This is a genomic window from Ancylobacter pratisalsi, from assembly GCF_010669125.1.
GTDB lineage: Bacteria > Pseudomonadota > Alphaproteobacteria > Rhizobiales > Xanthobacteraceae > Ancylobacter > Ancylobacter pratisalsi.
In genome coordinates, this window is the sequence record NZ_CP048630.1 from 562636 (window position 1) to 672712 (window position 110077).

At 67.1% G+C, this 110077-nt stretch carries 116 protein-coding genes, 1 tRNA gene and 1 pseudogene (2 of these 118 running past the window's edge); 64 read left to right on the plus strand and 54 right to left on the minus strand.

Annotated features, from left to right (window positions below; all coding sequences use genetic code 11):
* The 5 genes from G3A50_RS02770 to G3A50_RS02790 all read left to right on the plus strand — a co-directional run.
* Positions 1-273, plus strand: the 3' portion of a protein-coding gene (locus G3A50_RS02770; protein WP_210255207.1) for a hypothetical protein. The gene continues 264 nt to the left of window position 1, outside the view; 273 of the gene's 537 nt are visible here — the last part of the coding sequence; the start codon falls outside the window, past its left edge; it ends in the stop codon at positions 271-273.
* Positions 270-932: a ribonuclease T2 family protein gene (locus tag G3A50_RS02775; protein WP_246252081.1), complete on the plus strand. Its 663-nt coding sequence runs from the start codon at positions 270-272 to the stop codon at positions 930-932. Before G3A50_RS02770 ends, G3A50_RS02775 begins: the two co-directional genes overlap by 4 nt.
* 19 nt (positions 933-951) lie before the next feature.
* Complete coding sequence (locus tag G3A50_RS02780) at positions 952-1824, plus strand: 23S rRNA (adenine(2030)-N(6))-methyltransferase RlmJ (RefSeq protein ID WP_163073836.1); 873 nt, start codon at positions 952-954, stop codon at positions 1822-1824.
* 113 nt (positions 1825-1937) lie between these two features.
* Complete coding sequence (locus G3A50_RS02785; protein ID WP_163073837.1) at positions 1938-2153, plus strand: cold-shock protein; 216 nt, start codon at positions 1938-1940, stop codon at positions 2151-2153.
* A gap of 104 nt (positions 2154-2257) precedes the next feature.
* Positions 2258-2866, plus strand: a complete 609-nt coding sequence (locus tag G3A50_RS02790) for a glutathione S-transferase family protein (protein ID WP_163073838.1) — start codon at positions 2258-2260, stop codon at positions 2864-2866.
* Positions 2867-2971: 105 nt separating this feature from the next.
* Here G3A50_RS02790 and G3A50_RS02795 read toward each other — a convergent pair whose 3' ends face one another.
* The 3 genes from G3A50_RS02795 to G3A50_RS02805 all read right to left on the minus strand — a co-directional run bounded on the left by G3A50_RS02795 (position 2972) and on the right by G3A50_RS02805 (position 4628).
* Positions 2972-3616 (minus strand): outer membrane protein, encoded by a 645-nt coding sequence (locus G3A50_RS02795; protein ID WP_163073839.1) that lies wholly within the window; start codon positions 3614-3616, stop codon positions 2972-2974.
* Between the two features lie 194 nt (positions 3617-3810).
* Entirely contained in the window at positions 3811-3990 is a 180-nt protein-coding gene (locus G3A50_RS02800) for a hypothetical protein (RefSeq protein ID WP_163073840.1), read from the minus strand.
* A 26-nt stretch (positions 3991-4016) separates the two neighbouring features.
* A complete protein-coding gene (locus G3A50_RS02805) occupies positions 4017-4628 on the minus strand; it encodes an outer membrane protein (protein ID WP_163073841.1) in 612 nt (203 codons plus the stop codon).
* Positions 4629-5033: 405 nt separating this feature from the next.
* Between G3A50_RS02805 and G3A50_RS02810 the strand changes: the two genes are divergently transcribed.
* Positions 5034-5816, plus strand: coding sequence for an SDR family oxidoreductase (locus G3A50_RS02810; protein ID WP_163073842.1), 783 nt, complete (start codon positions 5034-5036; stop codon positions 5814-5816).
* Positions 5817-5906: 90 nt separating this feature from the next.
* Here the strand turns inward: G3A50_RS02810 and G3A50_RS02815 are convergent, their stop codons facing one another.
* Together G3A50_RS02815 and G3A50_RS02820 are read right to left on the minus strand one after the other, a co-directional pair.
* Entirely contained in the window at positions 5907-6842 is a 936-nt protein-coding gene (locus tag G3A50_RS02815) for a DMT family transporter (protein ID WP_163073843.1), read from the minus strand.
* A 147-nt stretch (positions 6843-6989) separates the two neighbouring features.
* Entirely contained in the window at positions 6990-7808 is an 819-nt protein-coding gene (locus G3A50_RS02820; RefSeq protein ID WP_246252083.1) for an FkbM family methyltransferase, read from the minus strand.
* 139 nt (positions 7809-7947) lie between these two features.
* Here G3A50_RS02820 and uvrC point away from each other — a divergent pair, with 139 nt between their 5' ends.
* From uvrC to G3A50_RS02840, 4 genes are all read left to right on the plus strand, one after another.
* Positions 7948-10038, plus strand: a complete 2091-nt coding sequence (gene uvrC, locus G3A50_RS02825; protein WP_163073844.1) for an excinuclease ABC subunit UvrC — start codon at positions 7948-7950, stop codon at positions 10036-10038.
* Positions 10039-10228: 190 nt separating this feature from the next.
* The gene (gene pgsA / locus G3A50_RS02830) at positions 10229-10822 is read left to right on the plus strand and encodes a CDP-diacylglycerol--glycerol-3-phosphate 3-phosphatidyltransferase (RefSeq protein WP_210255269.1); all 594 of its coding nucleotides are present in this window, start codon (positions 10229-10231) and stop codon (positions 10820-10822) included.
* Positions 10819-11070 carry a molybdopterin converting factor subunit 1 gene (gene moaD / locus G3A50_RS02835; RefSeq protein WP_163073845.1) on the plus strand — a complete coding sequence of 84 codons (252 nt, stop codon included), beginning with the start codon at positions 10819-10821 and terminating at the stop codon, positions 11068-11070. Before pgsA ends, moaD begins: the two co-directional genes overlap by 4 nt.
* Before the next feature lie 38 nt (positions 11071-11108).
* The gene (locus G3A50_RS02840; protein ID WP_163073846.1) at positions 11109-11567 is read left to right on the plus strand and encodes a molybdenum cofactor biosynthesis protein MoaE; all 459 of its coding nucleotides are present in this window, start codon (positions 11109-11111) and stop codon (positions 11565-11567) included.
* Positions 11568-11635: 68 nt separating this feature from the next.
* On the opposite strand, the gene G3A50_RS02845 is transcribed toward G3A50_RS02840, so the two are convergent.
* Positions 11636-12523 (minus strand): branched-chain amino acid aminotransferase, encoded by an 888-nt coding sequence (locus G3A50_RS02845; protein ID WP_163073847.1) that lies wholly within the window; start codon positions 12521-12523, stop codon positions 11636-11638.
* 246 nt (positions 12524-12769) lie between these two features.
* On the opposite strand from G3A50_RS02845, the gene G3A50_RS02850 reads away from it, so the two are divergent.
* The 3 genes from G3A50_RS02850 (at position 12770) to G3A50_RS02860 (ending at position 15519) form a co-directional block, all read left to right on the plus strand.
* Positions 12770-13354, plus strand: a complete 585-nt coding sequence (locus G3A50_RS02850) for a MarR family winged helix-turn-helix transcriptional regulator (RefSeq protein WP_163073848.1) — start codon at positions 12770-12772, stop codon at positions 13352-13354.
* Positions 13355-13366: 12 nt separating this feature from the next.
* The gene (locus tag G3A50_RS02855) at positions 13367-14101 is read left to right on the plus strand and encodes a response regulator (RefSeq protein WP_163073849.1); all 735 of its coding nucleotides are present in this window, start codon (positions 13367-13369) and stop codon (positions 14099-14101) included.
* Positions 14102-14163: 62 nt separating this feature from the next.
* Positions 14164-15519 (plus strand): ATP-binding protein, encoded by a 1356-nt coding sequence (locus G3A50_RS02860; protein ID WP_163077237.1) that lies wholly within the window; start codon positions 14164-14166, stop codon positions 15517-15519.
* A 6-nt stretch (positions 15520-15525) separates the two neighbouring features.
* Here G3A50_RS02860 and G3A50_RS02865 read toward each other — a convergent pair whose 3' ends face one another.
* From G3A50_RS02865 to G3A50_RS02890, 6 genes are all read right to left on the minus strand, one after another.
* Positions 15526-16158 carry a LysE family translocator gene (locus G3A50_RS02865; protein WP_163073850.1) on the minus strand — a complete coding sequence of 211 codons (633 nt, stop codon included), beginning with the start codon at positions 16156-16158 and terminating at the stop codon, positions 15526-15528.
* Between the two features lie 31 nt (positions 16159-16189).
* Complete coding sequence (locus G3A50_RS02870) at positions 16190-16543, minus strand: tRNA-binding protein (protein WP_163073851.1); 354 nt, start codon at positions 16541-16543, stop codon at positions 16190-16192.
* A 107-nt stretch (positions 16544-16650) separates the two neighbouring features.
* Positions 16651-17355, minus strand: coding sequence for a TetR/AcrR family transcriptional regulator (locus G3A50_RS02875; protein ID WP_163077239.1), 705 nt, complete (start codon positions 17353-17355; stop codon positions 16651-16653).
* A gap of 85 nt (positions 17356-17440) precedes the next feature.
* The gene (proC, locus tag G3A50_RS02880; protein WP_163073852.1) at positions 17441-18265 is read right to left on the minus strand and encodes a pyrroline-5-carboxylate reductase; all 825 of its coding nucleotides are present in this window, start codon (positions 18263-18265) and stop codon (positions 17441-17443) included.
* A 170-nt stretch (positions 18266-18435) separates the two neighbouring features.
* On the minus strand, positions 18436-18933 hold the full coding sequence (locus G3A50_RS02885; protein ID WP_163073853.1) for a type III secretion system chaperone family protein: 498 nt from the start codon (positions 18931-18933) through the stop codon (positions 18436-18438).
* 247 nt (positions 18934-19180) lie between these two features.
* Positions 19181-19456 carry an accessory factor UbiK family protein gene (locus G3A50_RS02890; RefSeq protein ID WP_163073854.1) on the minus strand — a complete coding sequence of 92 codons (276 nt, stop codon included), beginning with the start codon at positions 19454-19456 and terminating at the stop codon, positions 19181-19183.
* 244 nt (positions 19457-19700) lie between these two features.
* Here G3A50_RS02890 and lgt point away from each other — a divergent pair, with 244 nt between their 5' ends.
* The 13 genes from lgt (at position 19701) to G3A50_RS02955 (ending at position 31553) form a co-directional block, all read left to right on the plus strand.
* Positions 19701-20549: a prolipoprotein diacylglyceryl transferase gene (lgt, locus tag G3A50_RS02895; protein ID WP_163073855.1), complete on the plus strand. Its 849-nt coding sequence runs from the start codon at positions 19701-19703 to the stop codon at positions 20547-20549.
* Complete coding sequence (locus G3A50_RS02900) at positions 20546-21682, plus strand: class I SAM-dependent methyltransferase (RefSeq protein WP_163073856.1); 1137 nt, start codon at positions 20546-20548, stop codon at positions 21680-21682. The genes lgt and G3A50_RS02900 overlap by 4 nt, the downstream gene beginning before the upstream one ends.
* Positions 21679-22440, plus strand: coding sequence for a peptidoglycan editing factor PgeF (gene pgeF, locus G3A50_RS02905; RefSeq protein WP_163073857.1), 762 nt, complete (start codon positions 21679-21681; stop codon positions 22438-22440). Before G3A50_RS02900 ends, pgeF begins: the two co-directional genes overlap by 4 nt.
* A gap of 6 nt (positions 22441-22446) precedes the next feature.
* Positions 22447-23604, plus strand: a complete 1158-nt coding sequence (locus G3A50_RS02910; protein ID WP_163073858.1) for a M24 family metallopeptidase — start codon at positions 22447-22449, stop codon at positions 23602-23604.
* Between the two features lie 90 nt (positions 23605-23694).
* A complete protein-coding gene (locus G3A50_RS02915; protein ID WP_163073859.1) occupies positions 23695-24393 on the plus strand; it encodes a hypothetical protein in 699 nt (232 codons plus the stop codon).
* Positions 24394-24524: 131 nt separating this feature from the next.
* Entirely contained in the window at positions 24525-25478 is a 954-nt protein-coding gene (locus G3A50_RS02920) for a ribose-phosphate pyrophosphokinase (RefSeq protein ID WP_163073860.1), read from the plus strand.
* Positions 25479-25606: 128 nt separating this feature from the next.
* Positions 25607-26530: a hypothetical protein gene (locus tag G3A50_RS02925; RefSeq protein ID WP_163073861.1), complete on the plus strand. Its 924-nt coding sequence runs from the start codon at positions 25607-25609 to the stop codon at positions 26528-26530.
* 240 nt (positions 26531-26770) lie between these two features.
* Positions 26771-27394: a 50S ribosomal protein L25/general stress protein Ctc gene (locus G3A50_RS02930; protein ID WP_163073862.1), complete on the plus strand. Its 624-nt coding sequence runs from the start codon at positions 26771-26773 to the stop codon at positions 27392-27394.
* Between the two features lie 96 nt (positions 27395-27490).
* Positions 27491-28102 carry an aminoacyl-tRNA hydrolase gene (gene pth / locus G3A50_RS02935; protein WP_163073863.1) on the plus strand — a complete coding sequence of 204 codons (612 nt, stop codon included), beginning with the start codon at positions 27491-27493 and terminating at the stop codon, positions 28100-28102.
* An 87-nt stretch (positions 28103-28189) separates the two neighbouring features.
* The gene (gene ychF, locus G3A50_RS02940) at positions 28190-29287 is read left to right on the plus strand and encodes a redox-regulated ATPase YchF (RefSeq protein WP_163073864.1); all 1098 of its coding nucleotides are present in this window, start codon (positions 28190-28192) and stop codon (positions 29285-29287) included.
* Positions 29288-29735: 448 nt separating this feature from the next.
* Complete coding sequence (locus tag G3A50_RS02945; RefSeq protein WP_246252085.1) at positions 29736-30161, plus strand: MaoC/PaaZ C-terminal domain-containing protein; 426 nt, start codon at positions 29736-29738, stop codon at positions 30159-30161.
* 7 nt (positions 30162-30168) lie between these two features.
* Complete coding sequence (locus G3A50_RS02950; protein WP_163073866.1) at positions 30169-30645, plus strand: MaoC family dehydratase; 477 nt, start codon at positions 30169-30171, stop codon at positions 30643-30645.
* Between the two features lie 140 nt (positions 30646-30785).
* Positions 30786-31553, plus strand: a complete 768-nt coding sequence (locus G3A50_RS02955; RefSeq protein ID WP_163073867.1) for an outer membrane protein — start codon at positions 30786-30788, stop codon at positions 31551-31553.
* 81 nt (positions 31554-31634) lie between these two features.
* Here G3A50_RS02955 and G3A50_RS22905 read toward each other — a convergent pair whose 3' ends face one another.
* The 3 genes from G3A50_RS22905 to petA are packed head-to-tail and all read right to left on the minus strand — an operon-like array spanning position 31635 to position 34386.
* Positions 31635-32510, minus strand: a complete 876-nt coding sequence (locus tag G3A50_RS22905; protein ID WP_163073868.1) for a cytochrome c1 — start codon at positions 32508-32510, stop codon at positions 31635-31637.
* A gap of 10 nt (positions 32511-32520) precedes the next feature.
* Positions 32521-33795 carry a cytochrome b gene (locus tag G3A50_RS22910; RefSeq protein ID WP_163073869.1) on the minus strand — a complete coding sequence of 425 codons (1275 nt, stop codon included), beginning with the start codon at positions 33793-33795 and terminating at the stop codon, positions 32521-32523.
* 24 nt (positions 33796-33819) lie between these two features.
* The gene (gene petA / locus G3A50_RS02970; RefSeq protein WP_163073870.1) at positions 33820-34386 is read right to left on the minus strand and encodes a ubiquinol-cytochrome c reductase iron-sulfur subunit; all 567 of its coding nucleotides are present in this window, start codon (positions 34384-34386) and stop codon (positions 33820-33822) included.
* A gap of 318 nt (positions 34387-34704) precedes the next feature.
* Here petA and G3A50_RS02975 point away from each other — a divergent pair, with 318 nt between their 5' ends.
* Positions 34705-35169: a tRNA (cytidine(34)-2'-O)-methyltransferase gene (locus tag G3A50_RS02975; RefSeq protein ID WP_163073871.1), complete on the plus strand. Its 465-nt coding sequence runs from the start codon at positions 34705-34707 to the stop codon at positions 35167-35169.
* A gap of 9 nt (positions 35170-35178) precedes the next feature.
* Here the strand turns inward: G3A50_RS02975 and hemF are convergent, their stop codons facing one another.
* Positions 35179-36135, minus strand: coding sequence for an oxygen-dependent coproporphyrinogen oxidase (gene hemF / locus G3A50_RS02980; RefSeq protein WP_425483437.1), 957 nt, complete (start codon positions 36133-36135; stop codon positions 35179-35181).
* Between the two features lie 194 nt (positions 36136-36329).
* Here hemF and G3A50_RS02985 point away from each other — a divergent pair, with 194 nt between their 5' ends.
* A complete protein-coding gene (locus G3A50_RS02985; protein ID WP_163073872.1) occupies positions 36330-38192 on the plus strand; it encodes an ABC transporter ATP-binding protein in 1863 nt (620 codons plus the stop codon).
* Here the strand turns inward: G3A50_RS02985 and G3A50_RS02990 are convergent.
* The 4 genes from G3A50_RS02990 to G3A50_RS03005 are packed head-to-tail and all read right to left on the minus strand — an operon-like array spanning position 38173 to position 41019.
* Positions 38173-39426: a CCA tRNA nucleotidyltransferase gene (locus G3A50_RS02990; protein ID WP_163073873.1), complete on the minus strand. Its 1254-nt coding sequence runs from the start codon at positions 39424-39426 to the stop codon at positions 38173-38175. The two genes, G3A50_RS02985 and G3A50_RS02990, sit on opposite strands and share 20 nt — an antisense overlap.
* Entirely contained in the window at positions 39423-39686 is a 264-nt protein-coding gene (locus G3A50_RS02995) for a DUF6111 family protein (RefSeq protein WP_163073874.1), read from the minus strand. Before G3A50_RS02995 ends, G3A50_RS02990 begins: the two co-directional genes overlap by 4 nt.
* A complete protein-coding gene (locus G3A50_RS03000) occupies positions 39686-40360 on the minus strand; it encodes a CoA pyrophosphatase (RefSeq protein ID WP_425483494.1) in 675 nt (224 codons plus the stop codon). Before G3A50_RS03000 ends, G3A50_RS02995 begins: the two co-directional genes overlap by 1 nt.
* 56 nt (positions 40361-40416) lie before the next feature.
* Positions 40417-41019, minus strand: coding sequence for a DUF1285 domain-containing protein (locus G3A50_RS03005; protein ID WP_163073875.1), 603 nt, complete (start codon positions 41017-41019; stop codon positions 40417-40419).
* A 260-nt stretch (positions 41020-41279) separates the two neighbouring features.
* On the opposite strand from G3A50_RS03005, the gene G3A50_RS03010 reads away from it, so the two are divergent.
* The 5 genes from G3A50_RS03010 to G3A50_RS03030 all read left to right on the plus strand — a co-directional run bounded on the left by G3A50_RS03010 (position 41280) and on the right by G3A50_RS03030 (position 48794).
* Positions 41280-42290, plus strand: a complete 1011-nt coding sequence (locus tag G3A50_RS03010) for an AAA family ATPase (RefSeq protein WP_163073876.1) — start codon at positions 41280-41282, stop codon at positions 42288-42290.
* An 80-nt stretch (positions 42291-42370) separates the two neighbouring features.
* On the plus strand, positions 42371-43300 hold the full coding sequence (locus G3A50_RS03015) for a DUF58 domain-containing protein (protein WP_163073877.1): 930 nt from the start codon (positions 42371-42373) through the stop codon (positions 43298-43300).
* Positions 43297-46191, plus strand: a complete 2895-nt coding sequence (locus G3A50_RS03020; protein WP_163073878.1) for a DUF4159 domain-containing protein — start codon at positions 43297-43299, stop codon at positions 46189-46191. The genes G3A50_RS03015 and G3A50_RS03020 overlap by 4 nt, the downstream gene beginning before the upstream one ends.
* Before the next feature lie 94 nt (positions 46192-46285).
* Entirely contained in the window at positions 46286-48358 is a 2073-nt protein-coding gene (locus G3A50_RS03025; RefSeq protein ID WP_163073879.1) for a hypothetical protein, read from the plus strand.
* 79 nt (positions 48359-48437) lie between these two features.
* On the plus strand, positions 48438-48794 hold the full coding sequence (locus G3A50_RS03030) for a hypothetical protein (RefSeq protein WP_163073880.1): 357 nt from the start codon (positions 48438-48440) through the stop codon (positions 48792-48794).
* 19 nt (positions 48795-48813) lie between these two features.
* On the opposite strand, the gene G3A50_RS03035 is transcribed toward G3A50_RS03030, so the two are convergent.
* Positions 48814-49026, minus strand: coding sequence for a hypothetical protein (locus G3A50_RS03035; protein WP_163073881.1), 213 nt, complete (start codon positions 49024-49026; stop codon positions 48814-48816).
* Positions 49027-49107: 81 nt separating this feature from the next.
* Complete coding sequence (locus tag G3A50_RS03040; RefSeq protein ID WP_163073882.1) at positions 49108-49629, minus strand: GNAT family N-acetyltransferase; 522 nt, start codon at positions 49627-49629, stop codon at positions 49108-49110.
* A gap of 297 nt (positions 49630-49926) precedes the next feature.
* Here G3A50_RS03040 and G3A50_RS03045 point away from each other — a divergent pair, with 297 nt between their 5' ends.
* The 5 genes from G3A50_RS03045 to G3A50_RS03065 all read left to right on the plus strand — a co-directional run bounded on the left by G3A50_RS03045 (position 49927) and on the right by G3A50_RS03065 (position 55147).
* Positions 49927-50490 carry a helix-turn-helix domain-containing protein gene (locus G3A50_RS03045; protein WP_163073883.1) on the plus strand — a complete coding sequence of 188 codons (564 nt, stop codon included), beginning with the start codon at positions 49927-49929 and terminating at the stop codon, positions 50488-50490.
* A gap of 34 nt (positions 50491-50524) precedes the next feature.
* Positions 50525-51076 (plus strand): GNAT family N-acetyltransferase, encoded by a 552-nt coding sequence (locus G3A50_RS03050; RefSeq protein ID WP_163073884.1) that lies wholly within the window; start codon positions 50525-50527, stop codon positions 51074-51076.
* A 246-nt stretch (positions 51077-51322) separates the two neighbouring features.
* Complete coding sequence (locus G3A50_RS03055; RefSeq protein ID WP_163073885.1) at positions 51323-52549, plus strand: HD domain-containing phosphohydrolase; 1227 nt, start codon at positions 51323-51325, stop codon at positions 52547-52549.
* 126 nt (positions 52550-52675) lie between these two features.
* On the plus strand, positions 52676-53644 hold the full coding sequence (locus G3A50_RS03060) for a glutathione S-transferase family protein (protein ID WP_163073886.1): 969 nt from the start codon (positions 52676-52678) through the stop codon (positions 53642-53644).
* Positions 53645-53755: 111 nt separating this feature from the next.
* Positions 53756-55147, plus strand: a complete 1392-nt coding sequence (locus tag G3A50_RS03065) for a carbohydrate porin (protein ID WP_163073887.1) — start codon at positions 53756-53758, stop codon at positions 55145-55147.
* 14 nt (positions 55148-55161) lie between these two features.
* On the opposite strand, the gene G3A50_RS03070 is transcribed toward G3A50_RS03065, so the two are convergent.
* The 3 genes from G3A50_RS03070 to mnmA form a co-directional block, all read right to left on the minus strand.
* Positions 55162-55560 carry a GFA family protein gene (locus G3A50_RS03070; RefSeq protein WP_163073888.1) on the minus strand — a complete coding sequence of 133 codons (399 nt, stop codon included), beginning with the start codon at positions 55558-55560 and terminating at the stop codon, positions 55162-55164.
* 173 nt (positions 55561-55733) lie between these two features.
* Complete coding sequence (locus G3A50_RS03075; protein ID WP_163073889.1) at positions 55734-56417, minus strand: class I SAM-dependent methyltransferase; 684 nt, start codon at positions 56415-56417, stop codon at positions 55734-55736.
* A 98-nt stretch (positions 56418-56515) separates the two neighbouring features.
* The gene (gene mnmA, locus G3A50_RS03080) at positions 56516-57703 is read right to left on the minus strand and encodes a tRNA 2-thiouridine(34) synthase MnmA (protein WP_163073890.1); all 1188 of its coding nucleotides are present in this window, start codon (positions 57701-57703) and stop codon (positions 56516-56518) included.
* Positions 57704-57953: 250 nt separating this feature from the next.
* Between mnmA and sciP the strand changes: the two genes are divergently transcribed.
* Positions 57954-58229, plus strand: coding sequence for a CtrA inhibitor SciP (sciP, locus tag G3A50_RS03085; protein WP_163073891.1), 276 nt, complete (start codon positions 57954-57956; stop codon positions 58227-58229).
* Positions 58230-58323: 94 nt separating this feature from the next.
* On the opposite strand, the gene phnN is transcribed toward sciP, so the two are convergent.
* Genes phnN through phnG form a run of 9 tightly spaced genes read right to left on the minus strand, consistent with a single transcriptional unit; the run spans position 58324 to position 65202 of the window.
* A complete protein-coding gene (gene phnN, locus G3A50_RS03090; protein ID WP_246252089.1) occupies positions 58324-58911 on the minus strand; it encodes a phosphonate metabolism protein/1,5-bisphosphokinase (PRPP-forming) PhnN in 588 nt (195 codons plus the stop codon).
* Entirely contained in the window at positions 58908-60047 is a 1140-nt protein-coding gene (locus G3A50_RS03095; RefSeq protein WP_163073893.1) for an alpha-D-ribose 1-methylphosphonate 5-triphosphate diphosphatase, read from the minus strand. The genes phnN and G3A50_RS03095 overlap by 4 nt, the downstream gene beginning before the upstream one ends.
* A 22-nt stretch (positions 60048-60069) precedes the next feature.
* Complete coding sequence (gene phnL / locus G3A50_RS03100) at positions 60070-60771, minus strand: phosphonate C-P lyase system protein PhnL (protein ID WP_163073894.1); 702 nt, start codon at positions 60769-60771, stop codon at positions 60070-60072.
* 8 nt (positions 60772-60779) lie between these two features.
* Entirely contained in the window at positions 60780-61574 is a 795-nt protein-coding gene (phnK, locus tag G3A50_RS03105) for a phosphonate C-P lyase system protein PhnK (RefSeq protein ID WP_163077245.1), read from the minus strand.
* Positions 61574-62113 (minus strand): GNAT family N-acetyltransferase, encoded by a 540-nt coding sequence (locus G3A50_RS03110; RefSeq protein ID WP_163073895.1) that lies wholly within the window; start codon positions 62111-62113, stop codon positions 61574-61576. Before G3A50_RS03110 ends, phnK begins: the two co-directional genes overlap by 1 nt.
* Positions 62110-63009, minus strand: a complete 900-nt coding sequence (locus G3A50_RS03115) for an alpha-D-ribose 1-methylphosphonate 5-phosphate C-P-lyase PhnJ (protein ID WP_163073896.1) — start codon at positions 63007-63009, stop codon at positions 62110-62112. Before G3A50_RS03115 ends, G3A50_RS03110 begins: the two co-directional genes overlap by 4 nt.
* On the minus strand, positions 63006-64109 hold the full coding sequence (locus G3A50_RS03120) for a carbon-phosphorus lyase complex subunit (protein ID WP_163073897.1): 1104 nt from the start codon (positions 64107-64109) through the stop codon (positions 63006-63008). Before G3A50_RS03120 ends, G3A50_RS03115 begins: the two co-directional genes overlap by 4 nt.
* A 3-nt stretch (positions 64110-64112) precedes the next feature.
* Positions 64113-64724 (minus strand): phosphonate C-P lyase system protein PhnH, encoded by a 612-nt coding sequence (gene phnH, locus G3A50_RS03125; RefSeq protein WP_163073898.1) that lies wholly within the window; start codon positions 64722-64724, stop codon positions 64113-64115.
* A gap of 1 nt (position 64725) precedes the next feature.
* The gene (gene phnG / locus G3A50_RS03130) at positions 64726-65202 is read right to left on the minus strand and encodes a phosphonate C-P lyase system protein PhnG (protein ID WP_163073899.1); all 477 of its coding nucleotides are present in this window, start codon (positions 65200-65202) and stop codon (positions 64726-64728) included.
* A 93-nt stretch (positions 65203-65295) separates the two neighbouring features.
* Between phnG and phnF the strand changes: the two genes are divergently transcribed.
* Both phnF and G3A50_RS03140 read left to right on the plus strand, forming a co-directional pair.
* Complete coding sequence (phnF, locus tag G3A50_RS03135) at positions 65296-66090, plus strand: phosphonate metabolism transcriptional regulator PhnF (RefSeq protein WP_343037833.1); 795 nt, start codon at positions 65296-65298, stop codon at positions 66088-66090.
* Between the two features lie 10 nt (positions 66091-66100).
* Positions 66101-66709: a pyridoxamine 5'-phosphate oxidase family protein gene (locus tag G3A50_RS03140; RefSeq protein ID WP_163073901.1), complete on the plus strand. Its 609-nt coding sequence runs from the start codon at positions 66101-66103 to the stop codon at positions 66707-66709.
* Here the strand turns inward: G3A50_RS03140 and G3A50_RS03145 are convergent.
* Positions 66703-67800, minus strand: a complete 1098-nt coding sequence (locus G3A50_RS03145) for an alpha-hydroxy acid oxidase (protein ID WP_163073902.1) — start codon at positions 67798-67800, stop codon at positions 66703-66705. The genes G3A50_RS03140 and G3A50_RS03145 overlap by 7 nt on opposite strands.
* A 172-nt stretch (positions 67801-67972) precedes the next feature.
* Here G3A50_RS03145 and G3A50_RS03150 point away from each other — a divergent pair, with 172 nt between their 5' ends.
* The gene (locus G3A50_RS03150) at positions 67973-68563 is read left to right on the plus strand and encodes a hypothetical protein (protein WP_163073903.1); all 591 of its coding nucleotides are present in this window, start codon (positions 67973-67975) and stop codon (positions 68561-68563) included.
* Here G3A50_RS03150 and G3A50_RS03155 read toward each other — a convergent pair.
* Complete coding sequence (locus G3A50_RS03155; RefSeq protein WP_163073904.1) at positions 68550-69479, minus strand: metallophosphoesterase family protein; 930 nt, start codon at positions 69477-69479, stop codon at positions 68550-68552. The genes G3A50_RS03150 and G3A50_RS03155 overlap by 14 nt on opposite strands.
* A gap of 63 nt (positions 69480-69542) precedes the next feature.
* Here G3A50_RS03155 and G3A50_RS03160 point away from each other — a divergent pair, with 63 nt between their 5' ends.
* From G3A50_RS03160 to G3A50_RS03175, 4 genes are all read left to right on the plus strand, one after another.
* A complete protein-coding gene (locus G3A50_RS03160) occupies positions 69543-70031 on the plus strand; it encodes an NUDIX domain-containing protein (RefSeq protein ID WP_425483438.1) in 489 nt (162 codons plus the stop codon).
* A 131-nt stretch (positions 70032-70162) separates the two neighbouring features.
* Positions 70163-70239 (plus strand) — tRNA-Met (locus tag G3A50_RS03165).
* 372 nt (positions 70240-70611) lie between these two features.
* Positions 70612-70821, plus strand: coding sequence for a cold-shock protein (locus G3A50_RS03170; protein WP_163073906.1), 210 nt, complete (start codon positions 70612-70614; stop codon positions 70819-70821).
* Between the two features lie 106 nt (positions 70822-70927).
* Positions 70928-71122 (plus strand): hypothetical protein, encoded by a 195-nt coding sequence (locus tag G3A50_RS03175; RefSeq protein WP_163073907.1) that lies wholly within the window; start codon positions 70928-70930, stop codon positions 71120-71122.
* Between the two features lie 233 nt (positions 71123-71355).
* Here the strand turns inward: G3A50_RS03175 and G3A50_RS03180 are convergent, their stop codons facing one another.
* Positions 71356-72450, minus strand: a complete 1095-nt coding sequence (locus G3A50_RS03180; protein WP_163073908.1) for a SagB/ThcOx family dehydrogenase — start codon at positions 72448-72450, stop codon at positions 71356-71358.
* Positions 72451-72881: 431 nt separating this feature from the next.
* Between G3A50_RS03180 and G3A50_RS03185 the strand changes: the two genes are divergently transcribed.
* The gene (locus tag G3A50_RS03185) at positions 72882-73118 is read left to right on the plus strand and encodes a hypothetical protein (RefSeq protein WP_163073909.1); all 237 of its coding nucleotides are present in this window, start codon (positions 72882-72884) and stop codon (positions 73116-73118) included.
* On the opposite strand, the gene G3A50_RS03190 is transcribed toward G3A50_RS03185, so the two are convergent.
* Positions 73090-73950 (minus strand): helix-turn-helix domain-containing protein, encoded by an 861-nt coding sequence (locus tag G3A50_RS03190; protein WP_163073910.1) that lies wholly within the window; start codon positions 73948-73950, stop codon positions 73090-73092. The genes G3A50_RS03185 and G3A50_RS03190 overlap by 29 nt on opposite strands.
* 510 nt (positions 73951-74460) lie before the next feature.
* Here G3A50_RS03190 and G3A50_RS03195 point away from each other — a divergent pair.
* Positions 74461-74901 carry a BA14K family protein gene (locus G3A50_RS03195; RefSeq protein ID WP_163073911.1) on the plus strand — a complete coding sequence of 147 codons (441 nt, stop codon included), beginning with the start codon at positions 74461-74463 and terminating at the stop codon, positions 74899-74901.
* A 96-nt stretch (positions 74902-74997) separates the two neighbouring features.
* Here the strand turns inward: G3A50_RS03195 and G3A50_RS03200 are convergent, their stop codons facing one another.
* From G3A50_RS03200 to G3A50_RS03210, 3 genes are all read right to left on the minus strand, one after another.
* Entirely contained in the window at positions 74998-75480 is a 483-nt protein-coding gene (locus G3A50_RS03200; protein ID WP_163073912.1) for a nucleoside deaminase, read from the minus strand.
* Positions 75481-75531: 51 nt separating this feature from the next.
* Positions 75532-76482 carry an antibiotic biosynthesis monooxygenase gene (locus G3A50_RS03205; protein ID WP_163073913.1) on the minus strand — a complete coding sequence of 317 codons (951 nt, stop codon included), beginning with the start codon at positions 76480-76482 and terminating at the stop codon, positions 75532-75534.
* A 209-nt stretch (positions 76483-76691) separates the two neighbouring features.
* Positions 76692-77129 (minus strand): BA14K family protein, encoded by a 438-nt coding sequence (locus tag G3A50_RS03210; RefSeq protein WP_163073914.1) that lies wholly within the window; start codon positions 77127-77129, stop codon positions 76692-76694.
* Between the two features lie 187 nt (positions 77130-77316).
* Between G3A50_RS03210 and G3A50_RS03215 the strand changes: the two genes are divergently transcribed.
* Entirely contained in the window at positions 77317-78126 is an 810-nt protein-coding gene (locus tag G3A50_RS03215; RefSeq protein ID WP_163073915.1) for a glycosyltransferase family 2 protein, read from the plus strand.
* A 194-nt stretch (positions 78127-78320) separates the two neighbouring features.
* Here G3A50_RS03215 and G3A50_RS22525 read toward each other — a convergent pair.
* The 4 genes and pseudogenes from G3A50_RS22525 to G3A50_RS03235 all read right to left on the minus strand — a co-directional run.
* Positions 78321-78713, minus strand: a pseudogene (locus tag G3A50_RS22525) (phosphatase PAP2 family protein); the annotation flags it as partial.
* 446 nt (positions 78714-79159) lie between these two features.
* Positions 79160-79465, minus strand: coding sequence for a lipid-A-disaccharide synthase N-terminal domain-containing protein (locus G3A50_RS03225; protein ID WP_163077247.1), 306 nt, complete (start codon positions 79463-79465; stop codon positions 79160-79162).
* A gap of 5 nt (positions 79466-79470) precedes the next feature.
* Positions 79471-81189, minus strand: a complete 1719-nt coding sequence (locus tag G3A50_RS03230; RefSeq protein WP_163073917.1) for an ArnT family glycosyltransferase — start codon at positions 81187-81189, stop codon at positions 79471-79473.
* Between the two features lie 143 nt (positions 81190-81332).
* Positions 81333-81770 carry a GlcG/HbpS family heme-binding protein gene (locus tag G3A50_RS03235; protein WP_163073918.1) on the minus strand — a complete coding sequence of 146 codons (438 nt, stop codon included), beginning with the start codon at positions 81768-81770 and terminating at the stop codon, positions 81333-81335.
* A 214-nt stretch (positions 81771-81984) separates the two neighbouring features.
* Between G3A50_RS03235 and G3A50_RS03240 the strand changes: the two genes are divergently transcribed.
* From G3A50_RS03240 to G3A50_RS03250, 3 genes are all read left to right on the plus strand, one after another.
* The gene (locus tag G3A50_RS03240) at positions 81985-82968 is read left to right on the plus strand and encodes a TRAP transporter substrate-binding protein (RefSeq protein ID WP_163073919.1); all 984 of its coding nucleotides are present in this window, start codon (positions 81985-81987) and stop codon (positions 82966-82968) included.
* Positions 82969-83135: 167 nt separating this feature from the next.
* Entirely contained in the window at positions 83136-83687 is a 552-nt protein-coding gene (locus G3A50_RS03245) for a TRAP transporter small permease (RefSeq protein WP_163073920.1), read from the plus strand.
* Complete coding sequence (locus G3A50_RS03250) at positions 83684-85003, plus strand: TRAP transporter large permease (protein ID WP_210255211.1); 1320 nt, start codon at positions 83684-83686, stop codon at positions 85001-85003. The genes G3A50_RS03245 and G3A50_RS03250 overlap by 4 nt, the downstream gene beginning before the upstream one ends.
* 391 nt (positions 85004-85394) lie before the next feature.
* Here the strand turns inward: G3A50_RS03250 and G3A50_RS03255 are convergent, their stop codons facing one another.
* A complete protein-coding gene (locus G3A50_RS03255; RefSeq protein WP_163073921.1) occupies positions 85395-88364 on the minus strand; it encodes an FAD-binding and (Fe-S)-binding domain-containing protein in 2970 nt (989 codons plus the stop codon).
* A 244-nt stretch (positions 88365-88608) separates the two neighbouring features.
* On the opposite strand from G3A50_RS03255, the gene G3A50_RS03260 reads away from it, so the two are divergent.
* The 5 genes from G3A50_RS03260 (at position 88609) to G3A50_RS03280 (ending at position 93860) form a co-directional block, all read left to right on the plus strand.
* A complete protein-coding gene (locus G3A50_RS03260) occupies positions 88609-89814 on the plus strand; it encodes a pyridoxal-phosphate-dependent aminotransferase family protein (protein WP_163073922.1) in 1206 nt (401 codons plus the stop codon).
* 129 nt (positions 89815-89943) lie between these two features.
* The gene (locus tag G3A50_RS03265) at positions 89944-90630 is read left to right on the plus strand and encodes a GntR family transcriptional regulator (protein WP_163073923.1); all 687 of its coding nucleotides are present in this window, start codon (positions 89944-89946) and stop codon (positions 90628-90630) included.
* A 299-nt stretch (positions 90631-90929) separates the two neighbouring features.
* Positions 90930-91670, plus strand: a complete 741-nt coding sequence (locus tag G3A50_RS03270; RefSeq protein WP_163073924.1) for a GntR family transcriptional regulator — start codon at positions 90930-90932, stop codon at positions 91668-91670.
* A gap of 94 nt (positions 91671-91764) precedes the next feature.
* Positions 91765-93036: a CaiB/BaiF CoA transferase family protein gene (locus tag G3A50_RS03275; protein WP_163073925.1), complete on the plus strand. Its 1272-nt coding sequence runs from the start codon at positions 91765-91767 to the stop codon at positions 93034-93036.
* Positions 93036-93860, plus strand: coding sequence for an enoyl-CoA hydratase/isomerase family protein (locus G3A50_RS03280; RefSeq protein WP_163073926.1), 825 nt, complete (start codon positions 93036-93038; stop codon positions 93858-93860). The genes G3A50_RS03275 and G3A50_RS03280 overlap by 1 nt, the downstream gene beginning before the upstream one ends.
* Before the next feature lie 81 nt (positions 93861-93941).
* Here G3A50_RS03280 and G3A50_RS03285 read toward each other — a convergent pair whose 3' ends face one another.
* The 5 genes from G3A50_RS03285 to G3A50_RS03305 form a co-directional block, all read right to left on the minus strand.
* Positions 93942-94955 (minus strand): amino acid ABC transporter substrate-binding protein, encoded by a 1014-nt coding sequence (locus G3A50_RS03285; RefSeq protein ID WP_163073927.1) that lies wholly within the window; start codon positions 94953-94955, stop codon positions 93942-93944.
* A gap of 38 nt (positions 94956-94993) precedes the next feature.
* Positions 94994-95611 (minus strand): L,D-transpeptidase, encoded by a 618-nt coding sequence (locus G3A50_RS03290; protein ID WP_163073928.1) that lies wholly within the window; start codon positions 95609-95611, stop codon positions 94994-94996.
* A gap of 217 nt (positions 95612-95828) precedes the next feature.
* Positions 95829-97154: a xylose isomerase gene (gene xylA / locus G3A50_RS03295; protein WP_163073929.1), complete on the minus strand. Its 1326-nt coding sequence runs from the start codon at positions 97152-97154 to the stop codon at positions 95829-95831.
* Positions 97151-98608: a xylulokinase gene (xylB, locus tag G3A50_RS03300; RefSeq protein WP_163073930.1), complete on the minus strand. Its 1458-nt coding sequence runs from the start codon at positions 98606-98608 to the stop codon at positions 97151-97153. The genes xylA and xylB overlap by 4 nt, the downstream gene beginning before the upstream one ends.
* A 35-nt stretch (positions 98609-98643) precedes the next feature.
* Entirely contained in the window at positions 98644-99681 is a 1038-nt protein-coding gene (locus G3A50_RS03305; RefSeq protein ID WP_163073931.1) for a LacI family DNA-binding transcriptional regulator, read from the minus strand.
* A 339-nt stretch (positions 99682-100020) separates the two neighbouring features.
* On the opposite strand from G3A50_RS03305, the gene xylF reads away from it, so the two are divergent.
* The 7 genes from xylF to G3A50_RS03340 all read left to right on the plus strand — a co-directional run bounded on the left by xylF (position 100021) and on the right by G3A50_RS03340 (position 106421).
* Complete coding sequence (xylF, locus tag G3A50_RS03310; protein WP_246252551.1) at positions 100021-101010, plus strand: D-xylose ABC transporter substrate-binding protein; 990 nt, start codon at positions 100021-100023, stop codon at positions 101008-101010.
* A gap of 94 nt (positions 101011-101104) precedes the next feature.
* Positions 101105-102415: a sugar ABC transporter permease gene (locus tag G3A50_RS03315; RefSeq protein ID WP_163073933.1), complete on the plus strand. Its 1311-nt coding sequence runs from the start codon at positions 101105-101107 to the stop codon at positions 102413-102415.
* Positions 102416-102503: 88 nt separating this feature from the next.
* Positions 102504-103250 carry an ATP-binding cassette domain-containing protein gene (locus tag G3A50_RS03320; protein ID WP_246252554.1) on the plus strand — a complete coding sequence of 249 codons (747 nt, stop codon included), beginning with the start codon at positions 102504-102506 and terminating at the stop codon, positions 103248-103250.
* Positions 103251-103353: 103 nt separating this feature from the next.
* On the plus strand, positions 103354-103761 hold the full coding sequence (locus tag G3A50_RS03325; protein ID WP_163073935.1) for a hypothetical protein: 408 nt from the start codon (positions 103354-103356) through the stop codon (positions 103759-103761).
* Positions 103762-103852: 91 nt separating this feature from the next.
* Complete coding sequence (locus G3A50_RS03330; RefSeq protein WP_163073936.1) at positions 103853-104446, plus strand: copper chaperone PCu(A)C; 594 nt, start codon at positions 103853-103855, stop codon at positions 104444-104446.
* Between the two features lie 103 nt (positions 104447-104549).
* Complete coding sequence (locus G3A50_RS03335) at positions 104550-105905, plus strand: PepSY-associated TM helix domain-containing protein (RefSeq protein WP_163073937.1); 1356 nt, start codon at positions 104550-104552, stop codon at positions 105903-105905.
* 54 nt (positions 105906-105959) lie between these two features.
* A complete protein-coding gene (locus G3A50_RS03340; protein WP_163073938.1) occupies positions 105960-106421 on the plus strand; it encodes a winged helix-turn-helix domain-containing protein in 462 nt (153 codons plus the stop codon).
* A gap of 5 nt (positions 106422-106426) precedes the next feature.
* Here G3A50_RS03340 and G3A50_RS03345 read toward each other — a convergent pair whose 3' ends face one another.
* The 3 genes from G3A50_RS03345 to G3A50_RS03355 form a co-directional block, all read right to left on the minus strand.
* On the minus strand, positions 106427-107803 hold the full coding sequence (locus tag G3A50_RS03345) for a glutamate--tRNA ligase (RefSeq protein WP_163073939.1): 1377 nt from the start codon (positions 107801-107803) through the stop codon (positions 106427-106429).
* A 58-nt stretch (positions 107804-107861) separates the two neighbouring features.
* Positions 107862-109535 (minus strand): NAD+ synthase, encoded by a 1674-nt coding sequence (locus G3A50_RS03350; protein WP_163073940.1) that lies wholly within the window; start codon positions 109533-109535, stop codon positions 107862-107864.
* Positions 109536-109599: 64 nt separating this feature from the next.
* Positions 109600-110077 carry the end of a glycosyltransferase gene (locus G3A50_RS03355; protein ID WP_163073941.1) on the minus strand. 821 nt of this gene lie beyond the right edge of the window, so only the last 478 of its 1299 coding nucleotides appear in the window; its start codon lies beyond the right edge, outside the window — the gene reads right to left on this strand; it ends in the stop codon at positions 109600-109602.

The following is a 110077-nucleotide window of genomic DNA, read 5'->3' on the forward strand; positions in this document are numbered from 1 at the left end:
CCCTGGGGCGAGGAAAACGTGCCGCGCCGCTACTGCACGGCCGACGTTGTCGTCTCGGGCGCCACGACCGCAAAAACACCCGACGCCACCAGCCACTATGTCGGGGGCAAGGTCGGCAGCAATGTCGCCATGCATGGCGAGCGTCACAAGATCTTCTATTCGCTGATCGAGGACGGCGGGTTCCTGGGCTTCTCCTGGGGCGTTGAATGGTGCGTCGACGGGCTGGACCGCTCCTGGACCTACGCACCGAACTGCCGCATGGCGCTTCCGTGAGCCTTCTGACCGCGACGTGGCGCCTCGTCGCCGCGTCGCTGTCGTTGCTGGCTGTCCTTGCCAGCCCTGCCTGGCCTGCGGGCGAGCCGGGGCGCTTCGACCACTATGTGCTGACCCTTTCCTGGTCGCCGACCTATTGCGAAACCGCCGCGCAGGCCGATCCCGGCCAGTGCGACCGGGCGCGCCCCTTCGCATTCGTCGTTCATGGCCTGTGGCCGCAATATGAGCGTGGCTGGCCCGAATTCTGCCGCAAGCCGGCGCCTTTCGTTCCCGAACCCGTTCTGCGCGGCATGCTCGACATTATGCCCAGCCGTGGCCTGGTGCTTCACCAGTGGCGCAAGCACGGCACATGCTCGGGTCTCGATGCCAACGCCTATTTCGGAACCGTTCGTCGCGCCTTCGGTGAGGTGACGATCCCCCCGCAGTTCCGCCATCTTGATACCTATCGCTCCGTCTCGCCGGACGACGTGGAGGCTGCGTTTCGTGCCGCCAATCCCGGGCTCGCCGCGAATATGATCGCGGTGGACTGCGACGGGCGACGGCTGACCGAGGTGAAGATCTGCCTCGACCGCAGGCTGGACTTCGCGCCCTGCGCGGAGGTAGACCGGCGCGCCTGCCGCGCCTCGCGCATTGTCATGCCTCCGACCCGAGGCGGCTGAACCAGCCGGAACGCCACGGATGAACTACCGCCACGCCTTCCATGCCGGCAATTTCGCCGATGTCGTCAAGCACGTCGCGCTCGCGCGCATCCTTGCCTATCTCGGTCGCAAGGATGCGCCCTATCGCGTCATCGACATCCACGCCGGGGCGGGCCTCTACGACCTCGCCGGCGATGAGGCGGAACGCACCGGGGAGTGGCGCGGCGGCATCGGCGCCGTTCTTCAGGCCCAGTTCACGCCGCAAGTCACGGAACTACTGGCGCCCTGGATCGATGCGGTGCAGGCGGTGAACCGCGCGGGTGACGGCGCGGCCCACGGCGAGCCACTGCGATATTATCCCGGCTCGCCGCTCCTCGCGCAGGCACTGTCGCGCCCGCAGGACCGCCTGCTGTTCTGCGAAACGGTCCCGCCGGTCCGGGACGCCTTGAGCGAGGCGGTCGGCAAGGATGCCCGTGCCAAGGTGCTGGCCGTGGACGGGTGGCAGGCGCTCAATGCCTATCTGCCGCCCAAGGAACGGCGCGGGGTGGTGCTGATCGACCCGCCCTTCGAGGACGCCCGCGAATTTGCGCGCATGGCCGACGCTCTCATCGAGGCATATCGGCGCTGGGCCACGGGCATTTATGCGGTCTGGTATCCGATCAAGGACGTGCGCGCCGTTGATGCGTTCCGCCGTGAGATCGAGCGTGCCCGTATCCCCAAGACGCTGAACATCCAGTTCGACCTGCGCGCCGTGCGACAGGCGGACGCGCTTTCGGGCTGTGGCCTTCTCATCATCAACCCGCCCTTCACTCTGGTGGACGAGCTGCGACTGGCGCTGGGCGCGCTGGCGAAAGTGCTGGCCACCGACGGCGCCGGCCGCGTGCGCGTGGGCTGGCTTACGCCCGAGCGCTGAACAGCGCGCCTCCCCCTGGCCTCGCAGTCCGGCATCGGTCTTGCTTGATCAACGCCAGCTAGGAAATCCGGCGAGTGGTGTTTGACCCATTCGGGGATGAGGAGAGCAGGCGAATGGCAATGACGGGCACCGTCAAATTCTTCAACACCGAGAAGGGATATGGCTTCATCCGTCCGGATGACGGTGGCCGGGATGTTTTCGTACATGTGTCCGCCGTAACGCGGTCGGGCCTTGGCACGCTGACGGAAGGCCAGCGGGTGAGCTTTGAGGTCGAGCCGGACAAGCGCGGCAAGGGCCCCAAGGCCATCGACCTCGAACTGGCTGACTGATAAGCCTCGCGCGAAGCTGCGGCAGTCCGCCGTCGGCAGGCAGAGTGGCACGATCTTGCCGAGGCCTTGAGAGAGCTGCCCTGCCATCGCTTGCGAAGCGTGTCATGAAGCTACGTTCCTCACCCGCCTCCCCCTTCGGTCGCAAGGCGAAAATCGCGGCGGCGCTCTGTGGCGTCCCGGTCGATATCGAGCCTACCGACACCACGGATCCCAACGATTCCGTGCGTGAGCAGAACCCGCTGGGCAAGATTCCCGTGCTGCTGCGCGCAGACGCCGCCCCGCTTTTCGATTCCCGCGTGATCGTCGAGTTCTTCGATGCCGAAGCCGGCGGCGGCTGCATCATTCCATCCAGCGGCGAAGCCCGCTTCTCGGCCCTGACCGCGCAGGCCCTGGCCGATGGCCTGATGGATGCGGCACTGCTTCAGGTCTATGAGGCACGTTTCCGGCCCGAGGAAATCCGCAGCCCCAGCTGGGTCGCGAGCCAGGCCGGCAAGGTGGAACGAGCGATGAAGGCGTTCGAGGCGGCCCCGCCGGCGGCCGGCGGTGTCTCGGCCCCCGCCAATATCGGCGAAATCACGCTCGCCTGTGCGCTGGGCTATCTCGACCTGCGCTTTGCGGGCGCGTGGCGGGCGCAATACCCCGCCCTCCTGGACTGGCTGAACAGCTTCGCCGCACGCGTGCCCGCTTTCGAGGCAACGCGGCCGCCCGGCTGAGGCCTGCCCTCAAAACCCGAGACCGCTTAAAAACGAAAGGCCCCGGACGTTTCCGCCCGGGGCCTTCGCGATCCGATCGATCGGCGGCCCCTTGGGGCCGGCGCATCAGAACTTGTAGTTCACGCCAGCGCGCACGACGCTCGCGGTCAGGCCGCTCTTGACGCCGATGCTGTCGTAGTAGTCCTCGCCGAGGTCCATGTAGAGGTACTCGGCCTTGACGGTCCAGTTGTTCGTCAGGGCGTACTCGACGCCGCCGCCGACCGTCCAGCCAACAGCCGTGTTGTCGGAGGTCAGGCCAGTGATCTCGTTCTTGACCTCGTTGTGGCCCCAGGCGAGACCGCCGGTGACGTAGGGCAGAACGTTGTCGAACGCGTAGCCGAGGCGGGCGCGCACGGTGCCGAAATAGTCCATCTTCGACTCATAGCCGAAGGCGTTGTCCTTGATGTCCGAGCCCTGGAAGTCAGCCTCGGCGCCCAGCACGACATTGTTGCCGAGCTGGTAGTTCACGCCGATCTGGCCGCCACCGAGGAAGCCATCGGGGTCAAGGCCGTACGTCGAAGCGCCGCCCTCGCCCGAACCCCAGGCGTAGCCGGCGTTGGCACCGAGATAGAAGCCCGTCCAGGTGAAGGCCGGCTCGGCGACTACCACCGGGGCCTTGGTCGGATAGGGCTGCGGCAAGTCAGCGGCGAAAGCCGGGGCCGCGACCAGGAGGGCAGCAGCGGCCATGCCCGAGCGGATGATCGTATTCATAGGGTACTCTCCGAGCGACAACAAAACTGGCATTCAGCCAAGCTCGGAGGTGAGATAGGCGGCCAGATAGGCATGTCGAGGGCCAGATTGCGGCGAAATCAGTCTGCATCTCACCGCGATCCGCGCCCCGTTCGGCGCGAAACGCGGCGAAACCCGGCATGGATGCTGACTCTTCGGCGGTAAATTCCGCTGCGTCAAATCGCGATTGAACGCAACAATTTCGCCATGATCGACATGCGAATGCGTTTAGCCTGTTGCCAAAACAGCACAAAATGGGCGTGCACCTCGAAGTTTGGCGCCGAAACCGGCCGGCGAAATCCAGACGCCAAAACAGAATGGCCGCGACACCCGGCGATTCCGGATGTCGCGGCCATTGACGGTGTTTCAGGCGTACGGCGGATCAGAACTTGTAGTTCACACCCGCGCGCAGCATGTTCGTGGTCAGGCCGACGTCGAGCGGGCCGCTGATGGTGTTGTAGGTCTCCGAGCCCATGTCGAGATAGAGATACTCGGCCCGCAGCGTGACATTGTTGCTCACCGCATACTCGCCACCGAAGCCAAGCGTCCAGCCGGTGTGAGTCTTGTCGTCGGAAAGACCGCCGACCTCGTAGGTGCCGCCACCATAGGCGAAACCGCCGGTGCCGTAGATCAGGAACTGATCGACGGCGAAGCCGGCGCGGGCGCGCAGCGTGCCGAAATAGTCAAGCGTGAACACCGAGCTCTCGACGTTCGAATACTGCAGATCGGCCTCGAAGCCGAGCACCAGCGGGCCAGAACCCTGCCAGTTGTAGCCCGCCTGAATACCGCCGACGAAACCGTCCGTGTCCGGCGACCAGTCGGCCGTGCCCCAGCCGTAGCCGGCGTTGGCGCCGAGGTAGAAGCCGGTCCAGGTAAAGGGCATCGCCGCCGCATAGGCGACGGGTTCGGGAGCCGGATAGCCGAGGTCGGCCGCTGCTGCCGGGGCGGAGATCAGGGCCGCAAGGCCCAGACCCGCAAGAATGCTGCGATTCATGGTGCTCTCCTAAAATGTCATGCGGGCACGCCGGGCCCGCCCCGCGAATTCGGATGGCTGACACTCCCATAAATGTATGATCAGAATCTTATGGCATTTAGTAAGAATAAGGTATGCTTAACGCTTCGTTTATTGCCAAATCTGATATTAATACTCTTTGTCTGAGATAGTATAAAAAGACACACTCAAGCTCTTATGTAAGACGCGCGGATATACACTTCGTCTTATGGTTATCGTTTGGTAAAGGTTCGCCCAACTCGCGAAACCGGGCAGCCGGCCACGCGGCGGCGCGCAGGAGGCGATGGCTGAAGATCCGAAGCGATGGTTTTCTCGTAGGGTCAGACAGACTAAACGCATGGCGCGCGCCTATCGCTCCCCCGTGCCTTCAATCGAGAAACAGAGCCCATGCCTGCCACCGGACCGATCGACCCATGCGAAACGCGCCCCGTTGCCCTGGTAACAGGCGGCGCCGTGCGCATTGGCCGGGCGATCTGCCTGGAGCTTGCACGGGCGGGCTATGACATCGCATTGCATGTGCGGCACACAGGTCCCGCAGGCGAGGCCGTGCGGGCGGAGGTCGAGGCGCTCGGCGCGCGCGCTGTCGCCTTGCCGGCGGAGCTTGCCGATGCCGGAGCGGTCGCGGGCCTGCTGCCTGCCGCCATTGAGCAGCTCGGGCCGGTCAGCCTCTTGGTCAACAACGCCTCAGAGTTTCAGCCGGACGGGGTCGGCGACCTCGATCTTGACCGGTGGAACCGGCATTTCGACGCCAATCTGCGGGCGCCGGTCTTCCTCTCCGAAGCCTTCGCCCGGGCTCTACCGGCACCGATGCACGGCGCGATCGTGAACATCATCGACCAGCGCGTGCTCAAGCCGACGCCCAGCTACCTTTCTTATAGTCTGGCCAAGAACGGACTGTGGGCCGCCACCCGCATGCTTGCCCAGGCGCTTGCCCCGCGCATCCGCGTCAATGGTGTAGGCCCGGGGCCGACGCTGGCGAGCGTCCATCAGGATAGTGAAGACTTCGCGCGTCAATGCGCGGCGCTGCCGCTCGGCAGCGGCCCCACGCCGGGGGAGATCGCCGACGCGGTGGTGTTCCTCGCCCGCGCCCGCAGCGTCACCGGGCAGATGATCGCGGTCGATGGCGGCCAGCATCTGGCCTGGCGCACCGCGGACACGGAAACTGACTGAAGCATGTGTTTCGGCGCGTTTTCTTCACGCGAACCGAAACCTACTTCGCTCGAAACGCTCTGGAGCCTGAACCCAAGGACGTGAGTGCCGCTAACGACGGCGCGCATCCGCGATCGAAAAGCCGCCGATCCCCAGCATCACCAGAACGGAACCGGCCAGCTCGATCATCGTGACCTTCTCGCCGAGAAACAGGAAGGCAAGCCCCATGGTCGCCACGGGGCTGACCGTGCCGATCATGGCATTGGCCGCCGGCGGTATCCGCTTGAGCGCCGCGTTCATGAAAAAGGTGGGCAGGACGGTCGCCCCGATCGCGATCATCAGCGCGAGCGTCAGCACGTCGCCGGACACCACCAGGCCTTCGAGCGGGCGCATCAGGGCAAACTGCGCCAGGGACACGATCGACGCCGATGTCATCGCGATGCAGGTGAACAGAGCCGAACCGATGCTGCGCAGCAGGCTGCCAGCGAGAAGCTGGTAGAGGGCGAAACTCAGCGCGGCCATCGCCACGAAGCCGGCGCCGCGCAGCGTGTCGGTTCCGGTGGCGGCGAAGTTCTGCAGGAAGATCACCGCCAGTCCGCAATAGGCAACGGCGAAGGCGAGCAGCGCCCTCGCACGGATCGGCTGGCGGAACAGCAAAGCTCCCAGCAGCACCACAAAGAGTGGATAGGTGAACAGAATGAGCCGCGCGAAGGAGGCGGAAATGTACTGCAGCCCGAGGAAGTCCGAGTAGCTCGCCAGCCAGTAGCCGAGGGCGCCGACCAGCGCCGAGCGCAGCAGGACACCGCGGGACGGCATCGCCTCCCCGTTGGCCCGCATCCGAAACACCGCGATCGCGCCGATCACCAGATAGAACGGCAGCGCGAACACCATGCGCAACGCCAGCAGCGTCTCCGGGTCGAGCCCGATGCCGTAGGCGATCTTGATGATGATGCCCTTGGAGGCGAACAGGATCGCCCCGGTCGCGCCGAAGAGATAGCCGCTCGGGGAAAAGGCGGGCCTTAGGGCCGGGGCAGCGAGACTGGACATGGAATTGGCACTGAACACAGGGTTGGCGCTGCGCCACACGGCAGCATGGCAAGACCGCAGCTTGGGCGGATCGTCAGCAATAGATCCAAACCGCGCCGAGCGCAGCCGGCTCGCGCGCATGGCTTCCGGCAGAGGCGCGCGCGACAGTCAACCCAATAGGCGTCGTGGGGTCCAGCCCTGGAAGCGCTCCTTGACGCTTGGGCGTGCGATGAAGAGGAAGTTGTTGATGTAGCCGAACGGCTCACGCGCGGCCGTGCCCGCCGCGTTCAACGCTCCGATGTTCTGATGGCGCGCGCGATCGAAGGTCTCGATCGGGTGCAGGCCATCGGCAAGCGCGAAGAAGCCCTCATAGCCAAGCGGCTCCAGCATGGCTCTCATCGAAGCCACGGCTTCCGGGCGATGCCGCTCCTCGGCCTCCACAAGCAGCGTCGGCCGGCTGCTCGCGATCAACCCGGCAGCGCCGTCCAGAACCTTCTGTTCATGCCCCTCGACGTCGATCTTGATGAAATCGACGGGGCCCTCGACAAAGCTGTCGAGACGGACGGCCCGGATCATCAGTTTATCCACCGGAACATCGGCCGCGATCGCCCGGCCGTCGACCGTGGCAAGCGGAGAAAAGCCGACCGGTATGTGGAGTTCGACCACGCCGTTATCGTCGCTGACCACGCACTCGAACAGCTTCATCCGTCCGGACTTCAGGTCCTTGGCGAAACGGCTTGCCAGGACGCGGCCCATGGCGGGATTCGGCTCGAAGGCAAAAACCTGTGCACCGAGCCGCAGCAGCCAGTAGCTGTAAAGTCCACGATTGGCGCCAACGTCAAACGCGATTTCGCCACGACTGACAACCAAGGGAAGCAGCTGAATCTCACTCAGGGGGTTCTTGCCGACACGCCAGTCCGCCACCAGACTGACCATGCCGAACGCCCACGGCAGATGACTCTCACCCGCCGCTCTTAGCGATACCACCACGCACACCCCTTTTCCTGCCTCTGCCTCGGCAAGCTCCCCGGCCGAACATCTAGCATATTGTTTCGAATTTCATAGTAATTTTAATCAGGATGCCCACCCCCTGTTCCCACGTAATTGGAATCCGTATCTAGAGAGCATGAACGGACCGAACCGAGACCTTCCCGAGCCGGAAAACGATATCACTGATGACGCCGAGGAGGCAGCCGTCGCCGCGTCGGAAGACGACCGCGCGCTCGTTGACGACGCCGAGGACAGTGAACCCGCGCCCGGCTCGCTCGCCATGGGCCGCGCGGCGATCCTGCGCGCGATCAAGCACGCCCCGAAAGGCCCCGGCGTCTACCGCATGCTCGGGCCGGACGGAACCGTGCTCTATGTCGGCAAGGCCAAGAGCATCGCCAAGCGCATCATCGCCTATACCCGCCCGACCGGCCTCACCGCCCGGATCATGCGCATGGTCGCGGCCACGGCGGAAATGGAGTTCGTCTCCACCGGAACGGAAACCGAGGCGCTGCTGCTTGAGGCCAACCTCATCAAGCAGCTACGGCCGCGCTTCAATGTGCTGCTGCGCGACGACAAGTCGTTTCCCTACATCCTCATCACCCGCGACCATGACGCACCGCAGATTACCAAGCATCGCGGCGCGCGCAGTCGGCCGGGCGACTACTACGGGCCCTTCGCCTCGGTCTGGGCGGTCAACCGCACCATCAACGCGCTGCAGAAGGCCTTCCTGGTGCGGTCCTGCTCCGACAGCTTTTACGAGGCCCGCACCCGCCCCTGCCTGCTGTTCCAGATCAAGCGCTGCTCCGGGCCGTGCACCGGCGAGGTGAGCCATGAGGCCTATGCCGGCTATGTCCGCGAGGCGCGCGATTTCCTGTCCGGCAAGAGCCGGGTGGTGAAGGAGCAACTGGCCCGCGAGATGGAGCTCGCCTCCGACGAACTGGAGTTCGAGCGGGCCGCCGTGCTGCGCGACCGCTTGGCCGCCCTCTCCGCGGTTCAGGGCACGCAGGGCATCAACCCGCGCTCGGTGGAAGAGGCGGACGTCTTCGCCATTCACCAGGAAGGCGGGGCAACCTGCGTGCAGGTGTTCTTCTTTCGCACCGGCCAGAACTGGGGCAACCACGCGCTCTACCCGCGCGCGGATCGTTCGCTCTCCTCCGCCGAGGTTCTGGAGTCCTTCCTCGCCCAGTTTTACGAAGACAAGCCCTGCCCGCGCCTGATCCTGCTCAGCGACGACATCGAGGAGCGCGAATTGCTGGAGGAGGCGCTGTCCACCCGCGCCGGCCACCGCGTCGAGATCGCCGTGCCGCGCCGGGGCGAGAAGCGCGAGCTGGTGGAGCATGCCCTGCAGAATGCACGCGAGGCGCTCGGCCGAAAGCTGGCCGAAAGCGCAAGCCAGGCACGGCTGCTGGGCGAGCTTGCCCGAAGCTTCGACCTCAAGGAGCCCCCCCGGCGCATCGAGGTGTACGACAACAGCCACATCATGGGCACCAATGCCGTTGGCGGCATGATCGTCGCCGGCCCGGAAGGTTTCGCCAAAAGCCAGTACCGCAAGTTCAACATCAAGTCGGCGGATCTCGCCCCGGGCGACGACTACGGCATGATGCGCGAAGTGCTGACGCGGCGGTTCTCCCGGCTACTGCGGGAATCTCCGAAGGCCAAGGCGCAGGCGGAAGCGGAGGCGCCGGTCACTGAAGATCCCAACACCCCGCCCCTCCCCGCCGACGCCATGGAAGACGACGCCGACGAGGCTGTCGTTGAGGCATCCGCCGCCGCCTGGCCCGATCTCGTCCTCATCGACGGCGGCCCCGGTCAGCTCAAGGCGGCGAGCGAGACGCTGTCGGAACTGGGAATCACCGACGTGCCGCTGGTGGGCGTCGCAAAGGGACCGGACCGCGACGCCGGCCGCGAGACATTTTATAGGGAGGGGCGCGCGCCCTTCCGGCTGGAGCCGCGCGACCCGGTGCTCTATTTCGTCCAGCGCCTGCGCGACGAGGCTCACCGTTTCGCGATCGGCTCCCACCGCGCGCGGCGCACCAAGGACATCAGCCGCGCCGGGCTGCAGGAAATTCCCGGTGTCGGACCGACACGCAAACGCGCGCTGCTGCACCATTTCGGCACGCTCAAGGCCATTGAACGCGCCTCGCTCGCCGACCTTGAAGAGGTGGCGGGCGTGAACGCGGCGACCGCGCGCGCGGTCTATGACTTCTTCCATACGAAACCGGGCTGAGGCAGCATGCGGGCGACGGTGCGCCATGGGAAGGTCACAGCGCGGGTCCATGGTGCCGGATCAGAATTGGCGAGACGCATGACGTGGTGAGATTGACGTTAGGCACACGCGTCATTACGTCGAGCTAACGGGAGCCGGCAGCATGGTCGATGTCACCTCCAGCAACGAGACAATCACGGAGCCTGGAAAGGTGAAACGCGGACACGCGCTTGCGCTGCCGAACCTGCTCACCTACGGCCGGTGCATTGCCGTCCCGATGGTGGCCGCCTGCCTGTTCTGGGCGGACATTCTGGCCGGCGGGATGTGGCTTCGCTGGATCGCGCTGGCGATCTACGTCGTCGCGGCGATTACCGACTTCTTCGACGGCTATCTGGCGCGGGTGTGGTCGCAGCAGTCGGCCATCGGGCGCATGCTCGACCCCATCGCCGACAAGCTGCTGGTATCCACCTCGCTGCTGATGCTCGCCTCCGACGGCACCATCCGCGGCTGGTCGCTGTGGGCGGCGGTCGTCATCCTGTGCCGCGAGATCCTGGTGTCGGGGCTGCGCGAATTCCTCGCCGAGCTGCGCGTGAGCGTGCCGGTGACGCGCCTGGCAAAGTGGAAGACCACCGCCCAGCTCGTCGCGGTCGGCGTGCTGCTCGCCGGCCCCGCCGGTGACAAGCTGGCCCCAGGCATCACACTGGTTGGCATCGTGCTGCTGTGGATCGCCGCGCTGCTGACCCTCTACACCGGCTGGGATTATTTCCGGGCCGGAGCGCGCCATCTCATCGAGGACGATGCGTGAAAATTCTTTATTTCGCCTGGGTGCGGGAGCGCATCGGGCTTGAATCCGAGACGGTCGAACCGCCGGCGACGGTCCGGACTGTCGCCGATCTCGCCGGCTGGCTGGCCGCACGCGGCGAAGGTTACGCCCGCGCGTTCGAGAACCCTCGTATCGTGCGCGCCGCGCTCGACCGCCGCCATGCCAAGCCTGACAGCGCCATCGACGGCGTCAATGAGATCGCCTTCTTCCCGCCGATGACCGGCGGCTGAAACCGAAGGCGGGTAGCGAACACGCGGGAGGCCGACCCATGTTCACCGTCCGCATCCAGTCCGAGGATTTCGACGCCTCCGCCGAGGCAAGCGCACTTACGCGCGGGCGCACGGATGTCGGCGCGGTCGTCACCTTTGCCGGCCTGTGCCGCGCCGACGACGCGCCGGGCGGTGCGCCGCTCATCGCGCTGACGCTGGAGCATTATCCCGGCATGGCGGAAGAGGAAATCACCCGCATCGTCACCGAGGCGCGCGGGCGCTGGCCGCTCAGCGGCGCCACCGTGATTCACCGCTTCGGGCGGATGACGCCGGGCGACAACATTGTGCTCGTGGTCACCACCTCCGCCCATCGGGGCGCCGCTTTCGCTGCCGCCGAGTTCCTTATGGACTGGCTGAAGACCCGCGCGCCGTTCTGGAAGCTGGAAGAGCGCGAGGACGCGCAAGACTGGATCGCGGCCAAGGACTCCGACGATGACGCCGCGGGGCGGTGGAGTTGAGGGTCCCATGAAAAAGGCCGCCCCTTCGGGCGGCCTTTTCCTGATCGTTCGAACGTGCCGTCGAAGCCTTATGCCGCCGCCTTCTTGGGCTGCACTTCGGCCATGTAGCTGTCGAACAGCGTCTTGGTGACCGGGCCGGGCTGATAATGACGGCCGGCGATCTCGGACACTGGCGTCACCTCGGCGGCGGTGCCGGTGATGAAGCACTCGTCGAAGCTCTCCAGCTCTTCCGGCATGATCGCGCGCTCGCGCACCTCGATGCCATGGCGCTTGGCCAGCTCGATCACCGTCTGGCGGGTGATGCCGTTCAGGAACGCGTCGGCCTCCGGCGTGTGGATGACGCCGTCCTTGACGAAGAACACGTTGGCACCGGTGCACTCGGCCACGCGCCCGCGCCAGTCCAGCATCAGCGCATCCGAATAGCCTTCGCGTTCGGCGGCATGCTTGGAGATGGTGCAGATCATGTAGAGACCCGCCGCCTTCGAGGTCGAGGGCGCGGTCATCGGGTCCGGACGGCGGTACTTGGCCATGCCGATGCGGATGCCCTTGAGCCGTTCGGCCGGATCGAAATAGCTCGGCCATTCCCACGCCGCGATGGCGAGGTGGATCTGGTTGTTCTGCGCCGAGACACCCATCATGTCGGAACCGCGCCAGGCCACCGGGCGCAGATAGGCATCAACGAGGTTCTGCTTCGCCAGCAGTTCGCGGCAGGCGGCGTTGATCTCGGCGACGCTGTAGGGAATCTCGAAGTCGAGCAGCCGCGCGCTCTCCTTCAGGCGTTCAGTATGCGCGTCGAGCTTGAAAATCTCACCGCCATAGGCGCGCTCGCCCTCGAATACGCAGCTGCCGTAATGCAGACCGTGTGTCAGCACGTGAACCTGGGCATCCTGCCATGGCACGAAAGCGCCATCGAGCCAGATCCAGCCGGTGCGTTTGTCGAAAGGTTCGCTTGCCATGGTTCTATCTCCCGAACAGGTCGCCGGCGCCCATGGTGGCGTCGCGGCCTTCTTGTCCATCAGCATGGCGGCTTCGGCTGTGTTGCGAGAACGCTAAGTTTTGCCTCGCAGCCGAAGTCCCGTTATCTTTCACCGCCTTGTAGGCGGCCAGTCTACATCCCGCTCCGAACCGGGTCGACGGCCTCGCCGAACGATCCTTTCGTGGAGCGGGACATCTCGGTAACGATCATAACGAAAAAAGTCAACATGGCTGACATAAATGTCTCGCTGCCGCCACGTCCGGCAAAGGTCGATTCCGGTGCTCCCGCCCGGCCCTCCACGGCGCCGGAAGCCGGGCCGATGGTCGACCTCATCGAGCTGTTCTTCTTTGCCTACCGTAACTTCGTGAGCGATCCCGACGAGGTTCTGCAGGGCTTCGGCTTCGGGCGCGCCCATCACCGGGTGCTGCATTTCGTCAATCGGCACCCCGGCATGCGCGTCACCGACCTGCTCGACATACTGCGCATCACCAAGCAGAGCCTCGGGCGCGTGCTGCGCGAACTCATCGACCAGGGATTCGTCGACAGCCGCGCCGGTTCGTCCGACCGGCGCCAGCGGCTGCTCTATCTCACGCCCAAGGGTGAGGGCCTGGCGCAGCAGTTCGTGGCCTTGCAGACGCAGCGCATCGCCCGCGCGCTGGCCGAATGCGGCCCGGAATCGCGCGATCATGCCCGCCGCTTTCTTGTCGCCATGATCGACCCGGAAGATCGGGGTGCGATCGAAAAGCTCATAGCCCGCGCCGATCAGGCGGCGGAGACGAGGTCCACTCCCCGCACTCGTCCTGCCGGGTGAAAGAAATACGCGATGCTTGAGGCCAACAGTCCCGAAACGGTGAGAGTCAGCCGGAAAATGCCCGCCGACGACGCCATCCATCTCATGATCGTCGACGACGACCGACGTATCCGTGACCTGCTCTCGCGCTTCCTCTCGGAACACGGCTACCGTGTCACGACGGCGGAATCGGCGGGCGACGCGCGCGCGCGCATGACCGGCCTGACCTTCGACCTGCTCATCCTCGACGTGATGATGCCGGGCGAGAGCGGGTTCGAGCTGGCACGGTCGGTGCGCGTCGATTCCGACGTGCCGATTCTCATGCTCACCGCCCGCTCCGAGCCCGGCGATCGTATCGAAGGACTGGAGATCGGGGCGGACGACTATCTCGCCAAGCCCTTCGAGCCGCGCGAACTGTTGCTGCGCATCGGCAACATCATCAAGCGCTCGGCCACGCCCCCGACCCAGGTCATTGAAAACGTCCGCTTCGGGCCGTTCATGTTTCATCTGGAGCGCGGCGAGCTGACGCGCGAGGGCGAGCCGGTGCGCCTCACCGACCGCGAGCGCGACATGCTGCGCGTCCTCAGCGCCCGCCCCGGCGACACCGTGCCCCGCCAGGCGCTGGTCGCGCCCGGCGTCGCCGCCGGAGATCGCGCGGTGGACGTCCAGGTCAACCGGCTCCGCCGCAAGATCGAGCGAGACCCCGCCAATCCAGCCTATGTGCAGACCGTGCGGGGCGTCGGCTATCGCCTGGTCGTCGCTCCTTGAACCGGGCCCCACTGAACCTGCTCGACGCCCATCTGATCGGTGCCGCCCGCGAGCGGCTGCGGATGACGCAGGCGCGCGTGCGCGAGAACAACGCCCGCTTCGGCGCCTGGTTCAACCGCGTGATGCCGAAGGGCCTTTACGCACGCTCGCTCATCATCATCGTCACGCCGATGGTGATCCTGCAGTCGGTGCTGGCCTTCGTGTTCATGGAGCGGCACTACAATGCGGTGACGCGCCGCCTTTCCGCGGCTGTCTCACAGGACATCACCGCGCTCACCGATCTCGCCGTCACCTTCCCCACGCAGGCTGACCGCGACAAGCTCAAGCAGATCGCGCAATCCGCGATGGGACTGACCATCGATTTCCTGCCGGGCGAGCATCTGCCGCCGCCGGGACCAAAGCCGTTCTTCTCCATTCTCGATTCCCACTTCACCAGCGAGCTGGGCAAACGGCTCAAGCGGCCGTTCTGGACCGACACGGTGGGCAACTCGAACCTCATCGAAGTGCGCGTGCAGTTCGATGACATGGTGATGCGCATCTTTGCCCGGCGCTCGCAGGCTTATCTGTCGAATTCCCACATTTTCCTGGTGTGGATGGTGGGCACCTCGCTGGTGCTGCTCGGCGTCGCCATCGTGTTCCTGCGCAACCAGATCAAACCGATCGAGGCGCTGGCGGACGCGGCCATCGCCTTCGGCAAGGGACGCGATGTCACCGGCTTTCGCCCGCGCGGCGCGCGGGAAGTGCGCGGTGCCGCGCTCGCCTTTCTGGAAATGCGGCGGCGGATCGAGCGCCAGATCGAGCAGCGCACCACGATGCTGGCCGGCGTGAGCCACGACATGCGCACCATCCTCACCCGCTTCAAGCTGGAACTGGCGCTGATCGGCGACAGCCCGGATACGGAAGGGCTGCGCAAGGATGTGGACGAACTCCAGAGCATGCTGGAGGCCTATCTCGCCTTTGCCCGCGACGACACGGCGGGCGAGGCGCCGGCCATTGCCGACATCTCGCGCATCATCGAGGACACCCGCCATAATGCGGAGCGGCAGGGTGCCGATGTCACCGCGCGGTTCGAGGGCGAGCCGATGGTGATGATCCGCCCCGACGCGTTCCGGCGCTGCCTGGCCAATCTCGTCGGCAACGCCCGGCGCCATGGCAAGCGGATCGAGATCACCGGCACGCGCGACGAGCGCTGGCTGACCGTGATTGTGGATGATGACGGGCCCGGCATACCCGCCGCGCGGCGCGAGGACGTGTTCCGCCCGTTCGTGCGGCTCGACGATGCGCGCAATCAGGACGCCGGGGGCTCCGGTCTCGGCCTCACCATCGCTCGCGACGCCGCCCGTGCCCATGGCGGCGATGTGAGCCTTGGCGAAAGCCCGATGGGCGGGTTGCGGGCACTGGTGCGAATTCCGGTGTGAGCCTGTTCACCCGCGCTGAAGGGCGAGCCGCGCGCCGAGCCCGATCAGCACGCTGCCGCCAAGACGGCCCGCCCACTGACGCAACAGGCCCGAACCGCGCAGACGGCGCGTGATCGCCCCCGCCATCATCACGCAGACTAGGTCGGCGGAGGTGAATATCAGGTTCACCGCCGTGCCCAGCACAAGCAGTTGCAGCCAGAGGGGAAACGCCGCGCGGGTATCGGTGAACTGGGGCAGGAAGGCGAGGAAGAAGATCGCCGTCTTGGGATTGAGCACCTCCACCGCGATGCTCTGCATGAAGGCCCGCCGCGCCGAGCGCTCACCGGCAGGCGCGCCGGGCGCACCTGCCTCCCCCGAACCGCGAAACATGCCGAAGCCGAGCCACACCAGATAGACCGCGCCGGAGAGCTTAACCGCCAGATAGAGCAGCGGCACCGCCTCGAACAGAACCGAAAGCCCGAGCGCTGCGGCGATCACATGCGCGTAGCCGCCCAGATGAATGCCGAGCGCCGCCATCAGCCCCGCCCGCCGTCCGCGCGCGATGGTCTGCGCGGAAGCGTAAAGCATCGCGGGACCGGGAACGTAGGCATAGATCACGCTTGCGCCGGCAAAGGCGAGCAGCAGTTCCAGCGATGGCATGGCGCTCTACCTCGTCGCGGGTGCCAGCCACTCAGAACAGGCGCGCCCCGTTGGGCACCTCGGTATCCGGCTTGAACAGCACCACCGCGCCGTCCTCGTCTGGGAAGCCGAGCGTGAGCACTTCCGACATGATCGGGCCGATCTGGCGCGAGGGGAAGTTCACCACCGCCGCGACCTGCCGCCCCACAAGATCCTCCGGTGCGTAGTGCACCGTGATCTGGGCCGAGGACTTCTTGCAGCCGATATGCGGGCCGAAATCGATCAGCAGCTTGATCGCCGGCTTGCGCGCTTCGGGAAACGGCTCGGCCTGAATGATCGTACCGACCCTGATGTCGATCTTCAGAAAATCGGCGAACGAAATCTGCTCCAACGGGGCCAGGCTCACGGGCATCTCCTCACCTTGAATGTCGCGCCGGGCTACTCCGTGTCGCCCGGCGTCTTGCCCGCAGTATCGCCGCGTTCCGGCGGCGGCAAGCTCATGCTACGGGAGGCTCAGGCCGCGGCGGGTTCTTGCGGCGCCGGCCCCGCATAGGGTGCCGCCCGTTCCGCGCGCCGGCCGCCGCAGGTCGCAAGGACACAGAGATTGCCCAGCAGCCCCAGCGCCCGCTCGCCCTTGGCAAGCTCGCGGTCGAGCACCGACATGGTCTTGGCAAGGCCGGGATCCTCGTCGCGCAGGAAGGTTTCCAGCACGCGGGCCTGCACCAGCGCCAGCCCCTGCGCGCGCGCCGCGCCCTTCAGGCCGGCGGTGTCGATCTTCGCCGCGGCCAGCATCCACTGCGCCGAACGCACGGCCTGCTTGTTGAGCGCGAGGGCGAAGAACGGGTTCCGGCGCACGGATTTCAGCAGCGAGCGCAGGGCATCCTTGTGCGGGGCGAGCACATCCAGGCGGCGCATCACCACATCGAACACTCGGTCGCGGGCTGGCTGATCGGCCATCGCCTCGTCGCCCTCGGCCGCGACGCCCGCGAGCACCTTGCGGTCAACGTCGCGAATGAAGGTGGAAAGCATGTCGAAGGTCGAGCCGAAGGCCGCGCGCAGCTCGGCGAGCGAGACCCCGGCGCGCGTCGCCACGTCGGAAAGGCCGATGCGCTCGAACGAGCGCTCGGAAAGCAGCGCCAGAAAGCCGTCGAGTATCCTGCCGCGCGGGTCGTCCGCCTTGGCTGTGGCGTCGGCCGTCGTTCCGGGAGTTTGCGTCATCATGACCTCCTGATCTCAACAGAGCCCCATGCCAACTTAGGACTCGCGAGCCTTCAGGTGAAGGGCGATCCGCTGCAAGCCGGCGTTACCCCGCAAGCTCGCGCGAGCGGCGCGCCGCCGCCACGACCGCATCCGCGAGCAGCGGGCCGAAGCCGCGTTCCTCGTCCATCAGCACCGCAAGAGCCGCCGCCGTGGTGCCATTGGGTGACGTCACATTGCGACGAAGCTGCGCCGGGTCGATGCCTGAACGCCGCATCAGTTCGCCCGCGCCGGAAACGGTGGCGCGCGCCAGCCGGTCGGCCATGTCGGGGGGCAGGCCAGCCTGCGCGCCCGCCGCCGCCAGCGCCTCGGCGAGCAGGAACACATAGGCCGGACCGGAACCGGAAACGGCCGTGGCAACGTCGATCAGCGCCTCGTCCTCGACCCACTCGACACCGCCCGTGGCGCGCAGCAGCGCATCGGCGATGCTGGCCTGTCCCTCGCTCACCGCCGCATTGGCCACGGCGACGGTCACGCCTCGGCCGATGGCGGCCGGCGTGTTGGGAATCGAGCGCACCACGGGCTGTCCGGGTGCGAAGGCCGCTTCGAGAAAGCCGAGCGTGCGGCCCGCCATGACGGAGACGATCAGCGTATCGGGACTGGCGAGCGGGGCGACGCGGGCGAGCACGTCGGGCGCCACCTGCGGCTTCACGGCCAGCACCATAACGGCCGGCGGGCCACCATTGAGCGGGTTCAGCGCCACGCCGCGCGCGGCCAGCATGCTGGCGACCTCCGGCGGCGGGCCGGGATCGATGACGGCCGCCTTCGCCGGTTCCAGACCGAGGTCGAGCCAGCCTTCCAGCATGGCGCCGCCCATCTTGCCGGCACCGACCAGCATGACGCGCCCGGGAATGTCGGAAAGTGTGGCCATGATCATCCCTCCTGAAGCCCACGCGCCCCCGGCGCGGGTGCCTTCACACCAACGTGCCCGGACTTGTGCCGGGGGCCCGCGGTTTTGGCAATGGGGAGGGGTTCACGAGGGGAGCGCGGGCGGCTGCCGCGGCCGAAGGGCCGTCAGCGTCCGCCCGCGTCATGGGGGCGTCAGGCCTCGCCGACGGTCTCGAACAGCGTCGCGTCCATCGCCTCGCGCGCGGTCTTTCCGGCCCAGACCACGAACTGGAAAGCCGGGAAATAGCGTTCGACGGCCTCGATGGCGCATTCCATCAGAACCTCGCACTGCCGGTCGGTGGCCTCCGCACCGGCCAGCAGCAGGGCGTGACGGAACATGATCACGCCTTCCTTGGACCACAGGTCGAAATGGCCGATCCACATCTGCTCGTTGATCAGCGAGAGCAGGCGCAGGACCTCGGTCTTGCGTTTTTCCGGCACCTTGAGGTCGAAGGCGCAGGCGACGTGGAGCGCTTCAACCTCATCCATCCACTGGAACGACACATGGCAGTCGGTCCACCGGCCTTCCAGGGAGATGGTGATCTCGTCTTCCGCCGACCGCTCGAAAGCCCATTCATTGAGCGCCGCCATCCGCTCGATCTGATCAAGCGGATTGAGGCGAGTGTCGGTTTCGAAGTCAGTATAGGTCATGCTGGACCTCGCAAGAATGGGCGCGAAACGGATCGACGTGCCAGGAATGAAGAAACGCTGCGGGGCGTGGCGCGCGATGGAATGGCTCGCGACAAGCGCCCTGCGTGCGGTCCTGACCGTATCGTGCCCCTCGGGCGCTGCTTGGCCGGCCTTCCGGCTGGAAGGCCGTGCACCAAGGTGTCGGGATTCGCGTCATTGCCGCAAGGGTTGAAAACGCAAGCGGCAAAATGCATCCACAAGGGTCGGTTCAACCGAGAGAATCCGGCGGTTCCGTCGTCCCGAGCCGGGCTTCCAGCGCGGCGATGCGTGCGCTCAGGCGCTCGTTTTCCTCGCGCGCCGCGGCGGCGAGGTCTTTCACCGTTTCGAATTCCTCGCGCGTCACAACGTCGAGTTCGCGCAGCACGCGCTCAGCCTGGGCGCGCATCACCGTCTCGGCCTCGCGGCGCACGCCCGTGGCGACGCCCGCGGCGTCGTTCATCAGCCGTGCGAAATCGTCGAATATGCGGCCGGTGGTCTGGGTCATGGTCTTCTCCGACTGGGGCGCGGACAATGCCACGCCTTTTGGTGGACAATGGGGCGTGCGCACACCCTCTGCAAGGGGCGGACCCGCCCTCGCGGCCCGGCACGCACAGGCGATGCGCACGCGAACGCCTTGATCCCGTCACGCGGGAGAGGCAATTGAGACGATGCGCACCGGACGTGCCGAGTCGCGGGCCGTTCCCTGATTCACCGCGCCGCCGGCGCGCCAGCCCCGCCGAGACTCCGCAATGCTGCTCGCTCCCCCGCTGTTCGCCCTGCCTTTTCCCAGCATCGATCCGATCCTGATCGAGCTGGGTCCGTTCGCGATCCGCTGGTACGCGCTCGCCTATATCGCCGGCCTGCTCATCGGCTGGTGGCTGGCGAAGAAACTGTGCGCCAGCCCCGCGCTGTGGGGCGGCAAGGCGCCGATCGCGCCGGAAGAGTTCGACGACGCCGTCGTCTGGGTGGCCTTCGGCGTCATCCTGGGCGGGCGCATCGGCTATGTGCTGTTCTACAACCTGCCCTACTACATCGAGCACCCCGTCGAAGCGCTCACCGTGTGGCATGGCGGCATGGCGTTCCATGGCGGCTTCGCCGGATCGATCCTCGCCATGTACCTGTTCACCCGGCGGCGCGGCCTGTCCTTCGTCTCGATGCTGGACATCGCCGCCTCGGTGGTGCCGGTCGGGCTCTTCCTTGGGCGGATCGCCAATTTCATCAATGGCGAGTTGTGGGGCCGCCCCTCCGATGTGCCCTGGGCGATGGTGTTTCCCCATGGCGGACCGCTCGCCCGGCATCCAAGCCAGCTGTATGAGGCGGGCCTGGAAGGGCTCACCATCTTCCTCGTGCTGCAGGTCGCGATCCGCGCCGGCGCCCTGAAGCGGCCGGGGACGATCGCCGGCCTGTTCGTTCTGCTCTATGGCTGCGCGCGCATCTTCGTCGAGTTCTTCCGTGAACCGGACCCCCAGCTCGGCTATCTGGCCGGCGGGTTCGTCACCATGGGCATGGTGCTCTCCCTGCCCATGCTCGCCTTGGGCGCCTGGATGATCTGGCGGGCGCGGCACCGTCCCGCGCTCGGTAGCGGGACGCCGGCATGAACGCCCCGTCGCCGACGCCCCTGGCGCAGGAAATCGCCCGCGAGATCGCGCTGACCGGGCCGATCACGGTGGCGGACTACATGGAGCGCTGCCTGCTCCATCCGCGCTTTGGCTACTACACCACCCACGAACCGTTCGGCGCCGAGGGCGATTTCGTCACCGCCCCCGAAATCAGCCAGATATTCGGCGAGCTGCTTGGCCTGTGGGCCGCCGACACCTGGATGCGGCTGGGCTCGCCACCCTCCTTCGTCCTCGCCGAGCTGGGGCCGGGACGCGGGACCATGATGGCGGACGTCCTGCGCGCCACACAGGGCGTGCCCGGCTTTCGTGACGCCGCCCATGTGGTGCTGGTCGAGGCCTCCCCCCGGCTCAGGTCGCGGCAGGCGGACACGCTCCAGCGTTTCGATCTGAGCTGGGCCCCCTCCGTCGACGAATTGCCCGCCGGACCGCTGATCCTCCTCGCCAACGAGTTCTTCGACGCCCTGCCGATCCGCCAGTTCGTGCGCACCCATGAAGGCATCGCCGAACGCATGGTCGGCCTCAGTGAGGACGGCGCGCTCGCCTTCGGCCTGCGGCCCGGTGTCCGGCTCGACCCGCGCGCCGAGGCCCTGCTGCACGCGGCGCCGATCGGCGCCCTGCTGGAGATATGCCCGGCGGGTCTCATGATCGCTCAGCGCCTGGGCGCGCGGCTCTCCGCGAAGGACGGGACCGGCGGCGGCGCGGCACTGCTCATCGACTACGGCCATGGCGGCGGTTTCGGCGACACGCTCCAGGCCCTGCGCCAGCATGCCTTTGACGACGTGCTTGCCCATCCCGGCGAGGCGGACCTCACGGCCCATGTCGATTTTTCCGCGCTCGCCCGCGCCGCGGTCCGCGGCGGAGCGCTGGCCTATGGTCCGCTCGCGCAGGGAGCCCTGCTCGAGAGGCTGGGCCTCGATGCCCGCGCCGAGCGGCTGAAGCGCAACGCCGACACCCCGACGCGCGGGGCCATCGACGCCGCCCATGCCCGCCTTGCCGGCACCGGCGAGGGGCAGATGGGCACCCTGTTCAAGGCCCTCGTGCTCACCCATCCTCTTCTCGACACCCCGGCCGGCTTCGCGTCGGGCGAGGCTTTCAGGGACATGTCCACATGAAGGTCGAATCCTCCGCCCTTGCCGCGCTTCCCGGCATCCGCCACGCCTTCTTCACCCGCGAAGGCGGCGTGTCGGGCGGCATCTATGCCGGGCTCAATGGCGGCACCGGCTCACGCGACGAGCCGACCCATGTGGCCGAAAACCGCGCGCGGATGGAGGCTTCCCTCGGCGTGCCGGCGGGTCATCTGCTCACCTGCTGGCAGATCCATTCGCGCGACTGCGTGGTGGTTGATCGGCCGTGGGACGAGCGCCCCAAGGCCGACGCCGTCGCCACCGCGACGCCGGGCATTGCCGCCGCCGTCGCCATCGCCGATTGCGGCCCGGTGCTGTTCGCCGATGGCGAGGCCCGTGTCGTCGCCGCGGCCCATTCCGGCTGGAAGGGAGCGGTGGGCGGCGTGCTTGAATCGACCCTTGCCCGCATGGAGGCACTGGGGGCCCGGCGCGAACGGATCGTGGCCGCCATCGGCCCGCTGATCCGCCAGCCGAGTTACGAGGTCGGGCCGGATTTCATCGCCAGCTTCACCGCGCTGGCGGACGGCAATAAGCGCTTTCTTGTTCCCTCCGCGCGCGCGCATCACGCCATGTTCGACCTGCCGGGCTACATCGCCGCCCGGCTGAAGGCGGCAGGCGTCGGCACGGTGGAGGATCTCGGCCTCGACACCTATGCGGACGAGGCGCGGTTCTTCAGCTATCGTCGAGCGACCCACCGCGGCGAACCCGATTATGGGCGCCTTGTCGCGGCCATCACGCTGGTCTGAACCGAGATGACGCTGCACTTCACCGCGCCCGAATTCGCCCGCCGCAAGGAACGCCTGCTCACACAGATCGCCGCGCATCGGCTCGATGGACTGCTGATGTTCCAGCAAGAGTCGATGTACTGGCTGACCGGCTACGACACCTTCGGTTTCTGCTTCTTCCAGGGCCTGTGGCTCGGCGCGGATGGCCGCCTGGCGCTGCTCACCCGCTCGGCGGATATGAGACAGGCGCAGCACACCTCGCTGATCGAGGACATCCGGGTGTGGACCGACCGCGCCGACGCCTCGCCCCAGAGTCAGCTCCGCGACATGGTGGCCTCGCTGGGCGGCGCGGGCGGGCGGATCGGCGTCGAGTATGAGAGCTACGGCCTGACCGCCGCCAATGGCCGCAAGCTCGATGCCGCCTTTGACGGCTTCGCCACGCTGGAGGATGCCTCCGGGCTTGTCGACCGGCTGCGCGCGGTCAAGTCGGCGGCCGAGATCATCTATGTCCGCGAGGCAGCGAAGCTCGCGCTGGCCGCCCGCGACGCGGCGATCGAGACTATTGGCGACGGCGTCGACGAGGGCGAGGTGCTCGCCGCCATGCAGGGCGCCGTCTTCAAGGGCGGCGGCGACTATCCGGGCAACGAGTTCATCATCGGCTCGGGCCGCGACGCGCTGCTGTGCCGCTACAAATCCGGCCGGCGGCGGCTGGATTCCGAGGACCAGATCACGCTCGAATGGGCCGGCGCCTATCGCCACTACCATGCGGCGATGATGGAGACCGTGGTGGTCGGCCCGCCGCGCGGGCGCCATCTTGAGCTGTTCGCCGCCGCCAGGCAGGCGATGGAAGCCTGCGCCCACGCCATCACCCCCGGCCGTACGGCAGGGGACGTTTTCACCGCCCATGCCCATGTGATGGATGGCCACGGCCTCGCCGAGCACCGGCTGGCGGCCTGCGGGTATTCGCTCGGGGCCAAATTCACGCCATCCTGGATGGACCCGCCCATGTTCTACGCGGGCAACCAGTGGGTGCTTGAGGAGGGCATGGTGATGTTCGCGCACATGATTCTCATGGACAGCGCGAGCGAAACCGCCATGTGCCTGGGCCGCACCTTCCTGGTGACGGTTAACGGTAATGAGTGCCTGACCGACGCGCCTCTGGACCTAATCGTTAATTCTCTTTAACCATTTGCCCCGGATCGCTGGCGACACGCTGCGGCACTGCCCCTCCCGGGTGGCGACACGCGGCGAGGCTGGCTCTCAGGGGACGTTTCGATGATCGATCGCTTCCGCCGGCGCATCCGTCGGCACATGCCGGCCGGCGCGGCACTGCTTGCCGCGCTCGCGCTCGGTGCCTGCCAGACCGGCGAAGGAAGTCGACCGCTCGCCAGTGCCGACATCACCACCGGCACCAAGCCCATCGCCTTCGAATCGATCGATGGCCCCCCGGAAGCCGTGTTCAACAAGCTGGTCGCCAGCCTCGCCACCGAGGCGGACGCGCGCAGGATCCGCGTCGTTTCGCGTGAATCGGATCCGGTCTATCGCGTGCGCGGCTATCTCGCCGCCAGCGTCGAGAACGGCAAGGGCACGGTCGACTGGGTGTGGGACGTGTTCGATGCCGACCGCCAGCGGGTGCTGCGCGTCGCCGGTGCGGAGAATGTCGGGCCCGGCAAGGACGTGTGGAAGGAAGTCGACGGCGACACCGTCAATCGGATCGCGGCTCAAAGCCTTGACGAGATTTCCACCCGCCTCGCCCAGGGTCTGCCGCCGAAGCCGACCGGCGCTGTTCCTCAGGGGGCTCCCGACGCCGCGGCCGAACCCGCCCCCGAGGATCTCGGTCCGCCGCCGGCCGTGCGCACCGATGACGGGCCGCCCATCGCCAGCACCGAGCCGTCTGGCGCGATGCCCGGCACCATGGTCGCGCAAGCGCCGGAGGTGCCGACCTCCGCCCTTACTTTTGCCGCCCATCCCTGACGCGGCGCGGCGCTGTTGCACAGCTTCGTTGCTTCACGACGGCTTTACAGGGGCAGCCGGCCCGCCTATCAGGGCTGCGCGACGGCCTTAAGACGGCTGCGCGGGATGTGCACGGTGGGAGCGCGCCGGAAATGTCGAATAAAAACGGGTCGATCAAACTCGTCGCGGGCAATGCAAACCGGCCCTTGGCGGAGGAGATAGGCGTCTATCTGGACAACCCGCTGACCCGCGCCGTTGTCCGCCGTTTCGCGGACATGGAAATCTTCGTCGAGATCCAGGAGAACGTGCGCGGCAAGGACGTCTTCGTCCTTCAGTCCACCTCCTTCCCGACCAATGACCACCTGATGGAGCTGCTCATCATCATCGATGCGCTGCGCCGCTCCTCGGCCAAGCGCATCACCGCCGTGTTGCCCTATTTCGGCTATGCCCGTCAGGACCGCCGCTCCTCCGGCCGCACCCCGATCTCGGCGAAGCTGGTCGCCAATCTCATCACCCATGCCGGCGCCGACCGCGTTCTCACGGTCGACCTGCATGCCGGGCAGATTCAGGGCTTCTTCGACATCCCGACCGACAATCTGTTCAGCGCGCCGGTGATGGTCCAGGACATCAAGTCGCGCTTTGACCTCAGCAACATCACCGTGGTCTCGCCCGATGTCGGCGGCGTGGTGCGCGCGCGCGCGCTGGCCAAGCGCATCGATGCCCAGCTCGCCATCGTCGACAAGCGCCGCGAGCGGCCGGGCGAGAGCGAGGTGATGAACGTGATCGGCGACGTCGAGGGCAAGCGCTGCATCCTCGTCGACGACATCATCGATTCCGGCGGCACGCTGGTGAACGCCGCCGACGCGCTGCTGGAGCGCGGCGCCACGGAGGTGCATGCCTACATCACCCACGGCGTGCTCTCGGGCGGCGCCGTGGCGCGCGTTACCGCGTCGAACCTCAAGGAGCTGGTGATCACCGATTCGATCCAGCCCACGGAAGCCGTGCGGGTCGCGCGCAATATCCGCGTGGTGTCCATCGCCAGCCTCCTCGCCGAGGCGATCGGGCGCACCGCCCACGAGGAAAGCGTGTCCAGCCTGTTCGACTGAGCGACGCGGCCTCAAGGCACCTAAATACCTCACATCTAATAATAATTGCGCGGTTGTGCAGTGCGCCATGATCGCTCCACACTTCTCCCTCAGCCTTCACGCTCGCATATCGAGGCGGGACTGAGGACATGACGCGGATCTTTCTGCGTTCGGCGCGACAGACGTCGACACGGCGCGGCCGGCACCGAGGCATCAACCGGGCTTCTGCCGGCGCGTGGGGTCTTGCGGCCCTGCCGACGCTCGCGCTGCTGCTCACCGGCCCTGCCTCCGCGCAGTCGGTGGAGGGCACCGGCGAGACCGGCACGATGTGGAACGGCAGTCCGTGGAACGGCATTGCCGTCATCGTCACGCCATTGCCCACCAACCCGCCCTCCCCCTACGAGCAGGCGATCGCCGGATCCGATGAAGGCGAGCCCCCTGTGGTGCCGACCGAACCTTCGGCGATGTCCAACGGCTCGCTGGTCGACCCCCTCGGCACCGCGCCCCGTGCCTCGGTCTGGTCCTCGCTCAGCGCCGCCACCGCCCCGACGTTGCCCGAGGGCGTTCCCACGCCCTACAGCCAGCTTTCCGGCCCGTCCGACAAGCCCAAGGCGAAGTCGGCGACGCTGCCGACCCGCATGGAACTGAAGCAGGGTCCCGCCAGCCTGACGGTCTCGACCAATGCCAGCGCGTCCGCCCCCCGGTCGGGGGCGCTCACCACCAGCGAAGGCGGCGGCTCCGGCGAGATCAAGGGGCGGATCGGCATCGAGCAGGAGAATCTCGCCGTCTACAGCACGGGCTCGCTGGGCGCCTCCGCCTCCACCGGCATGCCCTCGCTCTATGACAATGTCGCGGTCGGCAGCAGCTACAGCGTTCCCCTTGCCCCGCTTGGGCTCGATGCCGACAAGCTGGGCGCCAAGGTCGAGGTCAACAACTCCGCCGCCGTGACCACGGGCGTGGAACTCACCGGCAAGCTCGGCACCTATCAGCGCTTCATCTCGGTCCAGCGCTCGATGGCCCCGGACGCCACCCCCAACGGCATCGTCAAGGCCGGCGTACTCGGCAAGTTCTGAGGCATTGGCGCCTTCGCGATCGGTGCGTGCGGGGGAGCCGCGAAGCGCCGCCGCGAGGCTGAAGCGAATCGGCCAGCCGTGCGGCGCCGAACATTGCCCCTCAACGCTTCTTCTGCTATGAGCCCAGCCGTCCGTGGCCTTTCCGCACCCCTGGAGGCGCGCCGCGGGCATACCGAACCAGACTGGAGGATCGGGCCGCGCGAGCGGCCTTCTCCTTTTGCAACCATGTAAGGACAAGCCATGACCGCCATCAAGGAACTGAAGGCGCAGGCCCGCACGAAGGTCGGCAAGGGGGCCGCTCGTGCAGAACGCCGCGCCGGTCGCGTCCCCGCCGTGATCTACGGCGACGGCAAGCCCCCCGTCGGCATCTCGCTGAACCACATCGAGATCAACAAGATCATCTATGCGGGCCACTTCCTGACCACCCTGTTCAGCATCGACGTCGATGGCGAGAAGCACCGGGTGATCCCGCGCGACTACCAGCTCGACCCGGTCAAGGACTACCCCGTCCATGTCGACTTCCTGCGCGTGCAGGTTGGCGCCACGCTGACCGTCGACGTGCCGGTGCATTTCCTCAATGCCGAGACCGCGCCCGCGATCAAGGGCGGCGCCACGCTGAACATCGTCAGCCACGCCGTCTCGCTCCACGTTCCGGCCGAAGCCATTCCGGACGCGATCGAGATCGACCTGACGAGCTACAACTTCGGCGACTCGATCCATCTCTCCGCGATCAAGCTGCCGGCGGGTGTGACCTGGGCCGGCCATGGCGACGACACGCTGGCCACCATCACGGTCCCGTCGGGCCTGAAGGAAGCCGAGGCTGACGAAGCTGCCGCCGAGGCCGCCGAAGCCGCCAAGGCCTGATCGACTTCAGGCTTTGCCACCTGACGGGTCATCACGAGAGCCGAGCCGGAAGCCCGCTTCCGGCTCTTCTCATTTCAGAGCGACGGGAGACGCGCTGTGTTCCTCTTCGCCGGCCTTGGCAATCCGGGGTCGAAATATGCCGGCAACCGGCACAATATCGGCTTCATGGCGGTCGACGCGATCGTGCGCCGCCATCGGTTCACGCCGTGGCGCCGGCGCTTTCAGGGCGCAACCTGCGAAGGCGAGATCGAGGGCCAGAAGGTGCTCGCGCTCCTGCCGGAAACCTTCATGAACGAGAGCGGACGGGCGGTGTCCGAAGCCCAGCGCTTCTACAAGATCGCGCTCGGCGACATTTTCGTGTTCCATGACGAACTCGACCTCGCGCCTGCCAAGGTGCGGGCCAAGATCGGCGGCGGCAATGCGGGCCATAATGGCCTGCGCTCCATCACCGCCCATTGCGGTAATGAATATCCGCGCGTCCGGCTCGGCATCGGCCATCCCGGCGACAAGGCACTGGTCCACCATTACGTCCTCAGCGATTTTGCCAAGGCGGAGCGCGACTGGGTGGACGCGGTGTGCGATGGCTGCGCGGAACTGGCGGGACTTCTCGTCACGCGCCGGCTCGACGAGTTCCAGAGCCGTCTGCATCTTTATCTCGACGCGCGCGGCATCGGCACACCAAAGCCGGCCGGCCCCGCAGCAAAATGACGCCCGCCGGGCGGCCGCGCTTGCGCTGCCGCCCGCCCTTGCCTAACCACAGCGGCAACCAGTTCAGAGCCATAAGAGCATCGCACCATGGGCTTCAAATGCGGCATCGTCGGCCTGCCCAACGTCGGCAAGTCGACCCTCTTCAACGCGCTGACGCAGACCGCGGCGGCCCAGGCGGCGAATTACCCGTTCTGCACCATCGAGCCGAATGTCGGCGATGTGGCCGTGCCCGATCCGCGGCTCGACACGCTCGCCTCGATCGCCGGCTCCGGGCAGATCATTCCCACGCGCCTGACATTCGTGGACATTGCCGGCCTGGTGCGCGGCGCCTCGCGGGGCGAGGGCCTGGGCAACCAGTTCCTCGCCAATATCCGTGAGTGCGACGCCATCGCCCATGTGGTGCGCTGCTTCGAGGATTCGGACGTGACCCATGTTGAGGGCAAGCTGGCGCCGATCTCCGACATCGACACCATCGAGACCGAGCTGATGCTGGCCGATCTCGACAGCCTGGAAAAGCGCGCCGCCGCACTGGAGAAGAAGGCCAAGGGCGGCGACAAGGAAGCCAAGGAACTGCTCGATCTGATGACGCGCGCGCTGGTGCTGCTGCGCGACGGCAAGCCGGCCCGCCTCGTCGACGTCAAGCCCGAGGAGGAAAAGACCTTCCGCATGCTCGGCCTGCTCTCGTCGAAGCCGGTTCTCTATGTCTGCAATGTCGAGGAAGCCTCCGCCAAGGAAGGCAATGCGCTCTCCGCCGAAGTCTTCGCCCGCGCCGCCGAGGAAGGCGCCAAGGCGGTGGTGGTCTCGGCCAAGATCGAGAGCGAGATCGCGGTGCTGCCGGCCGAGGACCAGAAGGATTACCTTGAGGCCATCGACCTTGAGGAGCCGGGCCTCAACCGCATCATCCGCACCGGCTACGAGCTGCTGAAACTGGTGACCTACTTCACCGTCGGCCCCAAGGAAGCCCGCGCCTGGACCATCACCGCCGGCACCAAGGCACCGGGAGCGGCGGGCGTCATCCACTCGGATTTCGAGAAGGGCTTCATCCGCGCCGAGACCATCGCCTATGACGACTACGTCAAGGGCAAGGGCGAAGCCGGGGCGCGGGACGCGGGCCGCCTGCGTCTTGAAGGCAAGGAATATGTCGTCGCCGATGGCGACGTGCTGCATTTCCGCTTCGCCAACTGACAGGAGGCGGCCCCGCGCTCCTGTCTCGCCGGTGCCGCCTGCTCCTGCCCGCCCCCTTCGAAGGCCGCCCGTGCGACGGCGCATCTGCGCCGTCAGCCGCTCCATGAGAGCCCCTGCGCCGCGTCGTCGGCGTCCAGCCGGCGCTGGACGGTGTCGTGCGCCGGTACATCACCCCCGCGGAATTCAATGCGCTGCCGCAAGCGCGACTGGGCCACCGGCCCGCTTCCTTCATGCGCAATCGACCCGGAACCGGCACCCGTTGGAAGCCGCCGGCGGCGACCTCAAGGCCCGGCTCGCGGCGGAGTTCGGCCTGATCGGTTCTCACCGCCTGCGAAAAGGCGCGCTTGACCGCCGCCCGATTGTCGCCTGAGATCGGCCTCTGACCCTTCCGACGCTGAGAGGCAACACACGCGCGATGCATTTCTGGGAGGATTTCCACGAAGGGCACGTGGCAACCAGCGGTCGCTATGTGTTGGGGCGCGAGGAGATCGTCGCCTTCGCGCGCGAATATGACCCCGCGCCCATCCATCTCGACGATTCCGCCGCCGAGGCGACGCGGCTCGGTGGGCTCTCGGCCTCGGGGTGGCACCTGTGCTGCGTGTTCATGCGTCTGGCCGCCGATGGCTTCCTCAACGCCAGTTCCTGCCTGGGGTCACCCGGCCTCGACGAGGTGCGGTTTCTCAGGCCCGTGCATCCGGGCACCGTGCTGAGCCTGCGCCGCCATGTGCTGGAGACGCGGGCCTCGAAGAGCCGGCCCGATATCGGGCTGGTGAAGTTCCGCTTCGAGCTGCTCGATGTCGAACGCAGCGTCATGATGGACATGGTCGGCACCGTCATGTTCGGGCGGCGCAATCCCGGCTTCCGGCCCGCGTGAGGTGAGCATGTTGTTCTTCGAGGATATCGAGATCGGCGAGGTGACGCGGCTGGGCTCGCACACTTTCGATGCCGAGGAGATGATAGCCTTCGCCCGCGCCTTCGACCCTCAGCCCTTCCACCTCGACGCAGCGGCGGGCGCCGCTACCCATTTCGGCGGGCTCGCCGCCTCGGGCTGGTACACCGCCGCCATTGCCGCCCGGCTCCGCGCGCAGGCCCAGACCCGCCTGCACGAGACGCTGCGCCGCCAAGGCAAGAGGGTGCCCCGCGTCGGCCCCTCCCCCGGCTTCAAGGACCTGAAATGGCTACGCCCGGTCCTTGCCGGCGACACGCTGACATTCCAGAGCGAAATCGTCGCCAAGAAGCCGAGCGCGAATCGGCCCGAATGGGGGCTCGTCTTCACCCGCGAGAGCGCAACGGACACGCAGGGACGCCCGACGTTCGAGGTGACGAACTGTATGTTCGTCGAGCGACTCGAGGCGTAAACGAAATGTCGGGCGACGCGCTCTTGCGCGCCGGCCAGAGATCGGCGATGGGGACGGCTCGATCACGGCGCGAGGGCACCGCACCTGCATTCCATTGCGGGCGCGGGGACGCCGGACGATAGGGCATTGGGGGCTTTGAAATGGGAACGATCGGAGCGGCATCAACAGCCCTGGTGGCTGTCCTGCTTTCCGTGCCGGCGGCATGGGCCGGGGACATGGCGGGCGTATCCAATTCGGGTGTCGACTGGTCCGGTTTCTATGTCGGCGTGCAGGGCGGGAAGGCCTTCAGCGTCATCGACAGGGACTCCCTCGTCGCGGACGTCGAGTCGCAGTTCCAGCAGTTCTCCTGTTCCGGCGGCCTGTGTGACGGGCGGCGTGACGCGTTCATCGGCGGCCTGACGGTCGGCTACAACGCGTACTACGCGGACGGCTCGCTGCTCGGCGTCGAGGCCGACTTCTCCTATTCGGGCCTCGATGACGACCTCACGGCCACGGGAATCAGCGCGCTCGGCCCCGGGCAACGCATGGTCGCGAACGGCCATCTACGGCTGCAAACGCCGTTCATCGGCACCGCGCGTGTGCGCATGGGCTATGCGTTCGGCCGCGTGCTGCCCTTCATCACCGCCGGCGTTGCCGTCACCTACTCGAATGTCGAGGGCGGGAGCGACGGCACCCTGGAGGTTCAGCAGCCCTCGGGCGCCTTTGTGCCGGTCGACGGCGCTTCCACGAGCTATGGCGGCAGCGGCTTCACCGCGGGCTGGACCGCGGGCGGCGGCGCGGAATACGCCCTCTCCGACGACTGGAGCGCGAAGGTCGACTATCTCTATGTCGACCTCATCGGTTCCGATCTCGGCGATCCCCCGCCCAAGCTTCATCTGTGGCGGGCGGGCCTGAACTATCGCTTCTGACCCCGCGGCCCACGCCAGCACCGCACGAAAAAAGGGCCCCGAACGGGGCCCTTTTCATGTCCGGTCGTCGGCGCGCGAGGATCAGTGCTCGACGCTGCGCCACACCTTCTTCTTCGTGAAGTACAGCAGGCCGGCGAAGATGATGAGGAAGATCATCACCTGGAAGCCGAGACGCTTGCGCGCTTCGAGATGCGGCTCGGAGACCCACATCATGAAGGCGACCACATCGCGCGAGTACTGGTCCACGGTCTCGGGCGTGCCATCGGAATAGGTCACCTGGCCGTCGACGATCGGCTGCGGCATCTTGATGGCGTGGCCGGGGAAGTACTCATTGTAGTGCGCGCCCTCGGGAAGGGTGAAGCCCTCGGGCGGGTTTTCCTTGTAGCCGTTCAGCAGGGCGTGGATGTAGTCCGGCCCCTGCTCCTGGTACTGGGTGACGATGTCGATCAGGAAGCCCGGGAAGCCGACCTCATAGGTCCGCGCCTTGGCCAGCGTCGAGAAGTCCGGCGGATAGGCGCCGCCATTGGACGCCCGCGCGGCCTGCTCGTTGGGGAACGGCGAGGGCCAGTGATCGGACAGCCGACCGGGACGCTCGAACATGTCGCCGGCGTCGTTCGGCCCGTCCTGCACCTGGTAGGTCTCGGCCACCGTCTTGGCCTGCGCCTCGGTGAAGCCGGGACCACCCTCCTGGGCGAGGTTGCGGAAGGCCAGCAGGTGCGCGCTGTGGCAGGAGGAGCAGACCTCCTTGAACACCTGGAAGCCGCGCTGCAGCTGCGCCTGGTCGAAGCGGCCGAACGGCCCGGCGAAGGTCCAGTCCTCGCGGTGCGGCTTGGGGCTGCCATGGCCTTCCTGGGCGATGGCGGCACCACCGGTCAGCATCATCGCGGCGGCAAGCGAGGCAAGCGCGAGGGAGCGCAGGCGGAACGGGGAGGAACGGAAGGACATGGTGTTGCTCATGATGTTCCGCTCAACCCTTCGTCTGCGGCGCCTGGACACCGGCCGAGGCCGGGGCCGCGCCCTTGGACTTGCCAAGCACCGCCTCCGTGATCGAGGCCGGCACCGCCTTCGGCTTCTCGAACAGGCCGAGCAGCGGAAGGATGATGAGGAAGTGCGCGAAGTACCACACGGTGAGGATGCGGCCGGCGATCACATAGCCGCCCTCCGCGGGCTTGGAGCCCAGCCAGCCGAGGCCGATGCACACCGCGATCCAGATCCAGAAGAACTGCTTGAACAGCGGACGATAGGCGCCCGAGCGGACCTTCGAGGTGTCGAGCCACGGCACGAAGAACAGCACGACGATCGCACCGAACATGGTGAGCACGCCGCCAAGCTTGTCCGGCACCGAGCGCAGCATGGCGTAGAACGGCAGGTAGTACCATTCCGGCACGATGTGGGCGGGCGTCACCAGCGGGTTGGCGGGGATGTAGTTGTCGGCGTGGCCCAGATAGTTCGGGATGTAGAACAGGAACCAGGCGAAGAAGATCAGGAAGCACACCATGCCGAACGCGTCCTTTATGGTCGCATAGGGCGTGAAGGGAACCGTGTCCTTCGCCGACTTCGGCTCGACGCCGGTCGGGTTGTTCTGCCCCACCACATGCAGCGCCCACACATGAAGCACGACGACGCCGGCGATCATGAAGGGCAGCAGGTAATGCAGCGAGAAGAAGCGGTTGAGCGTGGCGTTGTCGACCGAGAAGCCGCCCCACAGCCATTGGACGACGGTCGGGCCGACCACGGGGATGGCCGAGAACAGGTTGGTGATGACCGTGGCGCCCCAGAAGCTCATCTGGCCCCAGGGCAGCACATAGCCCATGAAGCCGGTCGCCATCATCAGCAGGTAGATGATGCAGCCCAGGATCCACAGCACTTCGCGCGGGGCCTTGTAGGACCCGTAATAGAGGCCGCGGAACATGTGGAGATAGACCGCGATGAAGAACATCGACGCGCCGTTGGCGTGCATGTAGCGCAGCAGCCAGCCATAGGAGACGTCGCGCATGATGTGCTCGACCGAGTCGAAGGCGAGCGAGGCATGCGGCGTGTAGTGCATCACCAGCACCACGCCTGACAGGATCTGGCAAACCAGCATCAGCGACAGAATGCCGCCGAAGGTCCACCAGTAGTTCAGGTTGCGCGGGGTGGGATAGGCAACGAAGGAGGAATGGATCAGGCCGACCAGAGGCAGCCGGCTCTCAAACCACTTCAGGGCCGGATTCTTCGGCTCGAACGTAGCGTGTCCGCTCATCTGTCTGTTTCCCTGGTCGTCGGCTCAGCCGATGGAAATCTTCGTGTCGGACACGAACTGGTAGGGCGGAACGGCCAGGTTTTCCGGTGCCGGGCCGCGACGGACACGGCCGGCCGAATCATATTCCGAACCGTGGCAGGGGCAGAACCAGCCATCATATTCGCCCATATGGCCGATGGGCACGCAGCCCAGATGCGTGCAGATGCCGACGACCACCAGCCACTTCTCGCGGCCCTCGCCTTCCGCCGCGCGATTCTCGTCCGTCGCCGGAGCGTCGGCGGCCAGATTCGCATTGCGCGCGATGGGGTCGATCAGGGCCGAGACCTGCACGTCCTTGGCCTTGGTGATGTCGTCGGGGGTGCGATTCCACACGAAGACCGGCTTGCCGCGCCACTTCACGGTGACGATCTGGCCCTCTTCGATCAGGCTCAGATCCACCTCGGTGGAGGACAGCGCGAGCACCGAGGCGTCGGGCTGCAGCTGGGACACGAACGGCCATACCAAAGCGGCTGCGCCCACGGCGCCCATGGCACCTGTCGCAAGATACAGGAAGTCGCGGCGCGTGGTTTCCGCCGTGCCGGTTGTTGCCACGATGGTTTCCTTTCCCCTCAAGCCCTTGACCCTGCCGCCGCGAAGCCCTCCTGCCGACGTTATTACGCTCGCGACAGTAAGGGCAGCCCGGCCCATTGTGCATGGTCGACCTACCTTCGAGTGCCTCTAATTGCATCCGAACCGCGCCTTGTCCAGATGAACGCAGTGCGGCAGTCCGTCCTGCCCCCGACTGTTTTTGCCTGCCCATCGGCACCTAGGTAAAGGACCGGGGGCCGGCGGGGCCACCGGCTTGCGGGCCCCGCCGCGGCAACGGGTCCTCGAACACGGCCCGACACCGACCGAAGGATCCGGTATTCGATGACGCTCGCCCTCGCACTTTTCCAGCCCGACATCGCGCCCAATGCCGGCACGCTGGCCCGCACCATGGCCTGTTTCGGGCTGTCGCTGCACATCATCGAGCCGGCGGGATTTCCTGTCGGCGACGCCGGTTTCCGCCGGGCAGGAATGGACTATCTCGACCGCGCCACGATCCGCCGCCATGCCAGCTTCGCGGCTTTCGAGCTCTGGCGCGGCATGGAAGCGCGCCGGCTGGTGCTGTGCACCACGCGCGGCGCGGTGCCCTACGCCGCATTCGCCTTCGCCCCGACCGACGTGCTTCTGCTCGGTCGCGAGAGCGCCGGCGTGCCCGAAGAGGTCCACGCGGTGGCACAGGCGCGTATCCTGGTGCCGATGGCAGCGGGAGCGCGCTCGCTCAACGTCGCCGTGGCGGGCGCGATGATCCTGGGCGAGGCACTCCGGCAGACCGGCGGTTTCCCTGACTGAGGGCGCGGCTCACGGCCACTTTACCACCGGTGGCATGGAGGAGAGAATCGATTCCACATTGCCGCCGGTCTTCAGGCCGAACACCGTTCCACGGTCGTGCAGCAGATTGAACTCGACATAGCGCCCGCGCCGGATGAGCTGTTCCTCGCGCTCGGCCTCGTTCCAGGGCTTGAGGAAATTGGCGCGCACCAGCGCCGGGTAGATGTCGAGGAAGGCGAGGCCCACCGCGCGGGTGAAGTGGAAGTCCGCGTCCCAGTCGCCCGAATCCAGCCAGTCATAGAAAATGCCGCCGATACCGCGCGGCTCGGCCCGGTGCGGCAGGTAGAAATACTCGTCACACCACGCCTTGTAGCGCTCATAATCGACATTGTGCCGCCCCTCGCAGGCCCCTCGCATGGCCGCATGGAAGGCGATGGTGTCGGGATCGGTCTGGTTGCGCCGGGCATCGAGCACCGGCGTCAGATCGGCGCCGCCGCCGAACCACGCCTTCGAGGTCACCACGAAGCGCGTGTTCATGTGCACGGCGGAAATATGCGGATTGGTCAGGTGGGCGATCAGCGAGATGCCGGTGGCGTGGAAGTTGGGGTCTTCCTCGGCGCCGGGAATCTGCTTGCGGAATTCGGGCGCGAACTCGCCGTGCACGGTCGAGCAGTGCACGCCCACCTTTTCGAACACCCGTCCGCGCATCACCGACATCATCCCGCCCCCGCCGGGCGCGCCGGTGTGGTCGGTACGATTCCAGGGCGTGCGCACGAAACGGCCCGCCTCGCCGGGATAGAGCGCGTCGGGGGCCTCGTCCTCCAGCGTCTCGAAGGCGGCGCAGATGCGGTTGCGCAGTTCCTCGAACCAGTCGCGCGCCGCCCGCTTGCGCGGCTCCAGGGTCGCGGGGTCGATCGGGGTGCCGGGCGCGTTGCGGTCATTCACATGGGCGGATGTTACGGCAGAGGACGTTCCGGCAGAGGACATGGCGACTTTCTCCCTGTGGGGCCGCTTCTAGCTTCTTCCACCCTCCGCTGGGAAGCCGGACGATGACGCCCCGCGCGCACCGCGCGCCGCGCATGCGGCTGGTGCCGCGGCCGCGACTCGTGTTTGTTCACGATTAGTTCGCACGTTTGCCAGATGACACACTGGCGCCGCATCGGCGCGGCAGAAGGCTTGCCATGTTCACGCGCATCCTCATCTGGTTCGAAAACCTCGTCGACCCGTTCCGCCCCGCGCCCATCGTGCGGCCGCCGGAATCGCTGCTGGCGTTCTACTGGCACTTCGTGCGCCAGACCGGCTGGATCTTCGTCGCCGCGCTCGGAGCGGCATTCCTGGTCGCCATCGTCGAGGTGTCGCTGTTCCGCTACATCGGCCAGATCGTCGATCTGCTGCAGACCTCGACGCCGGGCAGCCTGTTTGCCGAGCATGGCGGCACGCTGGCCTGGATGGCGTTCGTGGTGGTGATCGCGCGCCCGGTCTGCAACGCGCTGCATGACCTTCTGGTGCGCCAGTCGATCACCGCCAATGTGGGCAGCCTGATCCGCTGGCAGTCCTATCGCTGGGTGGTGCGCCAGAGCCTGAGCTATTTCCAGAGCGACTTCGCCGGCCGCATCGCGCAGCGTGTGCTGCAGGCCGGGCCGGCGCTGCGTGGCTCGGTGGTCGAGGTCATCGACGCGCTGTGGTACGTCAGCGTCTATGCGGTGAGCGCGGTGTTCCTGTTCGCCGAGGCCGACATCCGCCTCGCCGCGCCGATGGTGCTGTGGATCGGGTTCTACGTCTTCGCCCTGTCGCGTTTCGTGCCGAAGGTGCGCCACCTGTCCAAGACGACGTCGGAAGCCAACTCGCTGCTCTCCGGCCGCATCGTCGACAGCTATACCAACATGATGACGGTCAAGCTGTTCGCCCATGGCGACCGCGAGGACAGCTATGTGCGCGACGCGCTGGAGCGGCACACGGGCGACTTCAAGAACCAGCAGCGCCAGATCACCCGCATGGCGCTCACCATCAGCGCGCTCAACAGCGTGATGCTGGGCTCGATCGGCGCCATCGGTGTGTGGCTGTGGTCGATCGAGGCGATCAATCTCGGCGCCATCGCGCTGTCCACCGGACTTGCCATCCGCATCACCAACATGTCCGGCTGGATCATGTGGGTGGTGACCGGCGTGTTCGAGAATGTCGGCACGGTACAGGAGGCGATCCTCACCATCGCCCGCCCGCACACGGTGCTCGACCGCCCCGGCGCGCCGGCGCTCGCGGTGGAGGCCGGCGAGATCCGCTTCGAGGACGTCACCTTCCATTACGGCAAGGGCTCCGGCGTCATCGACCATCTCGATCTCGTTATCCGCCCCGGCGAGCGTGTCGGGCTGGTCGGGCCTTCGGGCGCGGGCAAGTCGACGCTGATGAACCTGCTGCTGCGCTTCTACGACCCCGAGGGCGGCCGTATCCGGGTCGACGGGCAGGATATTTCGACCATCGCGCAGGAATCGCTGCGCGCGAGAATCGGCGTGGTCACGCAGGACACCTCGCTGATGCACCGCTCGATGCGCGACAACATCCGCTATGGCCGGCCGGAAGCCGGGGAACCGGAGATACTGGAGGCGGCGGCGCGCGCCCACGCCACCGAATTCATCGCCACGCTGGCCGATCCGCAGGGCCGCAGCGGCCTCGACGCCCATGTCGGCGAGCGCGGCGTGAAACTCTCCGGCGGCCAGCGCCAGCGCATCGCCATTGCCCGCGTGCTGCTGAAGGACGCGCCGATCCTCATTCTGGACGAGGCCACCTCGGCGCTCGATTCGGAGGTGGAAGCCGCGATCCAGACCAATCTCGACACGCTCATGGCCGGCAAGACCGTGATCGCCATCGCGCACCGGCTCTCCACCATCGCGCGCATGGACCGGCTGGTGGTGATGGAGCACGGGCGCATTGTCGAGATCGGCACCCATGCCGAGCTGGTGGCGAAGGGCGGGCTCTATGCACGGCTGTGGCAGCGCCAGTCCGGCGGCTTCCTCGACGCCGACGAGATCAGCGCGGCGGCGGAGTGAGGGCGCGCGCGCCCTCGCCCGCCTTCGCAGCCGCCTCCGCCGCGATCGCGTCCAGCGCCCCGCGCGCCTCGGGGAAACCGGCCTCGATCCAGGCTTCCTCGGCCCGCTTCAGCGCTGCGCCCAGGGCCGGGCCGGGTGTGAGGCCGCACGCGATCAGGTCTGCGGCGCGCAGCGCAAACACCGGGATTTCCCACTCCACCGCCAGCGCGACCAGCGCGCGCCAGCCTTCATTGTCCGGGGCCGCGCCTGAGCGCGCGAAGGCGATCAGCGCGCGGTCGAGATAGGTCTGCCGGCCCATGCGATAGATGAAGGCCTTCTGGCCCTTCTCGCACATGGCGGGCGTCGGCGCGGGCCCGGCCAGCGCTTCCAGACGCGCCGCCTCGGCGTTGGACAGCCGCAGCGCCGTCCGCAGGGCGGCAGCGTCCGCCTCCCCGTGCACGGCCAGCGCGCCGAGCCGGCGCACGCCGTCCGGGCCGAGCCCGGTCGCGTCCTCGATCCGCGCGAGCCGCGTGAAGGCGGGCACATCCGCCCTGCCCCCGATGACCAGCGCCACCAGCCCCGCCGCGTCCATCTGCGCCAGCGTCTCGCCGGCGCGCGGGGCGACCAGCAACTTCATTGTCTCCGCCCGCACCCTTTCGCGCGAGAGCTGGCCCAGCCCCTCGCGGTTGCGGATCGCCGCCGCCAGCGCCTCGGGATCGAGCGGACCCTTGCCGAAGGCGGCATGGAAGCGGAACAGGCGCAGGATCCGCAGATAATCCTCGCGGATGCGGGTGTCGGGATCACCGATGAAGCGCACCCGCCCCGCCCGCGCGTCCGCTTCCCCTCCGACCAGATCGACCAGATCGCCGCTGCGGGTCAGGTAGAGCGCGTTCATGGTGAAGTCGCGCCGCGCGGCATCGTGTGCCCAGTCGCGGCCGAACACGACGCGCGCGCGGCGCCCGTCGGTCTCCACATCCTCGCGCAGTGTCGTCACCTCATAGGGCTCGCCCTCGGCAACCACCGTCACCGTGCCGTGTTCGATGCCGGTCGGCACCGGCTTCAGCCCGGCCGAGCGCGCCCGCCGCGTCACCTCGTCCGGCCGCGCGGTCGTGGCGATGTCGACATCGGAGCGCACGCCGCGTCCGATCAGCCAGTCGCGCACCGCGCCGCCGACAATGCGTGCTTCCTCGCCCGCGCCATTGAGCGCGTCGAGCACCCGCGCGAGGCCGGGCCGGTGCTGAAGCAGCGGGTTCATTCGATATGGCCCGGCACCATCACGCCGTCCTTCCAGACAGGCGGCACATAGGCGCCCGTTGTCGGCCCGCGCCCGGTGACCGCGAACACGAAAAGACTGCCGGCGACCAGCACCACGGCGATCGCGGTGCAGACGATGAGCGCCCGCGTCGACCAGCCGGCCAGCATGGTGTCCACCCGGCGACCGAAGCGCAGATAGAGCGCGAAGGCCGCGAAGGGCAGCAGGAACAGGAGAATGTTGACGATCGCAACGCGCAGCATCAGCCATATACCCGTTCATAAAGACTGCGAAGGATGCCCGCCGTCACGCCCCAGATACGGCGGCGCTCATAGGTCATGGCGTGAAAAGTGCGCAGCAGGCCCTGCGATTCCCGCGACTCGCGCAGGTGATTGTCCGGGCTCATCAGGAAATCCAGCGGCACCTCGAAGGCCTCGTCCACCTCGTCCGGGTTCAGCTCCAGCCCGAATTCGGGCCGCACCACGCCCACCACCGGCACGATGCGAAAGCCGGTGCGGGTAAGATACGGGTCGAGATAGCCCAGCGGGGTGACGAGGTCCCGCGCCAGCCCCACCTCTTCGTGCGCCTCGCGCAGCGCGGCGTCGAGCGGGCCGGTGTCCTCCGGGTCGATCCGCCCGCCGGGAAAGGCAATCTGGCCGGGGTGACTGTTGAGGTTCGCCGAGCGCAGCGTCAGCAGAACGCTGGGCCGCGGACGGGCGATCACGGGAATGAGCACGGCCGCGGCCCGCACCGGCAGCGCGTCCACTAGCACGCGGTATTCCGGCGTCAGTTCGTGGTCGCCGCGTGGTGGATCGCCCGAGAGGTCGGGCTCCGCCAGCAGCCGGGTGCGGGCGCGGACAAGAAAATCGTCGAGCGGAAGCGGCGCGCCGGCCCCGGTGGCGGCTTCGGGCGTGTCATGGGGAGGGGCGGAAGGCATGGCATCCAGAATGTCGTCGGCGAAATTCGCTCCGGTACGGCTCGGCTGGCTGGCGCTCATCGGGTCCCTTCGCTCATGTCTTCCATCGCCGCGGCGGGCATCATCGCGAAGAACGCGCTGCCGGAGGCGACGCCGATCATCGCGCACCCGCCAACGTCCCGCGTTTCCACCCGCTCGGCGAGTTCCAGATAGACCGGGCGCGTCAGCCGCGCCCACAATCCCCGACGTACATATAGGTAGGGACGCGGCCCCGCGCCGCCCGGCTGATCGTCGAAACGCAGCCTGTGGTCCTCATCGCAGGTGACGAGGTCGTCGAGATTGGTGCGGAACACCAGTTGCTCGCCCTTCGTCGACGGCTCCACCGCCATCTCGACGGCCAGCAGCGGCGCGTCCTCGACCGTGATGCCGAGTTTCTCCACCGGCGTCACCAGCACGTAACGCTCGCCCTCCGCGCGCAGCACCGAGGCGAACAGCCTCACCAGGGCGGGGCGGCGGATCGGGGTTCCTTCGTGAAACCACACGCCCTCGCGGTCGATGCGGATGTCGATGTCGCCACAATCGGGCGGATTCCAGCGTTCGATCGGCGGCAGCGCGCGCGCAGTGCCCGCGTCGAGCGAGCGCACCAAATCGTCAAGTCGCCCGGAACCTCCTGAAGTCATGGCCAAATCCCTGTCACACACTCGTAATCGCGCAGTCGTGAACGCCTGCCCGATAGTCGACGCGGTTCCAAGATAGCGTAAGCTTGCCCTTCCGAAAGCCGCGTCGGCCGGTTCGGCATACCATCCCACGCACATCGCGACGTCACGCGTTGCGCGCCGGGGGGTATTCCTATCGTGCATTGCAATAGAACTTTTTGCAGTGCACCATGGCCGTCAAGCTGTCGCAATCGGGGTCGAAAGCCGGGTTGAAGGAGCGCGTCATGACGTCTGCCACCACCGATAGTTTCCAGTCTCTGGACGACATGATCATCCGCTCGGCGGAGAGCACGGCGGCCAATGTGCGCGCCGCCAAGGCGGGTATCGGCGCGGTCATCTTCGGCCAGGAGGCCGTGGTCGAGCGCACGCTGATCACCATCCTCTCCGGCGGCCATGGCCTGCTGGTCGGCGTGCCGGGGCTTGCCAAGACCAAGCTGGTGGAAACGCTCGGCACCGTGCTCGGGCTTGATGCCCGGCGCGTGCAGTTCACTCCCGACCTCATGCCCTCCGACATTCTGGGCGCCGAGGTGCTGGAGGAAAGCGCCGGGGGGCGCCGCTCCTTCCGCTTCATTCCCGGCCCGGTCTTCGCCCAGCTGCTGATGGCGGACGAGATCAACCGCGCCTCGCCGCGCACCCAGTCGGCGCTGCTGCAGTCGATGCAAGAAGGCCATGTCACGGTCGCCGGCGTGCGCCACGACCTGCCCAAGCCCTTCCATGTGCTCGCGACCCAGAACCCGCTGGAGCAGGAAGGCACCTACCCGCTGCCCGAAGCCCAGCTCGACCGCTTTCTGATGGAAATCGACGTCGACTATCCCGACCGCGATGCGGAGCGGAAGATCCTGTTCGACACCACCAGCGCCGAGGAAACCAAGCCCCGCGCCGTGATGTCGGGCGAGGAACTCCTCGCCGCCCAGCGTCTGGTCCGCCGTCTTCCCGTGGGCGAATCAGTCGTCGAGGCCATCCTCACCTTGGTCCGCTCGGCCCGTCCGGGGCCGGATGCGGGCGAATTTGCCAGGTTCATAGCCTGGGGCCCCGGCCCGCGCGCCTCGCAGTCGCTGATGCTGGCGGTGCGTGCCCGCGCCCTGCTGGACGGGCGCTACGCGCCTTCGGTCGACGACGTGATCGCGCTGGCCGAACCCATTCTCGAGCACCGCATGGCCCTCACCTTCGCCGCCCGCGCCGATGGCGAGACCGTGCCGGGCGTGATCGCCAAGCTGGCGCGCAAGATCGGCTGAGGCCGGTCGGCAGACGGCATCGTAAGGCGGGAACGGCTCGAAAGGGCCCCCCGCTCTGGTAGTGACGGAGACCTTGTCGGGTGGAGTTTGACGCCGATACCGCCGTGCGAAGCGCGGCACAGGACGCCGCGGGTCTCATCGCCGCCATGCCCCGTCTTGTGCTGGAAGCGCGCAAGATCGCGGCGAGCGTGTATCACGGCCTGCATGGGCGCCGCCGCGCCGGCACCGGCGAGAATTTCTGGCAGTACCGCCGCTTCATGGATGGCGAGCCCTCCTCGCGCGTGGACTGGCGCCGCTCCGCCCGCGACGATCATCTGTATGTGCGCGAGCGCGAATGGGAGGCCGCCCACACGGTGTGGATCTGGCCGGACCTCTCGGCCTCCATGGTGTTCGCCTCGCCGCTGGTGTGGGAAACCAAGCGCGACCGCGCCCTCGTCGTCGCCTTCGCGCTGGCGGAACTGCTGGTGAAGGGCGGCGAGCGCGTCGGCATTCCCGGCGTCATGCGTCCCTCGGCCTCGCGCCGAATCGTGGAGAAGATGGCGGAATCGCTGGTGCACTCGAACGCCCTGCCGGACAGCCTGCCGCCCGCCTTCGCGCCCTCCCCGCTCGCCGAGCTGGTGCTGCTGGGCGATTTCTGGAGCCCGACGGCGGAAGTGGTGGCCAGCCTTGCCGGCCTCGCCGCGTCGGGGGCGCACGGCCATGTGGTGCAGGTCTGCGATCCGGCGGAGGAAACCTTCCCGTTCTCCGGCCGCGTGGAATTCCGCGAGCCCGAGAGCGGCACCCTGCTCACCATCGGCCGCGCCGAGACCGTGCGCGCGGAATATGTCGAGCGCGTCGCCGCCCACCGCGCCACCCTGCGCCATGAAGCCGAGCGGCGCACCTGGAGTTTCCTGGTCCATCGCACCGACCGGCCGGCCAGCGAATTGCTGCTGGCGCTGCATGCGCGTATGAGCAATGGCGACGCCGCGCTGCCCTCCGGCCACGCCGACGACGCGGGGGCCGCCGCATGAACGGGCTTTTCGGCCTCCCCCTCGCCTTCACCACCCCGCTGCTGCTGAGCGCGCTGGCCGCGCTGCCGCTGCTGTGGTTCCTGCTGCGGCTGGTGCCGCCGCGTCCGCGCCGCGTCGCCTTCGCGCCGACGCGCCTGCTGCTCGACATTCCGCCCAAGGAAGAAACCCCGGCGCGCACGCCCTGGTGGCTCACCGCGCTGCGCCTGCTGCTGGCGGCGCTGGTCATTTTCGCCGCCGCCGGGCCGGTGTGGAACCCGCCCGTCGCGGGGCCGTCCTCCTCGGGTCCCCTGGTTCTGCTCATCGATTCCGGCTGGCCGGCCGCCCCGTCCTGGGAATCGCGCCGCGCCAGCGCGCAGGGCGTGATCGCCGATGCCGATCTCGAAGGGCGCGGCATCATGCTGATCCCCACCGGCGATCCCCCGCTCGACCCGCAGGTGCTCTCCCCCACCGAGGCGCGCGAGCGTCTGCGCACGCTTGCCCCGGTGCCGAACATGCCGGACCGCGCGCCGGCGATCGCGAGCCTGACCAAGGCGCTGGCGGGCGCGCCCGATGCCTCCGTCATCTATCTTTCCGACGGCGTTGCGCTGGAGGACGGCGAGGGTGTGCCGGCCGACATCGCCGCCGCCATCGGCGACCATCCGCTCACCACGCTGGCCGGCGGCGTGCAGGAGCCGCTGGCGCTGACCGGCGTCGACAACGCCGTGGACGCGCTGAGCGTGAAGGTGGTGCGTGCCGATCGCGACACGCTTGCCCGCAGCGGCACGGTGCGCGCGCTCGACATGAAGGGCCTGCCGCTCGGCGAGGGCGGGTTCAGTTTCGAACCCGGCGCCCGCGAAACCGAGGCGCGCTTCGACCTGCCGGTGGAAATCCGCAACGAGGTGGCGCGGCTCGAAATCGTCGACGAGGCCTCGGCGGGTGCGGTGCAGCTGCTCGACAAGCGCTGGCGGCGGCGCACGGTGGGCCTTGTGTCCGGCGCCAGCGTGGACCAGCGCCAGCCGCTGCTCGCCCCTTCCTATTACCTGACCCGCGCCCTCGGCCCCTATGCCGATATCCGCACCGCCGACGGCGAGAGCACCAGCGAGGCGATCGACCGTTTCATCGATCAGCGCCTGCCGGTGATCGTGCTGTCCGACATCGGGACACTGCAGCCGGAGACCTCGCAGCGGCTTGAGCGCTGGATCGAGGGCGGCGGCGTGCTGATCCGCTTTGCCGGCCCGCGCCTCGCCAACGGCTCGGACACGCTGGTCCCGGTGACGCTCCGGCGCGGCGGGCGCGTGCTGGGCGGCTCGCTCTCCTGGGAACAGCCGCAGTCGCTCGGCGGCTTCTCGGCGGACGGCCCGTTCCGCGATGTGCCGGTGCCCGACGACGTGACCGTGGAACGGCAGGTTCTGGCCGAGCCGGACGGCCTGCTCGCCGCCCGCACCTGGGCCACATTGTCGGACGGCACCCCGCTGGTGACGGGCGAGCGGCGCGGCGCGGGAACGCTGGTGCTGTTCCACGTCACCGCCGACACCTCATGGTCGAACCTGCCGATGTCCGGCGCCTTCGTCGACATGCTCCGGCGCGTCGTGGCGCTGGGCGGCTCCAGCGCCACGGAGGCGCAGGCCGATGCCGGCGGCGCCAGTGCGGCGACCGGCGAGACGCTGGCCCCCAGCCGCCTGCTCGACGGGTTCGGTGCCTTCCAGCCCTCCATCCCGACCGCGCGGGCGATACCGGTCGGCTTCAATGGCCGGGCCAGCGGCGATCATCCGCCGGGCTTCTATGGACCGCCCGAAGGCATGGTGGCGGTGAACGCACTGCTGCCGGCCGACCGGCTGGTGGCGCTCGACCTCTCCCGGCTGGGCACGATCGAGCCCTATCGCGACGCCACCCCGCGCGACCTGCGCGCACCGCTGCTGCTCGCGCTGCTCGGGCTGCTCATTGTGGACGCCATGATCGTATTCCTGCTTGCGGGCGGCCTCAGCCGCCTGACCGCGCGCCGCGCGGCGACCCCGGCCCTGCTGGCGCTGGCCGTCATGCTGGCCGGCGCGCCCGCCGACCGCGCGCTCGCCCAGACCACGCCCGCCCCCGCCCCGCAGGCCGAGGCCGCGGCGGCCCCCAGCCCGCCTTCCGCCGACAAGCCGATGACGCCGGCCGAGATCGACTTCGCGATCAAGGCGACCAATGCCACCCGGCTCGCCTATGTCATCACCGGCGATGCCGACACCGACGAGATCAGCCGCGTCGGGCTTGGCGGGCTCACCCGTTTCATGGCGCAGCGCACCGCGCTGGAGGCGGGCGAGCCGATGGGTGTCGACATCACCCGCGACGAGCTTTCCTTCTTTCCCCTGCTGTACTGGCCGATCGTGCCCGGCACCGCCCGGCCCTCCCCGGAAACGCTGGCGCGCATCGACGCCTTCATGAAGCAGGGCGGCACCATCGTGTTCGACACCCGCGACGCCGAGACCGTGCTGCCCGGCTCCAACGGCGCCGGCACCCCGGCCAACGACACGCTGCGCACCATTCTCGCCGGGCTCGACATTCCCGAGCTTGAGCCGGTGCCGCGCGATCATGTGCTGACCAAGGCGTTCTACCTGCTGCGTGATTTTCCCGGCCGCTTCACCGGCGGCACCACCTGGGTCGAGGCGCTGCCCGCCACCGAGGAGGGCATGGACCGGCCCGCCCGCGCCGGCGACGGCGTCTCGCCGGTGGTCATCAGCTCCAACGACCTCGCCGGCGCCTGGGCGGTGACGCCGGACGGGCAGCCGCTGCTGCCGATGTCCGGCACCGGCGCGCGCCAGCGCGAATTCGCCTTCCGCGCCGGCACCAACCTCGTGATGTATGTCCTCACCGGCAACTACAAGGCGGACCAGGTCCATGTGCCGGCGCTGCTGGAAAGGCTGGGCCAGTGAGGGAACAGCCCCCGATGTCAGCGCCCCGCGCCCTGTTCGTCCCGCGCGCCCACCCCGCCGCCGATGCGCGCGGCGCCGCTGAGGGAGCCGTGCGATGAATCTCGGTCTTGCCTTCGACCCGCTCATCTCCCTGCCCTTCCTCGCCGCCGCCGCGGGCCTCGCCGGCGCGGTCGCGCTGCTGCTCATCTTCGCGCGCACCCGCGGCGCGTGGCTGCGCTCGCTCGCCCTCGCCCTCGCCGTGCTGGCGCTGGCCAACCCTTCCCTCACCCGCGAGGAGCGCGAGCCGCTGCCCACCGTGGTCGCGGTGGTGGTCGACAAGAGCGCCAGCCAGCAGTTCGGCGACCGCGCGCAGATGACGGAAGCGGCGCGCGCCGAGCTGGAGACACGGCTCGCCAAGCTCAAGGACCAGGGCGCCGAAATCCGCTTCATCGACGCCGGGGGCGGCGCCGGCGAGGTGGACGGCACGCGCCTGTTCACCGCGCTGTCCGCGGGCCTTGCCGACGTGCCGCCCGAGCGTGTGGCGGGCGCCATCTTCCTCACCGACGGGCGGGTGCACGACATTCCCCAGACCATGGAGCAGCTCGGCTTCCATGCGCCGGTGCATGCCATCATTTCCGGCCATGAGGGCGAGCGCGACCGCCGCGTGGCGCTCACCTCGACACCGCGTTTCGGCATTGTCGGCCAGCCCCAGACCATCGGCTACGAGGTCCAGGACGAGGGCGCCCCGGCCGGGGCGCGCGTCGCCGTCACCGTGCGCCGCGACGGCGAGGTCGTGGCCCGCCCGCTGGTCACCGCCGGCCAGCCCGCCGAAATCGATGTCGAGATCACCCATGCGGGCGCCAACATCATCGAGATCGAGGCCGCCACGCTGGACGGCGAGCTTACCCCGGTGAACAACCGCGCGGCCGTCTCCGTCGATGGTGTGCGCGACAAGCTGCGCGTGCTGCTGGTCTCGGGCGAGCCGCATGTGGGCGAGCGCACCTGGCGCAACCTTCTGAAGTCCGACGCCAATGTGGACCTCGTCCACTTCACCATCCTGCGTCCGCCGGAGAAGCAGGACGGCACCCCGATCAACGAGCTGTCGCTCATCGCCTTCCCCACGCGCGAGCTTTTCCAGCAGAAGATCAAGGATTTCGACCTGATCATCTTCGACCGCTACGCCCAGACCGGCGTGCTGCCGATGATCTATTTCGACAACATCGTGCGCTATGTGGAGGAAGGCGGCGCGCTTCTGGTGGCCGCCGGCACCGACTACACGTCGGAAGGCTCGGTGTTCAACACCCCGCTTGAATCCATCCTTCCCGCCGGCCCCACCGGGCAGATGACCGAGCGCCCGTTCCGCGCCAAGCTGACGTCGGCCGGCGAGCGCCACCCCGTCACCCGCGCCCTTGCCGGCTCGCAGAACGACCCGCCGAGCTGGGCGCGGTTCTTCCGCGTCATCGACAGCCGGGGCGTGCGCGGCACCAGCGTGATGGACGGGCCCGACGGCAAGCCCATCGTGCTGCTGGACCGCATCGGCGAGGGCCGCGTGGCGCTGCTGCTGTCCGATCATTTCTGGCTGTGGGCGCGCGGCTTCGAGGGCGGCGGCCCCTATATCGACCTGCTGCGCCGGCTCTCGCACTGGCTGATGAAGGAGCCGGACCTTGAGGAGGAGCGCCTGCGCATGGTCGCGCACGGGCCCGACATCGTGGTCGAGCGCCAGACCATGGGCGATGCCGCGCCACCGGTCACCATCACCACGCCCACCGGGCAGACCCGCACGCTGAACCTCACCGCCGCCGAGCCCGGCCTGTTCCGCGCCACCTTCCCGGCCGACACGCTGGGCCTGTGGCGGGCGAGCGATGGCACGCTGACCGCGCTGGTCAATGTCGGCCCGCTCAACCCGCGCGAATTCGCCGAGGTCACCTCCACCACCCAGACCCTGCGCCCCGCTGTGGAGGCGACGGGCGGCGGGGTATGGCGCATGGCGGACCTGCCGGGCGGCGTGCCACGCATCGTGGCGGTGCGCTCCAGCGACCGCTTCGCTGGCGAGGACTGGCTGGGCGTGTCGATGCGCGAAGTCTCGGTGGTGCGCGGCCTCGGCCTGTTCCCGCTCTTCGCCGGCCTTTCAGGCCTGATGATCCTCATGGCCGGCATCGCCGCCGCCTGGGCGCGCGAGGGAAGGTAGGGCGGCAACGTTAACGGTTGGGATGGAATGCGGAGCTGGCGGTATGACTGGAAAGGTCAAGGCGTTTGAGAGCTTTGGCGTGACGCTGAAGAACATTCGCTGGAGCTGGTCGGGAATCTCCAAGGACGGCGACGTCGTCCTTGCACTCTGGGAGGACGAGTTCGATGACCCTCTCCACCCCACCAAATATTCGCAGAATAAGAAGAACATCGACAAGTGGCAGAATCGGCTCGGCAACCGACATAGGATAGCTGACATCAAGCATGCGCAAGCCACGGCCGGCGGCCGGGTCAAGGTCGTTATCCTGCGCGCGAAGGATACATCGAAGGAGCCTCGGGAAACCGCGAAGGCCTTTCCCAGTCGCATCGTCATGAAGGTGGAGAGCATCGACGAGTCCAATGGATTGTTCGAGGCGCGCGTTGTAGCGGCACCCTGAAGCTTCGCCCGCTCGCCCCTCACCCCGTGTACGGCACTTCCTGCTTCTCGAAGGTGACTGAGCTGTAATTCTGTTTGCACACGCACAGATACTGCCGGGCGATGTCGGCCATCAGCGCGGCGCGGGAGGCGTTGGTGCCGGGAATATGACGGTTGATCCACTCGTCGGGCACGGTCAGCGCCATGCCCGGCGCCAGCCGGCACAGGATCAGCTTCAGTTCGTCACTCTGCACGCGCACCTCCCCAAGGGTCTCGGGGAGGCTATAGGACGGCGAGGCCGGTACGTTCAAGCCGCGCCGCGCGGGGCGAGCCTCTCAGGCCGGCGTCAGGTCCTTGCGCACCGCGCCCACCACCTGGTCGAGCGGGGTGTCGTCGAGCGGGCACACCAGCACGCGGTGGGGATCGACAGGTCCGGGCAGGCTCACCTTGCCCGGCGGCACCCGCTGAAATCCCATGCGCCCGTAATAGGGCTCGTCGCCGACCAGCATCACCAGCCGTGCCGCGTCCGGGCCGGTTTCCGCCCGCGCGGCCTCCAGCGCGCAATCCACCAGCCGCCGGCCAATGCCGTGCGAGCGGAAAGGCGGCTCCACGGTGAGCGGGCCGAGAAGAAGCGCCTTCATCTCGCCGATGGTGATCGGCGTCAGCCGCACCGAGCCCACCAGCATGGTCCCGATATAGGCGGTGAAGGACAGGTCGCGCCGATGCGGGTTGCCCTCGCGCAGCCGGAACGCAGTGCGCGCGAAGCGGCCGGGTCCGAAGGTGCGGGTCACCAGCCGCTCGATGGCGGCATCGTCGGAAGGCTTCTCGGGAAGGGTGGTGATGGAAAGCTCGGTCATCGGGGCTCTCGGAACGCTCAGGGCTCGGCACGTCGCCGTGCCGGGCGTGAGCGCGTCACGGCCGCCGGCAAGGCGAGGAGAAAAGGCGCACGCGCGCAGCGGCGCGGCGGCTGTGCGCGCGTGGTCGTCGCTGTGCAGGCAAGGTCCAGAGCATGTTCCATCCTCAAGAAGCGCGCCGGATAGCACAGGCGCGGGAGCAGGTCGAGGGGCGGAACGCCGGCGGCACATCCCGCTGTGGGCCCTCACCCGGGCCATCCGCGCCTTGCCGCCCATCGAAACATCCACTATCGATGACGAATGGATCAGATCGTGGACAACCTCAATCGCCAGCTCGCGCACCGCCTGCGGCTGGAACGCGACGCCCGCAATTGGTCGCTGGCCGAGCTGGCGTCGCGGTCCGGCGTGTCCAAGGCGATGATCAGCAAGATCGAGCGGGGCGAGGCGAGCCCGACGGCGGCGGTGCTGGTGCGCCTTTCCAGCGCGTTCGGCCTCACCCTCGCCGGGCTTCTGGTGCGCGCCGAGGGGAGCGACCGCCTCGCCCGCGCCGCCGACCAGCCGGTGTGGACAGACCCCGAGACCGGCTATCTCCGCCGCCAGATCTTCGCCCGGCCCGATCATCCGGTCGAGCTTGTCGAGGTCGTGCTGCCGCCGGGGCGGCGCGTGCCGCTGCCGGCGTCTTCCTACGCCCATATCCGACAGGTGGTGCAGGTGCGTGCGGGCCAGCTCACCCTTACCGAGGGCGGGGCATGCCACCGGCTGGGCGCCGGCGACAGTCTGGGCTTCGGGCCGCCCGCCGATACCATCTTCGCCAACGAGAGCGACAGCCCCTGCCGCTACATCGTCGCCCTCACCCGCGTCTGACGCTTCCCACCCCGGCCCGCCCCGAGTTCACGCCATGCCCCGACCCTTACGGTTCGACATCCGCCCGCTCGCTGCCGATCCGCACACCCTCAAGGCCCTTGCCGCGCTGCTGGTGGAAACCGTGGCGTCCGGCGGATCGGTGGGCTTCATGCATCCGCTGGCGGATGAGAAAGCCACCGCCTTCTGTCGCGCCGCGCTGGAGGCCGCCGCGCGCGGCGAGCGCATCATCCTTGGCGCTTTCGCCGATGCGGACCTCGTCGCCACCGTCACGCTTCAGCTCGCGCTGCCGGAGAACCAGCCGCACCGCGCCGAGATCGCGAAGATGATGACACGGCCCGCCTGGCGCGGCCGGGGCATTGCCAGCGCGCTTCTGGTCGAGGCGGAGCGCCGCGCCGCCCTGCACGGGCGCGATCTCATCGTGCTCGACACCGCGAAGGATGGCGGCGCGGCCGGGCTGTATGAAAGGCACGGCTTCGTCCGCGCGGGGGAGATCCCCGGTTTCGCGCTGAAACCCCATGGCGGGCTTACCGCGACATGCATCTACTGCAAGCAACTGGCCCTGCCGCCTCAACCGGCCGCTGAATAAAACAGCTCGGCCGGATTGCAATCTATACGCGAATTTCGTCGTCACGCGCCCTTACGTCAGCGGTCAGAAACATTCGCAAGGCCGATATCACTCACAAACTATGTAATTTTAGAGTATAACCCTTAACCAAACGAGCCATCTAGAAGCAATTACTTCATCGCGATGGCGCTCCTTGATCTATGTCAAGGGACAGGGCCAGCAGGAGTGGCTTTGTCTTTTTTTTCATGATCACCTGGACCGCTGGATATGACGAGAGCGTTCACGCGGTGGGCATCGCTTCTGGAAATCGACCCCGCGACCCTGGCCGCGCTGGGCTCGATCGCTCCGCTCGTCAAAGCTGGCGGGCAGAGCATCATCGACGCCGCGCTGTCGCAATTGCGCGCGCAGGATGTGCCCTCGCAGGCCCGGTCGGCGGGTTTCGTGACCGGACAACTCCCGGCTCCGCGACTTCCGATCCAGCAGGTCCGGGAGTCGCTGCGTCAGCGCTGGCTGGACCATGTGCTGGTTGGGCAGTTCGGCGCCGACTATCTCGAGTCCACCCGCGCCATGGGGCGGGTACATTTCCGGCTCGGCCTCGCACCGGTGATGTTCTCGGCCGCCTACAGCCATCTGGTCAGCGGCATCGCGGAACTGGTGTACCGGCATTTCGAAGGCGATACGCGCGCGCAGGCTCTCCATGTCGCCGCGATCCATCATGTCGCCTTTCTGGACCTCGGCCTCGCGTCCTCGGTCTATTACGATGCCTATCTGGCCGAGATCGGGGAGCTGACGGATGAACTCAACGCCAGTCTGACCCGCATCGGCGGGTATCACGACTATGAAGGCGGTCACCACCTCATCCGCGTCAGCCGCATGTGCCGCACCGTCGCGATCGCCGCCGGGCAGGACAGCGCGTGGGCCGACCTGCTCCAGGCCGCGAGCCCGCTCCACGACATCGGCAAGATCGGTGTCCCCGACAGCATTCTGCTCAAGCCCGCATCGCTGACCGATGCCGAGCGACAAATCATGCAGCGCCACACCGAGATCGGCGCCGAGGTCCTTCCCGACTACCCCTCCCAGGTCATGCACATGGCGCGGCAGGTGGCGCTGCATCATCATGAGCGCTGGGACGGGACCGGCTACCCCCGCGGGTTGAGCGGCACGCAGATCCCCCTTGAGGCACGCATCGTCGCCATCTGCGATGTCTATGACGCGCTGCGCTCGGTGCGCCCCTACAAGCACGCCTGGAGCCGGCGCGCCGCGCTGGACTACATCGTGAACAATCGCGGCGCGATGTTCGATCCCACACTGGTGGACGTGTTCGTGTCGGTCCAGCCCACGATCGAGCAGATCCAGGACGCCTTCGCCGACACGGCGGCCGATTTGTCGGCGGTGTTGCGGACAGACACGCTCCCGGCGTTGCGGAATGACCTCCGCGCGGCATCCACCCCCGCCTCGCATCCGCTTGCCGCCCCCTCACCCCGCGACCGGTGAGCGCCCGGCCTTGCGGGCCGGCGGGGGTTTTCGCCACGAACTCAGTGTCTTGACCCCATCTCTGCCGGCCACCGGCTTCGATCCTGCCGGTTTATGCTCTAGCATGGCGCAAAAGGGAGAACCGCCATGGGACTGCTCGTCGAGGGCAAATGGGTCGACCAATGGTACGACACCAAGAGCACGGGCGGGCGCTTCGTGCGCACCGTCACCCGCTTCCGCAACTGGGTGACCGCCGACGGCGCGCCCGGGCCTTCGGGCGAGGGCGGCTTCCCCGCCGAGGCCGGCCGCTACCATCTCTACGTCTCCTATGCCTGCCCCTGGGCGCATCGCACGCTCATCCTGCGCGCGCTGAAGAAGCTGGAGGACGTGATCTCGGTCTCGGTGGTCGATCCGTTCATGGGGTCGGAGGGCTGGGTCTTCGCCGATCACGCCGCGCGCCGCACCGAGGGGGCCACGGCCGACAGCGTGCTCGGCATGAAGCGACTCTACGAGGTGTATCTGGCGGCCGACCCCGCCTATTCCGGCCGCGTCACCGTGCCGGTGCTGTGGGACCGGAAGCGCGCGACCATCGTGAACAACGAGTCGGCGGAGATCATCCGCATGCTCAACGAGGGCTTCGCCGCCTTCACCGACGACCGCCGCGACTTCTATCCCCCCGCGCTCCGCGACGAGATCGACGCGCTGAATGCGCGGGTTTACGACAGCGTGAACAACGGCGTCTACAAGGCCGGCTTCGCCACCACGCAGGACGCCTATGAAGAAGCCGCGCGCGCGGTCTTCGCCCTGCTCGACGAGCTGGAAGCCCGGCTGGAAGGGCGTGCCTGGCTCATGGGCGAGACGCTGACCGAGGCCGACATCCGCCTCTTCACCACGCTGATCCGCTTCGACCCGGTCTATGTCGGCCACTTCAAGTGCAACATCCGCACGATCCGCGAATACCCGAACCTGTCGCGCTATGTGAAGGCGCTGTACGCCCTGCCCGGCGTGGCCGCCACGGTGAACCTCACCCACATCAAGCGGCACTATTACGAGAGCCACAAGACCATCAACCCCACCGGCATCGTCCCTGTCGGCCCCGCGGTCTGGTGGACCTGACGGGCCGCGTGGTGGGCTTTCGCGATCGAACGTCCGCCATCGCCCCCGCGCGTTGCGCGCGCGGGTACGTCATGGGATGTATCCGAGGCGAACCGGAAACGCCCTGGCGAGATGCGCAGCAAACCCACCTGGCCCTGTTCGGCCCCCACGCCTTCGGCTGGCACGCCTCGCGCCGCCTCTAGAGCGGGAATCGGCGCCGGCCTCCTCGCGGCCATGCTCGCCGCCGCGCCCGCCGCCGCCGACCCCGCCCCATCCGACTGGCTGACGCGCGCCACCCTGACCGGCGACTGGAACGGCGCGCGCACCGCGCTGGCCGACAAGGGCGTCACCGTGTTCTCGAACTGGATCGTCGACGCGCTGGGCAACACCAGCGGCGGCCTGCGCCAGGGCGCCGCCATGGACGGCCAGTTCGAGCTGGAATTGACCTTCGATCTCGACAAGCTCGCCGGCTGGAAGGGTGCCAGCTTCGTCGCCAGCCTCTACTGGCTGCAGGGCTCCAACCTCTCCACCGATGTCGGCAACCTGCTGACCCTCACCAACATCGCCGGCCAGGACGGCGCGCGCCTCGGCGAGTTCTATCTGGAGAACCACTTCGCCGACGACACGCTCATCACCCGCATCGGCCAGATCGCGGCGGACGAGGAGTTCTGGATCAGCGACAGCGCCGGCCTGTTCATCAACTCCACCTTCGGCTGGCCCGGCATCAACGGCGTCGACCTGCCCGCCGGTGGCCCCGCCGATCCGCTGGCGACGCCGGGCGTGTGGGTGAAATGGGCGCCCGACGCCTCCTTCTACGTGCAGGCGGCGGCCTTCAACGGCAACCCGCTCGGCGGGGCGAACGGCAATGCCGACGGCCTCGACTTCCCGCTCGACGACGGCGTGTTCGCCATTCTCGAAGCCACCTATATCCATAAAGGCGCCAATGGCCTCACCGGCACCTTCCGCCTTGGCGGCTGGTACGGCTCGCAGAGCTATGACGACCTTTCCCTCGCCGCCAACGGCGTCTCGCTCGCCGACCCCGCCGCTGCCGGCGGGCCGCTGACGCATCAGGGCAATTATTCGCTCTACGCCATCGCCGATCAGGAACTGTGGAGGTCCGGCGCGTCCACACTCTCCGGCTTCGTGCGCGTGGCGGGGGCGCCGGCGAACCGCAGCGAGGTCAGCTTCTATGTCGATACCGGCCTCGTGCTCGCCGGCCCGCTGCCCGGCCGCCCCGACGACATCGCCGGCATCGGCTTCGCCTACGCCAAGATCAGCCCCGACCTCGCCAGCCTCGACCGCACCACCAATGCGCTGACCGGCCTGAACGGGCCGGTGCAGGATTATGAGGCGGTGCTGGAAGTCACCTACCAGGCCGCCGTCACCCCCTGGCTCAGCGTGCAGCCCTTCTTCCAGTACGTCTTCCACCCCGGCGGCAACGTGCCGAACCCGGACGGCAGCAACCCGACGCAGGCGCTACAGGACGCGGCGGTGTTCGGGGTGCGCAGCACGGTGACGTTCTGAGGCGTCGAACGCGTCTATCGGCCGGGTTGCCATTCGGGATAGGAGGGGCACTCCGGCTTAAGCCAGTCGACATCATGCGACGTCCAGATGTGAAACGCGGGCCGCTCGCCCGGATCCTCATCCAAGGTGGCAAGCCGCAGGATGATGTGAGGCTGAGCCGGACGCTCGGCGAAAACATGCGTCCCGCAATGCCGGCAGAAGCGACGGAATTTTCCGGGAGAGGACTCGAAGCCGTTCAGATCATCCGTGCCGCGCGTGATCTTGAAGTGCGATCTCAGAACGCCGGCCGTGGTCGTGTACGCACTCGCATGGGCTTTCCGGCATGTCGCGCAATGGAAATGACCGATCGGCATGTCGAGTTGCCGGATTTCATATTCAACCCGCCCGCAAAGGCAACTTCCCTTGAAGGGCATGGGTTTCATCCTCCCTGTCGTCGGCGCTCCCGTCATCCGAGCGCGAGGCCGTGAGGAAGAGGGCCGAGACGTCGCCTCCGGCGCGCGTGTCGCCGCGAAGGGTGGTGCGCCATCGCCAGATCGGCCGGGCGGAGGGCGCGCGCCCTTGAAACGCGCCGCCCCCGTCTAGCCCGTCACCCCGCCAGCGCCACCGGCTCCACCGCCGCGGCGATCTCGGCCTGCGTGCGCTTCCTGAAGCGGACCATGGTGTACATGCCCAGCGCCACGTCGCGCTTGATCGGGGTGTCCACGGTGCCGTTGCGCACCGCCCAGTTGGCGAGGCGGGCGAACTGGAATTCGGGGCGCCAGCCCAGCTTGCGGGCGCGGCGGGCGAACCAGCGCTCGAAGGAGGCGCGCGGGCCGTCCTCGGCGCCGAGATGGTTCACCAGAATGAGCTCGCCGCCGGGCCGCAGCACGCGGGCCATCTCGTCCAGCGTCTCTTCCGGGTGCGGCACCACGGTGATGACGAACTGCGCGATCACCACGTCGAAGCTGGCATCGGCGAAGCCCATATGGGCGCCGTCCATCAGGCACAGGCCTTCCACATGGGGAAGCTTGTCCTTGGCCACACGCTCGCGGGCCTTCTGCAGCATGGGCTCGGAGATATCGACGCCGACAATGCGGTTGGTGCGCTTGTAGGCGGGCAGCGCGAAGCCGGTGCCGACGCCGAATTCGAGGATGCGCCCGCCGATCCCCTCCGCCACCTTCATGGCCGCCTTGCGCCCGGGCTCGAACACGGCGCCGAACACGACGTCGTAGATCGGCGCCCAGCGGGCATAGGCTTCCTCGACGGTTGTGCGGTCGAGATCGGTCTTCATGTCGTCCCCCAGCTCCTCGCCGCAGCGCGGCCGATCCTACACCACCGGCTCCGCGCGGCGTATGCCGGCGTCTGCCACCTATTATCGCCCGACCCGACTCAGGCCGAATGCGCCATGATGCCGGTTTCGCGTGTCAGGGTGGTGAACCCCTTGCGCGCGCGGCGGATCACGCCGCCGCCGAGCAGCCGCGCGCCTGCGCCGCCATCAGCATAGAACACGCAGGCCTGGCCCGGCGCCACGCCTTCCTCCGCGACGTCGAGCAGCACGTCGATCCCGCCATCGGCGCCAAGGGCCAGATGGCCCGGCACCGGCGCGCGGGCCGAGCGCACCTTGACGTGGATGGCGCGCCCGCTCTCGGCCGCGTCCTGCAACGCCTCGTCGCCCAGCCAGTTCACATCATCGATGCGGATCGTGGCAACGCCCAGCGCCTCGCGCGGGCCGACCACGACACGGCGCTGGCCGGCGTCGATGCCCACCACGTAGAGCGGCTCGGAAGCGGCGATGCCCAGCCCCTTGCGCTGGCCGATGGTGTAGCGCATCACGCCCGTGTGCCGGCCCAGCACCCGCCCGTCGAGATGCACGATGTCGCCCGGCTCGGCGGCCTCGGGGCGCAGCTTCTCGACAATCGCGGTGTAGTGCCCGTTGGGCACGAAGCAGATGTCCTGGCTGTCCGGCTTGTCGGCCACCTGCAGCCCGGCGGCTTCCGCCAGCGCGCGCACTTCCGGCTTGGTGGTCTGGCCGAGCGGAAAGCGCAGCATGTCGATCTGCGCGGCCGTGGTAGCATAGAGGAAATAGCTCTGGTCGCGGCTCTCATCGAGCGGGCGGAACAGCGCGCGCCGCCCGTCCGGCAGTCCGCGGCTGGTGACATAGTGCCCGGTGGCGAGAATGTCGGCGCCGAGGTCGCGCGCGGTTTCCAGCAGGTCGCGGAACTTCACGGTGCGATTGCAGTCGACGCAGGGGATCGGCGTCTCCCCCGCCGCATAGGCGTCGGCGAAGCGCTCGATCACGGCGTTGTGGAAGCGGCTCTCATAGTCGAGCACGTAATGGGGAATGCCCAGCTTCTCGGCCACGGTGCGCGCGTCGTAAATGTCCTGCCCCGCGCAGCAGGCGCCGGGCCGGTGATGCATAGCCTCGCCATGGTCATAGAGCTGCAGCGTCACGCCGACCACATCGTAGCCCGCCTGCGCGTAGAGCGCGGCGACCACCGAGGAATCGACGCCACCCGACATTGCCACCACCACGCGGGTCTGGCTCGGGGAACGGGATGTGTCGTCGAGATCGATCATGGGATGGCGGGACAGGGCTCACGGGACGGGTCTTCTATATAGGGCACCAAGGCGGTTCTATGAACCCTTCGATGGCCTCGCCCACGATCGTGACTCCTGCGCCACGGGCTGAAAGTAAACAAAGTCCTTCGCAAATATTAATGAAGCGGAAACCAACTCAGCTTCACTCGACCGTGATTCGCTTAGGGAAATATTTAAAGCTCAGCGGCTACGATCCTGTCATTGATCGTGAGTATTCAGTGAGCGTACCATGACCGAACCCTATCGTCCGAGGGTCAAATATGTAATCGGGCCGGACGGAAGTCCGTTGACCATTGCCGACTTACCGCCGCCGAGCACTCGGCGGTGGGTGATCCGCCGCAAGGCGGAAGTCGTCGCCGCTGTCCGCGGCGGGCTCCTCAGCCTTGAGGAAGCTTGCAACCGCTATACTTTGACGACCGAAGAATTTCTTTCCTGGCAGGCGTCGATCGATCGCCATGGCCTTGCGGGCCTGCGCACCACGCGCATTCAGCAGTACCGGCAATAGTCCGGCTGCCCTTCCGCACTCCGCATTCGCAACATGGCCGGGCTTATCCCGGCCATGTCGCGTTCTGGGGTGTGGCGCTGCATGGCCCGGAGGATCACAGCCCGCTCAGGAACGCCGCCAGCCGCTCGCCCGCGGCATCGGCCGCATCGACATTGAGGATGCGCAGGTCCGGCGGGGTCGAGAGCGCCGGTTCGCGCGCCAGCCGCCGCAGCACCGCCTCCCCCTGCTCGCGCCCGCGTGCGGCAAGCCGCGCCGCCAGCACCTCGGGCGGGGCCGTCACATGCACCACGACGACGCGGGCAAAGCGCGCGCGGGCCTCATCAAGCGCCGCCCGCGAGCCGTTGGCGACCACGATCCGTCCGCCCGCGATCTCTTCCGCGATCTCGGGGCCGAGCGCGTAGCTCAGCCCGTTGGCCTGCCAGTGCAGCGGGAACCGCCCCTCGGCGACATCGCGGGCGAAGTCCGCTTCATTGACGGCGATATGGTTCTCGGTGGCATCGGCCGGCCGGGTGATGCGCCTGCGGGCGAAACATATGTCCGCGCGGTCGGCGAGGCGCGCGCGCGCATAGGCAATCAGCGTGTCCTTGCCGGCGCCCGAGGGCCCGACCACCAGCACCAGCGGGCCCGGCCCGAGCCGTTCCCCACCGCGATTCCCGCAAACGCCTGCCCCCGCCTCGCTCACGCGATCCGCTCCCCCTCGCGCCACACCATGCGCGCCACCGGCGCCGGGCCGGCATCGGACACGCGCAGGAAATCCGCCCTCTGGCCGCTGGCCAGCCGCCCGCGATCGGTCAGGCTCGCCGCATCCGCCGGATTGGCGCTCACCATCGCCACCGCCTGCGGCAGCGTTATGGCCTCCACCATCTGCGGCAGGGCGAAGGCGGCGAGCAGCAGGCTGCCGGGCACGTAGTCGGACGAAAGGATATCAAGCACGCCCGCGCGGGCCAGATCGGCGGCGGCAACATTTCCGGTGTGCGAGCCCCCGCGCACCACATTCGGCGCCCCCATCAGCACGCGGATGCCGGCGCGGTGCGAGCCGTTCGCCGCGTGCGGCGTGGTGGGAAACTCGGCGATCGCCACCCCGTCCGCCACCGCTTCCTCCACATGGGCGTCGGTGGCGTCGTCATGGCTGGCCAGCACGATGCCCCGCTCATGGGCCAGTTCCACCAGCCGCACGCGGTTGGGGCGGGCATGGAGCGCGTGCGCGCTCATGCGGTCGGCGACGATGATGTCCATCTCGGCATCGCTCATGCCGCTCTTCTTCTTGTAGTAGCTGCGGAAATGCGTCTCGGTCAGAAACTGGCGCTGGCCCGGCGTGTGGTCCATCAGCGAGATCAGGCGCACGTCGCAGGCGTCCATGAGCGCCCGCGCGTCTTCCACCACGCCGTCCGCCGCCACCTCGCAGCGCAGGTGCACATGGTGCTCGGCGCGCAGCAGGCCCGCCTGCCCGGCCTGCGAGAGGGTGCGCGCCAGCAGCGGCGCGTCGCCATCCATGCCCACCGCGCGCTTGTCGGGCCACACCCGCAGGGAATCGAACACGGTGGTGATGCCGGACGCGGCGATCTGCGCGTCATAGGCCGTCACCGCCGCGAAGGCGTTCCACATCACTCGCGGGCGCGGATAGAGATGGCCCTCCACATGGTCGGTGTGCAGTTCCACGAAGCCGGGCAGCAGGTAGTCGCCGGCCATGTCCAGCGCCGCGCGCGGCACCGCCCCTTCGCCGATCTCGGCGATGCGCCCGTCCCGCACCACGAGATGGCCGTGCCGCACCTCGTCGGGCAGCACCAGCCGGGCATTGGCATAGATGGTCTCGTTCATCGCACCCTCACTCACGCTCGGCTCACGCCGCCTGCCCGAACGTCGTCACGTCGATCACCCGGTCGCACACCGCCTCGCGCACCTCGGAATCATGGAAGATGCCGAGAATGGCCACGCCGGCGCGTTTCTTTTCGCCGATCAGCTCCACCACCACCTGCCGGTTGGCGGCATCCAGCGAGGCGGTCGGCTCGTCCATCAGGAGAAGCGGGCGATGGGCGATCAGCCCGCGCGCGATGTTCACGCGTTGCTGCTCGCCGCCCGAAAAGGTCGCCGGCGGCAGCGGCCACAGACGCTCGGGCAGGTTCAGCCGCCCCAGCAGGGCGCGCGCGCGCGGCAGCGCTTCCTCGGGCGCGACACCGTCGCCGAGCAGCGGGTCGGCCACCACGTCAAGCGCCGACACGCGCGGGATCACGCGCAGAAACTGGCTGACATAGCCCATGGTGTGGGCCCGAAGGCGGATCAGCCGGCGCGGAGCGGCCCGCGCGACATCCACCTGCTCGTCGCCGTCGCGCACGCGGATCGCGCCCGCGTCCACGCGGTAATTGCCGTAGACCATTTTCAGCAGCGAGCTTTTGCCCGCACCCGAGGGCCCGCCCAGCGCCACGCATTCGCCGGCATGGAGTTCAAACGAGGCGCCCGAGACCACCGGCAGCCGCGCACCCTCGCGCAGATGCAGCACAAAGGTCTTGCTCAGTCCCGATGCCTGAAGGATTGGTTCGCTCATCTCAGCCCTCATGCCGCCAGAACCGAAGACACCAGCAACTGGGTGTAGGGCTCGCGCGGGTCGTCCAGCACCTGGTCGGTCAGCCCGGTCTCGATCACCCTGCCGTGCCGCATCACCACCATGCGGTGCGACAGCAGCCGCGCCACGGCGAGATCATGGGTAACGATGATCACCGCCAGCCCCATCTTCGCCACCAGCGAGCGGATCAGATCCAGAAGCCGCGCCTGCACCGACACGTCCAGCCCGCCGGTGGGCTCGTCCATGAAGACGAGGCGCGGGCGGGTGACGAGGTTGCGCGCGATCTGAAGCCGCTGGCGCATGCCGCCGGAAAAGGCGCGCGGGTCGTCGTCGATCCGGTCGGCATCGATCTCGACCTGGCCCAGCCAGTCGCTCGCCTCCTCGCGGATCTGGCCATAATGCCGCCAGCCCACCGCCATCAGCCGCTCGCCGACATTGCCGCCGGCCGAAACCGCCATGCGCAGCCCCTCCGCCGGGTTCTGCCGCACAAAGCCCCAGTCGGTGCGCATCAGCAGCCGCTTTTCCGCCGGCCCGAGCGTGGAGAGATCCGCCAGCCGGCCCTCGCGCAACCGGTAGGACACCCGCCCGGCGCTGGGCGCCAGCTCGGTGGAAAGCAGGCCGAGCAGGGTCGATTTGCCCGAGCCACTCTCGCCCACCACCGCCAGCACCTCGCCCGGAAAGATCTCCAGGGAGACGTCGCGGCAGCCGATGCGCGCGCCGTAGTTCTTCGAGAGTCCCTCGGCGACGAGCAGCGGGGCGTCGTCGGTCGCAATCGGGTTGGTCATCATACGCGCTCCGCCACATCGGGTCCGCTGGGTCCGCCGGGTCCGCCGTCCTGGCCGGGCATGACGACCCTTTGCCGGGCGCCAACGTCACGTCCCGGCTCCGTGACGTAGCTGTAGCCATGGCGCTCGAAACCGAGGCTCTCGTAGAAGGCGTGGGCGCCCTCGCGCGACATCCGCGTGGACAGGCTCGCCTTGTAGCAGCCCTTCTCGCGCGCCATGGCCAGCGCCGCGTCCATCATGGCGCGACCGATCCCCCGCCCCTGAGCGGCGGCGGCGACGGCCACCGCCTCGATGACGGCCGAGCGCGCGCCGCGATGGGCCATGTTGTCCATCACCAGCAGCGTGAAAGTGCCGAGCACCGTGCCGTCCGCCTCGCCGACATGCAGCGTGTAGTCGGGATAGCGCGCCATCCGCTCGAAGATCGCCCGCGCCTCGGCGACGTCGAGCGCGTCTTCCGCGTCGAGTTCGCGATAGAGCGCCAGCACGGCGGGCAGGTCCGCCGGCTCGGCGGGGCGGATGATGAGTTCGCTCGCACTCATGCCGCCTCGCCCGCCGGCACGCCCAGTTCGCCAACATGCCCCTGTTCCTGCCGGCCGTTGCAGAAATCGGTGTCCGAGCAGACGAACATCCGCCCGCCGCGATCGTCGAGGATCACCTCGTCGAGATAGACCCCCGTGGCCGCGCACAGCGCGCAGGGCTTGGCGAAGCGCTGCACCTGAAAGGGGTGATCGTCGAAATCCAGCGAGCGCACGCGTGTGTGCGGGGGAATGGCGTAGATCCGCTTCTCCCGCCCGGCACCGAACAGCTGGAGCGCGGGGCAGTCATCCATCTTCGGGTTGTCGAATTTCGGAATCGGCGAAGGATCCATCACATAGCGCCCCGCCACTTCCACCGGGTAGGCATAGGTGGTGGCGATATGGCCGTGCCGGGCGATGTCCTCATAGAGCTTCACATGCATGAGGCCGTATTCGGCCAGCGCGTGCAGCTGGCGGGTCTCGGTCTCGCGCGGTTCGAGAAAGCGCAGCGGTTCGGGAATCGGCACCTGGTAGACCAGGATCTGGTCCTCGCTCAGCGGCGTCTCGGGAATCCGGTGCCGGGTCTGGATGATGGTGGCCTCGGTGGTGGAGGTCGTGGTCGCCACCTGCGCGGTCTTCTCGAAGAAGCCGCGGATCGCCACCGCATTGGTGGTGTCGTCCGCGCCCTGGTCGATCACCTTCAGCACGTCGTCGGGGCCCAGCACCGCCGCCGTCACCTGCACACCGCCGGTGCCCCAGCCATAGGGCATCGGCATTTCGCGCGCGGCGAAGGGCACCTGATAGCCGGGAATGGCGATGGCCTTCAGGATCGCCCGGCGGATCATCCGCTTGGTCTGCTCGTCGAGATAGGCGAAATTGTAGGTGATCTCCGGCATGCCGCCGACTGAACGGGCATTCATTCCGCCGCCTCCTTCCGCTCGGCCGCCTGCTCGGCCCGCATGCGGCGCACGAGATCGAGTTCGGCCTGGAAATCCACGTAGTGCGGCAGCTTCAGATGCTCGACGAAGCCGGTCGCCTGCACGTTGTCGCAGTGGGAGAGCACGAATTCCTCGTCCTGCGCCGGGGCGCCGGGCTCCTCGCCCAGCTCCTTCCAGCGCAGCGCCCGCTCCACCAGCGCCATCGACATCGCCTTGCGCTCGCACTGGCCGAAAACGAGGCCATAGCCGCGGGTGAACTGCGGCGGCACCTCGGCACTGCCCTTGAACTGGTTCACCATCTGGCACTCGGTTACCTCGACGTCGCCGATGGAGACCTCGAAGCCGAGTTCCGGAATGTCGAGCACCACCTCCACCTCGCCGAAGCGGATCTCGCCGACGAAGGGGTGCGAGCGGGCATAGCCGCGCTGCGTCGAATAGCCGAGCGCGAGCAGATACCCTTCATCGCCCCGCGCCAGCGTCTGCAGCCGCGTCGCGCGGTCCACCGGGTAGCTCACCGGCGCGCGGGTGATGTCGAACGGGTCGGACCCGTCGTCCTCGGGAGAGGGTTCGATCAGCCCCTCGGCGCCGATCAGGTCGGTCACGCGCGGCATGGCGGGCGCCGCACCGGCCTCAGCGCTCCCACCGTCCTCATCGTCCGCCACACCGCCCTCATCATCCACGCCCAGCGACGTGTCCAGCAGCCGGTGCGTGTAGTCGAAGGTGGGGCCGAGCAGCTGCCCGCCCGGCAGGTCCTTGAAGGTGGCGGAAACCCGCCGCCGCACCAGCATGTCGCCGGTATCGAGCGGGCGTGAGGCCCCGAAGCGCGGCAGGGTGGTGCGGAAAGCGCGAATGAGGAAGATCGCCTCGATCAGGTCTCCCCGCGCCTGCTTGATCGCCAGCGCGGCGAGCGCGGCGTCATAAAGCGAGCCCTCCGCCATCACCCGGTCCACCGCGAGGGTCAGCTGTCCGGCGATCTGCTCCAGCGTGATCGCGGGCAGATTCGTGTTTCCTCTCCGACGCTTGGCGAGAAGTTCATGTGCGTTGCGGATGGCCTTTTCACCACCCTTGGCGGCCACATACATGGACTAGCCCTCCCTCACCGAAACCGAGCGCGGCAGACCCGCGACATGCCCGGCGCCTGCCAGCAGCAGGTCCAGTCCACGCGGAAACAGCGCCCTGTTGCGCGTCATGCGGCCCGCGAAGTCCCCCGGCAGCGGGTGCGCTCCGAAGGACGCGCAGCCCTCGATACCGGGCCCCTCAAGCTGGAAGCCGGGGCCATGGGAGCTTGTGTCCTGGAAGCCATCCACCTGCAGGATCAGCGTCGTCGACTCGTCCGGGAAATCCGGCGAGCCCTGACAAAACATATCAAAATCAATAAGTTCTGTAGGCCGCGCGACAATGGCGAACCGCGCGTCTGCCGGCGCGTCGACGATCGGCGCCCCGGTGTGAAAGCGCAGGAACTCGGCCACCGCCGGCTCCTCCGCCAGCGGGGCATCCAGCCAGAGCGGGGTTTCGAAGTCGCACAGCGCCAGCGCCAGCGCCGCCGCCTCGCGGTTCAGCGGGGCCGGGGGCGTGATGTCCGCCGACAGGGACGACAGACGTCCGGGCCGCGCCAGCGCCCACATCGCCGCGCGAAAGGTTGCCTGCGCCTCCGATACGGGATCGCGAAAGCCAAGAGCAAGTAATTGATCCGACATATCAATCCTCCCCGCGCACGAGCGTGAAGAAGTCCACCTTGGTGGCCGCGGTCTCCGCCTCCACCGTGGCGCGACGGGCGGCGAGCCGGGCCCGCACCGGGGCCAGAGCCGCCTCCACGGCGGCGCGACGGGAGGCGTCCTGCCACAGCGCATCAAGGATCGCGGCCTGCCGCGCCGCCCCCGCATCGCGGCCGAGGCGATAGGCAAAGCCGGCCTGCCCGCCTTCCAGCCGCACGGCGGCCCGCGCCACCGTCGCCTCACCGAGGTTGAACGGGGCACCATCGCTCCCGGTCCGCCCGCGCAGCATCACCAGCCCGACCTGAGCCGGACGCAGGTCGCTCGCGGCTGGAACCGGGGCAAGGGCATCGAGAACAGACGCCAGCTCGGCCGGCTCGGCCCGCGCGACAAGGGCCATCGCGTTTTGCCGGGCGACCTGCAACGCATTGCTCGAATTTAGCTTTTCTTCGGCGCGGTTCATGAGGAATCTGGAGACGTTGGGCAACAAGACCGTTTACTTACGGCCGAATTTGTATAATGATCTATACAAACAGGCAAGCCCGATCCGAACCGGATGAGCACAAAGATGAATGCGAGCGACGACACATCGATGACGGGCCCGGCCATCGCCGATGAGGCGGGCGCCAATGATGTCGCGCGCGGCACCGGGATCGCGCTGTGGCGACAGATCGTCGAGCGGATCGAGGCCGAGATCGCCGAGGGCAAGCTGGCCCCCGGCTCGCGGCTACCGACCGAGATGGAGCTCGCCGAACGTTTCGGCGTGAACCGTCACACCCTGCGCCGCGCGCTCGGAATGCTGACGGAACAAGGGCTTATCGAGGCCACGCCGGGGCGCGGCACCTTCATCAAGGAGCCACCGCTGCGCTATCCCATCGCCTCGCGTACACGCTTCTCGGAGATCGTCTCCGGCGAGGGACGTGCGCCGGGCGGGCGGCTGGTGGGCTCCCGCGTGGAGACGGCAAGCGCCGAGATCGCCGCCGCGCTCCGCCTTCCGCCCGGCGCCTTTGTGCTGCGCATCGACATGCTGCGCGAGGCGGACGGTGTGCCGCTGACCCTCGGCAGCCACTGGTATGAAGCCGAACGTTGCCGCGACCTCGATCTGGTGGTCGCGGCCACAGGCTCGGTCACGCGCGCGTTGGAAACACTGGGTCTTGGCGACTATCGCCGGCTGGAGACCCGCGTCACCGCCCGCCTCGCCGACGAAGAGGAGCGCAAGCAGCTCAGCCTTCCGTCCGGGCGCGCGGTGCTCGTGGTCGACGCCATCAACGGCGATGCGCAACGCCGCCCGATCCAGTATTCAAGGGCCCGTTTCGCCGCCGACCGCGTCCAGCTCGTGGTCAAGAACTGAAGGGTGTCTCATGGCGCGCATCACCAGCCTCGAACAGCTTCGCAGCCTCTACGCCGAGCCGCGGGACCGCAGCCGGCGCAAGGTGTTGCCCGCACTGGACGGGCACTGCCGCCGCTTCATCGGCCTCTCGCCTCTGGTGATGATGGCCAGCTTCGGCGCCAGCGCGCGGGCCGACGTCACGCCCCGTGGCGACGCGCCCGGCTTCGTGCATGTGGAAGATGAGCGCACCCTGCTGATCCCCGACCGCCCCGGAAACAACCGGCTGGATTCGTTGACCAATCTGCTCGCAAACCCGGCCGTCGGGCTGCTCTTCCTCATTCCCGGCGTCGACGAGACCTTGCGTGTCAACGGCACCGCCGCGATTCACGACGATGAAGACCTGACCGCCCTTTTCGAGATCGAAGGCCGTCGGCCGACAACGGTTCTGCGCGTCGCCGTGGAGGAAGCCTATCTGCATTGCGCCAAGGCCTTCATGCGCTCGCACGCCTGGGAACCGGCGCATTTCATGGACCGCGCCTGCCTTCCCAGCATGGGGGAGATGCTGCGCGACCAGCTCGGCCTCGCCACCGCGGAGACCCAGGCCGAGATGCTGACGCGCTACCGCGAAACGCTTTACTGATCGCTCCAGATCACGTGGGGGCCGATGTCGGCGAGATGCGCGCAACCGGTGAGCACCATCGCGATCTCCAGCTCGCAGCGCAGCAAATGCAGCACATGGGCAACGCCCGCCGGCCCGGCCACCGCGAGACCATAGAGACAGGGCCGCCCAACCAGCACGGCCGAGGCGCCGAGCGCCAGCGCCTTGAGCACATCCGTGCCGCGCCGTATGCCGCCATCCATCAGCACCGGCACCTTTCCCGCGACCGCGCGCGCGACGGCCGGCAGCGCGTCGATGCTCGCCGGCACCGTGTCAAGCACCCGCCCGCCATGGTTCGAGACGATGATGCCGTCGATGCCCAGCGCCATCGCCTGCTCGGCATCCTCGGGGCTGAGTATGCCCTTGAGCAGGATCGGAAGGCGCGTCGCCTCCCGCAGCCTGGCGATGTCGTCCCAACGCGCGGCGACATCGAGAAAGCCTCGGAACATAAGGCTTTCACCCAGTGCCGCGTGGGCGACATGGTCAGTATGCAGCCCCCGCAGATTGGCGTGCTCGGAGAGCTTGCTCGGCTGGTAGCCCGCACGCTGCTCGCGGTTGCGCAGACTGTGGATCGGCGCGTCGACGGTGACGACCAACGCACCGTACCCAGCCGCTTCCGCGCGCCGCACCAGTTCGATGGTAAAGCCACGATCGTGCTGGATATAGAGCTGGAACCAGAGCGGCCCCGTGGCCCGCGCGGCGATTTCCTCCAGCGTGAAGTCGGATTCGGTGCTCACCACCATGCCGGCCTTCGCACCGCCGGCCCCGATCACCGTGCCCAGTTCGCCCTCTGGCGCGGCAAAGGTGTGATGCGCGGTCGGTGCGACCAGAATCGGGTGCACGAACGCCTGCCCGAACAGGGAAAGCTCCGTACCCCCGCCCTGAAAGCTGCCGAGCACGCGCGGCGCGAGCTTCCGCCGCTCAAACGCCTCGCGGTTCCAGCGCACGGTCGTCTCGTCCGCCGCACCGCCAGCGTAATAGGCGACGGCCTGAGGCGACAGGCGCTCAAGGGCAAGGCGCTCGTAGTCGTCCAGCGCCACCGCGTCCTGGGGAATCTCAAAGCTCCTCGCCATTCACGTCGTCCCTTCCGAACCGCTCAACACTCGCGCGCGACGCATTGCGGCTGTCACAACCCTACCCATGCGCGAACCGCCCATTAACTGCCGCAGTGTTACCATCGTTTATGCGGATGACGCGACGGAGCCGGCGCGTCGGCGCCGGGATTCGGGGGCGAGGGTTACCATCATGGACGATGCCGACCGCACGCGCGGCGACACGACCGGTCTGTCGCTTCGCGATGCCGTCCGCACGGCACGGCTCGAAGCGGCGGAACGCTCCGGCGTGATCGTGGAGCTGCGCGATGCCAGCCTCGCGCGGCTGTCCATGCTCAACGAATTGCTGGATCCGATCTTCGCCGAGGTGCCCGACGAGCACGCCGATCTGTTCGATCGCGGCCTCATGCCCGGCGAGACCCCTCGTCTGTTCGTCGATATGGTGGCGCACATCGCGCTGGGACGCGACCGGCGTACCTATCGCCTGCTGCAGGACACCCGCGCCGGACGGCGCGTGCTGGCGGAAAGCAGCAACCCCCACGACATTGCCGATGCGGTCACACGCTACATCGCCCGCCGCCTCGTCGCCCGCGAGCAGGCGATGGCGGCCAGTTCAGCGCCCGAAGAAATCGCCCCGCGGCCGGCGCCTCACCATCCTGTGCCGACAGCGCCCGCCACATCAGCGCGCAGCGGGCGGGCGAGTGCGTTCCTGTTCGGGCTCATTCTGGGGGCGATGGCACTTGCGGGCGCAACGGCGCTCGGCGTCAATATCAGCCTGCGCTAAGATCGGTGCTGAGCACGCGCACCGTCCGGGTATCGACCGAAGCATCGCCACTCTTGAACCCGCGCGCTTCCATCGTGCAGCGCCAGGGAAATTTGGCATCCGGCAGTCGCTCGATACGGTAGAGGTTATACCCTCCCGGCCAGTGCCGGTCCTCCGGCCCCGCAGCGAAGGACGGGGCCTCGACGACGGGTATCAGGCCGGAACCCGGCCCGTGAATCATCTCCACCATCGGCACGTGGTCATGGCCACAGATCACCAATTCCGCTCCATGCCGCGCCAGGCAATCGCGAACCAGTTCGGCATCGATCAGACGCTTGTGCGTTGAACGCGTGCCGCAGGGCGGGTGGTGGATGAGCACCACGCGGAACAGCCCCTCCTCGGCAAGCTCATCAAGGATGCGGCCGAGCCGTTCACGCTGGCCGGAACCGACCCTGCCGGTCGCCATGAAGGGACGGGTCGGCACTGCCGTCGAGACTCCCACAAGCGCCACGCCGTCGCGGCGGCGCACGAAGGGAAACGCCTGCTCCGCGGTGACATCACCGTTCACACCGTCACCACGCATATAGTCGCCCCAGTTCAGCAAGGCGTGATGCGCCGTGGATCGGACATAGGCGTCGTGATTTCCCGGCACCACGGTGACGTCGTGCCCCTCGCCCAGCGTCTTCAGGAAATGAAGTGCCGTGGTGAACTCGGCCGCGAGGCCCACATTCACAAGGTCGCCAGTAACGGCGATATGGTCCGGAGCCATCGCCTTGATATCGGCGACCAGCAGGTCGATCGTAGCGATGTTGAAACGGTGCTGGCGGCCACGCCGCCAGTTGATCACGCCAAGCGCACGCTTGCCGGCAAGCTCGGCGAACCGGGCGCGCGGCAATGGGCCGAGATGGGCGTCGGTGAGATGGGCGAGAACAAACACGAGGGCTTCCTTATCAGCCCCGCCCCTTCCGAGGAAGGCGGCGCGGGCGCGCAGCCAACTCAATTGAGCGATACTTCAGAGCGCCGTCGCCCACCGCGCCCGCCTCTTGTCACCCGGCTCATCCATGGCTGGCGGCGCCTCGCCCACGGCATGACGCTCGGCGTACGCGCCGTGGTGATCAACGAGGCGCGTGAGGTGTTGTTGGTGCGTCATTCCTATGTATCCGGCTGGCACCTGCCGGGAGGCGGTGTTGATGCCGGCGAGGCCGCCGAGCATGCTCTGGCGCGCGAACTCCTGGAAGAGGCGGCCGTGACACTTATCGGAAGGCCGAACCTTCTCGGCCTGCTGCTCAATGGCCACCTCGCGCGGCGCGATCATGTGGCGCTTTATGTGGTGGAGACGTTTACCGCCGGCACGCCGCGGGTGCCGAATCGCGAAATTATCGAGGTCGGCTTCTTCCCTATCGACGCGCTGCCTGAAGAGACAACCGCCGCCACACGCCGGCGCGTCGCTGAAGTGCGCAGCGGCAGTCCCCCCGCCACGTTCTGGTAACGCCGCTCGCGGGCGCTTTCCGGCCCTGACCGGACGCTAAGACGTGTGCATTCCCCGCTCGTGCCTTGACACCATCGCGGGCGCTTCCTTATATCGCGCGCATTCGCGGATCAGCTCGGCTGGTTCGCTGTGGCGGGGTAGCTCAGCTGGTTAGAGCACGGGAATCATAATCCTGGGGTCGGGGGTTCAAGTCCCTCTCCCGCTACCACTAAACTCTTCTTCCCTCTCATTGCGCGATGTCGCCCCGGGGTGTTCGTTACAGGCCCGGCGGCGAGGGCTGGCGTGCGACTTGGCACGCGCGGATCCGGCGCGAGAGTCCGGGACGTTACTTGCACGCCCTCCACACTTGCACGCCCTCCTCGCGCGATATCATCGAACGTGAATACGAGCGACGAAATAACGTCTGCGCGGGCTTGTTAACGAGCTTTGGCCGTAGTACAGTGTTTGTGTCGATCTTGTACGTTGAACTTTGTCTTGCGCAGAATTGCGCCGTAGCGAACTTCCTCTCAAATCGATGTTAACGTAACGCTCGCGCGGTTGCGGGCGGTAGCATTTCTATGTCGACTTAAAGGATATCGTGATGGCGACAGGTACTGTGAAGTGGTTCAACGGCCAGAAGGGCTATGGTTTCATTCAGCCGGATCAGGGCGGACCCGACGTGTTCGTTCACATTTCGGCAGTTGAGCGTTCGGGCCTTATGGGCCTGACGGATGGTCAGAAGGTTTCTTACGAAATCGAATCCGACCGCCGCAGCGGCAAGCAGTCGGCTGCCAACCTCAAGGCTGCGTGACGAATTGCCTCCGGTCTTTGACCACGGATGTACTGGCATTGATCGTAGAGGCGTTGGAGAGGCCGGGGCAACCCGGCCTTTTTTCATTCGAAGGAGGCCGGCCGTTATGCCAAAGATCACGCGTGATCCGCTGTTCAAGCCCAACCTGTCGAAGTCAGAAAGCAAGGCCGATGCTGTTTCCCGCGCAGCTATGGCAATAATCGAGCGCGAAACCACGCTTCAATCGGCAAAGACCGCCCGCTTGCGTGAAGCCCGCCTGGCCAAAGAAGCCGGCGAGATCACCGGAAAGTCCCGGCGCTAGACGCCAGGACCCGGATCCCCCACACGGCTCCCTGCACCTGCAAGCTCCGGCTCGCCTTTGACTGGCGGACGCAAGGGTGGACGCAGGTCCGTCCCATACGATGACATATTCCGCGCTGTGAGAGACCTGGCGTCGCGCCATTTTGGCCGACGATGCTCACCGTCGCGCAGACGCACGCGCAGTATCATCGGTACGCGCGCCGTCCGCGGTAGCACTGCCCGATCACCTGCCAATCAATGCTCGGTGCGCGACACGACCGGCATGCCATCGGCAAGCTTCTCCTCGCTCGGCGGGAAACCGAGGGTGAGCGCGTAGATCGGTGTCGAGAGAATGGTGTCGCCCAGGTTCAGGCAGCGTTCGATGGCCGCATGATGGAGCGCCGCCGTCGGACAGGCCGATAGCCCGTAGCGCGTCGCGGCGAGCATGACGTTCTGGCCAATGTGGCCGGCCTCGATCAGCACGACGCGATACGCCCCGGCATCGTCATATTTCCACATCGTGCGTTCGAAATGCGCGCACAGCAGTATCACTGCGGGCATGTCGTCCGCCCAGTCCTGTGATCCCAGCAGTTCGGACGGCAGCGGAAACTCGGCGCCCGGCAAACGCCCAAGCGTGTGCTCCGCTGCGGCATAGTGATAAAAGCCCGGCTCCAGCCCTTCGACCGCCCGCGCGTAGACATAAGCCTCGAACGGGTTTCGCGCCCCACCCGATGGCGTCATGCCAAGCGGCAGTTCGCCGACGCAGTTGCGCGTTTTGCCGGTGATCCCCATGCCGGCAAACAGACAATCCGACAATTGCTGGATGGTCACCGGCTTTGGTGCGGCTTCGCGTACAGTGCGGCGGCGCGCCATGAGCTGAAGCAGCTCATTGCCTTCGAACGGCGATGGCAGCATCGTAACGGAAAGAGCGCTGGCCTGCCCGAGAAACAGCGGCGGCTGGTCGCTTGCTGCGGCCTTCTCAACCTGCAGCGCCTCGGCCTCCTCGATCGGCATACAGGGCCGGTCGCGCAGGCTGAAATGAAAGGCCGCGGCAGGAATTCCCCACTTCCAGCGCGCCTCGAAATACTCCTCGGCCGCCGCCTTGCCGGAACCCGCCGTCACCAGCGCCCCCACTTCGATGAGTTGATCGACCGTCTCGCGCAGCTCGGTGGAAGCGAGCTGCGGCAGCCGCCTTTCAAGCTCGGAAAGGCTGGTCCAGTCGTCGACGACATTAAGAAGCAGCAGCAGATCAGGGCTGCACTGGAATGCGGATCGCGAGAGGAAGTTGAACGCTTCAACCGTTCCCTCTCGGCGGGAAAACAGGAGCGTGCGGGCCGCGCGAATCTGCATGTGTCACTGTCCTGGAGGCTCGGTCCCGGGAGGGCCCGCCCCGCTGGTGCGGGACGGGCTCACCGCATCACGCCTTGTTGTACTGCATGGCCGGCGTAACGAACGTGCGGCTGGGAGCGTCAGCAACCTTCACGGTCAGGTTCAGCTTGCGTTCGATGGTCTGGGTGCTGGTCTTCATAATCGCTCTCCGTAAATCGAAGAGGACCGCCATTGATCCTCCCCGCCATGTCAGGCCGTTTGAGGGGCGGCGACAAGAGCAATATTCGGCGAAACCTTCTCTTTAATATCAGTAACTTAGACGTAAATTTAAATTAAATAGCGAAGGTTTCGCTGTTTAATGCACATGCGGCCATGGTCGGCGACGAAGCCGAAATCTAGTTTGGATGGGGTACTCGTACCGGCGTGGGAAGCGGATGTTCGACGGATGCATCATGACCGCGCCCATTCGGCTGTTCGCCGAGGGCTTTGGCCATGGGGTGCGCGCGGAAGAACATGCTGCGGGCGACGCTATGGCGCGCATCGAGGCAGGCATCGAAGCCCTTCGCGCACGAGGTCCGGGTCCCGGAATGGAAGAGCTTGCGATCCTCGACGAGCTTTTGGCCTTGCTGGCGGAAGAGGGCAGGAAGCTCGACGAAGAGGCTACCAGAGACTCCGCTCACCCTCTTTGATCGGCTGGACCGAGAGGTCGAAGCGCCGCACCGTCGCGAGCAGCGAGCGCGACTGCTCCTCCAGCGTGTCCACGATGATCGGATCCAGTGTCGGATCGTCGCTCGACAGCACGTGCGACGCGCGGATAGCGGCGCGGAGCGTCATCCGCGGCGGGCACTGTTTCAGGACCACCGCCGTCACGACGGGCCCTGAGGGGTTGAGAATGCTGGCGTGCCCGCTCAGCATGGCCTCTGAGTGCGTCAGCCATCGCAGCACCAGCAGCGTCGGCTCCTGGCAGCCGACCTGGTTCATGGCGACGAAATAGAGCCAGTGGCGACGCTCCACGACGATGCCGCGATGATCGCCGCGAAAGTGCGACCACCAGGATCCTTTCGCTTCAGAGCGCCCAGTCAGCCGCCGGAACGAGGTGATCCCGTTGTCGCTGCGCACCACGATGAGCGAACGCATGAGACTGCTCGGCTCATGCGGCGTCAGAAAGTAGGCAAAGTACAGCCCCGATTTGAGCGAAGTGCTCCCCTCGATCTCGAACGACTTCATCGTCGCCGCCAATTCGTGCAGCGCGAGCCCTTCGTCCTCGACCGTCCCGGTGGGCACCGGAGCCTTCACGCCATACGGGCGAGCCGGCTTCGCCTCTTCGAAGAGCTCCCTGTCGCTGACACCGAAATAGCTGCACAGCCGCGCCCGCGTCGCCTCGCGTGGCACCAGGTCTCCCGCGAGGTACTTGTTCATCTGCTGGCGGTTGATGCCCGTGGCGCGACAAACCTCAGCGATGCTCTTCTGCTGCTTGCAGAGGCGCGTGAGATTGGCGGCGAATATGGCTCGCAGAAGCATGGGGCATCCAGACGGGACAGCGCGATATGATTCGAGTTTAAACGAAGGATCCTACCGGGCTGTTCACCGCGACAGTTCGACGAGAACAAGGAGCTGCGACGCCTCGCCCCAGATTGTGCCCTCGGCACGCCATCCACCGGCTGGCAGAACAACCCACGAGATATATTGGCACTTTGGTCGTGCATGTCACCGCCTGCGCTGGTCATTGAGCTGTGACACCTCGCATGTCCGGTAACGTATTCAGCTCGCACAAGATCGCAGCGCTCGTCCTCGGGCGCCCGGCACCCCTCTCGCGTTCCACACGAACCAATAGCCGGCCACGGTTGGCGCATCGCCGTCGCCGCGCCAAAACTCCGACCTTGAAAGGGAATTGAACGAGGGTCGGATCCCGGGACACCCTGCCCTGCCGATCGACACACGCCGCCGCAAACGCCTCTCAACACATTGTCTCGACCCGGGTACTGACCTTTCGATACAGTGCGGCTCCGTTAATGCCCCTGGGAGAGATAAATGAGGCCCCTATTGGTTACTGCGCTCGTGCTCGGCCTGACCGGCACGGCCGTTGCGCAGCCATCCGTCCCGATCGCTCCGCAGGTACCGGCAAGCCTTGTCGAGGTTCAATATGGAGGGCCTCCCGGCTACCGCCCGCCGCCCGGCTATCGACCCGGCTATCGTCCGGGATACCGGCCGGGATACCGCCCCCCGCCGCCCGGCTATTATGGTGGCGGCTACTACAACAATGGCTACAACAATGGCGGCGCGGTTGCCGCCGGCCTGATCAGCGGCCTGCTGATCGGCGGCATGCTGGGCGCGGCGGCCTCCCAGCAGAATCAAAGCGCCTACAATCAACATGTCGCGTGGTGCGCGCAGACCTATCGCTCTTATCGGTCGTCGGACAACTCGTTCCAGCCCTATAACGGCCCGCGCCAGCCCTGCGTGTCGCCTTACTGAGCAAAGGAGAGGGCGGCGTCGATCCTCGATCAACGCCGCCCTCTCCTTCCTTCTGCCAGCCACTGGGCCGCCCGCCCGTGAGGCGGCGGGCCAGGCTCAATAGGGAACGCGGTCTTCCTTGTTCTTGTACTTCTTCCACACCTCGACAGCCTCCGGCTGCATGATCTGGACGCAGGTGATGGAGCGCTCGCTGACCGGCTTCTTAAGTTCCTGGTAGATCATGCTGTCGTCGAAATCGCCGTATTCCAGCGCGTCCATGTTGGTGGACGCGTAGAAGACGCGCTCGATGCCCGCCCAGTAACAGGCCGCCATGCACATCGGGCAGGGTTCGGCACTGGTATAGAGAGTCGCATTCGTCAGCTTGAAGCTCCCGACCTTTTTGCATGCCTTGCGGATGGCATCGATTTCGCCATGCCAGGTCGGGTCATTCTCCGCAACGACGCGATTGGCCCCCTCACCGATGATCTCGCCGTCCTGCACGATCACGCAGCCGAATACCCCGCCGGCGCTGTCGACCAGCGACGTCTTCTCGGAGAGAGCAATCGCCCGGGTCATGAACTTCTCGTCGTCGGCTGTCATCTTGCGTTCCTTGATTGACTGGAGGGACCTGCACGTCACAGCTTCGCGTGTTCAGGGGAACAACAGCGACAACAAAACCAATTCGCTGGCATAGACCGCAAACAGCACAAGCACGCCCACGCCCTCGATGAGTGCACGGTGCTCGGGAGCGGGCTGCAGCCACCACTTCATGCAGGCGCGCACCAGCCCGACCAGCGGCCAGGATACCAGCGAGACGCTGATCGCATTACCGATGAACGTTGCCGCGGCAATCGGCAGGCCGGCGAGATAGGGGCTGAGAAAACGGATCTCCAGCATCACCACCGGAAACAGCGCCATGAGAACCAGCGCGGTCTGCTTCCATGCCGCGGGCGATGCGCCGGCGCCCGGTGGCGCGAACCATTCCCCGAATCCTGCGGGCAGGCGGTGGCTATGCCAGCGCGATATGTGGGGATCGGACTTGTCGAGCAGAGCCCCACGCTCGGGAGAATTGACCCACGTGTCGAGGGCCTCGGGCGTGGCGAAGCGGACCAGGGTTGTCCAGTAAGGCAAGTCTGCCGAAAGCGGCGCCTGAACCAGGGTTCCCATATAACCGGGGAAACGCGCCTGAACCGCCTGAACGGATTCGGCCCAGGCTAGGAAGTCGGCTTGACGGCCCGGCTCGACATTCGTGGTGATGACCTCGGTCACGGCGGCGACGGCGTGGAAATCGGGTGCCGCCTCCTCCACGAGGTCGTCGACACCGGCCGGCCTCAGTGGCGAGAGCCCGGCGAGTAGCCCGGCACGCGCGGCATCGGCCATCCACGCATCGAGCGCTCCGTGAGAGGTGAAACGCTGGACCACCTGCCAGAGCATCGCGCCCGCATAGGCCGGTATGAACTCGATACTGAGAAAGCCGTCAAAGGATGAGGCATGGCGTGTGAAGGAGGCCTGCCAGTCCGCGAACTGGGGTTCGGCGCCCTCCCGCAATGCGACCCGCGTTGCAACGGCACTGACGGCGGCGCTGGCCAGCTCGGCCGTCATCTTGCTCACTCCAGCACAGTGCGGGCGCCCATGATCTGACGATCATATTGCTTGAAGAAGCGTGCTGAAAGCAAAGTCTTTGTGGACGTCGGCGAGACGTGAAACCCGCCGACAGCCGGTCGCCGCAGCGAACGGCCGAAGCCCGGAGAATCCGGGCTTCGGGGTTGGCAACGTCACGGCATGCCGTTCTTCTGCGCGTGGCCTACAGGTCAGTAAGGCGACACACACTGACGGCGCGGGCCGTTATAGGGCTGGTACGTGTTGTCGTAAGCCCGATAGGAACGGTAGTTGGCCGCACACCAACGAATATGCGCGTTTCCGCTGGGGACGACGTAACGCGCCGGCGGCGGGCTGGCGACCGCCCCGCCGATCGCTCCGCCGATCAGCGCCCCGGCCGCAAAAGCGCCCGCAGGATACCACCAGCCATTGTAGCGCCGGTACCCCGGTCGGTAGTAGTTATAGCCACGATGTCCGTTATAATAATGCCGACCACCGCGATAGTAATAGCCACGAGGTGCACGCACCTGTTCGACATTCGACTGCGGTGTTGATACGGCATTCAGCCCGAGAGGGGCCGCGAATGAGGGAACAGCACTTGACGTTACGGAAACAACCGCCGCCGTTAGCGCAATCATGATCTTCTTCATCGTTTATTCCTCCGAAGATACGATCCATGCTCTGACGTTATCGAGGACAGGATGAATGCGGCCTGAATGGAATTTGTTCCCCGCGTGGCAGGCTCGCGCGTGGCAGGACGCCGCTTTCGAGTGCCGAGGTTCATCGCGCCTTCATCGAGCGGCGACAGTGTAGGTTTGAGGGCCGGAGCAAGTCAGGATGCGTGTTTCGATTGTCATTCCCGCCTATAACGAGACCGGCAACATCGCCCGTCTCGTCGCGGAAACCCTTCAGGTTGTGCCAGACGAATGTCTCGGCGAGATCATCGTCGTCGACGACTTCAGCGACGACGCCACCGGCGACGAGGTGAAGTCGCTTGCCGCCTCCCATGGCGGGCTGCGCTATCTGCGTCACGCCAGCCGTGCCGGTCAGAGCGCGGCGCTACGCACCGGCATCCTCGCCGCGCGCTTCCCGGTCATCGCCACGATGGATGGCGACGGGCAGAACGACCCGGCGGACATCGCCAGCCTGGTGGCTCGGCTCGCGGCGCCGGGCACGGATGGGCCGGCTTTGGTCGGCGGCATTCGCGCCAAGCGCCGCGCCACGGGATCGCGACGCATCGCCTCGATCCTCGCCAACCGCCTGCGCGACTTCCTGCTCAAGGACGACTGCCCGGACACCGGGTGCGGCATCAAGGTGTTCTGGCGCGAGGCCTTTCTGCGCCTGCCCTATTTCTCCGGCATGCATCGCTATTTGCCGGCGCTGTTCATCAGTTACGGCCGCGACGTCGCCTATGCGCCGGTGGGTGACCGTCCGCGCCTTGCGGGCCAGTCGAAATACACCAATTTCGGCCGCGCCCTGATCGGCATTTACGATCTGGTCGGCGTGTCCTGGCTCAGGAGGCGCACCATCGTTCCGCTGATTGCCGAGGACAGCGATGTCGCGATCCCGTTGAGGAACGGGCCCAGCCAGGCAAACGAGGCTATGGTGCCGAGCGTGGACGACAAGGCTCCGACGGGGACACTTTGAGTGCCCAGCCAGTCCGTGGCGATCCCAAGGCCGCGGACAGCGCCGCGTAGAGCACCTGCCGGCAGCGTGAACAGTGCCCGCGCGAAGGCGGTTCTCTGCGCCCGCCAGGCCAGTCCGATCCGGGTAAGTTCGCTCTCCAGCCGCTCATTGCTGAAGGTCTCGGCATAGGCGACGTAGAAGGCGCGCCGCAGCCCCACCGCCAACGTCAGAACCAGCGCCGTCGAAATGGTGATGTCCGACAGGAAATGGGCACCGGCCGCCACCCGGTTCATCGACACGGCCGCCGCCACCAGCCCCAGCAGCACCAGAACCTGCCGCCTCCAGGGGCGTGGCAGGTAGAGCGCTAACGGGATGAGGCATGCGATTGTTGCCGCCTCGCCGGAAACGAACGAGCGATGCGAGAAGATGTGCTCGCCGAACGACCACGCATCGACAAAGGGAAGCTGCCCTCCGAACTCGTCGACATTCTTGGGACGAGGTCGGCCCCAGAAGTTCTTGAGAACGCCGTTCACCAGCAAGGCCGGGCCGAGCAAGTACAGCATCACGAAATACAGCGAGAACCGAGGAGCAAACAGGCTGGGGCGCATCGGATTGAGAAGCTTCAGCAGCAGCACGACGCCGAGCACGATGCCGACCGCGACCGAGACATAGCTTCCTGCATTGCGCAGATCCTGCAGCAGCGCGACCCGGGCCAGTGGAAAGCCTTCGCCCGGCACGTAGAACAGGCGTGACACCGCGAGATCGATCGACGGGGCGATGATGAAGACCGCTGAGATCAGGAATGTCAGATAGACAAAGGTCAACACCCTGTTGTCACGGTAGAATACGCAGAAAAGCGCGCAAACCTCCTTGAACAAAATGCCGCTCCTTCCACCCCATCACGCCCGCGATGAATGGAAAAAGAGGGCACGCCCGTGACGTCGAAATGAAAGGACAATGATGACTGGATGACGTCTTGCGACGACCGGCCTTTCTCGGCAGCGGCCCGAGACTTCATCGAGCGCGGCGGCCTCGCGGCCCCGCGCCGCAGCGGTCAGCTACCGGGTTCGGCCTCCGCCGGCGCGCCGGCGCGCCCGGACCGCTCGCGCAGCACGAAATAGATGTTGCGGCTGTAGATCAGAAGCCCCGCAGCCTGACCGACCATGAACACCGGATCCTGGCGATAGATCGCATAGGCCAGCAGGGTCATCCCTCCGCCCATCGAGAAGCCCCAGAACGCCACGGGAACCACCGAGCGACGTGCCCGCTCACTTGCAATCCACTGCACCAGGAAACGCATGGTGAAGAGAGCCTGCCCGACAAAGCCGATCATCAGCCACGGGGTAAGGGAGAACGTCATGTTGCTCACGGCCCTTTCGTGCCGGCGCCCTGCGGCGCGACGAGGAGATCGAGCGAGAGAAGGCGACCATTGCCAAGATTAACGCCGTTCACCGTATCGAGCGAGCGCGCGGTGCGGCCAAGTTCGGCCATGCGTGCATCGAAACGGGCGCGCTGGCGCGTGTCCACCACGGCCACACGACAGCCCGGTTCGGCAAGAAAGTCGGCGGCCTGCGCGCCATCGCCTGTCAGCGTATTCGTGCCGATGTTGAACAACAGGCTCGCTTCGGAAAAGCCGGACACCATCGCCTGGGGGTGGACGCAATCGACATCCGCCGCAATGGCTGCCGCCAGGCGCGGGGAAACCCACAGTGCCTCGAGCCGCGGCGCGACCACGCCGAAACCGAGCGTGTAGAGCACGACGGCCTGCGCCAGCAGCACACGATAGGCACTCGTCATGCCCGCACCCAGCGCCTGCCACACCACGATGGCCCCGATCGCGGCGGCAAGAAGCGCAAGCGCCACGGCTTCGACCGACACCGCGGCCTCGAACCAATAGAACGCACCCACCAGCCCGACGCCTGCCAGCACGCCGCCAAGAGCCGCCATGACGACCAGGGTGCGCATCCACCAGGATGGCTGGTCGAGCCGCCCGGATGCCAGCGCGGCGCCGGCGAGCAGCGCAATCGCCGGATAGGTTGGCAACGTATAATGCGGCAGCTTGGTCGCCGTGATCTCGAACACAATCCAGAACGGCACGATCCAAGCGAGGCAGAACCGCACCGCCGGCGTGCGCCGGTTGGTCCACACCCACGGCAGCGCGGACACCGCCAGCGCGGCCCCCGGCCAGAAGATGACGAGGAAGGCGGCCAGATGCGCGCCGGGCGGCGCGCCGTGAGACTCCTGCCCTGTCGCCACCTTGCCGAGCAGGTCCTTACCGATCGCCTCGTGGAAGAAGTCCGTGCCGGAGTGCATCGCGATGGCGATCAGCCAGGGCAACACGATGACCAGCATCAACGGCACGCCCAGCACCGGACGTAGCACCCTCAGCCAGCGCCAGTCGCGATCCCACAGCGATACGCCAATCGCGGTAAACGCCGCGAGCATGGGCGCAATCGGCCCCTTGACGAGGATCGCCGCACCCATCGCCCCCCAGAACAACAAGGGCCAGCCAAGCGAGACCTTCTCGCCGCGCGCGACATAGAGCCGTGCCAGGGCCAGCTGACCGGCCACGGCACAGGCAAGCAGCGTGGCGTCGGTCTTGGCGAGCCGCGCCTCGCCGCCGAGGACGACGCAGGCGGCGAGCAGCGCTCCCGCCCAGAAGGCCGCCCGAGCCCCGAAAAGCCGCACCCCTATGGCGTGAGTCAGCAAAATGGCAAGGCAGGCGGCCAGCAGCGAGGGAATGCGGTAGGCCCAGATCGGCGCGTGCGCCCCCAGCCCCGTCAGTTCCACCGCCGTGGACTGCAGCCAGTAGATCCCGATCGGCTTCTTGAAGCGCGGTTCAGCCCCCAGGCGCGGCGTGATGAAGTCGCCGCTTTCCACCATCTGCCGGGTCGCCTGGGCAAACCGTGCCTCGTCGCGGTCGATGACCGGGAGGGTGAAAAAGCCCGGCAGCACACAGGCGAGGAAAAACAGCACCAGAAACAGCCGGGCACGCCAGATACTGGCCTCGCCATCCACGCCAACCAGCGACGAGCGCGGTGCGCGCGCGCCATCGTCGGCCCCCAATCGAGCTGCCTCGCTCATCGCTTCGTTCGACCCCATCGCCCTTCAAAAGCCCGCCACCGGCTTCCTTGCTGGCCTTGCGTGACCACGATGTGACCCTCGCAAGGCGCAATCACGGCAAAACCGGAGGCGAGGCAAGTGGCGAATGGTTACCTCCGCCCTGGTCAGTCCGCGCCGGGGTCGGCGGTCAGGCCCGCGGCCGCGATTCCCGCGCTCGCCGCCGCTTCGTCATTCTCGGATGTGTCGCCGGAAATCCCGACCGCGCCGATCACCGCGCCGCCAGAATCGCGGATCAGCACACCACCGGGCACAGGCACGAGCGCGCCACCGGCAACATGGCTGATCGCCGCAACGAAGAAGGCCTGCTCCTTTGCGCGCTTGAAGATCGAGCGCGAGCCCATGCCCAGCGATAGCGCGCCATAGGCCTTTCCATGGGCTACCTCGAAGCGCTTCAGGCTGGTGCCATCCTCGGTGGCGGCCGCTTTCACCGCGCCGCGGGCGTCGAGCACAACCACCGCCATCGGCTTGAAGTTGCCCTTGCGGCAATGATCCAATGCAGTGGAGAGAATGGTCTGGGCAGCGTTAAGGCTGAGGTCCGGCATGATTTTTTCCTGTCTCGGCTGGCGTCGCTCTGCGCCCCGAATGTCCCTTTCAACAGCCATGCGTCAAGTCTCGCCTTGCCTTCTGTCGGAATTTTTGCATTCATAATTAGTAGTGCGGATTGAGTGTCAGATTCCCATGAGGGGTTTGCGCGGGTCCACGCCGTAACGAGACCGGAAAAAATCCGGCCGTCGAGGAAACCAAAAGGAGCTTGCCATGATCCGCCTCGCGCGAATCGTGTCGGCGGTTGCCGGCACTGTTCTGCTTGCCTCGGTTGCAACTGCAGAACCCATCGAGATCAAACTCGGCCATGTCGGTGAACCCGGCTCCCTGTTCGATCAGACCTCCCAGGAGTTCGCCAAGCGTGCGAACGAGAAGCTCGGCGACAAGGCGAAAGTCGTCGTCTACGGCTCCAGCCAGCTCGGCAATGACGGCGAGCTTCTGAAAAAGCTCAAGCTCGGCACGGTCGATCTGGCCCTGCCCTCCACCGTCATGACCACGGTGGCGCCGGAGTTCGGCGTGTTCGAGATGCCCTATCTGGTCAAGGACCGCGACCACGCCGCGAAGATCCGCGAAGCTGTCATCAACCCGGTGCTGATCCCGATTGCCAAGGAAAAGGGCTACGAGATCCTCGCCACCTGGGAGAACGGCTTCCGCCAGATCACCAACAACACCCGACCGATCGTCAAGCCGGAAGACCTCAAGGGCATCAAGCTGCGCACCCCCAAGGGCGTGTGGCGCGTGCGCATGTTCCAGGCCTATGGCGCAACGCCGAGCCCGATGGCGCTTTCCGAAGTGTTCGTCGCGCTGCAGACTGGCGTGATGGACGGTCAGGAGAACCCGCTGGCCCAGATCTACCCCTCGCGCTTCCAGGAAGTGCAGAAATACCTGTCGATGAGCGGCCACGTGTACACGCCGGCCTACCTCACCGCCGGCCGCAGCTGGTCGCGCCTGCCCCCCGATGTCCAGAAGACCCTCGCCGAGACCGCCATCGAGATGCAGCCCGTCGCTCTCGAGATTGCCGCGAATCTCGACAAGGAACTGCTCGGCAAGCTCAAGGACGCCGGCATGCAGGTGAACGAGGTCGACAAGGCGGCCTTCATCGCCGCGAGCAAGCCGGTCTACGAGCAGTTCGCCGCGGAAGTTCCCGGCGGCCAGAAGCTGATCGACGACTCGCTGGCGCTGGGCAAGGGCTCCTGAGCCCCTCCTTCTTCTGAGCTTCATGGGTTCCCGAGCCTCTCGGGGACCCACTCCTCCAAGTCCGAGAATGAGGCGGGGACGCACGCGCTCGTCCCCGCCAGTCCCGCGACGCCCCGCCGCCCGTCTGACGTGCGGGCGCCCGACGCCACGGCCCATGGAAAACTGACATGCTTGCAATCAAAAGGATCTATGACCGGATCCTGGAAGTGATCGCCGCAGTATTGATGGCGGGATTGACCATCATCATCGTGCTCGGCTTCGTCTTCCGGGCCCTCGGCCTTTCGCTCGTCTGGTATGACGAGATCGCCTCCATCGGCCTCTGCTGGCTGACCTATTACGGCAGCGCGCTCGCGGCACTGCGCGGGGCACATATCGGCTTTCCGGGTATCGTCAACGCATTCCCGCCGGGACTGCGCGTCGCGGCCACCATCTTCGCCGAGATCGTCGTTCTCGCCTTCTTCGGCATTGTCACTGTGACCGGCCTCGAAGTGCTCGACATCCTTCAGGGCGACACGCTCGTCTCCCTTCCCTCCGTTTCCCTTGTCGTGACGCAGTCGGTCATTCCGATCACGGCGGTGCTGATCATCATCGCCGAGCTGTTGCGCTTTCCGGAAGTCCTGGCCGCTGCCCGTGGCGCTGGCTTCGAGGATCACGAACTCAAGGAAGCCCTCGAAACCATCAATGAGCCCTCGTCGGCCAGCACCGGAGCCGCGCGATGACCGGTACCATCGGCTTTATGTTTCTTGGCCTGTTCGGCATGGTTCTTCTGAACGTGCCGATCGCCATCGCGCTCGGCATGGTCGCGGTGATCGCGATCTGGGTGAGCCAGGGCGCCGACATGCTTCCGAACGTGGCGCTCGTCATGTTCGAGGGCGCGACCAACTTCCCGCTGTTGGCGATCCCGCTGTTCATTCTCGCCGGCGGCATCATGAACTCGTCGTCGATCTCGCGGCGCCTGGTCAATCTCGCCTCAGCGATGCTCGGCTTCATCCGTGGCGGCCTCGCCATGGTGACGATCGGCTCGTCCATGTTCTTCGCCGAGATTTCGGGTTCGGCGGTGGCGGGCGTTGCCGCGCTCGGCTCTCTGCTGATCCCGGCGATGAAGAGCCGTGGCTACAGCAAGGAGTTCGCGGCCGCGATTTCCTCGTCCTCGGCCAGCCTCGCGATCATCCTGCCGCCCTCGATCCCGATGATCCTGTACGCCGTCATGGCGCAGGTTTCGGTGGTGAAGATGTTCATCTCCGGTCTTCTGCCCGGCCTGCTGGGCGGCGTAGGACTGGCGGCGGCGAGCTGGTACTACGCGGTCAAGAATGACTTCCCGGTCGAGCAGCGCTTCGCCTGGAGCCGCCTTGCTACCGCCTTCCGCGAGGCGCTTTGGGCGCTGATGCTGCCGGTCATCATTCTCGGCGGCATCTTCGGCGGCTTCGTGACGGCAACCGAGGGCGCGGCCGTGGCGGTGCTCGCCGCGCTGTTCATCTCGATCGTCGTTTACCGCGAGCTGAACTTCAAGGCGCTCTACCGCGCCCTGATCGACAGCGCGCTGCAGACGGCGGTGGTCATGCTGCTGGTCGCCGCATCGGCGCTGGTCGGCGTGTTCCTCACCGAGAGCCGGGTGCCGCAGGCGCTGGCGCAGTCCATCGCGGAAGTCACCACCAACCCCTACATGGTGCTGCTCCTGCTGAACGTGCTGTTCCTCATCCTCGGCATGTTCCTGCACTCGGCGGCGGCCATCATCCTCACCGTGCCGATCGTCCTGCCCCTGATCCAGCAGGTCGGCATCGACCCGGTGCACTTCGGACTGGTGCTCACGCTGAACCTCGCGATCGGCCAGCAGACCCCGCCCGTGGCTTCGGTGCTGATCGCCGCGTGTTCGATCGCCAAGGCCGACATCTGGCAAACCACCAAGGCCAATCTCGGCTTCCTGCTGGTCCTGGTAACGGTGCTGCTGATCTGCACCTACGTGCCCTGGTTCGCTCTGGCGCCGACGCAGTGGTTCTACGGCGATCCCACCATCGGAATGATGCCGACGAACTAGGTCCGCCGACATCGGCAACCAAACGTGCACCTTGCCCCCCTCCCCGGCCGCCATGCCGGGGAGGTTTTTTTATGCTCCAGCAACCGCTTCCAGTTCGCGAAGAGGGAGACCCCGCGTCACGCCTGCCCCGGACCAATGGCGACGGACAAACGCGTCTCATCGGGGCTCCAGGCGCCGCCGATACCGCCCGCCTCTCGTCATCCGCCGCCGTCAGGCCTCACAGGCAGAGGCCCGCCCAGTCTGAGGACGTCCATCCCTGCAAGACACGGCCGGCGGGCCGCGCGACACACCAACGTCTTGACTTCCCCATCCTCGCCAGCAACGAAAAAGGGGCCGCCGGCACACGACCGGCGGCCCCCTCACATCACGGCAAATGGCCGCGAGCGCGATCCTACTCGGCGGCTTCCAGCTCTCGGGCGGCAACGCGGGCCGCCGCCAGGCTCTTCGCCAGCACCTGCACCACATGCACCGCCTCGCGGTCGGCACCATCGTGGATCTGGTGGCGGCAGGAGGTGCCGTCGGCAACGACCAGTGTGCCCGGTTCGGCCTGGCGCACGGCGGGCAGCAGCGAGAGCTCGGCCATGGCTATCGAGGTATCGATGGTCTCGGCGTGGTAGCCGAAGGCCCCCGCCATGCCGCAGCAGCTTGATTCCACGGTCTCGACCACAAGGCCCGGCACAAGCCGCAGCGCCTTCTCCACCGCGCCCATGGCGCCAAACGACTTCTGATGGCAATGGCCGTGCAGAAGTGCCTTCTCGGCGATGGGCGCGAGCGGCAGGTGGAACCTTCCGGCCTCGATCTCGCGGGCGATGAACTCCTCCAGCAGCAGGGCGTGCGCGCTCAGCCGCTGGGTGTCCTCGCCGGGAAGCATGGAAGGCAGCTCGTCGCGGAAGGCGAGCAGGCAGCTCGGCTCAAGACCGACCACCGGCACGCCGCGCGTGACGAACGGCGCGTAGGTCTCGATCACCCGCGCCGCTTCCGCCCTCGCCTGATCCACCAGCCCGGCCGAGAGGAAGGTGCGTCCGCAGCACAGTGCGCGGTTCTTCCCGTCCACCGGACGGGGCATGTGCACGCGATAGCCGGCCGCAACCAGCACCTCCAGCGCCGCGACGATGTTCTCTTTCTCGAACCAGCGGTTGAACGTATCCGCGAACAACACGACCTCGCGGCCGTCCGCCGGGCCAAAGGCCGTCTGGTCCTCGCGGAAGGCATCGGCGCGCCAGCGCGGCAGGGTCCGCCGGGCGCTGAACTGGGCGATGATCTCCGAGAACTTCGCCGCTCCCGGAATCTGGTCGCGCAGGTTGAGCAGCCAGGGAACCTTCGAGGCAAAGGCCGCGTAGTGCGGCAGATACGCCACCAGCCGCTGGTGCAGGCTGATGCCTTTCGCCCGCGCCCTTGCCGCCAGGGCCTCGATCTTCATCTTGGCCATGTCGACGCCGGTCGGGCATTCGCGCCGGCAGCCCTTGCAGGAGACGCAGAGTTTCAGCGTCTCCATCATCTCGTCGGAAGCCAGCGCATCGGGACCGAGCCGGCCGGAGATGGCGAGCCGCAGTGTGTTGGCGCGCCCGCGCGTGACGTCCTTCTCGTTGCGCGTAACGCGGTAGCTCGGGCACATCACGCCGGCGACGGCCTTTCGGCAGGCCCCATTATTGTTGCACATCTCGATCGCGCCCTGCAGGCCCCCGCCCTCGCCGGAATAGCCTGACCAGTCGAGTGCGGCCCTGATGGGCGCGACCTTGTAGTCGGGCGCGTAGCGAAACAGGCTGCGGTCGTCGAACTTAGGCGGGCGCACGATCTTCCCGGGATTGTAGAGTCCCTTGGGATCGAAGCGGTCCTTCACCTGCTCGAAGGCGTGGACGAGGCGGGTGCCGAACATCTTCTCGTGGAATTCGGAGCGGACGATGCCATCGCCATGCTCGCCCGAATGCGAGCCCTTGTACTCGCGCACCATATCGAAGGCTTCCTCGGCGATGGCGCGCATCGCCTTGACGTCTTTCTCAAGGCGCAGGTTCAGCACCGGGCGCACGTGCAGGCAGCCTTCGGAGGCGTGCGCATACCAGGTCCCTCGGGTGCCGTGCTTCTCGAACACCCTGGTCAGGCGCTCGGTATAGTCCGCCAGATGCGGCAGCGGCACGGCGCAGTCCTCGACGAAGGAGACCGGCTTTCCCGCCTGCTTCATCGACATCATGATATTGAGGCCGGAGGTACGCACATCCGCGATCGCGGCCTGAAGGCCGGGCTCGTGCACGGGCACCACGCCGCCCCATTTCGCGCCGGAACGGTCCCAGCCGAAGCCAAGATCGCCCATCGTCTCCTCAAGCAATTTCAGGCGGCGCGCATTCTCGGCGTCGTCCTCGGCGAACTCGACCAGCAGGATCGCGGCCGGCTCTCCGCGCACGAACTGCTTCAGGGTCGCCTGGAACATGGGAATTTCGCTGGCGAGTGCGAGCAGGGTGGAATCCACCAGTTCCACCGCGATCGGCTTGAGCCGTACCAGATGCTGGGCCGCGTCCATCGCCTCGTAGAAGCTGCCGAAATGGCAGGCCCCGACCACCTTGCGGCCGATCACCGGCCAGAGCTTGAGCTCGATCCGGGTCGAATAGGCGAGCGTGCCTTCCGAGCCGACAAGAAGATGGGCGAGGTTGTAACCCTGCTCATTGGGAACCAGCGCATCGAGATTGTAGCCGCCGACCCGGCGCTGGACATGGGGGAAGCGCTCGGCCACCTCCGCCGCCTCGCGCGCGCCGATATCGAGCAGATCGCGCGCCAGCGGCGCCAGCGGCGAATCACCGGGCAGGCCCGACAGATTGTGGTCGACCCGCCCGAAATGGGCCTTCACGCCATCGGCCAGCATGGCATCGATGGAAATGACGTTGTCGCGCATGGTGCCGTAGCGCAGCGAACGTCCGCCGCAGCTGTTGTTGCCCGCCATGCCGCCGATCGTGGCCCGGCTCGCTGTTGAAACGTCGACCGGGTACCACAGGCCATGCTTGCGCAACTGCCGGTTCAGATCATCGAGCACGATGCCCGGCTCGACAATGCAGCGCCGTCCCTCGACGTCGAGCTCAAGGATACGGTTGAGGTACTTCGAGCCGTCGACGATAAGCGATTCGTTGATCGTCTGACCGCATTGCGAGGTACCGCCGCCGCGCGGTGTCACGGGAATGCCCTCGGCGCGCGCCAGCGCGATGGCGCGCTCGGCTTCTTCCGTGGTCCGTGGCACGACGACGCCAAGCGGCATGATCTGGTAAAACGACGCATCGGTCGCGTAGCGGCCACGGTTGAACCGATCGAACAACACCTCGCCCGAGACTTCCGCCTTCAGGCGACGCTCCAACCCCGGCGCCAACCGTGCAGCCATGATGCTTTCCTTCCCTGTGCCCCGCTCGTTCGCCGCCACGCGGCCCCGGTGGACTTGATCGCATTTTGCATTCATAATTCATTTATGCAAGATCGGAAGCTGGAAGCGGGGCCTCCGGTGGAGGTCCACGACCGCGAGATCCAGGACCGACGGAAGACCAGAACCGCTGGAAGACTGGGACCGCTTGCAGGTCAGTAACCGGCCGCGATCAATCAACGCGCGCCGTGAAGGGGAGAGAACGCCTATGTCCACCAATGCCGCCCGGGTCGCCGGCCGCCATTTCCTGCAGATTCCCGGCCCCACCCCGGTGCCCGACCGTATCCTGCGGGCGATGGACATGCCGACCATCGACCACCGGGGCCCCGAGTTCCAGAAGCTCGGTCGCCGCGTGCTCGAAGGCATCAAGACCATCTTCAAGACCGACAGCCCGGTGATCATCTACCCGGCCTCGGGCACCGGCGCGTGGGAAGCCGCGCTCGCCAATGTGCTGTCGTCCGGCGACAAGGTGCTGATGTTCGAAACCGGACACTTCGCCACGCTGTGGAAGAACATGGCGATCAAGCTCGGCCTCAAGCCCGAGTTCATCGCCTCCGACTGGCGCATCGGTGCTGATGCAGCCGCCATCGAGGCGAAGCTGCGCGAGGACAAGAACCACGAGATCAAGGCGGTCTGCGTGGTCCATAATGAGACCTCGACCGGCTGCATCACGCGCATTCCCGAAGTGCGCAAGGCGATCGACGCAGCCGGCCATCCCGCCCTGCTGCTGGTCGACACCATCTCCTCGCTGGCTTCGATCGACTTCCGCCACGATGAATGGGGCGTGGATGTCACCGTCTCCGGCTCGCAGAAGGGCCTGATGCTGCCGCCCGGCCTCTCCTTCAACGCCCTGTCCGACAAGGCGCTGGCGGCGGCCAAGGGGTCGACCATCCCCAAGCTGTTCTGGTCGTGGGAAGAGATGCTCCCTCACAACGAGAAGGGCTATTTCCCCTACACGCCGGGCACCAACCTGCTCTACGGCCTGGCCGAGGCGATCGACATGCTGCACGAGGAAGGTCTCGACAACGTGTTCGCCCGCCACGACCGTCACGCGGAAGCCACCCGCCGCGCCGTGCGCGCCTGGGGGCTTGAAGTGCTGTGCCGCGAGCCGAAGGACTACTCGTCCTCGCTCACCGCCGTGCTGATGCCCGAGGGCCACGACGCCGACGCCTTCCGCGAGAAGACGCTGGCGCATTTCGACATGTCGCTCGGCACCGGCCTGACCAAGCTCTCCGGCCGCGTGTTCCGCATCGGCCATCTGGGCGACACCAATGACCTCACCATGCTCGGCGCCCTGTCGGGCGTGGAGATGGGTCTGTCGCTCGCGGGCGTTCCCCACAAGAAGGGTGGCGCGCAGGCGGCGATGGACTACCTGACCGAATGCGCCGCCCGGCCGATGAAGGCCGCCGCCTGAGACAGAATGATCTGTTTCGGATGAGTACTATTGTCCCGGCCGGCTTGCCGCTATTGCCGGCCGGGGCCATTTAAGGTCGAATTAGGACTGGTTCACCGCCGCAACGTGCGGCCTCGGAGTTCTCGCCGCATGGCGATGTCGGATACGGCCATTATTCGTCGGCGCAGCCTGCATGATGAGCTTGCCGCTCAGCTTCGTGACATGCTGGTCAATGGCGAACTGAAAGCCGGCGACAAGATTTCGGAGCAGGGCCTGTGCACCCGCTTCGGGGTGTCGCGCACGCCGCTGCGCGAAGCGCTCAAGGTGCTCGCCAATGAGGGGCTGCTGATTCTCTCGCCCAATCGCGGCGCCAGCGTCGCCCGGGTCAGCCCGGAAGAAGTGGACGAGCTTTTCCCCATCATGGGTGCGATGGAAGCGCTGGCCGGCGAAGCCGCCTGCGCCAACGCCAGCGATGCCGACATCGCCGAGATGCAGGTCATGCACGACGAGATGCTGGCAGCCTATCGCGCCAGTGATGCCGCAACCTATCTGCGCCTCAACCGCCAGATCCACGAGGCGTTCTTCGACCTTGCCGGCAACCATGCGCTGACGCAGTTTTACCAGACCCTGATGGTGCGCATTCACGCCGTGCGGTTCTTCGCCCAGAAGTCCAGCGCGCGCTGGCGCGAGGCGGTCGAGGACCATGAGGCGATGATGGCGGCGCTGAAGGCGCGCGATGGCGTCCGGCTCGGCACCATCCTCAAGGAACATCTGCGCCACAAGGCGGCGATGGTGCACGAATCGCTTGGCCCGCTTGGCAATGAGGCCGCCGAATAACACCCCCCCTCTCCTTACGGAGCGGCCGCGCGAGGGGTTTCGCCTGCACATCTATAATTATTGATGCAATTGGCCTGATGCGATAGGTTGGTTGAGTGGACGCCGTTTCTGCCGCGCCGACCACCGCCACCGGTCGCCGCTTACGCGGTCGAGCGGGCCAGCCACGGCAAACTTTGGGTATCCTGTGGCAGCGACATCCGGGAAGGTGCGCATCCGCTTCTTTTCGACATAGGCGATTCCCGTCTATTCTGCCGGAAGGGAACGCCAAGGCTCAGAAGAAGCCGCCAGGGAATCAGTGCATGCCGTCCAGCCCGCTTGTCCGCCATTCGCTCCACGAATCACTTGTGGCTCCCCTTCGGGAGATGATCCTCAAGGGTGAACTGCGTGCGGGTGAGAAAGTGCCCGAGGAACAGCTGTGCGAACGCTTTGGCGTTTCGCGTACGCCGATCCGCGAAGCCTTGAAGGTGCTGGCCGCCGAAGGTGTGCTGCAGATCCTGCCGCATCGCGGTGCCATCGTCGCCCGAATCACCGAAGAGCAGATCGAAGAGCTCTTCCCCATCATGGCCTCGCTCGAACGCCTCGCCGGCCTGCTCGCCTGCGAGCGCGCCACCGATGCCGACATCGCCCGTGTGCGCGCGCTGCACGAACGGATGATGGAGCATTTCGAGAAGGGCGAGGAAGTCGAGTATCTGCGCCATAACCGGCTGATCCACGAAGCGCATTTCGAGATCGCCGGCAATGTGACGCTCTCGGCCTTCTACCAGCAGACCCTCACCCGAATCCATGCCTGCCGCTTCGTCGTGCGCAAGAGCCGGGAGCACTGGGCAGCGGCCGTCGCCGAGCACCAGCAGATGGTCGAGGCGCTGGAAGCGCGCGACGGACCACGCCTCGCCGCGCTGCTTGAGGCGCACGTCACCGGCACCACCGCCGGCATTGCGCGCGCCTTTATCCACCGCCTTGCCGAACAGCCTGTCCCCGCCGCGCCGGACGCGCGGACGAGTGTCCGGGGACGCAAGACGCCAAGTTCGCTCAACGTCTGAAGTCCCCCGGCCCGTTTGGGGGACGTCGTTTTGCGTTCGTAATTATTGATTGTGAATTCGGGCGAACAAGGCCCAATCGCAGAGAGGAAATGCCATGAGCGATGTTCTGGATCAGGCTCGTGAAAAGCCGGAAGCCAACCCGCAGCGTCAGGCCGAGGCGGCGCCGGCGCAGCGCCCCCTGCCGCTGGCCGGGGTGCGCGTCCTCGACGTCAGCCAGGTGATGGCCGGGCCTTACAGCTGCATGCTGCTGGGCGATCTCGGCGCCGATGTCATCAAGATCGAGCCGCCGGGAACCGGCGACCAGACGCGCGGCGCCATGGGGTTCAAGATGAAGGGGCCCGACAGCATGGGCTTCCTCAACATGAACCGGAACAAGCGATCAGTTGCCATCAACCTCAAGACCGACGCCGGCCGCGAGGTGTTCTACGAACTGGTGAAGTCCGCCGATATCCTGGTCGAGAACTATCGTCCTGGCGTGATGAAGAAGCTGAAGTGCGACTATGAAACGGTCGCCGCGCTCAATCCCCGCCTCGTCTACGCCTCCATCTCCGGCTTTGGCCAGACCGGCCCCTGGGCGGGCCGCCCGGGCTTCGACCTGATGGCGCAGGCCATGTCCGGCGTCATGAGCGTCACCGGCCATCCCGGCGGCCCGCCGGTCAAGGCCGGCGTCCCCGTCGCGGATATCGGCTGCGGCCTGTTCGCCACCTATGCCGCCCTTGCGGCCTATATCGGCGCCAAGAACACCGGACAGGGCCAGTATATCGACGCCTCGCTGTTCGAGGCGGCGCTGGCCTTCTCGGTCTGGGACATCTCCGAATATTGGGGCCGCGGCACCCCCCCGATTCCGCTCGGCACGGCAAACCGCATGAGCGCGCCCTATCAGGCGGTCAGGTCGCAGGACGGCTATTTCGTCATGGGGGCCACCAACCAGAAGCTCTGGCTACAGCTCTGCGAGACGCTGGGGCGCCCCGATCTGGTGGAGGATCCCCGGTTCAAGACCAATCCCGACCGGCTCGCCCATCGCGAGGTGCTGATCGAGGAACTGGAGAAAACCTTCGTCACCCGCACCTCCGACGACTGGGTCGAGACGCTGCTCGGCGTCGGCATTCCCGCCGGCACCATGTACACCTACCCCGAAGCCTTCGAGAGCGAGCACGGTCGTCACCGGCAGATGCGCATGGAAATCGATCACCCCAATGAGGGCAAGGTGTCGAACATCGGCTTCGCCGTGAAGCTGACCGGCACCCCGCAGCAGGTGCGTCTGCACCCGCCGCTGCTCGGCGAGCACACCAGCGACGTGCTCCGGGAAATCGGCCTCGATGCCGCGGCCGTCGAGGGGTTCACCGCGCGCGGAGCCTTTTCCTGATGAACCTCGCCACCAAACCCGAAGCCGCCCCATCGGAGAACGCCTCTTCCGCCGCCAGCGAGGGCCGCGTGCGTCTCTCCATCGAGGGCGCCATTGCCCGCATCACCTTCGACCGTCCGGCCGCCCGCAACGCCATGACCTGGCGGATGTACGAGGAACTGGCGCAGGCCTGCCGCAGCATCGCGGCCTCCCCCGCGATCCGCGTGGCGGTGCTGCGCGGCGCCGGTGGCAAGGCGTTCGTGGCCGGCACCGACATCGACCAGTTCCGCGCCTTCTCATCCGGCAATGACGGCATCGCCTATGAAGAAAAGGTGGAGGAGTTCGTCGGCACGCTGGAGGCGCTCTCCATACCCACCATCGCCGTGGTGGAAGGCTGGGCGGTAGGCGGGGGCATGGCGCTCGCGAATGCCTGCGACTTCCGCCTCGCGACACCCGGCGCGCGCTTCGGCGTGCCGATCGCGCGCACGCTCGGCAATTGCCTGTCGGCGTCCAACGTGCAGCGGCTGATCGCCACGCTGGGCCTTGATCTCGTGCGTCGGATGCTGCTGCTCGCCGAGATGCCGAAGGCCGAGGAGATGCCGGCGGGCTATGTGAGCGTCGTGCCGCCCGAGGACATCGATACCCGCCTTGACGAGCTGTGCACCCGGATCATCGGCAACGCCCCGATCACGCTGCGCGTGACCAAGGAGATCATCCGCCGGCTCGCCCACAATCCCAATGCTCCCGATGCGGATCTGGTGCGCGAGACCTATGGCAGCGCGGACTTCCGCGAGGGCGTCGACGCCTTTCTCGCCAAGCGGCCGCCGGAATGGCGCGGCGAGTAGGTGGCTCGACAGGTCATGAGAAAAGCCGGCACCCCTCGCGGGATGCCGGCTTTTCTTTTTGGTCCGGCAGGGCCGAAAGGCTCAGCGGATCGGCGGCGCGTACTGGATACCGCCGGCGCTCCACAGCTGGTTGATGCCGCGCGGAATGCCGAGCTTGGAGTTCGCGCCGATATTGCGCTCGAACACCTCGCCGTAATTGCCGACATTCTTCACGATCCGCACCGCCCAGTCCTTGGTGAGGCCGAGGTCCTCGCCATAGCTGCCATCGGTGCCGACAAAGCGCTTCACGTCCGGCTTCTGCGAGGCCAGCGCCGCATCGAGCGTGCCCTGGCTGATGCCGAGTTCCTCGGCGTTCAGCAGCGTGAAGAGGCTCCACTTCACGACGTTCTGCCACTTGTCGTCGCCCTGGCGCACCACCGGTCCGAGGGGCTCCTTGGAGATCACGTCGGGCAGCACGATGTAGTCCGCCGGCTTGTCGAGCTGAAGCCTCAGTGCATAGAGCTGAGAGACGTCAGTGGTCAGCACGTCGCATTTGCCGGTGTTGAAGGCCGCGACAAGCTCGCTGACGCCCGGAAGCTGGATCAGCTCCATCGCCATGTTGTTGGTCTTGAAATAGTCCTGCGCGTTCAACGCGCTGGTGGTGCCGCTCTGGGTGCACACCTTGGAACCGTCGAGTTCCAGCGAGCCGAGAACGTTCTTCGACACCGGCACCATGAAGCCCTGGCCGTCATAATAGGAGACCGCCGGGAAAATCAGGCCGAGGCCCGCCTCGCGGCCGAGCGTCCAGGTCGAATTGCGCGAGAGCAGGTCGATGTCGCCCTTCTGCAGGGCGGGGAAGCGTGCGTCCGCGGACAGCGGCACATACTCGACCTTCGAGGCATCGTCGAAGATGGCGGCAGCCACCGCCTTGCACATATCGACATCGAAGCCGGTCCACTGCCCCTTGTCGTCCTTGGACGCGAAGCCGTCGAGACCCTGGTTGACGCCGCATTTGAGCACACCGCGCGCCTTCACATCGCTCAGCGTATCGGCGTGGGCCAACCCGGCGGCCAGAAATGTGCCGGCGGCGGCCAGCGTGAGTGCGAACTTCTTCATGTTTCCCCCAGTCAAAAGCGCAGAGCGGCGCCGACGTTTCAGAGCTCAGGCGCCTGACGGATGATGACCTTCGTCCCCACCGGAACGCGGTTATAGAGGTCCTGCACGTCGGAATTCACCAGACGGAAGCAGCCCGACGAGATCGCCATGCCGATCGTGTTCGGCATATTGGTGCCGTGGATGCGGTAGACCGTGCTGCCCAGATAGAGAGCCGCGGCGCCCATGGGGTTGCCGGGGCCGCCGGCCATGAAGCGCGGCAGGTAGGGCTGGCGCTGGATCATCTCCGGCGGCGGCGTCCAGTCCGGCCACTCCGCCTTGCGGCTCACCTTCTGCAGGCCGGACCACTGGAACCCGTCGCGCCCGACGCCGATGCCGTAGCGGATGGCCCGGTTGTCGCCCAGCACGAGGTAGAGGAACCGCTCACTGGTATGAACGATGATGGTGCCCGGCGGTTCGTTGGTGCGGAAATAGACCGGCTGGCGGCGATAGGCCGGGTCCAGGCTCTCTTCCGCCGGCGAGGGCACATAGCCGGGCTTTTCCGGCACGTCGACGATCTGGTTTCCTATGGACGCGGACGGGCGCATCTGCGCCTCGGCGGCGGTGGCGGACAAGGCGGCAATGGCCGCACATACTGCCCAGACGGCACTCCTACGCATCTCGGTTCCCTCTCTTCCGGCGTCGCCTTGAGCGACGTGGCCATCCGCGCGCGCCGCGTTCATCGCGAACGGGCCAGCCGACGGACGACGATTCAAATCAGGTCGCACCCGGCGTGATCGAACGGGGGAAATGCCTATAAGTCAATCAAAGAGAGCGACAAGACGGCCTCCCGCACCCGCATGCGGGGTGCGGGCACGGGAGGCCTATTTCCGCCTTTCAGCGGAAATAGCTGCCGACCAGCGCTTCCAGCCGCTCCTGGCGGCCTGAGCGCGGCTGCGGATCGAGGTTCTCGGCTTCGGCGCGGGCGGCGATCGAGGCGAGCGTGGTGCCCGGCTGGAGCATCGCCTTGTTCTGCGGCTCGTTCCAGCCGGCATAGCGATCATCGACCGCCTGCTGCAACGCGCCATCCTTCAGCATGTCGGCCGCGACGAGCAGCGCGTGGGCACACACATCCATCGCCGCGACATGGGCGAGGATGAGATCCTCCGGGTCGATCGACTGACGACGGATCTTGGCGTCGAAGTTCGTGCCGCCGGTGGTGTAACCGCCGGCCCGCAGAATTTCGTACATGGCCAGCGCCGTGTCCTCGACATTGGTCGGGAACTGGTCGGTGTCCCAGCCGGACTGCGCGTCGCCCTTGTTCATGTCGATCGAACCGAAGATGCCGAGCGCCGCCGCCATGGCGATCTCGTGCTCGAAGCTGTGGCCCGCGAGCGTGGCGTGGTTGGCCTCGACATTGACCTTCACTTCCTTCTCCAGCCCGGCGCGGCACAGCAGGCCGTACACCGTGCTGACATCGAAGTCGTACTGGTGCTTGGTCGGCTCCTGCGGCTTGGGCTCGATCAGGATCGTGCCCTTGAAGCCGATCTTGTACTTGTGCTCGACGACGAGGTTGAGGAAGCGGCCCATCTGGTCGAGTTCGCGTTTCAGGTCGGTGTTGAGCAGGGTCTCGTAGCCCTCGCGACCGCCCCAGAGCACATAGTTCTCGCCGCCCAGTTCGTGCGTGATCTCCATCACGTTCTTCACCTGCGAGGCCGAGTAGGCGAACACGTCCGGATCGGGATTGGTCGAGGCGCCCGACATGAAGCGGCGGTGGGAGAACAGGTTCGCCGTGCCCCACAGCAACTTGACCTTCGAGCTCTCCATCTTCTTCGCGAAGATGTCGGCGATGGCCCGCACATTGGCGTTCGACTCTTTCAGGGTCTTGCCTTCGGGAGCGATGTCGCGGTCGTGGAAGCAGAAATAGGGCACGTCGAGAATGCGGAACATGTCGAAGGCGACGTCGGCCTTGGCGCGGGCGAGATCCATCTCGTCGCTGCCGTGCATCCACGGACGCAGGAACGTCTCACCGCCAAACGGGTCCCCGCCCGGCCAGGTGAAGCTGTGCCAGTAGGCGACGGCGAAGCGCAGATGGTCTTCCATGCGCTTGCCGAGCACGATCTGGTCGCGGTCGTACCAGCGGAAGCCGAACGGGTCGCGGCTGTCCCGCCCGACATAGCGCAGCGGTTCCAGCGTGGAGAAGAAGCGGGCGGGGGCATTCATGACGTCACTCCCTTAAGTGCGGGATACAGCGCGCGGTAGAGCCCGTGGCGATCCGCATAGGCTTGTTGAAGGGCGGGAACCGGCTCGATGGTCTCGATCCGTCGGGGCGGCAGGCAGATGTCGGCCGGGGCCTCGCCGGTCGCCGCCATGCGGGCCAGCCGCGCCGCGCCAAAGGCCCCTCCCCGCTCGCCATCCTCGATGCGATTGATCGGGATGCCGAGCACGCTCGCCAGCACGGCGGTCCAGAACCGCGAGCGCGAGCCGCCACCGATCACATCCGCCTGCGTCAGCGAGGTCCCGGCGGCGCCGAGCGCGTCGAGGCAATCGCGGAACGCGAAGGCGACGCCTTCGAGCACGGCCTGGGTCAGGTCCTCGCGCGTGGTGTCGTGGTCGAGGCCGATGAAGGAAGCACGGATCGCCGTGTCGTTGTGCGGCGTGCGCTCCCCGGACAGGTAGGGCAGGAACGTCGCCCGCGAGGGCTTGGACGGCGCATCCCCGAGTGGGGCCAGCAGGTCGCCCGGCGCCACATTCGCGGTCTGCGACCACCAGCCCAGCGCGGAGGCCGCGGAAAGGATCACGCCCATCTGGTGCCATGTCGCGGGAATGGCATGGCAGAAGGCATGAACGCTGGATTCCGGGTTCGGCGCGTAGCGGTCCGTCGTCGCCCAGAGCACGCCCGACGTGCCGAGCGAGACGAACGCATCGCCCGCGCGAATGGCGCCAAGCCCGATCGCGCCGGCCGCGTTGTCCCCGGCGCCGCCCGCCAGCACCGGCGGAGTGGTCATGCCCCAGCGCGCGGCAAGTTCCGGCTTGATACGCCCGGCGGCGGCGCTGCCTTCCACCAGGCGCGGCATGTGCTCGCGCGTAAGGTAGGTCGCGGCCAGCGCCTCGTCCGACCAGTCGCGGGCGCCGACATCGAGCCACAGCGTGCCCGATGCGTCGGACATCTCGTCGACCATCTCGCCAGTCAGGCAATAGCCAACATAGGCCTTGGGCAGCAGCACCTTGGCGGTGCGGGCGAAAATGTCCGGCTCGTGCTTTCTCACCCACAGCAGCTTCGGCGCGGTGAAGCCGGGAAATGCCAGATTGCCGGCGACCTGATGCAGCGCGGGAAAGCGCTCCTCCAGCTCCCGGCACTCGGCGAAGGAGCGGCCATCATTCCACAAAATGGCCGGACGCAGCACCGTGCCGGCGGCGTCGAGCAGCACCGCGCCATGCATCTGGCCGGAAAGGCCGATGCCGCGCACCGCGGCCAGGGCGGTCGGGTTCTGCGCCTTGAGGGCATCGATGCTGGCAAGCGTCGCCTGCCACCAGTCGGCGGGGTTCTGCTCGCTGAAACCAGGCTGCGGCCGGGAGATGGCCAGCGTCGTTTCACTCGTCGCGATCACCGACTGGGTGTCATCGACCAGCACCGCCTTGACCGCAGAGGTGCCGATATCGAGGCCGAGATACATGCCTCAAACCTTCCGAACTGAGAGAGTTGCGTGGATCACGGGAGGTTGTCCCGCACGAAGATGTCGATGCGAATACGCTCCTGCTCGTTAAGCAGGGGTTCGCCGGCGCAATGCGACAGCAGCACACGGGCCGCCGAGCGCGACTGGTGGCCTGGGTCCTGATTGATCACCGCGTCCATCACCCCGCGCAGCAGGAAGCGGCGGGTATCGTCGGTCAGATCATGACCGATGAAGACCAGATCCGAGGCGCGGTTTGCGGCGGAAATGGCGGCGGCGATGCCGCGATTTCCGGCGCCCACATTGTAGATTCCCACGAGGTCGGGCACGTCGCGCAGCATCTCGGTGGCGATGAGCTGGGTGCGCTCTTCCTCGTCGAAGCTCTCATGCGCCGGCAGCACCCGCAGCGCCGGGTATTCGCCCGCCATCACCTGAGTGAAGCCGAACTGCCGCTCGGCATGGTCGCGCAGCGCGGGCGTGCCGACGATCAGGCCGACCGACCCGCTGCGGCCGGCGGCAAAGCGCCCGAGCAGGGTGCCGGCGGTGCGTCCGGCGGCGATGTTGTCGATGCCGACATAGTGCAGCCGCTGCGAGGACGGCACGTCGGAGACCAGCGTCACCACGGCCACGCCCGCGGCGATGAGATCGTCGATGGCGGCACGCACGCGCGGATGGTCGAGCGCCACCACCGCGACCCCGTCATAATGGCCGATCAACCCCTCAAGCGCCGAGGCCAGCGTCTCCGGTGCGAACACGTCGACACGCAGCGTGTCGATGTAGCCATTGTTCACCGCGAGCCAGCGCGCCGTGTTCGTCACCTGCTCGCCGAGCATGCGCATGAACACGTTCGAACCGGCTGGCAAAACGAAGCAGAAGCGGTAGGTTTCCCCTCGCGCCAGACGGGCGGCGGCAAGGTTGGGGCGGTAGCCGAGGCGTGCCACCGCGTCCTTCACCCGTTCCGCCGTGACACCGCGCACGCCCGAGCGCCCATTGAGCACGCGGTCGGCCGTTGCCAGCGAGACGCCGGCCTCCCGGGCGACGTCCTGGAGGGTGATGCGAGAAACAGTTCTAGACATGGGGGCATGTTGCCCGCAAAATCTGAGGTACGCAACTCAAGAGGTGGGCCCGGCCTTAGACCAAGTGCCGAGGGTAAATTCAGGGTTGTTTTGCTAGCTTGCTCCAGAACCTTGTCCTCGATGATGGGGTCTGAAGGCCTGTCGGTCCACAGGATCGATCAAAAAAACGACGACTGAACCTCGCTTTGAGGTTCGAACGTCAGGCAAGGAGCCAGGCATGCGCTGCCCCTTTGAGGGTCGCGCCCAGCCGGCCGCCAACCGCGCAAGGCATCCTTTAGGGAGGACACCATGAAACTGAAACTGACCGTTACCGCCGCAGCCTTCGCCACGCTCGCGGCCATGGGCATCGCCCGTGCCGAGGACGTCGTCGTGGGCGTGAGCTGGTCGAATTTCCAGGAAGAACGCTGGAAGACCGACGAGGCCGCCATCAAGAAGGCACTCGAGGCCGCCGGCGCCAAGTACATCTCCGCCGACGCCCAGTCCTCGGCCTCCAAGCAGCTCTCGGACGTCGAGGCGCTGATCGCGCAGGGGGCCAATGCCCTGATCATCCTCGCGCAGGATTCCGATGCCATTTCCCCCGCCATCACCAAGGCGGAAAACGAGGGCATTCCGGTCGTCGGCTATGACCGCCTGATCGAGAACCCGGCCGCCTACTACATCACCTTCGACAACAAGGAAGTCGGGCGGCTGCAGGCGGCCGAGGTGATGAAGATCAAGCCGAAGGGCAACTACATCTTCATCAAGGGCTCGGCCTCCGACCCCAATGCCGACTTCCTGTTCTCCGGCCAGATGGAAGTGCTGAAGCCCGCCATCGACAAGGGCGACATCAAGAATGTCGGCGAGGCCTACACTGACAGCTGGCTGCCGGCGAACGCCCAGCGCAACACCGAGCAGTTCCTCACCGCCGCCAACAACAAGGTCGACGCCGTCGTCGCCTCCAATGACGGCACGGCCGGCGGCGCCATCGCCGCGCTCGCCGCTCAGGGCCTTGCCGGTTCGGTCCCGGTCTCCGGCCAGGATGCCGACTTCGCGGCGCTGAACCGCATCGCCCTTGGCACCCAGACCGTCTCGGTGTGGAAAGACAGCCGGGAGCTGGGCAAGCGGGCGGCGGAAATCGCTCTCGAACTCGCCAAGGGCACCGATCCCAAGGCCGTCCCCGGCACCACCACCTTCACCGGTGGGCCCAAGGGCGTGGCGATGAACTCCACCTTCCTCAAGCCGGTGCCGATCACCAAGGACAATCTCGACGTCATCATCGAGGCCGGATGGGTGCCGAAGGCGACCGTCTGCCGGGGCGTGAAGCCCGGCACCGTGAAGGCCTGCAACTGACAAGAACAAGAACGGGCGGCGAGGGCTGGACCCCGCCGCCTGCCTGCCGGGCAAGGCGCGCGTGCGCGCATCCCGTGGGTCATGGAGGACGCTCATGAGCGATACCACGACGGCCGGCACGCCGGTTCCCTCTTCCCCGCCGAAATCAGCATCAAGCTCCTTCCTCGGTGCCCTGGAGATCGATGTCCGCTTCCTCGGCATGGTCGGCGCCCTCGCCGCCATCTGGATCGTGTTCGACATCCTTGCCGGCGGCACCTTCATCACGCCGCGCAATCTGTGGAATCTGTCGGTCCAGAGTTCCTCCATCGCGGTCATGTCCACCGGCATGGTGCTGGTCATCGTGATGCGCCACATCGACCTGTCGGTCGGCTCCATTCTCGGCGTCACCGGCATGATCATGGCGGTGTTCCAGTCGAGCTATCTGACGCCGGCGCTGGGCTTCAACAATCCGGGCGTGATGGCGCTCACCCTCGTCGCCGGCATCGCCGCCGGGGCGCTGATCGGCGCGCTGCACGGCTTCATCATCGCCTATCTCGGCGTGCCGGCCTTCATCGTCACGCTGGGCGGCCTGCTGGTCTGGCGCGGCGCGGCTTGGGCGGTCGCGGAAGGCAAGACCATTCCGCTGACCGACGACAACTTCAAGCTGCTGGGCGGTGGCGCCAACGGTTCGATCGGCTCCATGTGGAGCTGGATCGTGGCCATCATCGCCTGCGTCGCCATCGCCGCTGCCGCCATCCAGGCGCGCCGGCAGCGCCAGCGCTTCCACTTCCCGCTCAAGCCGATGTGGGCGGAAGCCTTCACGGTCGTGACCGGATGTCTGGCGGTCGTGGCCGCGACCATGGTGGTCAACGCCTACATGCTGCCCGCCGTCCTCGCCCGGCGCTATGCGCAGGCCGCGGGGATCGAGGTGCCGCCCGAGGGCCTGTCCATCAGCTTCGGCTATGCCGTGCCGGTGTTGGTTGCACTGGCGGTCGGCATCGTGATGACCTTCGTCACCAACCGGACCCGTTTCGGCCGTTACGTCTTCGCCATCGGCGGCAATCCCGAGGCGGCGGAGCTGGCGGGCATCAATACCAAGCGCGTCACGCTGGTGGTGTTCTCGCTTATGGGCGTGCTGGCGGCGATCGGCGCGGCGATTTCCACCGCCCGTCTCAACTCCGCGACCAACGCGCAGGGCACGCTCGACGAGCTCTACGTCATCGCCGCGGCGGTGATCGGCGGCACCTCGCTTTCCGGCGGCGCGGGCACCATTGCAGGTGCCATGCTCGGCGCCCTGGTAATGCAGAGCCTGCAGTCCGGCATGGTGCTGATGCGCGTCGACACGCCCTACCAGAACATCGTCGTCGGCGTCGTTCTGGTCTTCGCAGTGTGGATCGACACCGTCTACCGCAAGCGGTTCAAGTGAGGGCACGAACATGAACACGGCCACCACGACCCCGAGCGCGGCCGGAACCCGCGCCTCCGCCGCCCCCACCGGCACGCCGCTGGTGGAGATGCGCGATATCCGCATCTCCTTCGGCGGCATTCATGCCGTCGACGGCGTCTCGATCGACCTCCATCCCGGCGAGGTTGTCGGGCTGCTGGGCCATAACGGCGCCGGCAAGTCGACGCTGATCAAGATCCTCGCCGGTGCCTACCGCCCCGATTCCGGCGAGATCCGCATCAATGGCCAGCGCGTGGACATTTCCAACCCGCGCGACGCCAAGCGTCACGGCATCGAGACCATCTACCAGACCCTCGCTCTCGCCGATAACGTCGACGCCGCGGCCAACCTGTTCCTTGGCCGCGAACTGCGCACCGCCTGGGGCACGCTGGACGATGTCGCCATGGAGGCGGCGACGCGCGAGGTGATGGGCCGGCTCAACCCGAACTTCCGCAAGTTCAAGGAGCCGGTGCGCGGCCTCTCCGGCGGCCAGCGCCAGTCGGTCGCCATCGCCCGCGCCATCCACTTCAACGCCAAGATCCTGATCATGGACGAGCCGACCGCCGCGCTCGGCCCGCAGGAGACGGCGCAGGTGGCGGATCTGATCATGAAGCTCAAGGCCGATGGCATCGGCATCTTCCTCATCAGCCACGACATCCACGACGTCTTCGACCTCGCGGACCGGGTCAGCGTGATGAAGAACGGCAAGCTGGTCGGCACCGCGCGCACCTCCGACGTCACCAAGGACGAGGTGCTGGGCATGATCATTCTGGGCAAGACCCCGCCCGGCGCCATTCCCGGCCCCGGCGCGGACTGATCCGCGCCGGCCATCCACACACGCGAGAACAGCGGCGCCTTGCCGCTGTTCCGCCTCGCCCGGGCCCATGCTAGAGCATCCCGCATCGGGAGTACGCTGGGTCATGTCGACCGAACGCCACACATTGCGCCGAATGGCGATGGCCCTGGCTGTCGCCTATCTCGTCGTGCTTCAGGCGTTTCTCGGCGGCATCGCCTCCGGCGCCCATGCGGCCGGAAGCCTTGAGGGCTTCGGCGGGAACGGCTTCGGCCCGATCGGCTTGGGGCAGGTCATCTGCCGCGGCGCGCAGGACACACCGGCCAGCCCGACCGAACCTGCCCACCACACACCGGACTGCTGCGCCACCGGCTGCCTGATGTCGGTGGGTACGGCGCTGCCCCCCACTGCGGGCACCGCGCCGGCAGCCCGTCCGTCGGTCGTGGTTATCGCGGTTCGCCCCCCGTTCGAGGACACGCTGCCGACCGGCGTCGCCCGCTCGCCGAGAAACGCCCGCGCACCTCCCCTCGCCTGACCCGCCGCGCCTGCGCGCGCGTTCTCCACGTCAGTCGAAATCCAAGCCGGACGCGGGCCCTCGCGGCGCGCCGGCAAAGGGGAATCCCCACATGCTCCGTCACGCGTTTTCTCGCATCCTCGGCCACACCGAGGATCGCATCGGCCTCGCCATCCTCCTCGCCGCCCTCGCCCTCTTCGTCGCCCAGCCGGCCTTCGCCCACGGCTTCAAGATCGGCGCGCTCGAAATCGGCCACCCATGGGCGCGCATGACGCCCGCCGGCGCCAAGGTCGGCGGCGGCTATCTTTCCGTGACCAATAAAGGCACCACGCCCGACACACTGGTCTCGGCCACGGCCGAGGTCGCCGACCATGCCGAGATCCACGAGATGAGCGTCACCGACGGCGTCATGAAGATGCGCATGCTCAAGGACGGTGTCGTGATCCCGGCGGGCGGCGAGATCAAGCTCGCACCCGGCGGCTTTCACCTCATGCTCATTGGCCTGAAACAGCCGCTCAAGCAGGGCGAAACGTTCAAGGGCACCCTCACCTTCGAAAAAGCCGGCACGGTGGACGTGGTGTTCAAGATCGAGGGCATGGGCGGACCGAAGGCGAGCGAGGGCAGCATGGACGGCGCGGGCCACGACGCCCATAGCGGCCATGAGGGCACGTCGGCGCCGATGACCATGCCGATGCCGAGCAACTAGGCCCCGGCCAACCTTCCTTTCAGCCACGCATGAGCGCCGCGCGGGGGACGCCCGCGCGGCCGATCTCGTGCGCCCTGTTGCCCCTTTTCCGGATGCCATTCCGATGAACGCCACAGCCATGTCCACCGAGGCGCCCGTGCGCTCGGCCAGTCTCTACCGCGCCGTCTGGCGCTGGCACTTCTATGCCGGCTTGCTGGTGCTGCCCTTTCTGGTCCTGCTCGCCGTCACCGGCGGGCTCTACCTCTTCCGCGAGGAGATCGATGCCGCCTGGCACCACGACCTCAAGCAGGTCGAGATCCGCCAGAGCTCGATGCAGGCACCGGGCGGCTGGATCGAGGCCGCCCTCGCCGCGCGGCCGGGCACGGCGCTGAAGGTCATTACCCCCGCGACACCGGGCACTTCCGCCGAAGTCGTGATCAGGACCGCGGACGGCGCGCGACGCGCGGTCTATGTCGATCCCTATTCGTCCCGCGTGCTCGGCGAGTTGCCCGATCGCGGCACCCTCATGTGGGTCATCCGCCGGCTGCACAGCCTTGCGCAGTTCGGGCCGATCGCCAATGGCATCATCGAGATCGTCGGCGGCTGGTCGATCCTGCTGGTCGCCACCGGCTTCTATCTCTGGTGGCCCCGGCGCCAGTCCGGCGGCGTGGTGTCCGTGCGCGGCACGCCGAGGCGCCGCGTGTTCTGGCGCGATATCCATGCCGTCACCGGCGCCTTCGCCGGCCTCGCGATCGGCTTCATGGCGCTGTCGGGCATGCCGTGGTCGGTGCTGTGGGGCGCCAAGATGAACGAGTGGGCCAACAGCTCGAATTACGGCTACCCGGCCGGCGTCTATACCGATGTGCCGATGTCGGACGAGCATCTGGCCCACGCCACCGGCCCCACCGCCTGGTCGCTGGAACAGGCGAAGATGCCGGAATCCGTCCCCGCGGACGCCCAGCCCATCGGCGTCGACGCCGCGGCGGCGATCTTCGGCCGGATCGGCCTTTCGCCCGGCTACGCGCTCAGCCTGCCCTCCTCGCCCGCCGGCGTCTATTCCGCGACCGTCTACCCGGACGATCTGTCGAAACAGCGCGTGGTGCATCTCGACCAGTACAGCGGCAAGCCCCTGATCGACATGAGCTATGCCGATTACGGCCCCGCCGCCAAGGCGATGGAATGGGGCATCAACGTCCATATGGGTCAGGAATTCGGCCTCGCGAACCAGCTCTTCATGCTGGCGCTCTGTCTCGCCGTCATTGTCATGTCGGTCTCGGCCGGGGCGATGTGGTGGAAGCGCCGGCCGGCCGGAAGCCTCGGTGTGCCGCCCGCTCCGGCGGACCGGGCGGTGATGCGCGGGCTGATCGCCATGATGGCGGTGGTCGGGTTGATCTTCCCGCTGGTCGGTGCATCGCTCCTCGTCATGGTGCTGCTCGACCTCGCCTTTGCCAGGCCGGCCACCCGCGTACGCCCCGCCTGAACGGGTATCGAAGACACGCCTCTTCCCCTAGTATCGGCGAGGGGAAGAGGCGTCATGAACGACCAGCACACTGAAGAGGCGGACGTCGGCGAAAAACACCGCGACGGGTTGTTCGTCCGCGTCTATTTCGGCGACGGGCGCCATGTCGGCCCCGGCATGATCGATCTTCTTGAGACCATCCGCGCGGAACGTTCCATCCTCTCGGCGGCCAAGAAGATGGGCATGAGCTATCGCCGTGCCTGGCTGCTGATCGACGAGGTCGGCCGCAATTTCCGCGAGCCGGTGGTCGAAACCTACCCCGGCCGCCGCGGCCACGGCACCGATCTCACGGCCTTCGGCGAACGGCTGATCGCTCTGTTTCGCGCCATCGAGGCAAAAAGCGCCGCCGCCACCGCGCAGGAAACCGCCGAACTGCGCGCCGCGCTGGCAACAGAGCCGGTGGGCGGAATGGATGCCCCGCCAGCGACAGCCAAAAGCGCGGCCAAGAATGCGAGCAGGCGTTCGGGGGCGCGCTGAGCGCTTCAGCCGCGTTCGCCCAACAGCCGCGCCCTCGCCCGCTCCCGGCCGAGAAGCGGCAGCAACGCCTTCAGCTCCGGACCGCTCCCGGCCCCGGTCAGCGCCAGCCGCAAGGGATGGAACAGCGCCTTTCCCGTTCGCCCGCTCGCCGGCTTCAGCGCCGCGATCCAGCGCGGATAGACGCCCTCGTCCCACGGTTCGGGCGGCAGCAGCTCGGCCGCCATGGCGAGGAACGGGGCATCTTCCGGTGCCGCGTGCGGCTCAAGCGGCTGGCTCACCACGCCCCACCACAGGGCGGCATCCGACAGCCGCACCAGATTGCCCCGCACCGCCAGCCAGAACGCTTCCCCGCCACCCACGCCCAGCGCCGCCAGCCGCTCCGCCACCGCCCCGAACGGCAATTGATGCAGGCTCGCGGCGGTGAGCGCGGACAGCTCGGCGGGATCGAAACGGGCGGGAGCACGGGAGATCTTGCCGAAATCGATCTTCGCCGCCAGTGCGTCAAGATCCGCCACGGGCTCGACCGCAAGCGAGGTGCCCGTCAGCACCGCCAGGGACGCCACGGCGAGGGCTTCCTCGCCCTGCTCGCGCAGCGCCCGCAGCGAGAGATGGCCGAGGCGCTTGGAGAGCCCCTCCCCGCTCGGCAGGGTCAGCAGATTATGGTGGCCGAAGACCGGCACCGCACCGCCCAGCGCCTCGATGATCTCGATCTGCACGCCGGTATTGGTGACGTGGTCCTCGCCGCGCACCACATGGGTCACGCCCATCTCGATATCGTCGACCACGGAGGTGAGGGTGTAGAGGTAGCTGCCATCGGCGCGGATCAGCACCGGGTCCGACAGCGTCGCGGTGTCCACGGCCTGCTCGCCGCGCACCAGATCGGTCCATGTCGCCTGACGTCCGATCAGCTTGAACCGCCAATGCGGCCGGCGTCCCTCGGCCTCGTAGCGGGCGTGGTCCGCCGCGCCCAGTTTCAGCGCCGCGCGGTCGTAGATCGGCGGCAGGCCACGGCGGCGGCGGGAAACGCGCTTGGCGTCCAGCTCCTCCTCGCTCTCATAGGCGCGATAGAGCCGCCCGAGCGCCTTCAGCCGCTCCACCGATTCATCATAGCGCCCGAGGCGCGCCGACTGGTGCTCCACCCGGTCGGGCACGATGCCGAGCCAGTCCATGTCTTCCGCGATCGCCTCGGCGAAGGCGGCGGTCGAACGGGCGGTATCGGTATCGTCATAGCGCAGGATGAAGGTCCCGCCCTCGCGCCGCGCGAACAGCGCGTTGTAGAGCGCGGTGCGGGCATTGCCGACATGCAGAAGACCCGTCGGCGAGGGCGCGAAGCGCAGAACGGGCGGGATGCCGGGCGATGCGGTGTACGAGGCGGTGTTCATGGGTCGCGCTTATGACCGAGGCCGGCGCGCGGGGCAATGGCCGGCCACGGCCGCCCCCTCACGCCATCTCGCGGAACCGGTTGGTGATCGGGTAGCGCCGGTCACGGCCGAAATTGCGCGGCGTCACTTTCACGCCCGGCGCGGCCTGCCGGCGCTTGTATTCGGCGATGTTCAGCATGCGCTCGACGCGCGCCACCAGCGCCGGCTCGAAGCCTTCCGCCACGATGTCGGCCACCGGCCGCTCGTTCTCGACCAGCCGCTGCAGAATGGCGTCGAGAACATCATAGGGCGGCAGGCTGTCCTGGTCCTTCTGGTTGTCGCGCAGCTCGGCGGTGGGCGGCTTGACGATGATGTTGTCGGGGATCACCTCGCCATCGGGACCCAGCGCCTCCGCCGGCTTCCAGCGGTTGCGCAGCCGGCACAGGCGGAACACCTCGGTCTTGTAGAGATCCTTGAGCGGGTTGTAGCCGCCGTTCATGTCGCCATAGAGCGTGGCATAGCCGGTCGACATCTCGGACTTGTTGCCGGTGGTCACCACCATGGCGCCGAACTTGTTGGAGATCGACATCAGAATGGTGCCGCGTGCGCGGGACTGGAGATTCTCCTCCGTCACGCCGCGCTCGGTTCCCGCGAACAGCGGCGAGAGCGAGGCTTCGAGCCCTTCCACCGCCTCGGAAATCGGCACGATGTCGTAACGGCAGCCCAGCGCCTCCGCCACGCCGGCCGCGTCCGAGAGCGATTCATTCGAGGTGTAGCGATAGGGCAGCATCACACAGTGCACCCGCGCCGCCCCCAGCGCGTCCACCGCCATGGCGGCGCACAGCGCGGAATCGATGCCGCCGGAGAGCCCGAGCACCACGCCGGGAAACCCGTTCTTCTCCACATAGTCGCGCAGGCCCATGACGCAGGCGGCGTAATCAGCCTCGTCGTCCTGCACCAGCGGCGCCCGCGCGCCTTCCTCGCAGCGCCAGCCGTCGGCCCAGCGCTCCCAGCGGGTGACGCGCACCCGTTCCTGGAAATTGGGGAACTGGATGGCAAGCGAGCGGTCGGCGTTGAGCACGAAGGACGCCCCGTCGAACACCAGCTCGTCCTGGCCGCCAACCTGGTTCACATAGGCCAGCGGCAGCCCGCTCTCCACCACCCGCGCCACGGCGACATTCATGCGCTCGTCGTAAACGGGGCGCCGATAGGGCGATCCGTTGGGGATCAGCAGCAGCTCGGAACCGGTCTCGGCGAGGCACTCGATCACGTCTTCGGACCAGATATCCTCGCAGACCGGCACGCCGATGCGCACGCCCTTGAACGCGATCGGCCCCGGCAGCGGCCCCGGCGCGAACACCCGCTTCTCGTCGAACGGGCCGTAATTGGGCAGATCGACCTTGTACCGCACGGCGGCGATGGCGCCCTCGCTGAGCAGCAGCACCGCGTTGTAGAGCTTGCCGGCATCCAGCCAGGGCGCGCCAATCAGCATGGCCGGACCGCCATCGGCGGTCTCAAGCGCGAGCGCGTGCACCGCATCCCGGCACGCCGCCTGAAAGGCGGGCTTCAGCACGAGGTCCTCGGGCGGGTAGCCGGCGATGAACAGCTCGGTGAAGAGGATAAGGTCCGCGCCCTGCTCGGCGGCAAGCGCACGCGCGGCGCGCGCCTTACCGGCGTTGCCGGCGATGTCGCCGACCAACGGGTTGAGCTGCGCGAAGGCGATGAGGAGCTGGTCGACGGGAGCTTCGGACATGGCTCTGGTTTAGCGCCAAGGTCGGGTCTGGGCAATCGGCCCGGCGCGTGTCAGCTCCGCGATTTCACGGGGCCTGAAGCGTGTCGACCAGATCGCGCGCCACGTCCTCCCAGCGCCGCAGGGGCACCTTGGCGACATCCTCCTCGCGGGCGGCAAGATAAGCCCGGTCGCGGATCGGGCGCTCCAGCTTGGCCACCATGTCGTCCAGGTCGTGGGGATCGAAATAGTCCGCCGCCGAACCGACCACCTCCGGCACCGAGGTGGCGTTGGAGGCGACGCACAGCTTGCCGAACCACGCCGCCTCGCCAACCGGCAGCCCCCAGCCCTCGAACACGCTGGGATAGACGGTGAACAGGCAGTGCCGGTACAGCGCGGTGATAACCCTGTCCTTCGGGCGCTCCAGCAGCAGGACGTGAGGCGCCAGCGCCGGACGTGAGGCCATGAACGCCTCGAACTCGCGCGCCTTTTTGCCGTGGGCGCCGGCGAGCACCAGCGTGGGCAGCAGAGCGGGACCGGCCCGCTCCAGCAGCTTCTCCCAGGCC

Excerpts from the sequence above, each read along its gene's own strand:
- G3A50_RS02780 (WP_163073836.1), top strand. The coding sequence starts at position 952 with ATGAACTACCGCCACGCCTTCCATGCCGGCAATTTCGCCGATGTCGTC.
- G3A50_RS02785 (WP_163073837.1), top strand. The coding sequence starts at position 1,938 with ATGGCAATGACGGGCACCGTCAAATTCTTCAACACCGAGAAGGGATAT.
- G3A50_RS02790 (WP_163073838.1), top strand. The coding sequence starts at position 2,258 with ATGAAGCTACGTTCCTCACCCGCCTCCCCCTTCGGTCGCAAGGCGAAA.
- G3A50_RS02795 (WP_163073839.1), bottom strand. The coding sequence starts at position 3,616 with ATGAATACGATCATCCGCTCGGGCATGGCCGCTGCTGCCCTCCTGGTC.
- G3A50_RS02800 (WP_163073840.1), bottom strand. The coding sequence starts at position 3,990 with ATGGCCGCGACATCCGGAATCGCCGGGTGTCGCGGCCATTCTGTTTTG.
- G3A50_RS02805 (WP_163073841.1), bottom strand. The coding sequence starts at position 4,628 with ATGAATCGCAGCATTCTTGCGGGTCTGGGCCTTGCGGCCCTGATCTCC.
- G3A50_RS02810 (WP_163073842.1), top strand. The coding sequence starts at position 5,034 with ATGCCTGCCACCGGACCGATCGACCCATGCGAAACGCGCCCCGTTGCC.
- G3A50_RS02815 (WP_163073843.1), bottom strand. The coding sequence starts at position 6,842 with ATGTCCAGTCTCGCTGCCCCGGCCCTAAGGCCCGCCTTTTCCCCGAGC.
- uvrC (WP_163073844.1), top strand. The coding sequence starts at position 7,948 with ATGAACGGACCGAACCGAGACCTTCCCGAGCCGGAAAACGATATCACT.
- G3A50_RS02840 (WP_163073846.1), top strand. The coding sequence starts at position 11,109 with ATGTTCACCGTCCGCATCCAGTCCGAGGATTTCGACGCCTCCGCCGAG.
- G3A50_RS02845 (WP_163073847.1), bottom strand. The coding sequence starts at position 12,523 with ATGGCAAGCGAACCTTTCGACAAACGCACCGGCTGGATCTGGCTCGAT.
- G3A50_RS02850 (WP_163073848.1), top strand. The coding sequence starts at position 12,770 with ATGGCTGACATAAATGTCTCGCTGCCGCCACGTCCGGCAAAGGTCGAT.
- G3A50_RS02855 (WP_163073849.1), top strand. The coding sequence starts at position 13,367 with ATGCTTGAGGCCAACAGTCCCGAAACGGTGAGAGTCAGCCGGAAAATG.
- G3A50_RS02860 (WP_163077237.1), top strand. The coding sequence starts at position 14,164 with ATGACGCAGGCGCGCGTGCGCGAGAACAACGCCCGCTTCGGCGCCTGG.
- G3A50_RS02865 (WP_163073850.1), bottom strand. The coding sequence starts at position 16,158 with ATGCCATCGCTGGAACTGCTGCTCGCCTTTGCCGGCGCAAGCGTGATC.
- G3A50_RS02875 (WP_163077239.1), bottom strand. The coding sequence starts at position 17,355 with ATGACGCAAACTCCCGGAACGACGGCCGACGCCACAGCCAAGGCGGAC.
- proC (WP_163073852.1), bottom strand. The coding sequence starts at position 18,265 with ATGGCCACACTTTCCGACATTCCCGGGCGCGTCATGCTGGTCGGTGCC.
- G3A50_RS02885 (WP_163073853.1), bottom strand. The coding sequence starts at position 18,933 with ATGACCTATACTGACTTCGAAACCGACACTCGCCTCAATCCGCTTGAT.
- G3A50_RS02890 (WP_163073854.1), bottom strand. The coding sequence starts at position 19,456 with ATGACCCAGACCACCGGCCGCATATTCGACGATTTCGCACGGCTGATG.
- lgt (WP_163073855.1), top strand. The coding sequence starts at position 19,701 with ATGCTGCTCGCTCCCCCGCTGTTCGCCCTGCCTTTTCCCAGCATCGAT.
- G3A50_RS02900 (WP_163073856.1), top strand. The coding sequence starts at position 20,546 with ATGAACGCCCCGTCGCCGACGCCCCTGGCGCAGGAAATCGCCCGCGAG.
- pgeF (WP_163073857.1), top strand. The coding sequence starts at position 21,679 with ATGAAGGTCGAATCCTCCGCCCTTGCCGCGCTTCCCGGCATCCGCCAC.
- G3A50_RS02910 (WP_163073858.1), top strand. The coding sequence starts at position 22,447 with ATGACGCTGCACTTCACCGCGCCCGAATTCGCCCGCCGCAAGGAACGC.
- G3A50_RS02915 (WP_163073859.1), top strand. The coding sequence starts at position 23,695 with ATGATCGATCGCTTCCGCCGGCGCATCCGTCGGCACATGCCGGCCGGC.
- G3A50_RS02920 (WP_163073860.1), top strand. The coding sequence starts at position 24,525 with ATGTCGAATAAAAACGGGTCGATCAAACTCGTCGCGGGCAATGCAAAC.
- G3A50_RS02925 (WP_163073861.1), top strand. The coding sequence starts at position 25,607 with ATGACGCGGATCTTTCTGCGTTCGGCGCGACAGACGTCGACACGGCGC.
- G3A50_RS02930 (WP_163073862.1), top strand. The coding sequence starts at position 26,771 with ATGACCGCCATCAAGGAACTGAAGGCGCAGGCCCGCACGAAGGTCGGC.
- ychF (WP_163073864.1), top strand. The coding sequence starts at position 28,190 with ATGGGCTTCAAATGCGGCATCGTCGGCCTGCCCAACGTCGGCAAGTCG.
- G3A50_RS02950 (WP_163073866.1), top strand. The coding sequence starts at position 30,169 with ATGTTGTTCTTCGAGGATATCGAGATCGGCGAGGTGACGCGGCTGGGC.
- G3A50_RS02955 (WP_163073867.1), top strand. The coding sequence starts at position 30,786 with ATGGGAACGATCGGAGCGGCATCAACAGCCCTGGTGGCTGTCCTGCTT.
- G3A50_RS22905 (WP_163073868.1), bottom strand. The coding sequence starts at position 32,510 with ATGAGCAACACCATGTCCTTCCGTTCCTCCCCGTTCCGCCTGCGCTCC.
- G3A50_RS22910 (WP_163073869.1), bottom strand. The coding sequence starts at position 33,795 with ATGAGCGGACACGCTACGTTCGAGCCGAAGAATCCGGCCCTGAAGTGG.
- G3A50_RS02975 (WP_163073871.1), top strand. The coding sequence starts at position 34,705 with ATGACGCTCGCCCTCGCACTTTTCCAGCCCGACATCGCGCCCAATGCC.
- hemF (WP_425483437.1), bottom strand. The coding sequence starts at position 36,135 with ATGTCCTCTGCCGGAACGTCCTCTGCCGTAACATCCGCCCATGTGAAT.
- G3A50_RS02985 (WP_163073872.1), top strand. The coding sequence starts at position 36,330 with ATGTTCACGCGCATCCTCATCTGGTTCGAAAACCTCGTCGACCCGTTC.
- G3A50_RS02990 (WP_163073873.1), bottom strand. The coding sequence starts at position 39,426 with ATGAACCCGCTGCTTCAGCACCGGCCCGGCCTCGCGCGGGTGCTCGAC.
- G3A50_RS02995 (WP_163073874.1), bottom strand. The coding sequence starts at position 39,686 with ATGCTGCGCGTTGCGATCGTCAACATTCTCCTGTTCCTGCTGCCCTTC.
- G3A50_RS03000 (WP_425483494.1), bottom strand. The coding sequence starts at position 40,360 with ATGCCTTCCGCCCCTCCCCATGACACGCCCGAAGCCGCCACCGGGGCC.
- G3A50_RS03005 (WP_163073875.1), bottom strand. The coding sequence starts at position 41,019 with ATGACTTCAGGAGGTTCCGGGCGACTTGACGATTTGGTGCGCTCGCTC.
- G3A50_RS03010 (WP_163073876.1), top strand. The coding sequence starts at position 41,280 with ATGACGTCTGCCACCACCGATAGTTTCCAGTCTCTGGACGACATGATC.
- G3A50_RS03020 (WP_163073878.1), top strand. The coding sequence starts at position 43,297 with ATGAACGGGCTTTTCGGCCTCCCCCTCGCCTTCACCACCCCGCTGCTG.
- G3A50_RS03025 (WP_163073879.1), top strand. The coding sequence starts at position 46,286 with ATGAATCTCGGTCTTGCCTTCGACCCGCTCATCTCCCTGCCCTTCCTC.
- G3A50_RS03040 (WP_163073882.1), bottom strand. The coding sequence starts at position 49,629 with ATGACCGAGCTTTCCATCACCACCCTTCCCGAGAAGCCTTCCGACGAT.
- G3A50_RS03045 (WP_163073883.1), top strand. The coding sequence starts at position 49,927 with ATGGATCAGATCGTGGACAACCTCAATCGCCAGCTCGCGCACCGCCTG.
- G3A50_RS03050 (WP_163073884.1), top strand. The coding sequence starts at position 50,525 with ATGCCCCGACCCTTACGGTTCGACATCCGCCCGCTCGCTGCCGATCCG.
- G3A50_RS03055 (WP_163073885.1), top strand. The coding sequence starts at position 51,323 with ATGACGAGAGCGTTCACGCGGTGGGCATCGCTTCTGGAAATCGACCCC.
- G3A50_RS03060 (WP_163073886.1), top strand. The coding sequence starts at position 52,676 with ATGGGACTGCTCGTCGAGGGCAAATGGGTCGACCAATGGTACGACACC.
- G3A50_RS03065 (WP_163073887.1), top strand. The coding sequence starts at position 53,756 with ATGCGCAGCAAACCCACCTGGCCCTGTTCGGCCCCCACGCCTTCGGCT.
- G3A50_RS03070 (WP_163073888.1), bottom strand. The coding sequence starts at position 55,560 with ATGCCCTTCAAGGGAAGTTGCCTTTGCGGGCGGGTTGAATATGAAATC.
- G3A50_RS03075 (WP_163073889.1), bottom strand. The coding sequence starts at position 56,417 with ATGAAGACCGATCTCGACCGCACAACCGTCGAGGAAGCCTATGCCCGC.
- mnmA (WP_163073890.1), bottom strand. The coding sequence starts at position 57,703 with ATGATCGATCTCGACGACACATCCCGTTCCCCGAGCCAGACCCGCGTG.
- sciP (WP_163073891.1), top strand. The coding sequence starts at position 57,954 with ATGACCGAACCCTATCGTCCGAGGGTCAAATATGTAATCGGGCCGGAC.
- G3A50_RS03095 (WP_163073893.1), bottom strand. The coding sequence starts at position 60,047 with ATGAACGAGACCATCTATGCCAATGCCCGGCTGGTGCTGCCCGACGAG.
- phnL (WP_163073894.1), bottom strand. The coding sequence starts at position 60,771 with ATGAGCGAACCAATCCTTCAGGCATCGGGACTGAGCAAGACCTTTGTG.
- phnK (WP_163077245.1), bottom strand. The coding sequence starts at position 61,574 with ATGACCAACCCGATTGCGACCGACGACGCCCCGCTGCTCGTCGCCGAG.
- G3A50_RS03110 (WP_163073895.1), bottom strand. The coding sequence starts at position 62,113 with ATGAGTGCGAGCGAACTCATCATCCGCCCCGCCGAGCCGGCGGACCTG.
- G3A50_RS03115 (WP_163073896.1), bottom strand. The coding sequence starts at position 63,009 with ATGAATGCCCGTTCAGTCGGCGGCATGCCGGAGATCACCTACAATTTC.
- G3A50_RS03120 (WP_163073897.1), bottom strand. The coding sequence starts at position 64,109 with ATGTATGTGGCCGCCAAGGGTGGTGAAAAGGCCATCCGCAACGCACAT.
- phnH (WP_163073898.1), bottom strand. The coding sequence starts at position 64,724 with ATGTCGGATCAATTACTTGCTCTTGGCTTTCGCGATCCCGTATCGGAG.
- phnG (WP_163073899.1), bottom strand. The coding sequence starts at position 65,202 with ATGAACCGCGCCGAAGAAAAGCTAAATTCGAGCAATGCGTTGCAGGTC.
- phnF (WP_343037833.1), top strand. The coding sequence starts at position 65,296 with ATGAGCACAAAGATGAATGCGAGCGACGACACATCGATGACGGGCCCG.
- G3A50_RS03140 (WP_163073901.1), top strand. The coding sequence starts at position 66,101 with ATGGCGCGCATCACCAGCCTCGAACAGCTTCGCAGCCTCTACGCCGAG.
- G3A50_RS03145 (WP_163073902.1), bottom strand. The coding sequence starts at position 67,800 with ATGGCGAGGAGCTTTGAGATTCCCCAGGACGCGGTGGCGCTGGACGAC.
- G3A50_RS03150 (WP_163073903.1), top strand. The coding sequence starts at position 67,973 with ATGGACGATGCCGACCGCACGCGCGGCGACACGACCGGTCTGTCGCTT.
- G3A50_RS03170 (WP_163073906.1), top strand. The coding sequence starts at position 70,612 with ATGGCGACAGGTACTGTGAAGTGGTTCAACGGCCAGAAGGGCTATGGT.
- G3A50_RS03175 (WP_163073907.1), top strand. The coding sequence starts at position 70,928 with ATGCCAAAGATCACGCGTGATCCGCTGTTCAAGCCCAACCTGTCGAAG.
- G3A50_RS03180 (WP_163073908.1), bottom strand. The coding sequence starts at position 72,450 with ATGCAGATTCGCGCGGCCCGCACGCTCCTGTTTTCCCGCCGAGAGGGA.
- G3A50_RS03185 (WP_163073909.1), top strand. The coding sequence starts at position 72,882 with ATGACCGCGCCCATTCGGCTGTTCGCCGAGGGCTTTGGCCATGGGGTG.
- G3A50_RS03190 (WP_163073910.1), bottom strand. The coding sequence starts at position 73,950 with ATGCTTCTGCGAGCCATATTCGCCGCCAATCTCACGCGCCTCTGCAAG.
- G3A50_RS03195 (WP_163073911.1), top strand. The coding sequence starts at position 74,461 with ATGAGGCCCCTATTGGTTACTGCGCTCGTGCTCGGCCTGACCGGCACG.
- G3A50_RS03200 (WP_163073912.1), bottom strand. The coding sequence starts at position 75,480 with ATGACAGCCGACGACGAGAAGTTCATGACCCGGGCGATTGCTCTCTCC.
- G3A50_RS03205 (WP_163073913.1), bottom strand. The coding sequence starts at position 76,482 with ATGACGGCCGAGCTGGCCAGCGCCGCCGTCAGTGCCGTTGCAACGCGG.
- G3A50_RS03210 (WP_163073914.1), bottom strand. The coding sequence starts at position 77,129 with ATGAAGAAGATCATGATTGCGCTAACGGCGGCGGTTGTTTCCGTAACG.
- G3A50_RS03215 (WP_163073915.1), top strand. The coding sequence starts at position 77,317 with ATGCGTGTTTCGATTGTCATTCCCGCCTATAACGAGACCGGCAACATC.
- G3A50_RS03225 (WP_163077247.1), bottom strand. The coding sequence starts at position 79,465 with ATGACGTTCTCCCTTACCCCGTGGCTGATGATCGGCTTTGTCGGGCAG.
- G3A50_RS03230 (WP_163073917.1), bottom strand. The coding sequence starts at position 81,189 with ATGAGCGAGGCAGCTCGATTGGGGGCCGACGATGGCGCGCGCGCACCG.
- G3A50_RS03235 (WP_163073918.1), bottom strand. The coding sequence starts at position 81,770 with ATGCCGGACCTCAGCCTTAACGCTGCCCAGACCATTCTCTCCACTGCA.
- G3A50_RS03240 (WP_163073919.1), top strand. The coding sequence starts at position 81,985 with ATGATCCGCCTCGCGCGAATCGTGTCGGCGGTTGCCGGCACTGTTCTG.
- G3A50_RS03245 (WP_163073920.1), top strand. The coding sequence starts at position 83,136 with ATGCTTGCAATCAAAAGGATCTATGACCGGATCCTGGAAGTGATCGCC.
- G3A50_RS03250 (WP_210255211.1), top strand. The coding sequence starts at position 83,684 with ATGACCGGTACCATCGGCTTTATGTTTCTTGGCCTGTTCGGCATGGTT.
- G3A50_RS03255 (WP_163073921.1), bottom strand. The coding sequence starts at position 88,364 with ATGGCTGCACGGTTGGCGCCGGGGTTGGAGCGTCGCCTGAAGGCGGAA.
- G3A50_RS03260 (WP_163073922.1), top strand. The coding sequence starts at position 88,609 with ATGTCCACCAATGCCGCCCGGGTCGCCGGCCGCCATTTCCTGCAGATT.
- G3A50_RS03265 (WP_163073923.1), top strand. The coding sequence starts at position 89,944 with ATGGCGATGTCGGATACGGCCATTATTCGTCGGCGCAGCCTGCATGAT.
- G3A50_RS03270 (WP_163073924.1), top strand. The coding sequence starts at position 90,930 with ATGCCGTCCAGCCCGCTTGTCCGCCATTCGCTCCACGAATCACTTGTG.
- G3A50_RS03275 (WP_163073925.1), top strand. The coding sequence starts at position 91,765 with ATGAGCGATGTTCTGGATCAGGCTCGTGAAAAGCCGGAAGCCAACCCG.
- G3A50_RS03280 (WP_163073926.1), top strand. The coding sequence starts at position 93,036 with ATGAACCTCGCCACCAAACCCGAAGCCGCCCCATCGGAGAACGCCTCT.
- G3A50_RS03285 (WP_163073927.1), bottom strand. The coding sequence starts at position 94,955 with ATGAAGAAGTTCGCACTCACGCTGGCCGCCGCCGGCACATTTCTGGCC.
- G3A50_RS03290 (WP_163073928.1), bottom strand. The coding sequence starts at position 95,611 with ATGCGTAGGAGTGCCGTCTGGGCAGTATGTGCGGCCATTGCCGCCTTG.
- xylA (WP_163073929.1), bottom strand. The coding sequence starts at position 97,154 with ATGAATGCCCCCGCCCGCTTCTTCTCCACGCTGGAACCGCTGCGCTAT.
- xylB (WP_163073930.1), bottom strand. The coding sequence starts at position 98,608 with ATGTATCTCGGCCTCGATATCGGCACCTCTGCGGTCAAGGCGGTGCTG.
- G3A50_RS03305 (WP_163073931.1), bottom strand. The coding sequence starts at position 99,681 with ATGTCTAGAACTGTTTCTCGCATCACCCTCCAGGACGTCGCCCGGGAG.
- xylF (WP_246252551.1), top strand. The coding sequence starts at position 100,021 with ATGGGCATCGCCCGTGCCGAGGACGTCGTCGTGGGCGTGAGCTGGTCG.
- G3A50_RS03315 (WP_163073933.1), top strand. The coding sequence starts at position 101,105 with ATGAGCGATACCACGACGGCCGGCACGCCGGTTCCCTCTTCCCCGCCG.
- G3A50_RS03320 (WP_246252554.1), top strand. The coding sequence starts at position 102,504 with ATGCGCGATATCCGCATCTCCTTCGGCGGCATTCATGCCGTCGACGGC.
- G3A50_RS03325 (WP_163073935.1), top strand. The coding sequence starts at position 103,354 with ATGTCGACCGAACGCCACACATTGCGCCGAATGGCGATGGCCCTGGCT.
- G3A50_RS03330 (WP_163073936.1), top strand. The coding sequence starts at position 103,853 with ATGCTCCGTCACGCGTTTTCTCGCATCCTCGGCCACACCGAGGATCGC.
- G3A50_RS03335 (WP_163073937.1), top strand. The coding sequence starts at position 104,550 with ATGAACGCCACAGCCATGTCCACCGAGGCGCCCGTGCGCTCGGCCAGT.
- G3A50_RS03340 (WP_163073938.1), top strand. The coding sequence starts at position 105,960 with ATGAACGACCAGCACACTGAAGAGGCGGACGTCGGCGAAAAACACCGC.
- G3A50_RS03345 (WP_163073939.1), bottom strand. The coding sequence starts at position 107,803 with ATGAACACCGCCTCGTACACCGCATCGCCCGGCATCCCGCCCGTTCTG.
- G3A50_RS03350 (WP_163073940.1), bottom strand. The coding sequence starts at position 109,535 with ATGTCCGAAGCTCCCGTCGACCAGCTCCTCATCGCCTTCGCGCAGCTC.